At 66.9% G+C, this 88324-nt stretch carries 79 protein-coding genes, 1 tRNA gene and 1 pseudogene; 33 read left to right on the forward strand and 48 right to left on the reverse strand.

The window, feature by feature from the left end; genetic code table 11:
* Both ACSAMQ_RS03970 and pssA read right to left on the reverse strand, forming a co-directional pair.
* Positions 1-206, reverse strand: a pseudogene (locus tag ACSAMQ_RS03970) (hypothetical protein); the annotation flags it as partial.
* Positions 203-979 carry a CDP-diacylglycerol--serine O-phosphatidyltransferase gene (gene pssA / locus ACSAMQ_RS03975; protein ID WP_435394395.1) on the reverse strand — a complete coding sequence of 259 codons (777 nt, stop codon included), beginning with the start codon at positions 977-979 and terminating at the stop codon, positions 203-205. The pseudogene ACSAMQ_RS03970 and the gene pssA, both read right to left, overlap by 4 nt.
* A 112-nt stretch (positions 980-1091) precedes the next feature.
* Here pssA and ACSAMQ_RS03980 point away from each other — a divergent pair, with 112 nt between their 5' ends.
* The 3 genes from ACSAMQ_RS03980 (at position 1092) to ACSAMQ_RS03990 (ending at position 4344) form a co-directional block, all read left to right on the forward strand.
* Positions 1092-1574 (forward strand): DUF4124 domain-containing protein, encoded by a 483-nt coding sequence (locus ACSAMQ_RS03980; RefSeq protein ID WP_435394396.1) that lies wholly within the window; start codon positions 1092-1094, stop codon positions 1572-1574.
* 225 nt (positions 1575-1799) lie between these two features.
* The gene (locus tag ACSAMQ_RS03985; protein WP_435394397.1) at positions 1800-3512 is read left to right on the forward strand and encodes a proline--tRNA ligase; all 1713 of its coding nucleotides are present in this window, start codon (positions 1800-1802) and stop codon (positions 3510-3512) included.
* Positions 3513-3960: 448 nt separating this feature from the next.
* The gene (locus ACSAMQ_RS03990; protein WP_435394398.1) at positions 3961-4344 is read left to right on the forward strand and encodes an H-NS histone family protein; all 384 of its coding nucleotides are present in this window, start codon (positions 3961-3963) and stop codon (positions 4342-4344) included.
* A 178-nt stretch (positions 4345-4522) separates the two neighbouring features.
* On the opposite strand, the gene ACSAMQ_RS03995 is transcribed toward ACSAMQ_RS03990, so the two are convergent.
* On the reverse strand, positions 4523-5773 hold the full coding sequence (locus ACSAMQ_RS03995; RefSeq protein ID WP_435394399.1) for a threonine/serine ThrE exporter family protein: 1251 nt from the start codon (positions 5771-5773) through the stop codon (positions 4523-4525).
* Positions 5774-5925: 152 nt separating this feature from the next.
* Here ACSAMQ_RS03995 and ACSAMQ_RS04000 point away from each other — a divergent pair, with 152 nt between their 5' ends.
* From ACSAMQ_RS04000 to ACSAMQ_RS04020, 5 genes are all read left to right on the forward strand, one after another.
* The gene (locus ACSAMQ_RS04000) at positions 5926-7047 is read left to right on the forward strand and encodes an ABC transporter permease (RefSeq protein ID WP_435394400.1); all 1122 of its coding nucleotides are present in this window, start codon (positions 5926-5928) and stop codon (positions 7045-7047) included.
* Positions 7048-7141: 94 nt separating this feature from the next.
* The gene (locus ACSAMQ_RS04005) at positions 7142-7990 is read left to right on the forward strand and encodes an ABC transporter ATP-binding protein (protein ID WP_435394401.1); all 849 of its coding nucleotides are present in this window, start codon (positions 7142-7144) and stop codon (positions 7988-7990) included.
* A complete protein-coding gene (locus tag ACSAMQ_RS04010; RefSeq protein WP_435394402.1) occupies positions 7987-8871 on the forward strand; it encodes a lysostaphin resistance A-like protein in 885 nt (294 codons plus the stop codon). Before ACSAMQ_RS04005 ends, ACSAMQ_RS04010 begins: the two co-directional genes overlap by 4 nt.
* Before the next feature lie 46 nt (positions 8872-8917).
* Entirely contained in the window at positions 8918-9847 is a 930-nt protein-coding gene (locus ACSAMQ_RS04015; RefSeq protein ID WP_435394403.1) for an MlaD family protein, read from the forward strand.
* 77 nt (positions 9848-9924) lie between these two features.
* Positions 9925-10611 (forward strand): ABC-type transport auxiliary lipoprotein family protein, encoded by a 687-nt coding sequence (locus ACSAMQ_RS04020; protein WP_435394404.1) that lies wholly within the window; start codon positions 9925-9927, stop codon positions 10609-10611.
* Positions 10612-10708: 97 nt separating this feature from the next.
* Here ACSAMQ_RS04020 and ACSAMQ_RS04025 read toward each other — a convergent pair whose 3' ends face one another.
* Complete coding sequence (locus tag ACSAMQ_RS04025) at positions 10709-11302, reverse strand: alpha-ketoglutarate-dependent dioxygenase AlkB family protein (RefSeq protein ID WP_435394405.1); 594 nt, start codon at positions 11300-11302, stop codon at positions 10709-10711.
* A gap of 231 nt (positions 11303-11533) precedes the next feature.
* Here ACSAMQ_RS04025 and ACSAMQ_RS04030 point away from each other — a divergent pair, with 231 nt between their 5' ends.
* Both ACSAMQ_RS04030 and ACSAMQ_RS04035 read left to right on the forward strand, forming a co-directional pair.
* Positions 11534-13183, forward strand: a complete 1650-nt coding sequence (locus tag ACSAMQ_RS04030) for an electron transfer flavoprotein-ubiquinone oxidoreductase (protein WP_435394406.1) — start codon at positions 11534-11536, stop codon at positions 13181-13183.
* 39 nt (positions 13184-13222) lie between these two features.
* Entirely contained in the window at positions 13223-13648 is a 426-nt protein-coding gene (locus tag ACSAMQ_RS04035; protein WP_435394407.1) for a hypothetical protein, read from the forward strand.
* Positions 13649-13758: 110 nt separating this feature from the next.
* On the opposite strand, the gene ACSAMQ_RS04040 is transcribed toward ACSAMQ_RS04035, so the two are convergent.
* Together ACSAMQ_RS04040 and ACSAMQ_RS04045 are read right to left on the reverse strand one after the other, a co-directional pair.
* Positions 13759-14391, reverse strand: a complete 633-nt coding sequence (locus ACSAMQ_RS04040) for a CoA transferase subunit B (RefSeq protein WP_435394408.1) — start codon at positions 14389-14391, stop codon at positions 13759-13761.
* A 183-nt stretch (positions 14392-14574) separates the two neighbouring features.
* Entirely contained in the window at positions 14575-15312 is a 738-nt protein-coding gene (locus ACSAMQ_RS04045) for a CoA transferase subunit A (RefSeq protein ID WP_435394409.1), read from the reverse strand.
* Between the two features lie 117 nt (positions 15313-15429).
* Between ACSAMQ_RS04045 and ACSAMQ_RS04050 the strand changes: the two genes are divergently transcribed.
* Positions 15430-16341: an ATP-grasp domain-containing protein gene (locus ACSAMQ_RS04050; protein WP_435394410.1), complete on the forward strand. Its 912-nt coding sequence runs from the start codon at positions 15430-15432 to the stop codon at positions 16339-16341.
* A 126-nt stretch (positions 16342-16467) separates the two neighbouring features.
* On the opposite strand, the gene ACSAMQ_RS04055 is transcribed toward ACSAMQ_RS04050, so the two are convergent.
* Positions 16468-17880: a mannose-1-phosphate guanylyltransferase/mannose-6-phosphate isomerase gene (locus ACSAMQ_RS04055; RefSeq protein WP_435394411.1), complete on the reverse strand. Its 1413-nt coding sequence runs from the start codon at positions 17878-17880 to the stop codon at positions 16468-16470.
* A 174-nt stretch (positions 17881-18054) separates the two neighbouring features.
* Between ACSAMQ_RS04055 and ACSAMQ_RS04060 the strand changes: the two genes are divergently transcribed.
* From ACSAMQ_RS04060 to ACSAMQ_RS04075, 4 genes are all read left to right on the forward strand, one after another.
* A complete protein-coding gene (locus tag ACSAMQ_RS04060) occupies positions 18055-18900 on the forward strand; it encodes a D-hexose-6-phosphate mutarotase (protein WP_435394412.1) in 846 nt (281 codons plus the stop codon).
* Positions 18901-19213: 313 nt separating this feature from the next.
* On the forward strand, positions 19214-19960 hold the full coding sequence (locus ACSAMQ_RS04065; protein WP_435394413.1) for an electron transfer flavoprotein subunit beta/FixA family protein: 747 nt from the start codon (positions 19214-19216) through the stop codon (positions 19958-19960).
* Complete coding sequence (locus tag ACSAMQ_RS04070) at positions 19960-20901, forward strand: electron transfer flavoprotein subunit alpha/FixB family protein (protein ID WP_435394414.1); 942 nt, start codon at positions 19960-19962, stop codon at positions 20899-20901. Before ACSAMQ_RS04065 ends, ACSAMQ_RS04070 begins: the two co-directional genes overlap by 1 nt.
* A 310-nt stretch (positions 20902-21211) precedes the next feature.
* Positions 21212-21562, forward strand: coding sequence for a hypothetical protein (locus ACSAMQ_RS04075; protein ID WP_435394415.1), 351 nt, complete (start codon positions 21212-21214; stop codon positions 21560-21562).
* Positions 21563-21623: 61 nt separating this feature from the next.
* Here the strand turns inward: ACSAMQ_RS04075 and ACSAMQ_RS04080 are convergent, their stop codons facing one another.
* From ACSAMQ_RS04080 to ACSAMQ_RS04135, 12 genes are all read right to left on the reverse strand, one after another.
* Positions 21624-22760: a hypothetical protein gene (locus ACSAMQ_RS04080; RefSeq protein WP_435394416.1), complete on the reverse strand. Its 1137-nt coding sequence runs from the start codon at positions 22758-22760 to the stop codon at positions 21624-21626.
* On the reverse strand, positions 22753-23625 hold the full coding sequence (locus ACSAMQ_RS04085) for a hypothetical protein (protein WP_435394417.1): 873 nt from the start codon (positions 23623-23625) through the stop codon (positions 22753-22755). The genes ACSAMQ_RS04080 and ACSAMQ_RS04085 overlap by 8 nt, the downstream gene beginning before the upstream one ends.
* Positions 23626-23640: 15 nt before the next feature.
* Positions 23641-25929: a glycosyltransferase gene (locus ACSAMQ_RS04090; protein ID WP_435394418.1), complete on the reverse strand. Its 2289-nt coding sequence runs from the start codon at positions 25927-25929 to the stop codon at positions 23641-23643.
* Positions 25929-26687, reverse strand: coding sequence for a class I SAM-dependent methyltransferase (locus ACSAMQ_RS04095; RefSeq protein WP_435394419.1), 759 nt, complete (start codon positions 26685-26687; stop codon positions 25929-25931). The genes ACSAMQ_RS04090 and ACSAMQ_RS04095 overlap by 1 nt, the downstream gene beginning before the upstream one ends.
* Positions 26687-27970 (reverse strand): ABC transporter ATP-binding protein, encoded by a 1284-nt coding sequence (locus ACSAMQ_RS04100; protein ID WP_435394420.1) that lies wholly within the window; start codon positions 27968-27970, stop codon positions 26687-26689. The genes ACSAMQ_RS04095 and ACSAMQ_RS04100 overlap by 1 nt, the downstream gene beginning before the upstream one ends.
* A 40-nt stretch (positions 27971-28010) precedes the next feature.
* On the reverse strand, positions 28011-28799 hold the full coding sequence (locus ACSAMQ_RS04105) for an ABC transporter permease (protein WP_435394421.1): 789 nt from the start codon (positions 28797-28799) through the stop codon (positions 28011-28013).
* 109 nt (positions 28800-28908) lie between these two features.
* Entirely contained in the window at positions 28909-30090 is a 1182-nt protein-coding gene (locus ACSAMQ_RS04110) for a cystathionine gamma-synthase (protein WP_435394422.1), read from the reverse strand.
* Positions 30091-30247: 157 nt separating this feature from the next.
* A complete protein-coding gene (locus tag ACSAMQ_RS04115) occupies positions 30248-30826 on the reverse strand; it encodes a methyltransferase domain-containing protein (protein ID WP_435394423.1) in 579 nt (192 codons plus the stop codon).
* Between the two features lie 322 nt (positions 30827-31148).
* A complete protein-coding gene (locus tag ACSAMQ_RS04120; protein ID WP_435394424.1) occupies positions 31149-32519 on the reverse strand; it encodes a pyridoxal-phosphate dependent enzyme in 1371 nt (456 codons plus the stop codon).
* 316 nt (positions 32520-32835) lie between these two features.
* Positions 32836-33051, reverse strand: a complete 216-nt coding sequence (locus ACSAMQ_RS04125; RefSeq protein ID WP_435394425.1) for a YdcH family protein — start codon at positions 33049-33051, stop codon at positions 32836-32838.
* A 516-nt stretch (positions 33052-33567) separates the two neighbouring features.
* On the reverse strand, positions 33568-34194 hold the full coding sequence (locus tag ACSAMQ_RS04130) for a hypothetical protein (RefSeq protein WP_435394426.1): 627 nt from the start codon (positions 34192-34194) through the stop codon (positions 33568-33570).
* The gene (locus ACSAMQ_RS04135) at positions 34191-34568 is read right to left on the reverse strand and encodes a DUF4398 domain-containing protein (RefSeq protein WP_435394427.1); all 378 of its coding nucleotides are present in this window, start codon (positions 34566-34568) and stop codon (positions 34191-34193) included. Before ACSAMQ_RS04135 ends, ACSAMQ_RS04130 begins: the two co-directional genes overlap by 4 nt.
* A gap of 96 nt (positions 34569-34664) precedes the next feature.
* Here ACSAMQ_RS04135 and ACSAMQ_RS04140 point away from each other — a divergent pair, with 96 nt between their 5' ends.
* Positions 34665-35780: a PilT/PilU family type 4a pilus ATPase gene (locus ACSAMQ_RS04140; RefSeq protein ID WP_435394428.1), complete on the forward strand. Its 1116-nt coding sequence runs from the start codon at positions 34665-34667 to the stop codon at positions 35778-35780.
* Positions 35781-35965: 185 nt separating this feature from the next.
* Here the strand turns inward: ACSAMQ_RS04140 and maiA are convergent, their stop codons facing one another.
* Positions 35966-36628, reverse strand: coding sequence for a maleylacetoacetate isomerase (gene maiA / locus ACSAMQ_RS04145; protein WP_435394429.1), 663 nt, complete (start codon positions 36626-36628; stop codon positions 35966-35968).
* A 98-nt stretch (positions 36629-36726) separates the two neighbouring features.
* A complete protein-coding gene (locus ACSAMQ_RS04150) occupies positions 36727-37713 on the reverse strand; it encodes a fumarylacetoacetate hydrolase family protein (RefSeq protein WP_435394430.1) in 987 nt (328 codons plus the stop codon).
* Between the two features lie 357 nt (positions 37714-38070).
* Here ACSAMQ_RS04150 and ACSAMQ_RS04155 point away from each other — a divergent pair, with 357 nt between their 5' ends.
* Positions 38071-40041 carry a M23 family metallopeptidase gene (locus ACSAMQ_RS04155; protein ID WP_435394431.1) on the forward strand — a complete coding sequence of 657 codons (1971 nt, stop codon included), beginning with the start codon at positions 38071-38073 and terminating at the stop codon, positions 40039-40041.
* Positions 40042-40215: 174 nt separating this feature from the next.
* On the opposite strand, the gene ACSAMQ_RS04160 is transcribed toward ACSAMQ_RS04155, so the two are convergent.
* A complete protein-coding gene (locus tag ACSAMQ_RS04160; protein WP_435394432.1) occupies positions 40216-43002 on the reverse strand; it encodes a tetratricopeptide repeat protein in 2787 nt (928 codons plus the stop codon).
* Between the two features lie 32 nt (positions 43003-43034).
* The gene (locus tag ACSAMQ_RS04165; protein WP_435394433.1) at positions 43035-43586 is read right to left on the reverse strand and encodes an ECF-type sigma factor; all 552 of its coding nucleotides are present in this window, start codon (positions 43584-43586) and stop codon (positions 43035-43037) included.
* Positions 43587-43814: 228 nt separating this feature from the next.
* On the opposite strand from ACSAMQ_RS04165, the gene ACSAMQ_RS04170 reads away from it, so the two are divergent.
* Positions 43815-44303, forward strand: coding sequence for a GNAT family N-acetyltransferase (locus tag ACSAMQ_RS04170; protein WP_435394434.1), 489 nt, complete (start codon positions 43815-43817; stop codon positions 44301-44303).
* Positions 44304-44570: 267 nt separating this feature from the next.
* Here ACSAMQ_RS04170 and ACSAMQ_RS04175 read toward each other — a convergent pair.
* The 3 genes from ACSAMQ_RS04175 to rplM all read right to left on the reverse strand — a co-directional run bounded on the left by ACSAMQ_RS04175 (position 44571) and on the right by rplM (position 45522).
* A tRNA-Gln gene (locus ACSAMQ_RS04175) sits at positions 44571-44645 on the reverse strand.
* Positions 44646-44690: 45 nt separating this feature from the next.
* Positions 44691-45083 (reverse strand): 30S ribosomal protein S9, encoded by a 393-nt coding sequence (rpsI, locus tag ACSAMQ_RS04180; RefSeq protein ID WP_435394435.1) that lies wholly within the window; start codon positions 45081-45083, stop codon positions 44691-44693.
* A gap of 10 nt (positions 45084-45093) precedes the next feature.
* Positions 45094-45522 carry a 50S ribosomal protein L13 gene (gene rplM, locus ACSAMQ_RS04185; RefSeq protein WP_031371496.1) on the reverse strand — a complete coding sequence of 143 codons (429 nt, stop codon included), beginning with the start codon at positions 45520-45522 and terminating at the stop codon, positions 45094-45096.
* A 171-nt stretch (positions 45523-45693) separates the two neighbouring features.
* On the opposite strand from rplM, the gene ACSAMQ_RS04190 reads away from it, so the two are divergent.
* Positions 45694-46866, forward strand: a complete 1173-nt coding sequence (locus tag ACSAMQ_RS04190; RefSeq protein WP_435394436.1) for a (Fe-S)-binding protein — start codon at positions 45694-45696, stop codon at positions 46864-46866.
* Between the two features lie 37 nt (positions 46867-46903).
* The gene (coq7, locus tag ACSAMQ_RS04195; RefSeq protein WP_435394437.1) at positions 46904-47545 is read left to right on the forward strand and encodes a 2-polyprenyl-3-methyl-6-methoxy-1,4-benzoquinone monooxygenase; all 642 of its coding nucleotides are present in this window, start codon (positions 46904-46906) and stop codon (positions 47543-47545) included.
* Positions 47546-47798: 253 nt separating this feature from the next.
* On the opposite strand, the gene speD is transcribed toward coq7, so the two are convergent.
* Positions 47799-48593: an adenosylmethionine decarboxylase gene (speD, locus tag ACSAMQ_RS04200; RefSeq protein WP_031371493.1), complete on the reverse strand. Its 795-nt coding sequence runs from the start codon at positions 48591-48593 to the stop codon at positions 47799-47801.
* Between the two features lie 215 nt (positions 48594-48808).
* Between speD and crp the strand changes: the two genes are divergently transcribed.
* Both crp and ACSAMQ_RS04210 read left to right on the forward strand, forming a co-directional pair.
* On the forward strand, positions 48809-49498 hold the full coding sequence (gene crp / locus ACSAMQ_RS04205; RefSeq protein ID WP_031371492.1) for a cAMP-activated global transcriptional regulator CRP: 690 nt from the start codon (positions 48809-48811) through the stop codon (positions 49496-49498).
* A gap of 8 nt (positions 49499-49506) precedes the next feature.
* Positions 49507-49971 carry a global regulator CLP-associated N-acetyltransferase gene (locus tag ACSAMQ_RS04210; protein WP_435394438.1) on the forward strand — a complete coding sequence of 155 codons (465 nt, stop codon included), beginning with the start codon at positions 49507-49509 and terminating at the stop codon, positions 49969-49971.
* Positions 49972-50153: 182 nt separating this feature from the next.
* Here ACSAMQ_RS04210 and ACSAMQ_RS04215 read toward each other — a convergent pair whose 3' ends face one another.
* The 5 genes from ACSAMQ_RS04215 to ACSAMQ_RS04235 are packed head-to-tail and all read right to left on the reverse strand — an operon-like array spanning position 50154 to position 53716.
* Positions 50154-50897: an HAD-IB family phosphatase gene (locus tag ACSAMQ_RS04215; RefSeq protein ID WP_435394439.1), complete on the reverse strand. Its 744-nt coding sequence runs from the start codon at positions 50895-50897 to the stop codon at positions 50154-50156.
* Complete coding sequence (trpC, locus tag ACSAMQ_RS04220) at positions 50894-51685, reverse strand: indole-3-glycerol phosphate synthase TrpC (RefSeq protein WP_435394440.1); 792 nt, start codon at positions 51683-51685, stop codon at positions 50894-50896. Before trpC ends, ACSAMQ_RS04215 begins: the two co-directional genes overlap by 4 nt.
* Complete coding sequence (locus ACSAMQ_RS04225) at positions 51682-52023, reverse strand: antibiotic biosynthesis monooxygenase family protein (RefSeq protein WP_435394441.1); 342 nt, start codon at positions 52021-52023, stop codon at positions 51682-51684. Before ACSAMQ_RS04225 ends, trpC begins: the two co-directional genes overlap by 4 nt.
* A gap of 36 nt (positions 52024-52059) precedes the next feature.
* A complete protein-coding gene (gene trpD / locus ACSAMQ_RS04230) occupies positions 52060-53094 on the reverse strand; it encodes an anthranilate phosphoribosyltransferase (protein WP_435394442.1) in 1035 nt (344 codons plus the stop codon).
* A gap of 40 nt (positions 53095-53134) precedes the next feature.
* Positions 53135-53716, reverse strand: a complete 582-nt coding sequence (locus ACSAMQ_RS04235) for an anthranilate synthase component II (RefSeq protein ID WP_435394443.1) — start codon at positions 53714-53716, stop codon at positions 53135-53137.
* 641 nt (positions 53717-54357) lie between these two features.
* On the opposite strand from ACSAMQ_RS04235, the gene ACSAMQ_RS04240 reads away from it, so the two are divergent.
* Positions 54358-55923, forward strand: a complete 1566-nt coding sequence (locus tag ACSAMQ_RS04240) for an endo-1,3-alpha-glucanase family glycosylhydrolase (RefSeq protein WP_435394444.1) — start codon at positions 54358-54360, stop codon at positions 55921-55923.
* A gap of 163 nt (positions 55924-56086) precedes the next feature.
* On the opposite strand, the gene trpE is transcribed toward ACSAMQ_RS04240, so the two are convergent.
* The 5 genes from trpE to ACSAMQ_RS04265 all read right to left on the reverse strand — a co-directional run bounded on the left by trpE (position 56087) and on the right by ACSAMQ_RS04265 (position 61277).
* Entirely contained in the window at positions 56087-57592 is a 1506-nt protein-coding gene (gene trpE, locus ACSAMQ_RS04245; RefSeq protein WP_435394445.1) for an anthranilate synthase component I, read from the reverse strand.
* Positions 57593-57739: 147 nt separating this feature from the next.
* Positions 57740-58708 carry a lipid kinase YegS gene (gene yegS, locus ACSAMQ_RS04250; protein ID WP_435394446.1) on the reverse strand — a complete coding sequence of 323 codons (969 nt, stop codon included), beginning with the start codon at positions 58706-58708 and terminating at the stop codon, positions 57740-57742.
* 972 nt (positions 58709-59680) lie between these two features.
* Positions 59681-60154: a ribonuclease E activity regulator RraA gene (gene rraA, locus ACSAMQ_RS04255; protein ID WP_435394447.1), complete on the reverse strand. Its 474-nt coding sequence runs from the start codon at positions 60152-60154 to the stop codon at positions 59681-59683.
* Positions 60151-60825, reverse strand: coding sequence for a ribulose-phosphate 3-epimerase (rpe, locus tag ACSAMQ_RS04260; protein WP_435394448.1), 675 nt, complete (start codon positions 60823-60825; stop codon positions 60151-60153). The genes rraA and rpe overlap by 4 nt, the downstream gene beginning before the upstream one ends.
* 113 nt (positions 60826-60938) lie before the next feature.
* Positions 60939-61277: a J domain-containing protein gene (locus ACSAMQ_RS04265; protein ID WP_435394449.1), complete on the reverse strand. Its 339-nt coding sequence runs from the start codon at positions 61275-61277 to the stop codon at positions 60939-60941.
* A gap of 195 nt (positions 61278-61472) precedes the next feature.
* Here ACSAMQ_RS04265 and ACSAMQ_RS04270 point away from each other — a divergent pair, with 195 nt between their 5' ends.
* From ACSAMQ_RS04270 to ACSAMQ_RS04280, 3 genes are all read left to right on the forward strand, one after another.
* Positions 61473-62402: a phosphoribosylaminoimidazolesuccinocarboxamide synthase gene (locus ACSAMQ_RS04270; RefSeq protein ID WP_435394450.1), complete on the forward strand. Its 930-nt coding sequence runs from the start codon at positions 61473-61475 to the stop codon at positions 62400-62402.
* 209 nt (positions 62403-62611) lie between these two features.
* Positions 62612-62947 (forward strand): DMT family transporter, encoded by a 336-nt coding sequence (locus ACSAMQ_RS04275; protein WP_435394451.1) that lies wholly within the window; start codon positions 62612-62614, stop codon positions 62945-62947.
* Between the two features lie 55 nt (positions 62948-63002).
* Positions 63003-63491, forward strand: coding sequence for a DUF962 domain-containing protein (locus tag ACSAMQ_RS04280; RefSeq protein WP_435394452.1), 489 nt, complete (start codon positions 63003-63005; stop codon positions 63489-63491).
* Between the two features lie 159 nt (positions 63492-63650).
* Here ACSAMQ_RS04280 and ACSAMQ_RS04285 read toward each other — a convergent pair whose 3' ends face one another.
* Positions 63651-64088, reverse strand: coding sequence for a hypothetical protein (locus ACSAMQ_RS04285; protein WP_435394453.1), 438 nt, complete (start codon positions 64086-64088; stop codon positions 63651-63653).
* A gap of 70 nt (positions 64089-64158) precedes the next feature.
* Between ACSAMQ_RS04285 and ACSAMQ_RS04290 the strand changes: the two genes are divergently transcribed.
* Positions 64159-65046 (forward strand): DMT family transporter, encoded by an 888-nt coding sequence (locus ACSAMQ_RS04290; protein WP_435394454.1) that lies wholly within the window; start codon positions 64159-64161, stop codon positions 65044-65046.
* A 496-nt stretch (positions 65047-65542) separates the two neighbouring features.
* On the opposite strand, the gene ACSAMQ_RS04295 is transcribed toward ACSAMQ_RS04290, so the two are convergent.
* From ACSAMQ_RS04295 to hppD, 7 genes are all read right to left on the reverse strand, one after another.
* Entirely contained in the window at positions 65543-66409 is an 867-nt protein-coding gene (locus ACSAMQ_RS04295) for an SDR family oxidoreductase (protein ID WP_435394455.1), read from the reverse strand.
* A gap of 4 nt (positions 66410-66413) precedes the next feature.
* Complete coding sequence (gene nhaA / locus ACSAMQ_RS04300) at positions 66414-67643, reverse strand: Na+/H+ antiporter NhaA (RefSeq protein ID WP_435394456.1); 1230 nt, start codon at positions 67641-67643, stop codon at positions 66414-66416.
* A 47-nt stretch (positions 67644-67690) separates the two neighbouring features.
* Positions 67691-68704 (reverse strand): sodium:calcium antiporter, encoded by a 1014-nt coding sequence (locus ACSAMQ_RS04305; protein WP_435394457.1) that lies wholly within the window; start codon positions 68702-68704, stop codon positions 67691-67693.
* A gap of 99 nt (positions 68705-68803) precedes the next feature.
* On the reverse strand, positions 68804-69472 hold the full coding sequence (locus ACSAMQ_RS04310; protein WP_435394458.1) for a lectin: 669 nt from the start codon (positions 69470-69472) through the stop codon (positions 68804-68806).
* A 154-nt stretch (positions 69473-69626) separates the two neighbouring features.
* Positions 69627-70952 carry a homogentisate 1,2-dioxygenase gene (gene hmgA / locus ACSAMQ_RS04315; protein WP_435394470.1) on the reverse strand — a complete coding sequence of 442 codons (1326 nt, stop codon included), beginning with the start codon at positions 70950-70952 and terminating at the stop codon, positions 69627-69629.
* Positions 70953-71059: 107 nt separating this feature from the next.
* A complete protein-coding gene (locus ACSAMQ_RS04320; RefSeq protein WP_435394459.1) occupies positions 71060-71560 on the reverse strand; it encodes a hypothetical protein in 501 nt (166 codons plus the stop codon).
* Between the two features lie 39 nt (positions 71561-71599).
* Positions 71600-72691: a 4-hydroxyphenylpyruvate dioxygenase gene (gene hppD, locus ACSAMQ_RS04325; RefSeq protein WP_435394460.1), complete on the reverse strand. Its 1092-nt coding sequence runs from the start codon at positions 72689-72691 to the stop codon at positions 71600-71602.
* Between the two features lie 98 nt (positions 72692-72789).
* Here hppD and ACSAMQ_RS04330 point away from each other — a divergent pair, with 98 nt between their 5' ends.
* Positions 72790-73338, forward strand: a complete 549-nt coding sequence (locus tag ACSAMQ_RS04330) for a MarR family winged helix-turn-helix transcriptional regulator (protein WP_435394461.1) — start codon at positions 72790-72792, stop codon at positions 73336-73338.
* Between the two features lie 649 nt (positions 73339-73987).
* On the opposite strand, the gene ACSAMQ_RS04335 is transcribed toward ACSAMQ_RS04330, so the two are convergent.
* From ACSAMQ_RS04335 to ACSAMQ_RS04345, 3 genes are all read right to left on the reverse strand, one after another.
* Entirely contained in the window at positions 73988-74362 is a 375-nt protein-coding gene (locus ACSAMQ_RS04335) for a hypothetical protein (protein WP_435394462.1), read from the reverse strand.
* Positions 74359-75942: a peptide MFS transporter gene (locus tag ACSAMQ_RS04340; protein ID WP_435394463.1), complete on the reverse strand. Its 1584-nt coding sequence runs from the start codon at positions 75940-75942 to the stop codon at positions 74359-74361. The genes ACSAMQ_RS04335 and ACSAMQ_RS04340 overlap by 4 nt, the downstream gene beginning before the upstream one ends.
* A 454-nt stretch (positions 75943-76396) precedes the next feature.
* A complete protein-coding gene (locus ACSAMQ_RS04345) occupies positions 76397-77275 on the reverse strand; it encodes a tryptophan 2,3-dioxygenase (RefSeq protein ID WP_435394464.1) in 879 nt (292 codons plus the stop codon).
* 220 nt (positions 77276-77495) lie between these two features.
* Here ACSAMQ_RS04345 and ACSAMQ_RS04350 point away from each other — a divergent pair, with 220 nt between their 5' ends.
* The 5 genes from ACSAMQ_RS04350 to ACSAMQ_RS04370 all read left to right on the forward strand — a co-directional run.
* A complete protein-coding gene (locus ACSAMQ_RS04350; protein WP_435394465.1) occupies positions 77496-81017 on the forward strand; it encodes a lamin tail domain-containing protein in 3522 nt (1173 codons plus the stop codon).
* A gap of 196 nt (positions 81018-81213) precedes the next feature.
* Entirely contained in the window at positions 81214-84777 is a 3564-nt protein-coding gene (locus ACSAMQ_RS04355) for a Calx-beta domain-containing protein (RefSeq protein WP_435394466.1), read from the forward strand.
* Between the two features lie 708 nt (positions 84778-85485).
* Positions 85486-86559: a pyruvate dehydrogenase (acetyl-transferring) E1 component subunit alpha gene (gene pdhA, locus ACSAMQ_RS04360; protein ID WP_435394467.1), complete on the forward strand. Its 1074-nt coding sequence runs from the start codon at positions 85486-85488 to the stop codon at positions 86557-86559.
* Entirely contained in the window at positions 86556-87587 is a 1032-nt protein-coding gene (locus ACSAMQ_RS04365; protein WP_435394468.1) for an alpha-ketoacid dehydrogenase subunit beta, read from the forward strand. The genes pdhA and ACSAMQ_RS04365 overlap by 4 nt, the downstream gene beginning before the upstream one ends.
* A 124-nt stretch (positions 87588-87711) precedes the next feature.
* Positions 87712-88324 (forward strand): biotin/lipoyl-containing protein (locus ACSAMQ_RS04370; protein WP_435394469.1); only part of this gene is annotated, 613 nt, incomplete at its 3' end.

Genomic DNA, 88324 nt, shown 5'->3' on the forward strand with positions numbered 1-88324 from the left:
ACCGCCGGATTGGTGCTGCGGCTGAGATCGCCGAAACCGTTGTCGATGGTGGCGCGGTCGAGGAACCACTGCACGCCGTATTCGAGCACGCCGCCGAGTTCGACCTCGGCCGCCGGCGCCTCGGTCTGGTCCGCGGCCAGGGTCATCACCGAATGGCCCATCGCCTGCAGCCATTCGCGCTGCTCGGCGCTCCACAGCCCGCTCATGGCGGGCCGGCCTCGGCCGGCGGCGTGCGCCGCAGGCGCCGATAGATGGCCGAGACCGGGCCGGACAGCGCGTACGGCGCGAAGATGGCCAACAGCACGCGCGGCGGGTCGATCGCGATCGCGATCACCACCACCACCACGATCAGGATCGCCAGGAACGGCACCCGGTCGTTGCGCGGGCCGCTGCCCTTGAAGCTGAAATAGCGCATGCGGCTGACCATCAGCAGGCCGGTGAGCACGGTCAACGCCAGCGCGCCGTAGCGCAGTTGCTCGCCGACCAGGTCGAAGCTGTGGCAGGTCCAGACGAAGCTCGCCACCAGCCCGGCGGCGGCCGGGCTGGCCAGGCCGATGAACCAGCGCTTGTCGACCTGGCCGACCTGCGAATTGAAGCGGGCCAGGCGCAGCGCCGCGCAGGCGGCGTACAGGAAGGCGCCGATCCAGCCGATCTTGCCGGGGATCACCCCGTCGAGCTTGGTCGACTCCAGCGCCCAGTGGTACATCACCAGGGCCGGCGCCAGGCCGAAGCTGATCAGGTCGGCCAGCGAGTCGTACTGGACTCCGAATTCGCTCTGGGTATTGGTCAGGCGCGCGACCCGGCCGTCGACGCCGTCGAGGATGGCGGCGATGAAGATCGCCATGCAGGCCTCGTCGAAGCGGCCCTGGGTGGCGGCGATGATCGCGTAGAAGCCGGCGAACAGGCCGCCGGTGGTGAACAGGTTGGGCAGCAGGTAAATGCCGCGTCCGCGCGGGCGGGGCGTGTGATGGGGTTCCATAACTGGGAAGTGTAGCGCTTGCCTGCGCCTCGGCAGGATGCTGCAATCGCCGCTTCCCCCGCTCGACCGGCCCTACGCCGTCCGTTCCGCTTGCCTGCCTCGGAGCTTCGCTATGCCCTGCCCGTCCCGCCACGCCGTTTTCCGCGCCTTTCCGGCGCTCGCCGCCAGCGCAGTCCTGTTCGCCCTGCTGGCCGCGCCGGCGGCCGCCACCGAGCTGTACCAGTGGAAGGACGCCAACGGCGTCACCCACTACTCCGATTCGCCGCCGCCGAACCAGGGCGGGGTCAAGAACCGGGTGATCAAGAACAAGTCCGGCACCGCCACCTCGGCCCAGTCGGCCAGCGAGGTCGCCCCGGCCGAGAACGCCCAGTGCCTGACCGCGCGCGGCAACCTCAAGCAACTGCAAAGCTCGGCCTCGGTCGGCGTCGACACCAACAAGGACGGCAAGCCCGACAACGTCCTCGACGCGCAGCAGCGCGCGGCCCAGGTCCAGCTCGCCGAATCGGCGGTCAAGGCCTATTGCACGCAGCCGGCGGCCCCGGTCGCGGCCCCGGCGCAGTCGCGTCCGTCGAGCGCCAAGCAGGGCGACGCCTGATCCGTGTCTGATTTCGGGCGCTCGCGCCCGATTCGGGCCTGATTTCCAGCCGCTCGCGCCCGACCCGGGCTTGAGCGCCTCAGCGCCCGCAGCTGCGGGCGCTGCCGTGGCGGCCCGCTCGCGCCGCACTCCCGCTCCGGGGACCGGACCACCCCTCCCCGGCGGACGGAGCCGCCGCCTCGGCATGGCAAACTGTTCGCTTTCCACGTCCGCGAACCCCAGCCGATGCGTCTGTCGCAATTCCATCTCCATACCAGCAAGGAAACGCCCGCCGAAGCCGAAATCGTCAGCCACAAGCTGATGCTCAAGGCCGGCATGATCCGCAAGCTCGCCGCAGGCCTTTACACCTGGTCGCCGCTGGGCCTGCGCGTGCTGCGCAAGGTCGAGCGCGCGGTGCGCGAGGAGATGAACGCCGCCGGCGCAATCGAAGTGCTGATGCCGTCGGTGCAGCCCAAGGAGCTGTGGGAAGAGACCGGGCGCTGGGAGAAGTTCGGCGGCCAGCTGCTGAAGATCCAGGACCGCAAGGAAGCCTGGTACTGCTACGGCCCGACCCACGAGGAAGTCATCACCGACTTCGCCCGCAACGAGCTGGCCAGCTACAAGCAACTGCCGGTCAACTTCTACCAGATCCAGACCAAGTTCCGCGACGAAATCCGCCCCCGCTTCGGGGTGATGCGCGCGCGCGAGTTCCTGATGAAGGACGCCTACTCCTTCCATCTGAGCGACCAGGACCTGGATCGCGAATACCGCAACATGTACGACACCTACAGCCGCATCTTCACCCGCCTGGGCCTGAAGTTCCGCGCGGTGTTCGCCGACACCGGCGCGATCGGCGGCAGCGCCTCGCACGAGTTCCACGTGCTGGCCGACTCGGGCGAGGACGCGATCGCGTTCTCGGACGGCTCGGACTACGCCGCCAACGTAGAACTCGCCGAAGCGGTGGCGCCGCACGCGCGCGCCGCGGCCGCCGAAGCGCTGCGCAAGGTCGACACGCCGACCCAGAAGACCTGCGAAGACGTCGCCGCGCTGATGGGCGTCGCCCTGTCGGGCACGGTCAAGTCGGTCGCGATCGTCGGCGCCGACGGCGAAGGCAAGCCGCAGTTCGCGCTGGCGCTGGTGCGCGGCGACCACGTGGTCAACGAGATCAAGCTGTCCAAGCTCGCCGGCCTGGCCGAGTACCGCCTCGCCACCGAGGCGGAGATCCTCGAACACCTCGGCGCGCAACCCGGCTTCCTGGGCCCGGTGAAGCCCTTGAAGAAAATCCGTGTGATCGCCGACCGCAGCGTCGCGGCGATGCACGATTTCGTGGTCGGCGCCAACGAAAACGGCTACCACCTGGCCGGCGTCAACTGGGGCCGCGACCTGGCCGAGCCCGACGAGGTCGCCGACATCCGCAACGCCGTCGCCGGCGACCCCTCCCCCGACGGCCAGGGCACGCTCGGCATCGCCCGCGGCATCGAGGTCGGCCACGTGTTCCAGCTCGGCCGCAAGTACGCCGAGGCGATGAAGCTGAGCGTGCTCGACGAGACCGGCAAGGCCGCGACCCCGGCGATGGGCTGCTACGGCATCGGCGTGTCGCGCATCGTCGCCGCGGCGATCGAGCAGAACCACGACGAGGCCGGCATCGCCTGGCCCGAAGCGATGGCGCCGTGGCAGGCGGTGGTGTGCGTGATCAACCCCAAGAACGACGCCGCGGTGAGCGAAGCCGCCCAGGCCCTGTACCGGGACCTGCTGGCGTCCGGCGTCGATGCCGCACTCGACGACCGCGGCCTGCGTCCGGGCGCGATGTTCGCCGACATGGAACTGATCGGCGTCCCGCACCGCGTGGTGGTGTCCGAGCGCGGCCTGGCCGCGGGCAGTTTCGAATACCGCCACCGCCGCGCCAGCGAAGCCGAGAATCTCGATCGCGCTGCGGTGCTGGCGCGGATCGCCGGATAAGCCCGGGCGATTCGCCTTCCGCCGGCCTCCCCGCGGGGAGGCCGGCCGAGGTAATCTGGAAGACAAGTCGGAAAACACTGCCGCCGGCATGACCGGCGCAGTCCGATTATCCTCACGGCTTGTCCGTGAGCGCCGGAAACCGCCCGCCGGTACGGTGCGCGCGGTTTGTGGCAAATACATTGCAAACCGCGTTCCGCCTCCACGCCGCGCCGCAATGGGGCGCGGCCGCGGCGAGGCTTGGCCGTCGTACCTTCGGCCCGTTAGCGCGGCGGCCAATATCCGATTACATTAACCCACGCGTCGACGGCGAACCCGATGGATTCGCCCCTGATAAGAACGCGAATATCTACACGGACCTTCGGCACATTTACGCGGAGGGAATGTGCCTTTACTATTCCGCCGCGCGCCAGGGACTGGCCAAAATCCGAACCCACTCCCCGGAGGCTCCATGTCGATCGATCTCTCCACGTTGTCCGCGAAAGAACTCGAGTCACTGATCAGCCAGGCCAAGAAGCGCAAGACCACCCTCAATAAGCGCAAGCCCATTGCTGCGGTGCGCAAGAAGGTCGCGGCCTTGCTCAAGACCGAGGGCTACACCCTCGAAGAATTGTTCGGCGCCGCCGCGCCCAGCGGCCGCGCCACCAAGACCGCTAAGGCCGCCAAGCCCGCCCCCGTGGACCGCAAGGCCCGCAAGCCGCTCGGCAAGGTCGCGCCGAAGTACCGCAACCCGGCCAATACCGCCGAAACCTGGACCGGCCGCGGCAAGCAGCCGCGCTGGCTGGCCGCGTACGTCGCCGCGGGTCGCAAGATCGACGATTTCCTGATCAAGTAATCGGCGATACGCAGCGAAGAGGCCGGCCTTGCGCCGGCTTTTTTGTGCCTCCGGAAAATGTCCCGGGGCGGGCGAAGATTCCCCGCGCGACCCCCGAGGACCCGGGCGCCATCGAATCCTCGACCCGAGCCGCGGGCCCGCCTGCGCTCGTCCCGCGCTGCCGCCTCGCCGGGCGGATTTACAGATTCCGCCGCGCCGGCAGCAGCAGATTGCCGAATATCAGCCCGGCGATCAGCGCCAGCAGGATATTGAGCACGGCCAATACCGCGTCCTGCCCGACGTTGACGTCTTGCTGCTGGATCATCGACAGCAACCCGCGCAAGCTGACGCTGCCGGGCACCAGCATGATGATGCCGGGCACGCGGATGATCGCGCCGGGACGATTACCCCAGCGCGCATAGGCATTGCCGACCGCGGTCAGGGTCAGGGCGGCGAGGAATATCCCGGCCGGACTGCCCCAGGCCAGGCCGACGAAACGCGAAATCAGATAACCGCCGGCGGCCGCGGCCATGACCTTGGGATAATCGCTGCGATGGGCGCGGAACAACACCGCGAAGGCGTAAGCGGCGATCGCGATGCCGCACCATTCGACCCAGGCCTCCTGCGGACGCGAGGCGCGGATCTGCGGCTGCAGCCCGACCAGGTCGGTCAGGTACAGCGCGATCACCGTGCCGACCGCGAGTTTCACCACCGTGGTCAGGGCGCCGGCGAAGCGCGCCGTGCCCGAGACCAGGTGCTGGCTGGTCAGCTCGTTGACCGCGTTGGTCAAGGCCAGACCCGGCAGCAATACGATCAGCGAGGCGATGATCACCGTGTTCTGGTTCAACGGCGCGATGAAGCTGGCGACCAATACCGTCATGGTGGCGGCGAACATCGCCGCGATCGCTTCCAGTGCTTCCTTGAAACGCGGGCGCGAGCCGGAAATGTCGACCAGCAGGCCGATCATCAGGCCGTTGATCGCGGCCACGCCGATGTCCAGCCACGGCAGTCGCAGCAGGCTGGCGACCGCGCCGGCGGCGAGACCGTAGGCGACCACCTGCATGGCGCGCCAGCGCTTGCTGCGCGGCCGGTCCAGCTGCTCGAGCGCGGCATGGCCGGCGGCGAGGTCGAGACGCCCGGCCATGACCTCTTCGGCGATGCGATCGGTCTCGCTGAGCCGGTACAGATCGTTCTCGCCCGGCGGCAGCCGGATCACCCGGGTGGTATCGCTGTCGCCGAGCGGCCGGTTGGGATCGCTGAAGGTCAGGATCAGGCCGGTCGGGTTGGACCACGGCTCACATTCCAGGCGCAGCTTTTGCGCGACCGCGGTCACCGCCCCTTCCAGGCGCTGGGCGGTGGTGCCGTAACTGTGCAGACGCTCGGCCAGCTCGACGACGAAGGCGATGCGGGCGGCATAGCTGGTGGCGCTGAGCGGATGCGGGGTCGACATAACGGCGAAGCATCGCATGCGCGCGCGTCGCTGGGCAGACCGGCCGCGCGACCGGCCGCGCATCCGGTGCCGGCCTCGGTCGCTCAGTCGGTCGGCACTGCACGTGACACTCACCTTGCCGTCCCTAGCCTGTATTCTCCGCCCGAGGCTCTATGACCGTATCGACCACGCAAGCGCCGGAAATCACCGCCGATGGCCAAGCGCCCTCGCGGCTACGCCTTTCCGGCTGCTGGACGCTCGAGCACGCGATCCGGATCTCCGAAGCCCTCAAGGGCGCGCCGGAGGGCGCCTGCGAAGTCGACGCCAGCGGGGTCGACCGGCTCGACTCGGTCGGCGTGCTGCAGCTGATGCGCTATGCGCGCCGGCACGAGCTCGATTTCGATACCGCCTTCACCTTCCACGACAGTCACCGCGCCCTGGTCAGCGCGATCGAGGACGTCGCCGACGAGCGCCCGAAGAAAAAGCGCGAGTACGGCTTCCAGGCCGCGCTCGCGCGCCTGGGCTTCGCAGTCACCGACAACTGGAAGGAAGTCTTGGCCCTGGTCGCCTTCTTCGGCGAAACCCTGGTCAAGATGCTGCGTCTGTTCAAGAACCCGGGTCGCTTCCGCCCGACCGCCACGGTCCACCACATGGAGCAGGTCGGCCTCGACGCGGTGCCGCTGATCGCGCTGCTGTGCTACCTCGTCGGCGCGGTCGTGGCCTTCCTCGGCTCGACCATCCTCAAGGACTTCGGCGCGACCATCTTCGTGGTCGAGCTGGTCAGCATCGCTTTCCTGCGCGAGTTCGGCGTGCTGCTGACCGCGATCGTGCTGGCCGGCCGCACCGCCAGCGCCTTCACCGCCCAGATCGGCGCGATGGTCAGCCGCGAAGAGGTCGACGCCATCCGCACCCTCGGCATGGACCCGATCGACCTGCTGGTGATTCCGCGCGTGCTCGCCTTGCTGGTGATGCTGCCGCTGCTGACCTTCATCGCGATGGTCGCCGGCCTGCTCGGCGGTCTCACCGTCGGCGCCTACGGCCTGGACATTCCGCCGCAGCAGTACCTGGCGCGCATGCACGACACCATGCAGTTGCGGCATTTCCTGGTCGGCCTGTCGAAGGCGCCGATCTTCGCCCTGCTGATCAGCCTGATCGGCTGCCTGGAAGGCCTGCAGGTCAAGGGCACCGCGCAGTCGGTCGGCGAACGCACCACCTCGAGCGTGGTCCAGGCGATCTCGCTGGTGATCGTGCTGGACGCTTTCTTCGCGATCTGGTTCATGGAGATGGGCTGGTGAGGCGGGAACAGGTGAAGCCGGGACTCGGGACTCGGGACTGGGGACTCGCAAAGCGGTTTGCGGGCGCGGGCGGGCACGACGCGGAGAAATGGCCGTGACGAGTCCCGAGTCCCAAGTCCCGAGTCCCGAGGGCGCCGGCGAAGCCGCCGACGCCCCCATCATCCGCATCCGCGGCCTGGTCAATCAGTTCGGCGAACAGGTCGTCCACGACGGCCTCGACCTGGACGTGCGGCGCGGCGAGATCATCGGCGTGGTCGGCGGCTCGGGCACCGGCAAGTCGGTGATGATGCGGTCGATCCTCGGCCTGCGTAAGCCGAATGCCGGCGAGATCGAAGTGCTCGGCATCGATGCGCGCAACCCCGACCCGGGCTTGCGCCGCGAGATCGAGCGCAACACCGGCGTGCTGTTCCAGGACGGTGCGCTGTTCTCGTCGCTGACCGTCGGCGAAAACGTGCAGGTGCCGCTGAAGGAGTACCACAGCGACCTGCCCGACTCGCTGCGCTACGAACTCTCGCTGCTCAAGGTCAAGCTGGCCGGCCTGCCGGCCGATGCGATCAACAAGCTGCCTTCGCAGTTGTCGGGCGGCATGCGCAAGCGCGCCGGCCTGGCCCGCGCGCTGGCGCTGGACCCGCCGCTGCTGTTCCTCGACGAGCCCACCGCCGGCCTCGATCCGATCGGCGCGGCCGCGTTCGACCGCCTGATCCGCACCCTGCAGCAGGCGCTCGGCCTGACCGTGTTCCTGATCACCCACGACCTCGACACCCTGTACGCGATCTGCGACCGCATCGCCGTGCTCGCCGACAAGAAGGTCATCGCCTGCGCGCCGATCGCCGAGGTCGAACAACTCGACCACCCCTGGGTGCAGGAATATTTCCACGGCCCGCGCGCGCGCGCCGCGCAGGTCGCGCGCGACAAGAACCTCGCGGATGCGCCGCCTCGATGAACGCCTGGGGACTGCCGGCCGACGCGCCGTGGAGCGTGTTGTTGTGGGGGCTGCTATGCGCGGCCGCCGCCCTGCTGTGGTGGACGAAGGCGCGCACGGCCAGCCTGGTCCTGCTCGGCGCGGTGGTGGCCGGCGCACTGTGGCGCGGGCTGCTCGATCCCGTCGCACTGGTCTCCTTCGCCCTGCTCGGCCTGGCCGCCTGGCTGGTGCGGGCGCCGCGCGGCAAGGGCTGGCGCATCGCCGGTCACGTGCTGTTCGTGCTGGTCGCCTTCGCCCTGGGCCTGCACCTGATGCCGGGCTTCCACAACCCGCAGCTTGTGAGCGATCTGCGGCTGACGCCCGACGCCGCGCCGATGTCGCTGTACTTCAATTTCGACAAGCCCCTGGCCGGGTTCTGGCTGCTGCTGTGCTGGCCGCTGCTGAAGCGCTTCGGCGAAGGCGAGCAACCGTTCGCGGCCTCGCTGTCGGCCGGTCTGATCGGCGCCGCCCTGGCCGCGCTGCTGTGCCTCGGCCTGGCGCTGGCCCTGGGCGCGATCGCCTGGGCGCCGAAGTGGCCGGCGTTCGGCGGGCTGTGGGCGCTCAACAACCTGCTGCTGGTAGCCCTGGCCGAAGAGGCCATGTTCCGCGGCTATCTGCAAGAGGCCCTGCAGCGGCGCTGGCGCGAGCTGCGGCACGGCGCGACCTACGCCACCGGGCTGTCGGCGTTGGCCTTCGGCCTGGTCCACGCCGGCGGCGGCTGGCGCTGGGTGCTGCTGGCGAGCCTGGCCGGCCTGGCCTACGGTTGGGCCTATCGCAAGGGCGGGCTGTTCGGTGCGGTGCTCGCCCACTTCGGCCTCAATCTCGTTCATTTCACCGCTTTTACCTATCCCATGCTGGCATGATGCCGGCCATGAAACACGGCAACGCCCCGTCGTTCAAAGGTGCCTGATGGAAACCAAGGCCAATTACGTCCTCATCGGTGCGTTCACGATCATCGTGACGCTGTTCCTGTTGCTGTTCGCTCTGTGGGCGGCCAAGTACTCCTCGGAGAAGAGCTGGCGCGAATACGCGGTGATCTTCAACGAGCCGGTCACCGGCCTGTCGGAAGGCAGCACCGTGCAGTACAACGGCATCTCGGTCGGCACCGTGCAGCAACTGAGCCTGGCGCCGGACGACCCGCGCCGGGTCATCGCCAAGCTGCGCCTGCAGGCCGACGCGCCGATCAAGACCGACACCCGGGCCAAGCTGTCGATGACCGGCATCACCGGCAGCCCGATCATCCAGCTCACCGGCGGCAGTCCGAACAGCCCGGCGCTGGCCGACGCCGAGCGCAGCAGCGACATCCCGGTGATCCAGACCGAGGCCTCGGCGCTGCAGAACATCGCCGACACCGCCAACCGCCTGGTCGCGCGCATGGACCAGGTGCTCAGCGACCAGAACGTCAAGCACGTCTCGAACACCCTGGCCAACATCGAATCGCTGACCGGCTCGATCGCCGACCAGCGCGAAGACCTGCGCGCGCTGATCACCAACGCGCGCAAGTCCAGCGAGCAGCTCAGCGCGACCCTCGACACCACCAACCGCGCGGTCGAGAGCGTCGACCGCGAACTGGTCAACAAGCTGCCGGGGCTGATCGCCAAGCTCGACAGCACCCTGACCAAGCTCGACTCGGCCGCGACCGGCGCCAACGGCATCCTCACCGACAACCGCGCCGCGATCAGCAGCTTCGCCAACGACGGCCTGGCCCAGCTCGGCCCGACCCTGAGCGAGTTGCGCTCGCTGGTGCGCGACCTGCGCCGGATCAGCGACCGCCTCGACAACAACCCGACCCGCTACCTGCTGGGCCGCGATGCGGTCAAGGAATTCGAGCCCGAATGAGGCGCATGGCGAGCTCATCGGCACGGCAGCCGGCCAATCGGGCCGGCGAATGTATGGCCCCAGTTGCGAAGACCACCATGACTCACACGTCCCGATCCAACGACTCTTCGAACAACTCCGCTTGCGTTCACCGCTTCGGTTGGATCCTCGCCGGCGCGACCGCGTTGGCCCTGGCCGGTTGTTCGTCGATCCTCGGCGAAAAGCCGAAGAAGCCGACCACGCAGTACGCGCCCGACCCGCGCGTACGGGCCGATCCGTCCTGGCCGAACGCGAACTGGCAGTTGTCGCTGAGCACGCCCAACGCGGCGCGCATGATCGACAGCCTGCGCATCGCGGTGCGCCCGAGCGGCAACGAGATCGAGGTCTACAAGGGTGCGGCCTGGGCCAAGCTGCCTAGCAGCATGATCGAGGATGCCTTGCTGCGTACCCTGGAGGACTCCGGCAAGATCGCCGCGGTCGCGCGCCAGGGCAGCGGCATCGGCGGCGAGTACAAGCTGGTGCTGGACATGCGCCGTTTCGAGTCCGACTACGGCCAGGGCGCGGCGATGCCGTCGGCGACCATCGAGATCAACGCCAAGCTGATGCACAACCCCGACCAGAAGGTGGTCGCCACGCAGACCTTCCTGCAGGCGCAACCGGCCGCGACCACCGCGGTGCCCGACGTGGTCGACGCCTTCGAGCGCGCACTGGAAACCATCACGGGCCAGATCGCCGGCTGGACGCTGATCTCCGGCGACGCGCACGACAAGACCCACAAGCGCTGATCGAGTCGCGGCCGCGTGGCCGCCTTGGCTCTCGGGCAGGAGCGGCGCAGGCCGCGACCGCGCCGACTCGACGACGACGCCCGCCGCAAAACCAACTTCAAGCCCGCGGCCCGATCACCCGAAACGTCAGATTGATCCGCTCGCCCACCGGCCGCGCCGTGCGCGGCAACGCGTGGCGAAAATTCGCCTGGGTGGGCCCCGACATCACCAACAGACTGCCGTGCCCCAGTTCCAGCGCGCCTTTCAGCTCGGCGCGGCGCCGGTGCTTGAGCGCGAAGCGCCGTGTCGCCCCCAGGCTCAGCGACGCGATAAGCGGCCTCGGCCCGAGCTCGCGCTCGTCGTCGCTGTGCCAGCCCATCGCGTCGCGGCCGTCGCGATAACGATTGGCCAACACGCTGTTGAAACCGACCCCGAGTTCGCGCGTCAGCCGCTCGCGGATCGGCGTCAACGCCGCGGGCCAGGGATGCGGACGGAAGTCGGCCCCGGAATAGCGGTAGTGCGCGTCGGGGTCGCCGATCCAACTGCTGAGCCGCGGCGAATCGTGCTCGCGCCCGAACAAGCGGATGCGATGCACCTCCCAGGGAATGCCGTCGAGCAGGGCGGCGTGAAGGGCATCGGCGGCGGCGCGTTCCAGCCAATGCGGATCGAAGGCCAGTTCGGCGTCTTCCAGAGGCAGGCGTTGCAGGGACATGGCGGCACGCTAGCACGCGTCGCGCAGGCCTCGCGATCCGGATCCTGCGCCGGCGCGGGCGCCGCCCGCCGGCCTCCATACGCCTGTCGCCGCGATCGTCCGGGATCGCGTCCGCAACGGCATCCAAAGCGTTTTAAACGCCGCGCGGATGCGGCGCCGGTCCGGACGGATTTGGCGCTGCCGCTGCAAACCCGCGACAATAGGCGGATCGCACGCCAGAGTCCCGCCAGCATGAGCGAACAGCCGATCGATACGGTCCAGCCGTCCGACACGCCAGCCACCGAAATCGAACGCGACGTCATGGAGTACGACGTCGTCACCGTCGGCGCCGGCCCGGCCGGGCTGTCGTTCGCGATCCGGCTCAAGCAGCTCAATCCGGAGCTGTCGGTGTGCGTGATCGAGAAATCCAGCACCATCGGCGCGCACATCCTGTCCGGCGCGGTGATCGAGACCGGGCCGCTGGATGCGCTGCTGCCGAACTGGCGCGACAACCCGCCGCCGATCTGCGTGCCGGCCACCGACGACGAGTTCTGGCTGCTCAGCAAGACCGGCGGCCGCAAGCTGCCGGTGCCGCCGGGCATGCACAACAAAGGCAACGTCATCGTCAGCCTCGGCGCGATGTGCGCCTGGCTCGCGCCGCAGGCCGAGGCCCTGGGCGTGGAGATCTACCCCGGCTTCGCCGCCGCCGAGACCCTGCACGACCCCGACGGCCGCGTCGCCGGCGTGCGCATCGGCGACATGGGCATCGCCAAGGACGGCAGCCACAAGCCCGGCTTCACCGCCGGCATCGACATCCGCGCCAAGGTCACCGTGTTCGCCGAAGGCGCGCGCGGCCATCTGACCAAGCGCCTGATCAAGCGCTTCAAGCTCGACGCCGACAGCGATCCGCAGGGTTATTCGATCGGCATCAAGGAGCTGTGGCAGGTGCCCGAAGACCGGGTCAGCCCCGGCAAGATCGTGCACAGCTTCGGCTGGCCGGCCGACAGCCACACCTACGGCGGCAGCTTCCTGTATCACCTCGACAAGGGCCGCGTCGCGCTGGGCTACGTCAGCGGCCTGGATTACCGCGATCCCGACTACAAGCCCTGGGAAGCCTTCCAGCAGTGGAAGAACCATCCGATGGTCAAGCCGCTGCTCGAAGGCGGCACCATCGTCTCGGCCGGCGCCCGCGCCATCGTCACCGGCGGCTACCAGTCGCTGCCGAAAGTCGAGATGCCCGGCGCCCTGCTGATCGGCGACACCGCCGGCCTGCTCAACGTGCCCAAGGTCAAAGGCACCCACCAGGCGATCCGTTCCGGCATGCTCGCCGCCGAACACCTCGCGCCGTCGCTGAGCAGCGAGGGCTTCGACGCCAAACTGCGCGCCTCCGATGCGATGGCCGAGCTCAAGAAGGTCCGCAACATCAAACCCGCGTTCAAGCGCGGCCTGTGGTTCGGCATGCTCAACGCCGCCTGGGAAACCGTCACCGGCGGACGCTCGCCGTGGACCCTGAAGAACAAGCCCGACTGGTCCTCGCTGCAGAAGCTCGGCGAGGCCGAACAGCCCAAGCGCGACTACGTCGACCGCAGCCTGGCCCCGCGCGACCGCCTGGCTTCGGTGTACTTCGCCGCGACCGAGCACGACGAAGACCAGCCCGTGCACCTCAAGGTCGCCGACACCAACATCTGCGTCACCCGGTGCGCCGAGGAATACGGCAATCCCTGCACGCGCTTCTGCCCGGCCGGCGTGTACGAGATCGTCGAGGAAGCCGGCGCCAAGCGCCTGCAGATCAACTCGGCGAACTGCGTGCATTGCAAGACCTGCGACATCAAGGACCCGTACGAAATCATCAACTGGGTCACCCCGGAAGGCGGCGCGGGGCCGAATTACCAGAATCTTTGACAAGGCCGCGATTGCCGATCGCGTTCCAGGAATCTGCGCATGTACAACCCGCAACGTCCCAGCCCGTTCGCCTTTCTGGGCGTGATCTTGATCCTCGGCCTGCTCCTGGCGGGTTGCATCGCCCTGTGGATGTGGGGTTATCCGAAGTACCGGGTCTACTCGCAGGAGATGGCCGGCCGCGCGCTGCTCGCGGAGGCCGAATCCAGCCGCCAGATCGCGGTCCTCGAAGCGCGCGCTAAGCTCGACTCGGCCAAGTCGCTCGCCGCCGCCGAAGTGGAGCGCGCGAAGGGCGTTGCCGAAGCCAACAAGATCATCGGCGACAGCTTGCGCAACAACGAAGATTATCTGCGTTATCTGTTCGTCAACGGCCTGGAGAACACCAAGAACCAGGTGATCTACGTACCGACCGAGACCAACCTGCCCATTCTCGAGGCCAGCCGTGGTTCACGGCCCCCGGCGCAGTAAATCCGTTTCGCCGAGCACCCCACCGGCTGCGGTAACCGCATTGCCGGCGCGGCAGGATAGACAAATAAAAAGCCGCCTTTCGGCGGCTTTTTTACCTTGGCGCGAAGTCCTCAGGGGCGCACGAACGCGACTCCGGTTTTCTCACGCAGCTCATCCTCGCTGACGCCTGGTGCGGTCTCCACCAATACTAGACCCCGCTCGGTGACGTCCATGACGGCCAGCTCGGTGATGATGCGATCGACCACGCCCAGGCCGGTCAGCGGCAACGTGCATTCGGGCAGGATCTTGTGCTCGCCGTTCTTCGCGCTGTGCTCCATCAGCACCACCACGCGCTTGACGCCGGCGACCAGGTCCATCGCGCCGCCCATGCCCTTGACCATCTTGCCGGGCACCATCCAGTTGGCCAGGTCGCCCTTGTCGGTAACCTGCATCGCGCCGAGGATCGCCAGGTCGATATGCCCGCCGCGGATCATCGCGAAGCTGTCGTGGCTGCCGAAATAGCTGGCGCCCTGCCGCGCGGTCACGGTCTGCTTGCCGGCGTTGATGAGGTCGGCGTCGATCTCGCTTTCGGTCGGAAACGGACCGATGCCGAGCAGGCCGTTCTCGGACTGCAGCCACACGTCCATGCCGTCGGGAATGAAGTTGGCGACCAGGGTCGGCAAGCCGATGCCGAGGTTGACGTAGGCGCCATCGGTGAGTTCCTGCGCGGCGCGCTGCGCCATTTCATCGCGGGTCCAGGACATAGGGTTGTTCTCTGTATTGACGGTAAGCCGGCGCTGGAAGGCGGCGGCGAGACTTTCAGCGTGGTCCAGGCACGAGTGGAGAGGAGCTAGGAGTTAGGAACTAGAAACCAGGACTTCCGGACGACCTTCGACTCGTTGCTGGTTCCTCTGCACTCGTTTCCTGCTGCGATTACGAGGGCCTGCTCAGCCGGCCCGCACCGTCCGCTGCTCGATGCGCTTCTCCGGGGCCGCATTGACCACGATCCGGTCGACGTAGATGCCCGGCAGGTGCACGTGATCGGGATCGATCGCGCCGACCTCTACCAGTTCCTCGACTTCGGCGATGCAGACCTTGCCGGCCATCGCGCAGGCGGGGTTGAAGTTGCGCGCGGTCTTGCGGAACACCAGGTTGCCGGCCTTGTCGGCCTTCCACGCCTTGACCAGCGACACATCGGCCTTGAGCGCGGTTTCCATGACGTAGTGGTGGCCGTCGAACTCGCGCGTTTCCTTGCCTTCGGCCACGACCGTGCCGTAGCCGGTGCGGGTGAAGAAGGCCGGGATGCCGGCGCCGCCGGCGCGCAGGCGCTCGGCCAGGGTGCCTTGCGGATTGAATTCGAGCTCGAGCTCGCCGGACAGGAACTGGCGTTCGAACTCCTTGTTCTCGCCGACGTAGGACGAGATCATTTTCTTGATCTGGCGCGTTTCCAGCAGCAGCCCCAGACCGAAACCGTCGACGCCGGCGTTGTTGGAGATCGCGGTGATGCCTTTGACGCCGCTGTCGCGCAGCGCGCCGATCAGGGCCTCGGGGATGCCGCACAGGCCGAAGCCGCCGACGGCCAGGGTCTGCCCGTCCGCCACCACGTCCTGCAGGGCTTGTTTCGCACTGGGGTACAGCTTGCTCTTCGCGGCGCCGGCGGGCGTCGCGGCGATGGCCTCGGCCATGGGACAACTCCTTTGCGGGATGGGCGCAGTTTAGCCTGCGCCCGGAGCGGGACCTAGCGGACTTTCGGGCAATACCGCGACAATGCCCCGATCGCGTGCCGACGCTAGACTTGCGATATGAGCCGACTCGCCCTGGTCACCGCCATCGCCGCCGCCGGGCAGGACGACGACCTGTCGCCCCTGCTCCAGGCCTGCACCGCACGCGGCATCGCCGCCGAGATCCGCGCCTGGGACGACCCCAGCGTGGCCTGGGCACGATACGACGCCGTACTGCTGCGCTCGCCCTGGGACTACACCGAACGCCTCGACGAGTTCCTGGCCTGGTGCGCAAGCGTCGACGCCGACACGCGCCTGCTCAATCCCTGGCCGGTGGTGCGCTGGAACACCGACAAGCATTATCTGGCAGACCTCGCAGCGCGCGGCGTGCCGGTGGTGCCGAGCGCCTTCGTCGAACCCGACATGGACCCGTTGCCGGCGCTGCAGGAGTTTCTCGCCGCCTATCCGGACGCCGATGAGTTCGTGGTCAAGCCGGCGATCAGCGCCGGCTCGCGCGACACCCAGCGTTATGCGCGCGCGCAGGAGTTCGCCGCGGCCAACCACGTCGCGCGCCTGCTAGACGAAGGCCGCAGCGCGATGCTGCAACCCTATCTGGCCTCGGTCGATCGCGACGGCGAGACCGCGCTGATCCATTTCAACGGGGTGTTCAGCCACGCCATCCGCAAGGGCGCGATGCTGCAACGCGAGGATGCGCTGAATCTGCGCGCGGTCGAGCGCATCGCCGCGCGCGAGGCCGGCGACGATGAACGCAGGGTCGCCCTGCACGCCTTGACCGCGATGACCGCACGGCTCGATCTGGAAGAGCCCTTGCCGTACGCACGCGTCGACCTGATCCGCGACGGCGACGGCCAGCCGCAGTTGCTGGAACTGGAACTGTGCGAGCCCTCGCTGTTCTTCGCCCACGCCGAAGGCAGCGCCGCACGCTTCGCAGCGGTGCTGGCCGAGTTGCTGGCGACGATGCAGGTCGACTGAGGCGCAGGCCGATTGAGCCGTTCGCGGCCGTAGCGGCGAGCGCCGGCACGGGCTCGCGTCGAGGAAGCCCTAAAGAAAAACCGGCCTGGCGGCCGGTTTTTTCGTGCGCGACCGCGACCTGGAGGCTCAGGAACGCCCGTACACGTCCTCGAGCCGGACGATGTCGTCTTCGCCCAGATACGCGCCCGACTGCACCTCGATCAACTCGACCGGTTCGGTGCCGTTGTTGCGCAGGCGGTGGACGCTGCCGAGCGGGATGTAGGTGCTCTGGTTTTCGTGCAGGTCGAACACCCGCTCGTCGCAGGTCACCTCGGCCACCCCGGACACCACGATCCAGTGCTCGGCGCGCTTGTGGTGCTTTTGCAGGCTCAATGCCGCGCCCGGCTTGACCACGATGCGCTTGACCTGGAAGCGCGGCCCGACGTCGATCGAGTCGTAGTAGCCCCAGGGCCGATAGACCTTGCGATGGAACAGATGCTCCTGGCGTCCGGCCTTTTTCAGGCGATCGACGATGGTCTTGACGTCCTGCACCCGGTCCTTGCGCGCGACCAGGGTGGCGTCGGGCGTATCGACGATGACCAGGTCCTCGACCCCGATCGTGGCGATCAGGCGCCGCTCCGAAGCGCGCACCAGGCTGTCGCGCGTATCCAGGGAGATCACGTCGCCTTCGTAGCGGTTGCCGTCTTCGTCGCGCTCGGCCACCGACCACAGCGACGACCAGGAACCGATGTCGCTCCAGCCGCAGCTGACCGGCACCACCGCGGCGCGATCGGTCTTTTCCATCACCGCGTAGTCGATCGAATCGCTGGGACTGGCGGCGAACGCCTCCTTGCCGACGCGGATGAAGTCCAGGTCGCTTTGCGCGGCGGCGTAAGCGGCGGTTGCGGCGGCGTGGATCTGCGGCGCGAAACGCGCGAGTTCTTCGAGATAACGCTCGGCCTTGAACAGGAACATGCCCGAGTTCCACGAATACGTGCCCTCGGCCAGATAGGTTTGCGCCGTGGCCAGGGCCGGCTTTTCCACGAAACGGGCGACCCGATAGCCGTCCTCGCCGAGCGCTTCGCCGCGCGCGATATAGCCGTAGCCCGTTTCCGGATAGTCCGGCTGGATGCCGAAGGTCACCAGCCAGCCCTGCCCGGCGAGCACCGCCGCGCGCTCCACGGCAGCCCGGAAAGCCGATTCGTCCTCGATCAGGTGATCGGCCGGCAGCACCAGCATGACGGCCTCGGGATGGCGGGCGAGCAGGTGCAATGCGGCCAGCGCGATCGCCGGCGCGGTGTTGCGCGCGATGGGTTCGAGCAGGATGCCGCCACTGCCCACGCCGACGCCTTGCAACTGCTCGCCGACCATGAAGCGATGGCCCTCGGCGCAGACCGTCACCGGCAGGCCTGCCTGCGGCAGGGCGCAGGCGCGCAGCACCGTTTCCTGGAACAGCGAACGATCGCCGATCAACGACAGAAACTGCTTGGGCTGGTTCTCGCGCGACAGCGGCCACAGGCGCGAACCGCTGCCGCCGCTCAATACGACAGGATGCAGCATCCCGGCTCCGAAAGACTGGGGATGGGCAAGAATAGCCCGGCCGGGCGGCTGGAGGCTTCATGTATCGACACCGCGCCCCGTCGGCACGCCGGGCGGCGGCCTTAGAATCCTCATGACGGCCCATCGGACACCCTAGCGTGCCGATGGCGACTTCGCTCAAGCAAGGACAGGCCCGTGGCTTCCGACCCGAACGAGGCAGTTACCGGCGCTCTGCGCCTCCGGGTTTCGGACGGAGTCGAGATCCAGGCCACCGCGTTCGGCGCGCACGCCGTGTCCTGGCGATGCCAGGGCCGCGAGCGCCTTTACCTCAGCCCTCGCGCCAGCTTCGGTGCCGGCAAGGCGATCCGAGGCGGCATTCCAGTGATCTTTCCGCAATTCGGCGGACGCGGCAGCGGGCCGCGCCATGGATTTGCCCGCACTCGCCTATGGGAATCGATCCCCGCCCCACCGACGGGTCCGGGCTTGGCCTTCGGTCTGCGCGAGGACGACGAGACTCGCCTGCATTGGCCGCATCGGTTCGAAGCCGAGCTGGCTTTGCAACCCGGCGGCGACCGGCTGCGCATCGCCCTGACGGTCCGCAATGTCGACAATGCCGCTTTCGAATTCACGGTCGCGCTGCACACCTACCTGCGTGTGGCCGATATCGCGGGCACGCTGATCCATGGCCTGGAAGACCGGCCATACCTGGATTCGGCGGACGGCGGCAGACGGGTCGAGGCGACCGACGCCCCGGTGCGCTTCGAGGGCGAGGTCGACCGTATTTACATGGAGGCGCGCAAGCCGTTGCGCGTCACCGATGGCGACCAGCTGTTGCGCCTGGAAAGTACGGGCTTTGCCGACATCGTGGTGTGGAACCCAGGCGCCGTGCTGGCGTCCAGCCTGGACGACCTAGGCGGGGACCAATATCGGCGATTCGTCTGCGTCGAAGCCGGCAACGTCGTGAGCCCGGTCCGACTGGAGCCACGAACCGCTTGGACGGGCGTGCAGACCCTGGTCGTCGAGACGCGGGCGGGAATCTGACCGAGCCTCCCAATCCATCCCAGGGCTGCCTGTAAGGTATGGTCAGCTAGGGGCGGACAGCGGTGGAATGCCCGTTCGTTCAGGATCTTTCGACGATCGGCTTCGTTGAGCTGAGTGTGCCTCCCACACGTATGGATTCGATTGGGCATACCGCCAAGCCGCAGCCTCCCGAAACCTCGGCCGGGAGGCCGTCCGATAGCCGCCCGTGCCCTGTCGCGCCGCCCCACCCGCCTGCGCGACACCCCCGTCTCCGCTAGAATTGGCGGTTCTCGGCCGCTCCCGGCCCAGCACCCCCACAAGGAATCCCCGCACGATGAAGATCCTCGTCGGTTACAAGCGCGTGGTGGACTACAACGTCCGCATTCAGGTCAAGCCGGATGGCTCCGGCGTGGTCACCGACGGCGTCAAGCTGTCGGCCAATCCGTTCGACGAAATCGCCCTGGAAGAAGCCCTGCGCCTGCGCGACAAGGGCATCGCCACCGAGGTCGTGGTCGCGACGATCGCCCCGGCCGACGCCCAGGCGCATCTGCGCAACGGCCTGGCCATGGGCGCGAACCGCGCCGTGCACGTGGTCTCGGACCAGCCGATCCAGCCGCTGACCGCCGCGCGCGCCCTGCTCAAGCTGATCGAGAAGGAACAGCCGGACATCGTCATCCTCGGCAAGCAGGCCATCGACGACGACGCCAACCAGACCGGCCAGATGCTCGCCACGCTGTGGGGCCGCCCGCAGGCGACCTTCGCCTCCAAGCTCGAAGTCCAAGGCGGCAAGGCCACGGTGACCCGCGAAGTCGACGCCGGCCTGGAGACGCTGGAAATCGATCTGCCGGCGGTGGTCACCACCGACCTGCGCCTCAACGAGCCGCGCTTCATCAAGCTGCCGGACATCATGAAGGCCAAGAGCAAGCCGCTGGAGACCATCGCGTTCGCCGATCTCGGCGTCGACACCGGCGACACGCTCAAGACCACCCATTACGCACCGCCGCCGAAGCGCAGCAAGGGCGTGATGGTCAAGGACGCGGCCGAACTGGTCGCCGCACTCAAGGCTAAGGGGTTGCTGTGATGAGCAAGGTTCTGATCGTCGCCGAACATCTCAACGGCAAGCTCAACGCGTCCACCGCCAAGTGCGTGTCGGCCGCGCAGGCGCTGAAGCCGGACGCCATCGACATCGTCGTGCTCGCCGCCGAGCCGGCCGAGGTCGCCGCCGAAGCCGCGCAGATCGCCGGCGTCGCCAAGGTGCTGACCGTCGCCAACGCCGCCAACGCCGACGCGATCGCGCAGGTGCTCGCACCGCAGCTCGCCGCGCTGGCCAAGGGCTACAGCCACGTGTTCGGCCCCAGCACCACCTTCGGCAAGGACCTCATGCCCTGCGTCGCCGCCCTGCTCGGCGTCGCCCAGGTCTCCGACGTCATGGCCGTCGAAGGCAGCCACACCTTCAAGCGCCCGATCTACGCCGGCAACGCCATCGTCACCGTCGAAGCTCCCGCCGACCACACCGTGGTCGCCACCGTTCGTACCGCCTCGTGGCCGGAAGCGGCAAAGGGCGGCGGCGCCGCAGTCGAAGCCGCCATGGTCGAAGCGAGCCTGCCGACCCACACCCGCTATGTCGGCCTGGCCGCGGGCAAGTCCGACCGTCCCGACCTGCAGAGCGCCAAGCGCGTCGTCTCCGGCGGCCGCGGCGTGGGCTCGGCCGAGAACTTCAAGATCATCTTCGACTTCGCCGACAAGCTCGGCGCCGCGGTCGGCGCCTCGCGCGCCGCGGTCGACGCCGGTTACGTGCCCAACGAGATGCAGGTCGGCCAGACCGGCAAGATCATTTCGCCCGAGCTCTATGTCGCCATCGGCATCAGCGGCGCGATCCAGCACCTGACCGGCATCAAGGACGCCGGCACCATCGTCGCGATCAACAAGGACGGCGAGGCGCCGATCTTCGAAATCGCCGACATCGGCCTGGTGGGCGATCTGTTCAAGCTGCTGCCGGAGCTGGAAGCGGCGCTGGGCTGAAAAGCACGCCGCGGTTAAGGGCTTGCAAATGCAAATCCGGTAGCACATCCATTCCTACTGGGACTCACTGAGGACTCGCACGATGAGCATCCGAACAATCTGCGCTCCGCTACTGATCAGTCTGGCGTGCGTGTCCGCATGCAATAAGCGGCCACCGCAAGGAGAGGACAGCGCTATCGATGCCGCTTCCTCGACCCCAGCCGAGGAAACCACAACGGCGCCAAGTGAACCGCTTCAGATCCTAGAGTCCCAAGCCGTGCGTCCCGCAACCGCCAGAACGCAGTCGGAGCAGGCAACGACCGCCTGCTCCTTGGATAGCATTGATAATCCAGATGCAGGCTCGAATCCCGTACTGAAAAGAAGTCAACCGCATATTTTCCGCGGTTGGTTTGTCGACCAAACCACACATCAGGGACCCGGCAGTTTTCTTCTCGTGTTCAGGTCGGTCGACCAAGCCTTTGAACTGGAAGCAAATACTCAAGTCACTCGTGCCGATGTTGCCGCATTCCTGAAACTACCCGGCATCAAGACCCCTGGCTATAACGTACAGGTGCCACTTGCAACGTTGCCGACAGGTCGTTATGACGTTGAACTTGCATTTTCCGCAGCCGATAAGTTGTACCTCTGTAAAACCGGACGTACCGTAACCCTGGCCGATTGACGCCTTGACCTCCGAAAAACGCCCGAATCCTTCATTGATTCGGGCGTTCTTTTCAGCTACTTCAGCTACGAATCATGCGTACGAGTGAAGCAGGAATCACTCGCTTCGCGATGGCGAGTAACGAGGGGTGAGCTTTCAGCCAAGTTTCAATGCCGGTCTGCCTATGGTCTCCGGTAGGCGTCGGCGGTGCGCCGTCAAAATGGGAGATCATCTCCTCCTGCTGCTCCCAGGGATGAGGAATCATCGCCTGAAGCGCGGGATGCTTGCGATAATAACGCCGCCAATCGGCCGGAATCTTGCGCCCATTGGGAAAATGTTCGTAATAGCCGACCACACCGTCTGCGTTCGCCAAGCGGCTTAGTTCCGAGGTATACCAGCTGGTCATATCCTGCAAGCACGCATTGCTACCATCATGCTTGCTGAGCATCTGAACATGCGTACCGATATCGAATCCGGAAAAATGATAAAAACGTAGCGGATAGATTTCATTAACTGAGATCTCTCCGTCAGTACCGCGACCGACACGGCGGTAGTAAAGATTCCAAGTCGCGACGTTATACGACGGCAACCGCATGATGTTCAGCGTCGAAAAAAAACACGGCGCTAGATCAATCCACTTCTGGTCGGTGAATAGCCCGCGCTGATTGTCGTCGTAACAATAGTCACGGCATCTGTCCAGCCACCACTGCAAGAATGCGGGGCCTTCGCCCTGATCGGTCAACGCGAGAAAGCCTAAATTGAAAACCCCATGACGCAGACAGCCCAGCATTTCTCCGTCGTGCAGGTCGTCAACATCCTGAGCTGGCACAGACACGTGCGGAGTAAGCGTCACCGGATGACGCTCCATATCCGTCTCTAACTCGCTCATGCGCGAGTAAACGACCGTATCAGGGTCCAGATATACAACGTTCTTGAAGCCCTGCTTAAACAGCTTTCTGAAAGCGAACGGCTTCACAGCGGTACATAGTTCGACGACTGTGTGATCGAACAGCCAGGCGTCAATATTTTCAACCTCGATTCCAAGATCCTCAGGCATTAGCACCTGATCGAAATCAGAGTAATCGAGCGACGGATGCTTGCGGTCGCTTAGCATCAGCACCATCCTCGCCTCCGGATGATGCTTACGAACGGATGCCGCCAGGATACGGGCCTTGGGCAGGTATCCATTATTTATGGACGTAAAGATGCATTCAATCATTTTTATGCCTTAGGAAATTTCTGGCTCGCTGCGCGATTGTCCATAGACCGACGGCAGACAATCCGCTCTTAACAATATGACGCCATTGCCTGGAAAAACTGCTCCTATCCAGCTGAATCCGCAAGGCCACGATTTCACTTTTTAATGCCGCAATCTGATGTTGCAATTCAGTGTTTTGATTCTTCAGCAAGACCGGATCGGTAATGCTCCATTGACTGGAAATTCCCGAGACTGTCTGTTGGTAGAATAAGTCCTCGTCCGACGGCCGACTAGTATCCTGATACCACGGCAGATGAAGCGCGGAGTAAGGCGGCGCGGTGCGAATCGAGCGCCACCAGCGCTCCTCTTCGCAATAAATCCCGGGCCTATACAGCGCGAACGTTGTATCGATCGCGCCCTCGTAGTTTCCGTCTTCAAGCTTATGTTCCCAGAACGGCAGTTCCCACTCGATCACTTGCTGCTTGAAGGCGTAGGTATCCGGTAAATCGTCGATCTTCAAAGACAATCCGGCCTTCGTATGCCTGGGATACTTATCGAGCAGCTCGCCTAATACTTCGACAATGTTGCCGGGACAATCGGGACTTGGCACTACATCGCAGTCGGTCAGAATGTATCGGTGCCGGTCTATAATTTCACGGAACCGGCCGGATTTCCACAGCGCCAGATGGCCAAGATTTGTCGACAGCCTTTCGACGCGATGCGGCGAAGCATCCAGATACTCAAGCAAAGGCGGGTATGTCGATGCGTTATCCAGAATTATGATATTCCGAAAATCGAGACGTTCAAGCGAATCCACCAGCGCCTTCAAATACTTCAACCGGTTATACGAAACAATAAAAACTGGGACATTATTATTCGCATCCATACAACCCCCTACCGCTCACCTGACACCCACGAGATCGAATCCCTGCGAGAGCACCAATGAGCCGAAAGCCCGCTCGAAAATGTGCTCCAGCCCTCCCTCTACTGCGAGGCTGTCCAAATCGAAGTCGCTCAAGCTAGGCGCCTTGGCGATCAAGCCAGCTAGAGTCGACGCTCTGACCCAAAACATCGTACCAGCGACGAAAGGTAACCCGGGCACTGCATCTAGCTCCCTGCACACGCGCTCGTACAAGTTCGCATTTATGTCAGGCGCGTTCGTTATGAATTGACCCGCCCCAAGCATCCCAACGGATGGATCGGAATTGAATAACGACAAAACCGCTGCAGCCCGGGCAGCGCTACCGGCAATCGGACCAATGATCAATCGACGCCATTCATCCCCATCGGAGATCTTGGTACCGAACAAATGGGAAATCGCCTCGAAGTAAGATTCTGGATTATTGCTCTTCTTAGAGTGAAGCTTCAATACATAATCACAATCCAACAAGCCACACTCGGCAACGGCGTGAATGAATCCGCCCACATCCTTGCCCCTATTGGGCATCTGGGCGACGATGACCTCGTCGCAGTCTCCCCTAACGCCTGACAAATACGGTTCTATATCGTCGATGGTCCAAGGTCCGGTGATGACCAACTTGCGAACACGCCCGACATTGCGAACATACCCAAGAAGCTCTTCAGCTAAGTCGAGATAATAGAGATGAAGATGAACGTTGACTCGGACACCCGTGTCGGCACCAAGCCGCACATCCTCATCCAAAACAAGCTCACGAACTTGGCCAATCGCCGGCCGCCCTCTCGTCTCGCGAAGGAGCTCAACTGGGCTCAACAATTCCCACGTCACTGGTCGGCGACCACGCGCAGCATCCCAGATCTGGGTTAATTTGGGCTTGGAGTAGTATTGGTCGAGCGCCCATCGGACTTGCCGTGCCATGGCGTCCAGATCCTCTCGCAGGCGCCGCTGTATCGCCAAGTCATCACGCAATTCCGAGTTAGCCTGGGAAAGCTTTTCAATAGTGCGAACTAGCGACGTAATGCTTTCAACACCTGACTGAGACCGATTCGAGCGCTGCTCCGAAACATCGCAGACCAATCCGTCAACCGGTGACGAGCCGGCCCGCGTCAGTGCGCTAGTGCCGCGGCTGGCTGCTGACTCCAGGGCAGCGATCAATTTATCCATCTCCAGTCGCTCCTGTCGTCGCGCCTCGCGCAACTCGTCAAGGCTGCGAGCCGTAACGTCTCGCTCCCGTTCAATCAGCGCCTGGCGTTGCACCAAAAGCGCCTGAAGGCGATCGCGGTCGTCTCTCAAGCTGTCGAGCTCGACCTCAAGCTCTCGGACGCGCCCCACTAACGTTTCGGCCTCCCGAGTCTTAGCCTCGCGCTCCTGCTCGATTATTCGCTGACGCTCGACCAGAATGCTCTCAAGGCGATCCCGGTCGTCTGTGATGGCTTTTTCCGACGCTGCAGCGCGCGCCGCCTTGTCGGACATGAAGCGACGGAGCAGACGCTCGTGCCGATGCAGACTTAGCATCAAACCGTCCGGAACATGGAAGTACCGCCTCTGCAGCCGACGCGCGATTTCCAGTGCTTCGAGCGCAGCCACGGGCATTCCGCCCAGAATCGTATTGCTCCCATGTAACCGATAATCAAGCAAGCGTTCGCGTACGTAGTGGACGCGCAAACCTTCCTCCAGCATGCAACGCATGACGAAGTCCCAGTCCAGGTTATAGCGATAAGGCCGGAACGGACCTATGCGCTCCCAAACTTCACGATTGAAGAGAAAATTGGAGGTCGATACCGTCAAATTTCCGTACAACAATCCATCGCTTAGCCCATGCTGCGCAACTCGATCACGGTAACGCTGGATGAGAGCATTCCACCAATGTGACGAATTTTCCTCTACTTGGCCGTCATCATCGATCAACTGAACATCGGTAAATAGAAAATCCGCCCGCGCATTGGCCGCCTCTCTAAGCATGCGCTCGAGGCGCCGCGGATGCCATCGGTCGTCTGAATTGAGCGCGGCGAGCCAAGCTCCGCCGGCAAGCTCGATGCCGCGGTTGAGCGCGGCGTGTGAGCCCTGATTGTCCTGCCTATAAACCCTGATACGCTCATCCTCCGCAGCAATCTGCAGAGCGAGTGCGTGCGAGCCATCCGAGGAACCATCATCGATTATGATGATCTCAATTTCACGAATGGTCTGAGCCCGGGCGCTTGCGAGCGCCTCGCGAAGGTAGCGCTCGTGATTATAGGAAGGAATGACAACACTGATCAGAGGCTCAGACATCAGGCCCCCTCCGAATCCAGCACTTCGGTCCAGAGTCGTAATCGCTCATCGTCATCGGTCTGCAACTTTCGCGGAGTGTCGCTGAGGCGAGCCTTGAGAAGATATTGAAAAACTTTCGCTGTCGGATGATCGGCGAGTGCATTGCGGATGGAGTCCGGAAGCTTTACCCAATATGGAAAGAAATGCTCGTGCGCGCCGGGAGCATCTACCGTCTCTCGGTGGAAGACTTCGAAACCGGACTCGTTCAACAGCCGCTCCAACGTGGCCCAAGTAAAAAAGCGCAGGTGCGTGCTGTCCAGTATTCCGGTCGGACGATAGTCGAAAGCCCCTCTCAACAGCTCGGCAATAACGCCCGCATGCCCGATGTTTGGGACCGATAGCACAAGCTCGCCATCAGGCGACAATAAGGACCGGATGTGTCGCAGTATCGCACCGGGATCGCGAAGATGTTCGATCACGTCCGAAGCCAACACAACGTCGAACGTATGATCGCCGAGCGACGTCAGCCAAGCGTCATTCTCGATATTCTCGAGAAGCAACCTTGACAACCAAGGCCTGGCGGCTTCGGCGCTCGCCGCATCCAACTCTATGCCAACGACTGAGCATCCATTTGCGTGGAGCACTCGAGATATGACGCCGTAGCCGCAACCAAACTCAAGAACCGTGCGCCCTTTTCCAACCATACGCACGATACGTGCAGCTGTACTGCCGTCGTTAGGATCGAAGCTGTAGTCATATGGAGAGATACTCTCGGACATCAGGATTTCTCCTCCAAAAGCACGTCCAGCATCGGAATGCCAATCAATCCTGTGGAAGTGCTAGTGGCAACAGAACGCACCAGAACCACGTCATGCCCCCAGTGCAGTTGCCGATGGTCGACCCCATTACCGTCAGCAATAGCGACATCGAAGCTGTAATCACCCTTCGGCAGAATCGGCATTGGAAACAGGAACGACGCCCGCATACCACTACCACCAGCCACGCTGACTGGAGTCTCGGCGTAACTGAGATAGGTATTGTCGCCAAACAAGGTCTGCCCCAAGGAATCCTTGAGGAAAAAACCCACAATTGGACTTTCGATACGGGATTGCGCATATGCGTTAACGACCAGGCGAACCATTTCGCCTCCGACCACCCAGGACAAAGGGTGCCCCTCTTCGTCTTCTAGATGCACGTCCGTCAGTTCGACTCCTCCTTCGCCGAATGATGCCGACACTGCATTCTTCGTAGCAAAAGAAAATACTTGCAGATCGTTGCGTAGTGGCTCTTGCGTCAATAGTTCACGCCGCTGATCGCGCCATTCGCGGACTTCCGTCGTCTTGCGGCTTGAGCTGGCTCCGGAAGCCTCTTTCCGGGTGCTGTTGAACAATGATGCCAGGTACTTTTCGGACACCGATTTGGCATCGCCTACGGCCCGTACAACTCCGCCCTCCAACCACAAAGCGCGATCGCAAAGACTGCGCACTGCAGAAGTGTCGTGACTGACAAAAATCAAGGTGCCACGCTCTTTGAAATCACGCAGGAATCGCATGCACTTTTGTGTGAACTGCGCATCGCCCACCGCCAAGGCCTCGTCGATCACGAGGATGTCCGCATCCACGTGCGCGATCACTGCGAACGCCAGACGCACGAACATGCCGCTCGAGTAAGTCTTGACAGGCCGATCAATAAAGTCACCAATTTCGGCAAACTCTATGATCCTCGGCAGACGCTGTTCGATTTCGGTGCCCGACAATCCATAGATGCCACCGCTCAGAATCGCATTCTGACGCCCGGTGAATTCTGGATTGAATCCCGCACCCAACTCCAGCAGCGCGGCTACGCGGCCCACGCATTCGACCCGACCGGAAGATGAATTTAACGTACCGCAGAGGATCTGCAGGAGGGTGGATTTTCCTGAGCCGTTCTTGCCTATGACACCGAAGGTCTCCCCTCTGCCAACCTCAAACGATACGTCATGCAGCGCCCAGAACTCACGATAAAACCGCTTGTGCCCACGGAATAGGGACTGCCAGAGGCGATGAATGGGCGCCTCGTACATGTGATAGCACTTCGAGACCCCTTCAACACGGATAGAGTAGTCAGAGGACATCGGCGAACCCCGCGCGCGATTTCTCAAACAGCCAATAACCGAACAAAGCGACTGCCACTGCTATGCACATATAGATCCCGAGCACTTCGAAATCCGGCATGTAACCGAACATCAGAACCTCCCGAGCCTGCTGCATTGGCACGGTAAGCGGGTTAAACTTTATGTAGCTATGCACTTTCGCCGGCAATGCGCTAATCGGATAGAACAAGGGCGAAAGAAACATCGTTGCACTCACCAACAACGTGACCACCTGATTCACGTCTCGCACGTACGTCCCGACCGCCGCCATGATCCACGACAATCCGAGCACCAACACCGCGAGGGGAGCAACTACGACCGGAAACCAAAGCGCTTCCCACGTAATGGGAGACTTAAGCAGCAATGCCATACCCAACAGAACCAGAGTCGCCACACCCGCATTGAACAGAGCCGCGCCGAGCTGGACGATTGGAAGGATCTGCAGCGGAAAAACCACTTTCTTCACATAGTTGGCGTTATTGATTACCAAGGTCGGAGCACGGGTCACGCATTCGGCAAAAATATTGAACATGATCAAACCGACGAACAGGGCGATTGTAAAATTTCCCTGACCTACCCCCGTATCCGCCCACCGGCTTTTGAACAATGTTCCGAAGACCAGGTTGTATAACGTCAATAGCAGCAGATTCTGAATGATGTACCAGTAGAGTCCGCCGTATGACCCTTTGTATCTGGAAGCGATCTCACGCTTTATCAGCTCCCAAAGCAGGCTTCTGTTCCTGCTCAGCACAGACAGCATTAGTTAGCTCTCCACAAAACGGCGTATTGCGCCCTTAGTCTTTGACGACGCGAAACGCCAGATTTTCGAATGGGTAAAAGAATAGCCAGGTTAGCGGCAACTCGGGCATTTATGATGCCAGCGCGCGCTGGAGCTCAACTCGTAGATCTTGCACATCCTCGACCCCTACACTCAGGCGCACCAGGTTGTCGGTGATGCCCAGGACGGCGCGGCGGTCCGGCGGGATCGAGGCGTGGGTCATTACCGCCGGGTGGTTGACGAGGCTTTCCACGCCGCCGAGCGATTCGGCGATGGTGAACAGTTCGCAGCGCTCCATCATCCGGCGCGCGCCGTCGAGGCCGCCCTTGACGTAGAGGCTCACCATGCCGCCGAAGCCGTGCATCTGGCGCTGGGCGAGCTCGTGCTGTGGGTGCGACTTGAGGCCGGGATAGATCACTTTCTCGACCGACGGATGGGTCTCGAGCCATTCGGCCAGCGCCTGCGCGTTTTCGCAGTGGGCCTTCATGCGCAGGTGCAGGGTCTTCAGGCCGCGCAGGGCAAGGAAGCTGTCGAACGGGCCCTGGACCGCGCCGACCGCGTTCTGCAGGAAGGTCATGCGCTCGGCGAGATCGGCGTCGTCGCCGACCACGGCGATGCCGCCGACGATGTCGGAATGGCCGTTGAGGTACTTGGTCGCCGAGTGCATGACGATGTGCGCGCCGAGTTCGAGCGGCCGCTGCAGGATCGGCGAGGAGAAGGTGTTGTCGACCACCACCACCAGCCCGCGCTTGCGCGCGATCGCGGCGATGGCGGCGATGTCGACCAGTTTCAGCAGCGGGTTGGTCGGGGTCTCGATCCAGACCAGCTTGGTCTCGGGACGGATCGCGGCTTCGAATGCGGCGACGTCGCTGAGGTCGACCCAGCTGAAGTCCAGCCCGGCGGAGCGGCGGCGGACGCGCTCGAACAACCGGTAGGTGCCGCCGTAGACGTCGTCCATTGCGATGACGTGGCTGCCGGCATCGAACAGTTCGAGGATGGTCGAGGTCGCGGCCAGTCCGGAGGCGAAGGCGTAGCCGTGGCTGCCGCCCTCGAGGCCGGCGATGCAGCGCTCGTAGGCGAAGCGGGTCGGATTGTGGCTGCGCGAGTACTCGAAGCCCTGGTGCTGGCCGGGGCTGCTCTGGGCATAGGTCGAGGTGGCGTAGATCGGCGGCATCACCGCGCCCGTGCTCGGGTCGGGCGACTGACCGGCATGGATCGCGAGGGTGCCCAGGCCGAGCTTGCGGGCCCCATCTTCCGGCTGATCATGGCTCATTGAATCCTCCCGCTTGCTACAGTGAAGTAACAAACAAGCATATCACTGACCATATGCAACGAGATGGATCGAGCGGAGTAATGAGCCTGGGCTGAACAGCCCTGCCATGGCATGGACGTTACAGAACGCTCATGTCGACATTCAAACCAGCCGCCCCTCAATTCCTTTCAACTTGCATACTCCAATGAGTTCGTGTCGCGAAGCGGAGAAGCTTCGTCGCAAGCCCTTGGGCAAACGTGGACTGTTTTTTTCGGAACACTCCGACCGTATCACCCCAGTGGCTGCTGTCGAAATCCGCATGCGGCTCCCAATCGGTGCTCACCTCGACAAGCTCACAGCCACCGAACTTGGCCAACGCCCGATATCCGTCCGGATAGAATCTCCAACAGTCCTGGGGATACCGGTGCTCGGGCCCGCGCGAAGGAGCGATTAGGAATATTCTCCCACCAGGCTTGAGCACACGAAGCATTTCCAACCAGCTCATCCAGAAAAATTCAACATGCTCGAACGCCTGACCTGAAATAACCAAATCGACCGAGTTTGAAGCCATAGGAAGCTCGTAAGGCGAACTCAATACGACATCCACCCCCGGCCCTGCCTCCAAATCGATGCCGACGTAATTCCAACGCGGGTTTCCGAATAGCGTGCGATAAGAGCCATTTACGTCATAAGAGCCTATATCTATGACTGAAAAGGACTGGTCTCGATCAAGGTATCGAGTAACGAGATCTTGCATGTGCTCGTACGAACTAAGGTGCACTTTAAATTCCTTTGATATTCCTAACACAAGCCCGGCATTCAAGCCGAGCGCAGATCAGGCACCTCACCTAAAACACCCGATGCTAACCAAGCATATAGCGAGGCTGAAAACAACCCAATACAGCCGATATCGGTGACGTCGCGAACCCTTGGGAAAGATTTTAGCCATCCCGATCTGAAATTTGTGAACACCTCTGATGCGCTAGGCGAATGAATAGACCCAGCAAATGTAGGGCGGCACAAAGCACCGTCGAATTAGCAAATTCAGTCTCATTGAACCGCCCGCATAGATTGCCTTCTTACTGCACCCGGCGGCGCAGGAAATTGAGCAGGTCGATGCGGGTGATCAGGCCGAGGAAGCGCTCGCCGTCGACGACGATGGCGACATGGCCGCGGTCGAACACCGGCAGCAGCGATTCGATCGGCTGATCGACCGGGATCTTGTCGAGCTTGCTGACCATGGCGGTCGAGACCGGGTCGCGGAAGCGCGACTCGTCGCCGTACACGTGCAGCAGCACATCGCTTTCATCGACTATTCCGACGATGTGCTCGCCGTCCATGACCGGCAGCTGCGAGACGTCGTACAGCTTCATGCGCTGATAGGCGGTCACCAGCAGGTCGCCCGGGCCCACCACCACGGTGTCGCGCTGCGAATACGGGCGCAGGATCAGGTCCCGCAGGTCGCCGTGCTGCTCGCGCTGGATGAAGCCGTTGTCGAGCATCCAGTAGTCGTTGTACATCTTCGACAGATACTTGTTGCCGGTATCGCAGACGAACACCAGCACCTTCTTCGGCTCCGTCTGCTCCTGGCAGTACTTCAGCGCTGCCGCCAACAGGGTGCCGGTCGAGGAGCCGCCCAGGATGCCCTCTTTCTCGAGCAGGGCGCGCGCGGTCAGGAAGCTTTCCTTGTCGCTGATCGCATAGGCCTTCTTGACCCGGGTGAAGTCGGAGATCGGCGGCAGGAAGTCCTCGCCGATGCCCTCGACCATCCAACTGGCCGACTTGTCCGAAAGGGTGCCGCGGTTGATGTATTCCTCGAGGATCGAGCCGACCGGGTCGGCCAGGACCAGCTCGGTCTTGGGCGACAGCGTGGCGAAGGCGCGCGACAGGCCGGTCATCGTCCCGGAGCTACCGCAGCCGAACACGATGGCGTCGAGCTCGCCGCCCATCTGTTCGAGGATCTCCGGGCCGGTGCCGAACTCGTGCGCGGCCGGATTGTCGGGGTTGCCGAACTGGTTGATGAAGTAGGCGCCGGGGGTCTCGCGGGCGATGCGCTCGGCGAGGTCCTGGTAGTAGTCCGGGTGGCCCTTGGCGACGTCCGACCGGGTCAGTACGACCTGCGCGCCCATCGCCTTGAGGTTGAAGATCTTCTCGCGGCTCATCTTGTCGGGCACCACCAGCAGCAGCTTGTAGCCCTTCTGCTGGGCGACCAGAGCCAGGCCGATGCCGGTGTTGCCGGCGGTGCCTTCGACCAGGGTGTCGCCGGGCTTGATCTTGCCGGCCTTCTCGGCCGCTTCGATCATCGACAGGCCGATGCGGTCCTTGATCGAACCGCCGGGGTTCTGCGATTCGAGCTTGAGATACAGCTCGCAGACGCCGGTGTCGAGGCGCTGGGCCTTGACGATCGGGGTCTGGCCGATGAGTTCGAGTACGGAGGAATGAATGGCCATGCGAATCCTGTGGGCCGCGACCATGCGGCGGACCCGGCCATTCTAGCGAGGCCTCGGCGGACTGCGCTGCCGCTGCACGCGCGTTCGCGCGGATCGCGGGCGCCGGTTTCGCGCGCGGGAGCGCTTGGGCGCGCGGGAAACAATGGCTATCGGAGAGGTCGGTAGCCGCGGGCGGTGGCGACCGACGAGGATGGCCGCCACCGCCCGCGCTAGACCTGGAGCCGTCGACCGCGGGCGGGTCGGGGTCCATACGATCGGCGCCGGCACTCTCCTTGCCGACGAGCACCGCACCGGCGTCGCGCCGATGCCGCCTGGATCAATGCTGTTGGTCGTACAACTGGGTCAAGCGGTCCTTCGCAGCCAGCTTCTCGCGCTTCATCTGCCCCAGGGTGGTGTCGTCGATCGGCAATACGCCGAGCTCGGCGTCCATGACCTTTTTGTCGAGGTCCTTGTGGCGCTGGTAGAGCTGTTTGAATTCCGGATTGCTCTTGATGAGCGCGTCGATTTCAGGCTGCGGTTGTTCTTCGAACATGAAAGCCTCCTTCAGCACGAATGCAAACGCCCCGGCCGTCGGACCAGGGCGTTGCGGGGACCGTGAGGTTCGTCAGGCGCGGTGCGGCGCTCGTTTCACGCAACCGGGCCGCATGCGGATGTGCGGCGGCGGGGTCCTGCGGAAAGGGCGTATCGGTCATCGGCCTGGCTCTTCGCCAAGCGGTCGAAGAACCGCTTGGGTATCTGACCCTACTCCTGTACCCGGGATCCGGCAAGGCCGTCTGCAACCGTTTTCAGGGTTGGGACAGGCAGGCTCCCGGTGACTCCAGATCGGCCGCAACGCATTGTTTTATTTTATATTTTTTGCGAAATCCGCAAACATGAACAGCCGCGGACGGTGGGCCGGCAAAACTGCGGCCGCGGGCCCCGCCGTTCGTCGGAAGCGCAGCCGCCCGATACGGCAAGACGGTTCCGGAGGCAAGCGCGGGCACCGGCGGCGGCGCCCAGGACCACCGCTGCGGATCACAGGCCCGGCATCGGGCCGGGCGGGGCCGGATTACTTCTTCTTCGGCTTGGGCTTGGCCGGCTTCGGCGGAGTCGGGGACTGGCCGAGCAGCTCGGCTTCCTTGCGCGCCAGCTCGGCGTCGCGCTCGCGCGCGGCGCGCAGCTTGGCGGCCTGCTGGTTGGCGACGTTGTCGAGCAGGCCCTCGGCTTCCTGGCGCGCCAGGGCTTCCTGGTCGGCGGCCTGGCGCAGGCGTTCGGCTTCCTCGGCCTGGATCTGGGCCTGCACGCGCAGGCGCTCGGCCTCGGCGCGGGCGCGGTCGGCGTCGCGGCGGCTGGCTTCGACCAGCAGCTCGCTGCGCTCGCGGTCGAGGCGGTCGACCTCGCGCTGGGCCAGCTGGGTGCGGGTCACGACCTCGGCGGTCTCGACCCGGCGGTCGGCGATGCGCAAGGCCCACTGGCGGTCGCGGCTGCGGGCCTGACGCACCGCATCGATCGCCTGGCGCGCGCGCAGGCGCTCGAAGGCGCCGTAGGCGGCGGCGTCCGGATTGGCCTCGATCGCGGCCACCCGCTGGGCGAGCCGGGCGACCTCGGGGTCGTCGGCCGGCGCGGCGAAGGCCAGGCCGCAGGCCAGGCACAGGGCCAGCGCAGACAGGCGGATAACGCGAAGACGCGCGCTCATCGGTCGGCTCCCTGCAGGCGATTGCGCAATTCTGCGATCTCGGCCCTGCGCTGGTTGAGTTCGGCCTGGGTCAGGGTCTCGCGGCTGTGGGCATAGGCCAGGTCGGCCTCGGCCGCGGCCGCGAGCGCCATGCGACGGGCATCCTCGTCCTTGCCCTGCGACAGCGCGGCCTGGGCCGCGCTCAGCGCGGTGCGCGCGGCATTGAGGTCCTGCGGCGCGTATTGGTCGGCGTCGGCGTCGGCCGCGCGCATCACCGCCTGCTGCGCGGCGGACAGTTCTCCGGTCGGCGGAGGCGTGGAGGCGCAGCCGGCCAGCCCGGAAGCGAGAACTGCGGCCAGCAGCGGCAATCGAATTTGTGCGAAGCTTGCGGTCATTGGGGAGCGCCGTACGGAAGGGATGTCGCACGGACATTGTCGGAAGCCGGCAGCGTGCTTGCAACGGCGCGCGCCGTCAACAAGGGGTGTGAATGCATGGACATCGGCTATTTCCTGAAGCTGATGACGGAAAAAAACGCGTCGGACATGTTCCTGACGACTGGCGCGCCGGTGTACATCAAGGTCGAGGGTCGACTGTACCCGCTCGGCAATACCGGTCTGCCCCCGGGCATGGTCAAGAAGATCGCCTACTCGTTGATGGACGAGGGCCAGGTGCCGCTGTTCGAGCGTGACCTGGAGTTGAACATGGCGCTAGCCCTGCCCGACGCCGGCCGTTTCCGCATCAACGTTTTCAAGCAGCGCGGCGAAGTCGGCATGGTCATCCGCGCCATCCGCAGCATCATTCCGAGCATCGAAGAGCTGCAGCTGCCGCAGGTGCTCAAGCAGATCATCATGGCGCCGCGCGGCCTGGTCCTGATCGTCGGCTCGACCGGCTCGGGCAAGTCGACCACCCTGGCCTCGATGATCGACCACCGCAACAGCAGTACCGCCGGGCACATCCTCACCATCGAGGACCCGATCGAGTACCTGCACAAGCACAAGAAGTCGATCGTGAACCAGCGCGAGGTGGGCCTGGACACCCATGCCTTCCACAACGCGCTCAAGAACGCGATGCGCGAAGCGCCGGACGTGATCCTGATCGGCGAAATCCTGGACGCCACCACCATGGAGGCGGCGATCGCCTTCGCCGAGACCGGGCACCTGTGCCTGGCGACGCTGCACTCCAACAACGCCGACCAGACCCTGGAGCGCATCCTCAACTTCTTCCCCGAGGCCGCGCACAAGAACGTGTTGATGAACCTGGCCCTGAATCTCAAGGCGGTGGTGTCGCAGCGCCTGGTGATCGGCGTCGACGGGCGCCGCTTGCCGGCCGCGGAAATCCTGATCAACACCCCGCACGTGCGCGACCTGATGCGCCGCGGGCAGGTCCACGAGATCAAGCAGGCGATGGAAGAGTCGCTCGAAGAAGGCATGGAGTCGTTCGACCAATGCCTGTTCCGCCTCTACAAGGAGGGCCGGATCGAGATGGAGGAAGCGCTCAAGGCGGCCGACTCGCGCGACGGCCTGGCGCTGAAGTTCCGCCTGTCCGAAGGCGGCACCGGCGAGCACGACCCCTACGCGGACATGTACGACGCGACCGCAGCGCACTAGGCAAGCAGTGTGTGGAGCGGCGTGAGGAACGAGTAAAGCGTTCCGCGGCAAACGGGTCCTTCGGGACCCGTTTTGCTTTTGGTGCAGGTCGGCTGGAGAAATCAGTGGAGAGGAACGAGGAGCGAGTAAGGACAGGCGCGGCGACTGCCTTGCTCTTGCTCACTCCGGTAAATTCACTCCTCGAATCACCCGGGAGGCCGATCCGGCTGGTTCTCCGGCCGCGCCGCGTCGAACTCCGGCAGGGCCAGGCAAGCCGCTTCGATCCGCAGCAGGGTCGGGAAGTCCTCGAGGGGCACGCCGAACCGGCGCGCGTTGTAGAGCTGCGGCACCAGGCAGCAATCGGCCAGACCGGGCAGGTCGCCGACGCAGAAGGTGCCGGTGGCCTCGTCCCCGGCCAGCATCGTCTCCAGCGCCTTGAAACCCTCGCAAATCCAGTGCTTGATCCAGCCGTCGCGCTCGGGCTGAGGCACGTTCCAGGTGCCGTCGAGGTACTTCAGCACGCGCAGGTTGTTGAGCGGGTGGATTTCGCAGGCGATGGTCTGGGCGATCGCGCGCACCCGCTGGCGCTCGCGCGCGGTCGTCGGCAGCAGGTTCGGCCGCGGCCAGGTCTCGTCGAGGTATTCCAGGATCGCGATCGACTGGGTCAGATTGCGCTGGCCGTGCTGCAGCACCGGCACCAGGCCTTGCGGGTTGAGCTCGCGATAGGCGGCGGCGTGTTGTTCGCCGCCGTCGCGGACCAGGTGGACCGGCACGATCTCGTAGTCCAGGCCCTTGAGGTTCAGGCCGATGCGCACCCGGTAGGAGGCGCTGGAGCGCCAGTACGAATACAACCGTAATTGTTCGCTCACCCGGATCCGCCTCGCTTGCCTTGCCCGATCGGCAGGACGCAAACCTTACCGGCTGCGCCCCGCGGTCGGACGACCTCTCGTCGTACCCGCCGATGCCGTCAGGCGGAAGGTCGCTCCATGCGCTGCTCGATCGCGCCGAAGATGCTGCGGCCTTCGGCGTCGAGCATCTCGATGCGCACGGTGTCGCCGAACTTCATGAAAGGCGTCGACGGCTTGCCGTGCTCCAGGGTCTCGACGGTGCGCTTCTCGGCGAAGCACGACGCGCCCAGGCTGGTGTCCTCGTTGGCCACCGTGCCCGAGCCGACGATCGTGCCGGCCGACAGCGGCCGGGTCTTGGCGGCGTGGGCGACCAGCTGGGCGAAGTTGAACTGCATGTCGATGCCGGCTTCCGGCGCGCCGAACCACTCGCCGTTGATGTGGGTCAGCAGCGGGCGGTGAACCTTGCTGTCGATCCAGGCCGGGCCGAGTTCGTCGGGGGTGACGAACACCGGGCTTAGCGCCGAGCGCGGCTTGGACTGCAGGAAGCCGAAGCCCTTGGCGAGCTCGTTCGGGATCAGGTTGCGCAGGGACACGTCGTTGACCAGGCCGATCAGCTGGATGTGCGCGGCCGCCGCCTCCGGCGTCACCGCCATCGGCACGTCGTCGGTGACGATCACGACCTCGGCTTCCAGGTCGATCCCGTAGTCCTCGCTGACCACCCGCACCGGATCGCGCGGGCCGTAGAAACCGGCGCTGACCGCCTGGTACATCAGCGGATCGACGTAGAAACTCTCGGGCACCTCCGCGCCGCGGGCGCGGCGCACGCGCTCGACGTGCGGCAGGTAGGCGCTGCCGTCGACGAATTCGTAAGCGCGCGGCAGGGGCGCGGCCAGGGCGGAGAAATCGACCTCGAAGGCATCCGCGGCGCGGCCCTCGTTGAGCGCGTCCGACAGCGCGTTGAGGCGCGGCGCGGTGTTCGACCAGTCCTCCAGCGCGCGCTGCAGAGTCTCGGCGATGCCGGTGGCGCGCACGGCGCGGGTCAGGTCGCGCGAAACGACGATCAGCGTGCCGTCGCGGCCGCCTTCCTTCAGGGATCCGAGTTTCATCCAGGCCTCGATGTCGGTGCAGGGCGCCGCAGCGCGATGGTTTCAATTGTAACCACTCGCGCGCCGGTTATCACCGGCCGCGGCGTTCCAGCGCTGAATCCGGGCGCCGGCCGCCTGTCGCGCGGGGTTCCCCGGGGTCTGCGGACGCCGTGCGGGTCCCGCGCAGCCTACCGCGAAAAAAACTTTAGCGGCCGTGATGGGTCCGGCCGCCGTTTGCCGGTTTGTTGAGTTAAGCGCGGCGTGGTCACGCCCGGGTTCGCCGGGGCAGGCCCAGCCAGGTCAACGATCCAGGGATCGGGTTGAGGGCACGTCCCTCTGCGACCGCGTGATTCCTCAATCATGCCTTTGGAGTTCCTCATGAAACCGCAATCCGCTCTCGTCCTGCGCGCCCTGCCCGCCGCCCTCGCCCTGTGGTTCGGCGCCAGCGCCGGCGTCCACGCCCAGGCCCTCACCATCGACGTGGTCAATCCGATCAAGGACGGCCGGGTCCTGTTCGAGGCGATCGGCCCGGCCCAGGTCGGCGGCGCCAAGCAAGGCCGCGTGTCCCTGCGCATGGGCATCCGCAACGACGATTCCGTGCCGCTGACCATCACTAAGGTCGAGATCCTCGACCAGCTCGCCTCCAACTTCCTCGCCCCGGTGCAGATCGACCCCGGCAAGACCTACGCCTTCCAGAACTGCAAGTGCGACTACTTCAATGCCGATCCGGACGCGCCGAAAGTGCCGTCCTCTTATCCGATCGTGATCACCGCGCCCTACCCGAGCATGGTCAAGATCGCGGTCTACGTGCAGGGCTACCGCAACCCGGTGATCAAGAACCTGTCGTTCGCGCCGGGCACCAACAACGACGGCCCGTTGCGCTACCCGGGCAAGATCACCGACCTGCGCGCCAACGAAGCCTGGCAGACCTCGAGCAACCACCCCGGCGGCAGCCAGGCCTTCGGCCTCGACACCAGCGTCACCGGCTGGACCGGCAGCACCTGGGACGCCAAGCGTCCCGGCGCCGACCCGAACAAGGCCGAAAGCCAGCGCGCCTACGGTCTGCCGCTGTACGCGATGGCCGACGGCATCGTCTGCAGCGCCCTAAACGACTTGCCGGAATGGAAGAACTATCCGCGCGTCAGCAAGGAAATCGAACCCGAACCGATCGCGCCGAGCACCGGCCAGTACTCGGCCGGCGGCAACTACCTCAAGATCAAGACCGGCGACGAGATCGCCCTGTACGCGCACATGCAGCCCGGTTCGATCCCGGCCGAGCTGCTGGTGCCGGGCGCGACGGTCAAGCAGGGCCAGTACCTGGGCAAGGTCGGTTATTCCGGCAAGTCCAGCGGCCCGCACGTGCACGTCCACGTGACCCAGGAAAGCACCAGCACGCCCTGCGACGGCAACGACCTGCGTCCGCGCCCGATGACCTTCGCCCAGATCCAGAGCCTGACCTGGGGCGAAGCCAAGGCCATGGCCGCCGCCGACAGCATGGACCCGAGCGACTGGACCCAGCTCAGCAACCACTCCGCGCCGCATCCCTACAGCCTGATCTATCCGTCCAGCACCGCGTATCCCTTCGACGCCGCCGAAACCGACGCCAAGACCTTCCTCGGCGTGTGGAAGGCGAGCAGCGAGATCGAGCTGCGGGTCAATCGTCCCAACTGGACCGCGTTCACCCAGAAGTGGTCGGAACTGTCGGCCGACGGCTTCCGCCTGGAACAGGTCGAGAACTACGTCGAGAACGGCGATCGCCACTTCGTCGGCGTGTACAAGCGCGGCAGCGGCGCCGGCGCGCTGTACAACTTCGACAACTGGGACGACTTCACTGCCAAATGGAAGGAGCTGTCCGACGGCGGCCAGCGCCTGCTCGACCTGACCACCTACCTGAGCGCGGGCAAGCGCCACTACGTCGGCGTGTTCCGCGCCGGCAACGGCAACGCCGGGCTGTGGAGCCACACCGGCTTCAGCGCCTTCGCCAATCAGCGCGAGATCGCCAAGGGCCTGGGTCTGCGCCTGATCGACATGGAGAGCTTCGACATCGGCGACGGCCAGCGCCAGTTCATCGGCGTGTACCGCGAAGGCACCGACAACCACGCCCTGTGGCGCTCGAACAGCTGGGCCGCGTTCACCAGCAAGTGGGACGAGCTCAGCGACAACGGCCTGCGCCTGATCGACGTCGACAGCTTCGTCGAGGACGGCGTGCGCAACTACGTCGGCGTGTTCCGCGCCGGCAGCGGCGGCTACGCCCTGGAAGCGGTCAAGGGCTACCAGTCGCTGTACCAGTCGGCCGAGAAGTACGCGACCAAGGGGCTGCGCCTGGTCGACGTGCAAGCGGTCGAGTGAGCGGCGACGAGCGCATCGGCAGGACATCGCCGCGGTAGCGTCCTTGCCGCAGCGAACCGACACGCCGCCTTCGGGCGGCGTGTCTTTTTGCACAGATGGGTGTGTCGGCCACGGAGCGCATCGGTGCTCAGGCAGAGGCGACCGCTGCACACGATGGGTCACGACCGGCGCCGTTCAGCGCGCCGCCACCTGCACCCGCGGCGCGCCCCGTTTGACCGACTCCAGGCGCCGCAACAGCTCCGATTCGCTGTACATCTCGCGCCGCAACACCGCCTCGGCGAGCTGCACTTGCGCCGCCGCGGCGCGCGCATCGCCGCGCGCGAGCAGCACCTCGGCATACGGCACGCGCAGCCTCGCGGTCTTGACCTGCTGCGCGCCGTAAGCGACCCGGCTGTCTTCGATCGTCCTGGCCCAGGCCGCTTCGGCCTCGTCCCAGCGTCCGCGGCGTTGCGCGAGTTCGGCCTGCAGGGCCGGAATCCGCGCCAGCATGAAGGCGTTGTATTCGCCGCGGCTGAGGTCGATCGCCGCGAGTTCGGTCTGCGCCTCGTCGAGGCGGTCGCGGCTCAGCAGCCACTCGACCCGCGTCAACGCGACCATCAACAGCCCCGGATGGTCGTCCGGATAACGCCGCCGCCACACCGCAGCGCTGTGCTCGACCAGCGAGCGCGCCTCTTCGCTGCGGCCGCCGCGCGCGAGCACCAGGCCGAGCGCGTTCTCGGTGCGCAGGACCCGGCGCTCGTCCGCCGGCAAGTGCTCGCGGCGGATCGACAAGGCCTGGCGCAGGCGCCGCTCGGATTCGGCCAGGTCGCCGCGCTCCAGCGACAGCGCCGCGTAGTTGTTGAGGATGCGGGCGTAATCCAGGCTGCGCTCGCCGGCCACGACCGCCATGATCTCGAGCGCGGCGCGGTAGTGCTCGCCGGCCTGGCGGTAATCGCCGAGGTCCTGGGTGGCGTTGGCCAGGTCGACATGGATGTTGGCGACCATGTCGCTCTGCTCGCCGTACAGATCGCGCGCCAGGCTCAAGTTCTCGACCAGCTCGCGTCGGGCTTCCGCCACGCGGCCGAGCCCGAACAGGGTGCTCGCCAAGCCGAACTGGTTGAGCTGGACGGCGACCGGGTCGGTGCCGGTTTCGCGGTTGATCTCCAGCGCGTCGCGATAGGTCTGCTCGGCGCGCTTGAGTTCGCCGCGGCGCCGGTACAGCTGGGCGAGCCGGGCGAGCATCGCCGCGCGTTCGTCGGGCGACTGGCGCAGGCCGCGCTCGCTGCGCAACTGCTGCGAGCGCTCGAAACTTCGCTCGGCCTGGGCGTACTGGCTGTCGGCCACCTGGGCCAGGCCGAGGGTGTCGTAGGCGTCGGCGAGCGCGCTCGGTTCGCCGTCGCGCTCGCGCAACGCCAGCGCGCGGCGCGCGGCGGCGACGGCCTGGGCGCCGTACTGGCGGTCGCTGAGCGAACGCGACAGGTCGGACAGCGCCTGCGCGGCCTGGTCGGGCCGGTCCACCGCCGGGTCGAGGAATTCGCGCGCGGCCTGGTCGAGCAGCGCTTCGGCGCGTTGCGGCTGGCCGAGGTTGCGATAGGCGCGGCCGAGCACCGCGCGCAACCGCGCGCGGATCGCCGGCGTGTCGTCGAGCCCTTGTCCGATGCGGGCGGCGGAAGCGTCGAGCACCTGCCGCGCGCTGAGCTCCTGCCCGGCCTGCGCGCCGCGCATGCGCGGGTCGGCGGCGTCGAAGGCCGAGACCAGGAAGTCGCTGACCTGGCGCGCGACCGAAGCCTCGCGCTCGGCGCGCGCGCGCTCGGCGGTGACCCGCCAGACGAAACCGCCGGCCAGCGCGAGCACCAGCGCCGCAGCCGCGGTCTCGCGCCAATGCCGGCGCAGATAGCGGCCGAAGCGATAGCGCAAGGTCGGCGGGCGCGCCGACACCGGGCGCCATGCGAGATGGCGTCCGATGTCCTGGGACAAGGCTTCGACCGAGGAATAGCGCTGGCGGGGATCGAGTGCGCAGGCGCGGGCGGCGATCGCATCCAGGTCGCCGCGCAGGCGCTCGCGCCAGGCGCAGCCCGGCCCCGCCCATGCGCTCGGCAACGGCACAGCGAGGTCGCGGTCGGCCAAGCCGCGTTCGACCGAACGGCAAGCCAGCAATTCGGTCAACAGCACGCCCAGCGCGAACACGTCGCTGACCACACTGACCCGCGCCCCGCCGAGCAGTTCCGGGCTGGCGTAGGCCGGCGTGCAGAAGGTGCCGTAGACGGCGTTGTCGTCGCCGGCCTGGTGATCGAGCACTTGGGCGATGCCGAAATCCAGCAGGACCGGCTCGCCGTCGTCCTGCACCATCACGTTGCCGGGCTTGAGGTCGCAATGCACGATCAGGCGCTGATGCGCGCTCTGCACCGCCGCGCAGATGCGCTGGAACAACTGCAGGCGCTGGCGCAGGTCGGGCTGGCGCTGCTCGCAGTACTCGTCGAGGTCGCGGCCGAGCACGTATTCCATGACCAAGTAGGGCTGCCCACTCGGAGTAGTGCCGCCGTCGTAGAGGCGGGCGATGTTGGGGTGCTGCAGTTCGGCCAGCAATTGCCGTTCGACCGCGAGGCGGCGGGCGAATTCGGCCTGGTTGAAGCCGCTGCCGCGCAGCAGCTTGATCGCGACCTGCTGGCGGAACAGGCCGTCGGCGCGCTCGGCCACGAACACCGTGCCCATGCCCCCGCTCGCCAGCCGTTCGATGAGTACCCAGGCGCCGAGCCGGTCGCCGACCTGCAGTTCGCTGTCGGGCAGGCCCGCGACCAGCTCGCTGAGCGATTGCACGACGCGGTCGAAGTGCTCGGTCTGCGCGCCGAGCAGCTCCAGCGCTTCGGCGATCAGCGCCGGATCGTCGCTGAGCGCATGCAACCGCTCCGCCCAGCGCTCGGCCGGCAGGTCGCATACCGCATCGAACAATCGGCGCAGGTCGTGCCAGCGCTGGGTTTCCATATCGCCTCCTGTCGCGTCCGATCGGCGGGCGCTCAGCCCAATTGCTGTCCGAGCCAGGCCCGGGCGAAACGCAGGTCGCGTTCGACGGTCGGCACCGAGACGTCCAGCACGCAGGCGATTTCGCGCTGCTCCATGCCGCCGAAGTAGGCCATTTCGACCGCCCGCGCCGAACGCGGGTCGCGCTCGGCCAGGCGCTCGAGCGCATCGTGCAGGGCCAGCACGTCGAAACCGACGGTCTGGCCGCCGTGCAGATCGGCATGCGACAAGGTCAGCATGACCGGCCGCGCGCCGCGCTTGGCCGCCGCCTGCGCGCGCGCCTGGTCGACCAGCACCGCGCGCATCTTCAGCGCGGCCAGCGCGTAGAAGTGGGCGCGGTCCTGCCACTCGACCTCGCCGCCGATCAGGCGGATCAGGGCTTCGTTGACCAGCGAGGTGGGCTGCAGGGTGCGCTGGCCGTTGCGTCCGCCCAGGCGCGCCGCGGCCATGCCGCGCAAGGTGTCGTAGACCAGCGCGAACAGGCGGTCGCGCGAAGCGACGTCGCCCCCGCGCCAGTCATGCAGCAACCGAGTCAGATCTTCGCTCATGCGCGCTCCCCAACGTCGCTACGCCGCCCCCGCGCCGCGGATGGTAGCCGAGTGGCGCGAACCGCGGAGGCCAGGCGGTCACAGCCGCGATCGCTCGTCGCCATCGGCCGCCCTCGTCGGCGCCCGCGTTGCGATCGGTTCGCGCACAGGCGACGACCGCCATCGGTCACGGTCCGCGCCGGCAACGGCGCTACAGTGTCCCGCTGCGCCCCGCACGTCCTCACCGCCATGCCGCCCACCCGCGCCATCGAAGCCAGCGACCACGGCCCCATTCGCGCCTTCCTCGACCGGCGCTGGGGCGGGCCGATCGTCATGCTCGACGGTCGCGCGATCGATGCCGCGGCCCTGCCGGGCTTCATCGCGCTGGCTGCGGACGGCGCGATCGCCGGCCTGGTCACCTTGCTCGACGACCCGATGCAGTCGGAGATCGTCACGCTCGATGCGGTGCAGCCGCAGGCCGGCCTCGGCACCCGCCTGGTCGAATGCGCGGCCGATCGGGCACGCGCGCTGGGCCTGGGCCGGCTGCTGACCCGCACCACCAACGACAACCTCGACGCGTTGCGTTTCTACCAGCGCCGCGGCTTCCGCCTGCACCGGCTCGCCGCCGGCGCGATCGATCTGGAACGCGAGGCGAACCCGGCGATTGCGCTGCTGGGGCGGCACGGCATCCCGCTGCGCGATGAGCTCAGCCTGGTCAGGGTCTTGAGCGCGGGTTGAGGGCACGGGCCGCGCGCGGCTTCGACGGAGCGACGCTGGCCGCAGAACCAGGAAACCCGTCGTAGGGCGGCTTCGGACCTCGCAAACAAGAATCCCGCCATTTGGCGAGCTCGTATCTTCACAAACGAGCCCCCCCTCGGGACGGGCTCCTGCTGGAAAACAAGAAACCCGCCTCGCGGCGGGTTCGTGCTGGAAAACAAGAAACCCGCCTCGCGGCGGGTTTCAGGTCGCCGATTCGAGCCGTTGAGCAGGAATCGGACTTGGGTATGGCAGCCCCGGATGGATTCGAACCACCGAATGCCTGAGTCAGAGTCAGGTGCCTTACCGCTTGGCGACGGGGCTATGGAACCGATATTAGCGCAAAAACGCGACGCGCAAAAACAACAATTAGCGCTTCGAGAACTGGGTTGCGCGACGAGCCTTGTGCAGACCGACCTTCTTACGCTCGACTTCGCGGGCGTCGCGGGTCATGAAGCCTGCCTTGCGCAGTTCGCCCTTGAGGGTTTCGTCGTACTCGACCAGTGCGCGGGCGATGCCGAGACGGATCGCGCCGGCCTGGCCGGTGATGCCGCCGCCGGCGACCGTCACGTTGACGTCGAACTTGTCGGTCGACTGGGTCAGCTCGAGCGGCTGGCGGACGATCATGCGCGCGGTTTCGCGGCCGAAGAACTCTTCGATCGAACGCTGATTGATGGTGATCTTGCCGTCGCCCTTGCGCAGGAACACGCGGGCGGTGGACGACTTGCGGCGGCCGGTGCCGTAATTCTGCTGGATAGCCATGGTCTTTACCTTAGATGTCGAGCGGCTGCGGCTGCTGGGCGGTATGCGGATGCTCGGAGCCCTTGTAGACCTTGAGCTTGCGATACATGGCGCGGCCGAGCGGATTCTTCGGCAGCATGCCCTTGACACCGATCTCGATGACGCGTTCCGGGTGGCGCTCGAGCGCCTGGCCCAGCGTCTCGCTCTTCAGGTTGCCGACGTAACCGGTGAACCGGTAGTACATCTTGTCCTGCAGCTTGTTGCCGGTGACGGCGATCTTCTCGGCGTTGATCACCACCAGGTAATCGCCGGTATCGACGTGAGGGGTATAGACGGGCTTGTGCTTGCCGCGCAGACGACGCGCGAGTTCGGAGCACAAGCGGCCGAGCGTTTTGCCCGACGCGTCGACGACGTACCAGTCGCGCTGGACGGTCTCGTTCTTGGCGGTAAAAGTCTTCATGACAACTCTTTATGTGGGCACAGTGGTCGGGCTGGTTCCGCCGTTTCCCGGTGCGGGAAGGGCGTCGGAACGTCGCCTCGCGTTGTGATTGCGGAACGAAAGAGGCGGAATGATAGCGGGCCGCCCGGGATCGCGCAAGCCTGGGTTTGGCCCGTGCTAGCATCGATGGTCATGCCGCACGACCGTCGCCCGCCCTCCGCCGATCCCCTGGTGGCTCTGGCCGACCGCTGCGTGCAATGCGGGCTGTGCCTGCCCGCCTGCCCCACCTACGGCCGCGACCGGCTCGAAGCCGAGTCCCCGCGCGGCCGGATCGCCCTGGCCCGGGCCTGGGCCCTGGACAGCATCGTCGCGACCGCGACGTCCGAGGCTCATCTCGATCACTGCCTGGGCTGCCGCAGCTGCGAGTCGGTGTGCCCGGCCGGCGTGGATTATGGCCGATTGCTGGTCCTGGCACGCAGCCGCCAGCGCGAGCGCCGGCCGCCGGCCTGGCGCCAGCGCCTGATCGAAGGCCTGGCGGCGCGGCCGCGCTGGATGGCCGCAGCCCTGTCGCTGTATCGGGTCGGCTATCCCTGGCTGCCCGAGGCCTGGCGCTCGTTGCCGCGCCCGCCGCGGCCAGCCCCGATACCGCCGGCACGCCCCCAGCCGGCCGCACAGGCCCGCGCCGGGTTGTTCGTGGGCTGCGTGGCCGACACCTATGAAAGCGCCCTGCGCGCGGCCACGGCGCGGCTGTGCGCCTCGCTCGGGGTGGAACTCGACCCGGTCGCCGGCCAAGGCTGCTGCGGCGCCCTGCACGAGCACGCCGGCAATGCCGCCGCGGCCCAGGACCTGGCCCAGGCCAACCGCGGCGCGTTCTCCGGCCACGACACCGTCCTGAGCCTGGCCAGCGGTTGCCATACCGCGCTGGCGCATTCGCTCGCGCCGCAGGCCCGGGTGGTCGACGCCATCGCCTACCTCGACCAGGCCGGCGCGGGCCTGCGCTTCCGCCCCTCGCCACAACGCATCGCCGTGCACCTGCCCTGCACCCAGCGCAACGTGGTCAAGTCGGTACCGGCCCTGCGCCGTCTGCTGGCGCGGGTGCCCGGGCTGCAGGTGGTCGAACTCGACGCCGGCTACGGCTGCTGCGGCGCCGCCGGCAGCCAGATGCTGGCCGCCCCGGCGCGGGCGGCCGAGTACCGCGCGCCCTTGCTCGAACAACTCGCGCACAGCGGCGCCGCCTTGTTGCTCAGCGCGAATATCGGCTGCCGCCTGCACCTGGGCGGCGGCACCTCGATCCCGGTCCAGCATCCGCTGGAGTTCCTGGCCGGGCTGCTCGACGAGGGCGGAGCCGCACCGGCGGCCGATTAACCGACTTCTACACCGGCCTCGCCTTAGAATCGGCGGCATGACGACCCGCGAACTCAGCCCCCTGGACCGCGTGCTCAGCGAAGCACAGCGCGCGCTCGATACCGTATTCGGCGCCCCCGGCGCCGAACGCCCGAACCCCGCCGGCAACACCGCCGAACTGGTGCTCGAACCCGGCGAACGCCGCCATTCGGCCGGCCTGATGCGGATCAACCACGTCGGCGAGGTCTGCGCCCAGGCCCTGTACTGCGGCCAGGCCGCGGTCGCCCGCGACGAATCCACCCGCGGCCACCTGCTCGAGGCCGCCCAGGAAGAGACCGACCACCTGGCCTGGTGCGCCGACCGCCTGCGCGAACTCGACAGCCGCCCGAGCCTGCTGAACCCGCTGTGGTACGCCGGCAGCTTCGCCATCGGCGCCCTCGCCGGCCTGCGCGGGGACGGCTGGAATCTGGGCTTCGTGGTCGAGACCGAACGCCAGGTCGAGGCGCACATCGACGAGCACCTGCAGTCCCTGCCCGAGGCCGACCAGCGCAGCCGGGCGATCCTGCGCACGATGAAGGCCGACGAGGCCCGCCACGCCGAGAAGGCCGAAGCCGCCGGCGCGCGGATCCTGCCGATGCCGGTGCCGGCCCTGATGGCGGCGGCATCCAAGCTGATGAAGGCCGTGGCTTACCGGGTCTGAAGCCACGGCCGCCGGATTGAGTACCCGGCCGCTTTGGCTTTCAGCCCCCCTCCCGTCCACCGGGGAGGGTTAGGGTGAGGGCTTGTCCTTACGGCGCGCCGGTCCGGGCCCCGGGGTCCCGGCCCCTCGAGCCTCACCCCGCCCCTCCCGCAGGCGGGAGAGGGAGGCAAGCCGGGCGGCGGGGAGGCCTCCGACCTCATCCCGAAACAAAAAGGCCGGCTTTCGCCGGCCTTTGGCGTGCATCCCGCAGCGCTCAGTCGACCAGGTTGCGGCCGTGGTAGAGCTCTTCGATCTCGCGGCGCAGGCGCGCTTCGATCTTCATGCGCTCCTTGAACGAGAGGTTCTTGGCCTTCTCCTCGAACAGGTAGGTGTCGAGGTCGAATTCCTTCAGGTGCATCTTCGTGTGGAAGATGTTTTCCTGATAGACGTTGACGTCGATCATCTCGTAGCGCGACTTGATGTTCTTGGCCAGGTAGTCCTGGATCGAATTGATCTTGTGATCGATGTAGTGCTTCTTGCCCTTGATGTCGCGGGTGAAGCCGCGCACCCGGTAGTCCATGACCACGATGTCGGACTGGAAGCTCTCGATCAGGTAATTCAAGGCCTTAAGCGGCGAAATCACCCCGCAAGTCGCCACGTCGATATCGGCCCGGAAGGTCGCGATGCCGCTGTCCGGGTGGGTCTCCGGATAGGTGTGGACGGTGATGTGGGACTTGTCCATGTGGGCGACCACGGCGTCGGAGATGATCTCCTTGCCGGCCGCCTTCTTGTCGATCACCGGTTCCTCGGAGATCAGGATCGTCACCGACGCGCCCTGGGGGTCGTAGTCCTGGCGGGCGATATTGAGGATGTTGGCGCCGATGATCTCCGCCACATCCGTGAGGATCTGGGTGAGGCGGTCGGCGTTGTACGCCTCGTCGATGTATTCGATATAGCGACCGCGCTCGTCCTCCGAGGCGGCAAAGCAAACATCGTAGATATTGAACGAGAGGGCCTTGGTGAGGTTGTTGAAACCCTGCAACCTCAGGCGCGGCAACGGCTTGACCACTGTAGGAATATCCGGACGGACGGCGAGGGCCGCGATTATGAGGCAATTGGCCCCGGGGGGAAACGCAGCTAGGTTTTGGACTGCGTCGATTACAAAAGCGTGACCGTCTCTGCGCTTCCATCATCGCTCTCTATCGGACCGGGATTTTCAACGGCAGGATTTGCTCACGCGGCCGTATCGCCCTAAGCTCGGCCGACAGCCAAAGCCCATTCCCAATGTCCGCCAACCCGGTAGCCCCCTTGACTGCATTGCGCAGAACCAATAGCCCGTTGCTGCCGGACGGCGCAACGATCGAACGCTTCCTGGCCCATTGCCACCGTCGCCGTTACCCGTCCCGTACGGACGTGTTTCGCCCCGGGGATCCGGCCAGCACGCTGTATTACGTCGTCTCGGGCTCGGTGAGCATCATCACCGAGGAAGAGGACGGACGTGAACTGGTCCTGGGCTATTTCGGCCCCGGCGAGTTCGTCGGCGAGCTTGGCCTGTTCATCGAGAGCGACCATCGCGAGGTGATCCTGCGAACGCGCAGCACCTGCGAACTGGCCGAAATCGGGCACGAGCGCCTCTACGACCTGCTGCTGACCCGGCTCTCGCTGGACGCGCCCAAGCTGCTGTATGCGATCGGCGCGCAGATTTCCCGGCGCCTGCTCGACACCAGCCGCAAGGCCGGTCGCCTGGCCTTCCTCGACGTCACCGACCGCATCGTCCGTGCCCTGCACGACCTCGCCAAGGAACCCGAGGCCATGAGCCATCCGCAGGGCACTCAGCTGCGGGTGTCGCGCCAGGAGCTCTCGCGCCTGGTCGGCTGCTCGCGTGAAATGGCCGGTCGCGTGCTGAAGAAGCTGCAGGCCGACGGCAAGCTGCACGCCCGGGGCAAGACCGTCGTTCTCTACGGGACCCGCTAAGGCCCCCGGTGGGACGCATCGCGCCCTCCTCCGAGACCGCACCCACGGTGCGGCTCGCGGAGCTGGGCGACGCCAGCGATGTCGCCGAGCTGCTCAGCCAGCTCGGCTACCCCTGCACCCGCGATGAGGCCCTCGAGCGCATCGCCGTGCTGCGCGAAGACCCGCGCCACGACCTGCTGCTGGCCGAACTCGATGGCCACGCCTGTGGCCTGATCGCCAGCCATACCCGCTATTCGCTGACCCGCGGCAACCTGCTGACCCGCATCACCGCCCTGGTGGTGGCCCAGTCCTGCCATCGACAGGGCATCGGCCGCCTGCTGGTTCGCGAGGTCGAGCGCCGCGCCCGCCGCGACGGGGTCGGCCGGGTCGAGGTCGCCAGCAATATCCGCCGCACCGACGCCCACGACTTCTACCGCGCCTGCGGTTATTCCAACGGCTCGTCGGTCAAGTTCGTGAAGATGCTGGGCGACTGAGGCCCGGGCTGCGGCATCGCCGTAGCCCGTAGCCGTAGTCCGATCTCACGCTGAACATCCATGCGGCGCGCCGGGGCGCCACGGCCGCCGCGGCTCGCGCCGCTCTTACCCGTTGCGGCGTTGCGGCTGGGCAGAATCGGCGCAAGCCGCGACCGCGCTCCCGCCTGCACCGGCGAGACCATCTAAGCCGCCGGCGACACCGGATCGCCGCCCCGCCCCGGGCAACCCCAGTTCAGGATCGGGGTGCCGGCCGGCAGCACGCGCCGGAACATCTCCACCCGCGCGGCCTTGGGGTTGACCACCACCGGCCTGCGCGCGGCCTTGAGCAGGGGCAGGTCGGCGCTGCTGTCCGAATAGGCGATCTCGACCGGCCCGGTGAAGCCGGACTCGCGCAGCATCGTCATCTTCATTTCGGAATGGCAGTGGCGGCGGGCGCCGAGCGCCCCGAGGCGCGGGCCGACCAGGGTGCCGACCACCGGCACGTCCTCGTGGGCGACGAAGGCCAGGATGGCGCGGGCCAGTTCCGGCGGCGCGCCGGTCGCGATGACCACCTGGTCGCCTTGCTCGCGGTGGCGATGCAGCACCTCCAGCGCGATCGCCAGCAACCGTGCGCGGATCTGCTCGGTGTGCTGGGCGACGTAGCGGTCGATCATGACGTCGAGCAAACCGGCGCGGTGCATGCCGACGGTGCCGACCCAGACGAAGGCCGAGATGCCGAGGCGGCGGGTCTTCAGCCAGGCCACCATCGGCCCGGCGACCGGCGCGATCAGGGTCGCCAGCAGCACCCGCCACCACGAGCGCTTGATCAGCCAGGCGAACAGGTGGCTGCCGGAGTCGCCGTCGTACAGGGTGTGATCGAAGTCGAACACGATCAGCGGCGCGTCGGCGCGCACCGCCGGAAACCGCGCGGGACGGACCGCGCTCACGCCGCGAACAACCGCCGCAGCGCCGCGCCCGGATCGCGTTCGCGCATGAAGCTTTCGCCGACCAGGAAGGTTTCGATACCGGCCCCGCGCATGCGGGCGACATCGCCCCCCGTGGCGATACCGCTCTCGGTCACCAGCGTACGGTCCCTGGGCACCGCCGCTTGCAGGGCGAGGGTGGTGTCCAGCGAGACCTCGAAGGTGCGCAGGTTGCGGTTGTTGACCCCGATCAGCTCGCAATCGGTCTGCAGCGCGCGTTCGAGCTCGTCGATGTCGTGGACTTCGACCAACACGTCCATGCCCAGCTCCATCGCCAGGCCGGCCATCTCGATCATCGGCCCGTCCTCGAGCGCGGCGACGATCAGCAGGATCGCGTCGGCGCCGATCATGCGCGCCTCGTAGACCTGGTAGGGGTCGACGGTGAAGTCCTTGCGCAACACCGGCAGCGTGCAGGCGCTGCGGGCTTCGCCGAGGTAGGCGTTGCTGCCCTGGAAGAAATCGACGTCGGTCAGCACCGACAGGCAGGCCGCGCCGCCGGCCTCGTAGCTGCGCGCGATCTCGGCCGGCTTAAAGTCGGCGCGAATCAGGCCCTTGGACGGGCTGGCCTTCTTGACCTCGGCGATCACCGCGGCTTCGCCGGCGGCGTGCTTGCGCTTGATCGCGTCGACGAACCCGCGGGCCGGCGCCTGCGAGGCCGCGCGCGCGCGCAGATCGGCGAGCGAGCGCACCCGGCTGCGCTGTTCGATCTCCTCGTGCTTGCGCGCGAGGATGGTGTTCAGGATGTCGCTCATGCCTTGCCCTTGCTCCCGTACGCGCGCTCGACCCTGGCCACGCGCAACTCGAAATGTCGATACCAATGTTCGCGCCCGTGGGCGCGGGTGGCGGCGTGTTCGGCCTGCCGTTTCCAGGCGGCGATCGCCGCCTCGTCGGACCAATAGCTTACGGTGATGCCGAAGCCGTCGTCGCCGCGGGTCGACTCGACCCCGAGGAAGCCCGGTTGCTGCGCGGCCAGCTCGACCATGCGCTCGGCGGCCTCGCCGTAGCCGGCATCGTCCCCCTCGCTGCGCTGGGAGCTGAAGATGACCGCGTAATACGGCGGTTTGGGCAATTCGGCGAAGCGGGCGGACATGCTGGCTCCTGAGTCGTGGTCTGTGGGCGAAGGCGGTCAGGCCCCGGCCAATTCCCGGGTCAGCGCGACGAACTCGTCGAGCTTCGCCCGCGCAGCCCCCGAGGCCAGCGCGTCGCGCGCGCGCTCGATGCCGTCCGCAATGCTCTCGGCCACGCCGGCGGCGTACAGTGCGGCGCCGGAGTTCAACGCCACGATCTCGCGCGGCAGGCCGTCGCGGTTTTCCAGCGCCTGCAGCAGCATGGCCTTCGACTCGCTCGCATCGGCCACGCGCAGGTTGCGGCTGGCCGCCATCGCGATGCCGAAGTCCTCCGGGTGCACTTCGTATTCGCGCACCACGCCGTCGCGCAGTTCGCCGATCAGGCTGCCGGCGCCGAGCGAGAGCTCGTCCATGCCGTCGCGGCCCCACACCACCAGCGCGCGCTGCGCGCCCATCTCCTGCAGCACGCGCACCTGGATGCCGACCAGGTCGGGATGGAACACGCCCATCAGGATGCTCGGCGCGTCGGCCGGGTTGGTCAGCGGGCCGAGGATGTTGAACAGGGTGCGCACGCCCATCTCGCGCCGCACCGGCGCGACCACCTTCATCGCCGGGTGATGCACCGGCGCGAACATGAAGCCGATACCGGCGCGGTCGATGCACTGGCTCACCTGTTCGGGCTGCAGCTCGATCGCCGCGCCCAGCGCTTCGAGCACGTCGGCGCTGCCCGACTTCGAGGACACGCTGCGATTGCCGTGCTTGGCCACCTTGGCCCCGGCCGCGGCGACGACGAACATGCTCGCGGTGGAAATGTTGAAGGTGTGGGCGCCGTCGCCGCCGGTGCCGACGATGTCGACCAGGTGGGTGCGGTCGCCGACCTGCACCGGCCGGGCGAACTCGCGCAGCACCGTCGCCGCGCCGGCGATCTCGCCGACGGTTTCCTTCTTGACCCGCAGGCCGGTGAGGATCGCCGCGGTCATGGTCGGCGAGATTTCGCCGCGCATGATCATGCGCATCAGATCGACCATCTCGTCGTGGAAGATCTCGCGGTGCTCGATCGTGCGTTGCAGGGCTTCTTGGGCGGTCAGTGGCATGGTGATTCGGGTCCTGGCGGGCGCGGGCGCGCCGCAGCGGTTATCGGGTCAGGAAATTCTTCAGCAGCGCGTGGCCGTGCTCGGTCAGGATCGACTCGGGATGGAACTGCACCCCTTCGACCGGATACTCGCGATGGCGCAGGCCCATGACTTCTTCGAAGCTGCCGTCCTCGTTCTCGGTCCAGGCGGTGATCTCCAGCGCCTCGGGCAGGCTGTCGCGCGACACCACCAGCGAGTGATAGCGCGTGGCCTGATAACTGTCCGGCAGGCCGGCGAACACACCGCGGCCTTCGTGGCGGATGCGCGAGGTCTTGCCGTGCATGATGGTCTGGGCGCGGATCACCTCGCCGCCATAGGCCTGGCCGAGGCTCTGGTGGCCGAGACAGACGCCGAGGATCGGTACCCGCGGACCGAGTTCGCGGATCACGTCCAGCGACACGCCGGCATCGTTCGGCGTGCCCGGTCCGGGCGAGATCATGATGCGTTCCGGCGCCAGCCGGTCGATCTCCGACACGCTCAAGTCGTCGTTGCGGATCACCTTCACGTCGGCCCCGAGCGCCTGCAGGTACTGCACGAGGTTGTAGGTGAAGCTGTCGTAGTTGTCGATCATCAGAACGGACATGACGCGCCTCGAATGCGGGTGATACCGGATAGCCGCGCGACCGCGGGCCAGGGGCCCGTCATCGTGCCGGCAAGGTGTTGCGGGAGATGCGGCGCCCTCGCCCGGGGCCGTCCGCAGCGGTACGGCAGAGCCGCGCCGGCGAACGCCAGCCCAGGATTATCCCGCCTCGATGAGGCCGCAGACAGGGGTCGGGACTGAAATAGCGCTGCTGCGCCGTGCAGGGCCCGGCTGCGCTTGGCGGCCGGAAAGCACTGGCCGCGCTGAGCGGCCGGAAAACCTCGACGGCGCTTAGCCGTCTGAAAGCATCGAATCGCAGGCGGGGTCACGCAGGGAGTCCTCGAAGGGCGGCAGGGAACGGACGACGGCGGCACGCCACCATCGCCAAGCCTGGCCGGCTTTCGGGGAGTTCTGCGGAATTGCGCGAACGATCATGCGGCTACTGTAACCGCTCGGCGCCGGTCTGTGCGAGGCCGCCGCGGCGCCCCGCCAGGGCCCCGATATGTGTGCCAGTTGGCAATAGCAAGAAACGAAGCAGTCTCCGCCGCGGCCGCCCGATAGCGTTAACTCGCCGGCCCCGCTCCGGGGCATCGCTCCGGCACCCGCCTCGCACCCGCACCGATCCCTACTGAAGGATGGACGTCATGCACGCTCCACGTCCCTGGCTACACCGCTGCGCGATTCTCCTGGCCGCCCTGGTCCTCGCCCCGAGCGCGATCGCGCGCGGCCCGGACCGGCTCCACTCGTCGCTGCGGGCAGGCGACGCCGCCGCCTCGGCGCAGTGCTATCCGTTCGTGCCGCCGGGCCCGCTAGCCCTGCGCGCCTCGGGCAAGAAAGTGTTCGCCTGGTATTTCCCGCCGTTCCAGCTCTCGACCCATAACGAGGCCGACAGCAAGAACTGGTACGAGCGCTGGCTCAGCCCGACCGGCGCGAGCAGCGGCAACCTGGAATACCTCAGCACCGGCGGCCTGCTGCGCGACCGCCCGCTGCCGATGCCGAAACGCCCGGAGCCGAACTGGAAACAGCTCAACTTCGAAGTCGAGATCCGCCAGGCCATCGCCATGGGGCTGGACGGTTTCATCCTGGAAATGTCCTACCGGCAGATCCATGTCGACGACCGCTTCAACCGGGTGCGCGACATGCTGGCGGCGGCCAAGGCGGTCGACCCGGAGTTCCGCATCCTGCTCGCGCCCGGGTTTCCGAAGGGCGCGCTGGACACGCCCGACGAACTCGCGCAGACCCTGCTCGCCGTTATCGACCACTCCTCGGTGTTCCGCCTGCCCGACGGCCGCGTGCCGCTGGCGACTTTCGCGCCCGAACGGCCGATCAGGGACGGCGGCAAGCCGATCCTGTGGTGGCAGCAGATGCTCGACCTGCTGCGCGCCCAAGGCGTCGAACCGGCGTGGTACCCGATGTTCCTTTCTCGCACGGCGATGAACTCAATTCCGAACATAGCCGAGTGGCGCGCAACCATGGCCGGTTATTCGATCTTCGAAGGCAAGACCGCCAGCCAGGCCGCTTCCAACCTCAGCGAGGCGGTAGATGCGCGCCGATACGGCCTGGACTGGATGGCGCGGGTCGCGTTCCAGGACATGCGCGTGCGCAAGAGCGCCGAGAAGGTCGAGCTGCGCCATTGGGAGTCGTCGAACAGCACGACCTTGCGCGCCTTGTTCGAGAAGGCCATCGAGAGCGATGCGCAGATGCTGAACATCCTGACCTGGAACGACTACGGCGAAACCCAGGTCGCGCCGTCGCGCGCCCGCGGCTATGCGGTGGCCGACCTGCTCGCCTACTACACGGCCTGGTTCAAGACCGGCCAGGCGCCGCCGATCGCGCGCGACGCCTTGTATTACTTCCATCGCAAACACCGCACCGATGCGCCCTACGACGCCACGAAGCAGACCGCCGGTGCGTTCACGATCCCGTCCGGGCCGGCCGCCGAAAACCAGGTCGAACTGCTCGCCTTCCTGACCGAACCCGGCCTGCTCAGCATCCGCCAGGGCAGCGACCTGCGTAGCGTGCAGGCCGCGGCCGGCATGACCTCGTTCAAGGTCCCGCTGATCGGCGGCACCACGCCGCAGTTCGAGTTGAGCCGCGGCAACCAGGTAGTCGAATCGCTGACCAGCGCAACGCCGGTGCGCGCTTCGGTCGACTACCAGGACATGACCTACTACGCAGGCGGCAGCATCGAGTGCGCACGGCCGTTGTAAGCCTGTCTCAGGCGGATTCGCGTATCGGGTGGCGCGATTCGATAACGACGAAGCGGCAGCGCAGCTCTTTGCAGGAGCTGCGCAAGCGGCGACCGCGCCGCTACGCCGGCCGGCGCGGGTCGCGTCTCGCGCCGCTCCTGCCCGAAGCGCATCCGCGCAGCGGTTACAGTCCCCGCGCCGCCTCGGCCACCGCACGGAACAGGGCGCGGCCCTTGTTCATCGTCTCCTCCCATTCCTTCTGCGGATCGGAGTCGTAGACGATGCCGGCGCCGGCCTGCACGTGCAGGCGGCCATCCTGGATCACCGCGGTGCGGATCGCGATGGCGGTGTCGGCGTCGCCGTGCCAGCCGATGTAGCCGACCGCGCCGGAATAGACGTTGCGCTTGATCGGTTCCAGCTCGCGGATCACTTCCAGCGCTCGGATCTTCGGCGCGCCGCTGACCGTGCCGGCCGGGAAGGTCGCACGCAGCACGTCCATATAGCTCATGCCCGCCTTCAACCGTCCGGTGACTTCGCTGACGATGTGCATGACGTGGCTGTAGCGCTCGATCACGAACTGCTCACCGACTTCGACCGTGCCGGGTTCGGACACGCGGCCGACGTCGTTGCGGCCGAGGTCGATCAGCATCAGATGCTCGGCGCGCTCCTTCGGGTCGGCCAGCAATTCGGCTTCGAGCGCATTGTCTTCCTCGACCGTCTTGCCGCGCGGGCGGGTTCCGGCGATCGGTCGCACGGTGACTTCGGCACCGCCGTCGTCGGTGTGTTGCAGGCGCACCAGGATTTCCGGCGACGAGCCGACCACCTGGGTGCCGCCGACATCGAGGAAGTACATGTACGGCGACGGATTCAGGGCGCGCAGCGCGCGGTAGACGTCGACCGGACGCGCCTTGAACGGCACGCTCAGGCGCTGCGACAGCACCACCTGGAAGATATCGCCGGCGCGGATCAGCTCCTTCGATTTCTCGACCGCGTCGATGAAGCCTTCGCGGGTGAAACCGGAGACGAAATCCCCTTCGTCCAAGCCGGCCGGGTCGAGGGTTTCCGGATAACTCGCGCCGCCGATGCGCAGCCGGTGCACGAGCTGGTCGAGGCGGCGGTTGGCGCGGGCGAACGCCTGCGGCTCGCGCGGGTCGGCGTGGACGATCAGGTACAGACGACCCTTGAGGTTGTCGAATACCGCGATCTCCTCGCTCTGCATCAGCAGGATGTCGGGGGTACCGAGTTCGTCGGGCTTGTGCACGCCACCGGACTGCGGGCCGGCCAGGCGCTGCTCGATGTACTGGATGCACTCGAAACCGAACCAGCCGACCAGACCGCCGGTGAACCCCGGCAGGCCGTCGATCTTGGGCACGCGGTACTCGGTGCGCAGCCGCTCGACTTCGGCCAGCGGGTCGTCGACCACGCGGCTGTCGATCAGTTCGCCGTGTTCGCTGACGAACAAGCTGTGGCCGGCGAACGCGTACACGCGCTGCGCCGGCAGGCCGATGATCGAGTAACGGCCGAAGCGTTCGCCGCCCTCGACCGACTCGAACAGATAGGTGTGCGGGCCGTCGGCGAGCTTGAGATAGACCGAGAGGGGGGTGTCGAGGTCGGACAGGACCTCGCGCACGACCGGAATACGGGTGTAGCCGTTAGCGGCCTGTTGCTGGAAGAGTTCGTGCGAAATCACGCGGCAGTTCCTTCATGGACGAGTGGGCAGGAGCGACGATGGCCGACGGCCACCATCGCCAACCCACGTCGGCACAAAGGAAATGCGGGTTCGCCCAGGCTTTCATGGACGCTACTGTAGCCGCTTCGCCGGCGCCGCGCGACGGCCTCAGCCGGCGTCGGCGGGGGACGATGGCGGCAATGCCGGCGTCGCCGACAGCAGCGGGCAGCCGAGTGGCAGGTGCATGCGCACGCGCCCGGCCACGCAGTCGATGCGGAAGTGATGCGCACAGACCGGTTCGCCGTCCAGGTTGAGGGTCAGCGCCCGCGGCGATTCGATTTCGACCGAGCGCAACTGCACCCGGGTGGCGACCCGCTCGAGCGCGGCATGCTTGCCTTCGGTCAGCAGGGTGCGCACGGTCGCGCCGACTTCGCCGGACAGGTCCGGCACCACGGTCACGTCGAGCAAGCCGTCGTCGATCAACGCGTCCGGACAAAGTACCTGGCCGCCGCCGGCCTGCTTGCCGTTGCCGATGCCCAGGGCGATGAAATCGCCCTCCCACTCGAAGCCGTCGCTATAAATACGGGCGCGCACCGGATCGATGCGGCCGAGCTTGGAGATGCCGGTGACCAGATAAGCCAGGCCGCCGAGCATCTTCTTGAGACCGGCGTCCGTGTCGATGGTGACTTGGGTACCGAAGCCGCCGCTGGCGAGGTTGGCGGCCCAGTGCAGGCCGTCCGGCGCTTCGAGGCGGATCAGGTCGATCGGCTGCGGCGGCCGCCGCGCGATCAGATCCAACGCCAATGCCGGGTCGGTGGGGATCAGCGCGGCGCTGGCGAAGTCGTTGGCGGTGCCGAGCGGCACCAGCCCGAGCGAGGGCAACGCGTCGGCAGGCTCGTCGCGATGCGCCAGGGTGGTCGCGATCTCGCTGAGGGTGCCGTCGCCGCCGGCCGCGACGAGGGTATCGACGCCGTCGGCGATGGCCTCGGCCACGTAGCGCTCGGCGTCGCCGCCCTCCCAGGTGACGCGGACGTCCAGGTCGATGCCGCGCTCGCGTATCGCGACCACGGCCTCGCGCAGGTCATCGTCGCCGGCCGACTTGCCGTTGAGAATCAAGCGCCAGCGAGGCTTGGGCATGGAGACGGGAGTCCGAGCGGGAAGCTCGCGAGGCTACCAGCGTGGGGGAAATTCCCGGTGAACGTCGGTCGCGTCGGGCACCGGCCTTGGCTCGGTCAGGGCGATCGGAGGGGCCGTGTCGGGCTGGACGGCCGAGCTTCCGGATTCGCTACTTTTGTCACACACCGGTCATCGTTGATCCGGAATATAAGAGGCCATATCAGGGACGACGGGCGGAGGCTGGATTGCCTCCAATTATTCCGGGACGCGGGCCGCAAGGCCCGCGTCCTTTGCTTTGGGCGGGGCAGTGCGAGCGCCCGCGGCTAATCGACAAGCATGCACCGTTGCCGTTGCCGTTGCCGTTGCCGTTGCCGTTGCCGTTGCCGTTGCCGTTGCCGTGATTTTGATCTGCCTTGCCGCTTTGCCGGTCAAAAGCTGACCCGTAGGGCGGCTCGCAGGGATGCGGGCCGTGCGCAAGCAGGCCATGGATGGCCTGTCTGGAGCATCCCTGCGTCGGCATCGATCGTGCGGGGCTTGTGCCCTTGCAAGGAGAAGCACTTTTTTGGTGACTTTCTTTTGTTGCTTTGGACAAAGAAAGTTACCCGCACCCTTTAGGGGGCGGAAGCTTTGCTGTTGCTTCACCGCCCTGCGGCAAGAAGCGCCGCAACCGGAGACGACGCGGTCGCGACTTGCGTCGCTCCTACCCTCGCGAAAGCGCGCCTCTTCAATAGATAACGCCGGCATTGCGGCCTCTGCGCGCCCTGCGGTCGCGACTTACGTCGCTCCTACCATTGAACGATGCGCCGCGAGACCGTCGCAGCGCGGTCGCGGCTTGCGCCGCTCCTACCCTCGCGAAACTATGCGGCTTCGATAAGGAGCACCGGCGTTGTCGCTTCCGCGCGTCCCGTGGTCGCGACTTACGTCGCTCCTACAGGGGTGGGAACGCCGCACCAACGCGGCAGAGATCGAATCCAAGACAGGAACAAAGCGCGATCAACGCAAAACTTCGTCCGCCACCACCACCCCGTCTTCATCCGCACACAACCAATCCCCCGGCCGGATGACCACGCCGCCGATCTCGATCGCGACGTCGCGCATGCCCTGCCCCAGTTTGTCGGTCTTGCGCGGGCAGGTGCCCAGCGCCTTGACGCCGAGCTCCATGGCACCGATCGCGCCGCTGTCGCGGATCGCGCCATGGACGACCACCCCGGCCCAACCGTTCTCGACCGCTTTCGCCGCGAGCAGGTCGCCGAGCATCGCTCGGCGCATCGAGCCGCCGCCGTCGATCACCAACACACGGCCGTTGCCGGCTTCGGCCACCGCTTCGCGCACCAGCGAATTGTCTTCGTAGGCCTTGATGGTGCTGACCGTGCCGTCGAAGGCCAGGCGCCCGCCGTAGTCGCGTAACGGCAGGTCCAATACGCGGACCCGTGCTTCGTGCAGATCGCACAGGTCGCAAGTGTTCATCCGCGCACCGCCGCGACCGCCGCTTTCATCTGGCCGATCACTTCGGCGTAGTCGGGCGCGTTGAACACCGCCGAACCGGCGACGAAGGTGTCGGCGCCGGCGGCGGCGATCTCGGCGATGTTGTCGGGCTTGACCCCGCCGTCGATCTCCAGCCGGATCGAACGGCCGCTGTGGTCGATGCGCTCGCGCACGCGGCGCAGTTTGTCCAGCGCCGAGGGAATGAAGCTCTGCCCCCCGAAGCCCGGGTTGACCGACATCAGCAGCACCAGGTCCAGGTCTTCGAGCACCCAGTCGAGCACTTCGATCGGGGTCGCCGGGTTCAGCACCAGGCCGGCCTGGCAACCGTGCGATTTGATCAGCTGGATCGTGCGATGCACGTGGCCGCTGGCTTCCGGGTGGAAGCTGATGGTGCTGGCGCCGGCCTTGGCGAAGTCGGGGACGATGCGGTCGACCGGCTCGACCATCAGGTGCACGTCGATCGGCGCGGTCACGCCATGCTTGCGCAGCGCCTCGCAGATCATCGGGCCGATGGTCAGGTTCGGCACGTAATGGTTGTCCATGACGTCGAAATGGACCCAGTCGGCGCCGGCCTTGAGGACGTTGTCGACCTCCTCGCCGAGCTTGGCGAAGTTCGCCGAGAGGATCGAAGGGGCGATGACGGTGGATTGCATGGGCGCGGCTCGGTAGGGCAGGCGGCTATTGTCCCGTAAAAGCGAGCAGCGAGGAGCGGGCCACGAGCGGGCGCCTCTTGCCCTGCTCACTCCTGCCCCCCACTCCTGCCCGCTCACTTCCTGCGCTGGCGCAGGGTCTTGATCCGGTCGTAGGCGCGGTTGATCTCGCGGGCGCGCTGCTCGGCCTGGCTGCGCAGCTCGGGGGCCGCGTGAACGACCCGGTCGGGGTGGTATTGCGACATCAGCCGGCGGTAGGCCTGATCGACCTCGCTGTCGCTGGCGTCGTTGCTCACGCCCAGTACGGCATAAGGGTTGTCGCCGCGCAGCTTGAACCAGTCGGTGTCGAAGGCGTGGCCGATCAGCAGGCCGATGATCGCGCCCAGGAAGGGGTTGCCGCGCAGCAGCGCCGCGCCGGCGAAGAAACCGAGCAATTTGCCGTACCAGCGCTTCATTCGCGCCCATCGTCCCGGCCGGTCGCGGCCCGTCCAGGCCCCTGCGGGCCGCCGGACCCCAGTCTACCTGCACGCGGGCGCCAGCCGGCGTACACTGCCCGGCCCCGTCGCGCCTGCGCGCGCGAGCCGTCCGGCTCCGGCGGCGCGAGGCGATGGGGGGAATCATTTACGCCGCCGCCATCAGGGGTCCCCACGTTGACGACCACACTGCTGCAATCCGAACTGCCCGGCCTGCCCTTGCGCCACCGGGGCAAGGTCCGCGATGTCTTCGACCTTCCGGCCGATCGCCTGCCTGCGGGCGCCGCCCCGGGCGGCGACTGTCTGTTGATGGTCGCCACCGACCGCCTCAGCGCCTTCGACGTCGTGTTGCCCGACCCCATCCCGGGCAAGGGCGAGATGCTCTGCCAGATCAGCAACTTCTGGTTCGGCAAGACCGCCCACATCATTCCCAATCACCTGACCGGGATCGATGTCGCCGCGGTGCTGCCGGCCGGTGTCGACGCCCGGCTGTACGCCAGGCGCACGGTCGTGACCAAGCGGCTCAAGCCGGTGCCGATCGAGTGCATCGCCCGCGGTTATCTGATCGGCAGCGGCTGGAAGGACTATCAGCGCACCGGCCGGGTCAGCGGCATCGCCCTGCCGAGCGGCCTGCGCCAGGCCGAGCGACTGCCCGAGCCGATCTTCACCCCCTCGACCAAGGCCGCGGTCGGCGACCACGACGAGAACATCGACTTCGACACCGCGGTGCGCACGGTCGGCGCCGAACTGGCCGAGGCGGTGCGCGACGCCACCCTGCGCCTGTACCGCTACGCCGCCGACTACGCCGCGCAGCGCGGCATCCTGCTGGCCGACACCAAGTTCGAGTTCGGCACCGATGCCGACGGCCGTCTCTACGTCATGGACGAGATGCTGACGCCGGACTCCTCGCGCTACTGGCCGGCCGACGAGTACCAGGTCGGCACCAGCCCGCCGAGCTACGACAAACAGTTCGTGCGCGACTATCTGGAAACCCTGGGCTGGGACAAGACTCCGCCGGGTCCCAACCTGCCGGCCGAGGTCATCGAGCGCACCCGCGCCAAGTACGCCGAAGCGCTGCACAAACTCGCCGGCATCTCGATCGACTGACCTCCACCGGCCCGCGACGCGGGCCGGTTCGGGACGCCCCCGCGCCTACCCGGGGGCTACGCGGCCAGTCACGTGCGCAAGCGCGGCCAATCTGGGGGCTGGCGCCTCACCGATCGCGCGATCCGCGCCACACTCGAGGCCCGACCGCGGATACAGCCCTGCCGCCATGCGCGTTACCCTGGCCCGATCGCCCTCCCCGCGAGCACCGCATGAATATCGGCTACCTGTACCTGAGCGTCGCGATCGCCGCCGAAGTGGTGGCGACCAGCGCGCTCAAGGCCTCCGACGGCTTCACCAAGCTGGTGCCCTCGCTGATCGTCGGCCTCGGCTATGCCACCGCGTTCTATTTCCTGTCGCTGGTGCTGCGCACGGTGCCGGTCGGCGTCGCCTATGCGATCTGGTCCGGCGTCGGCATCGTCCTGATCGCCGCGATCGGCTGGCTGTTCATGAAACAGACCCTGGACGCCGGCGCGCTCGCCGGCATCGGCCTGATCGTGGCGGGGGTGGCCGTCATCCAGCTATTCTCGAAGTCCGCGGCCCACTAGCCGCCCGCACCAATCCGCGGACCGCGCGTCCGCCCCGCCGCAACGGGAGTCGAGCATGAGCACCGTCGCCGAATCGTCGCAACGCCCCATCGACCGCTGGTTCGCCAGTTATTCCGGCGACCACCGCAACGCCGTCAACCAGAGCATCCATGTGATCGCGGTGCCGGCGATCCTGTGGAGCGTGATCGCCCTGCTGTGGTGCATTCCCGCCCCGGGCACCTACTTCCGCCCGGGCGCCTGGGCCGCGCTGGGGATGTTCGCCGCGTTGCTGTTCTACTACCGCGCCTCGCGCAAGCTCGGCTTCGGCATGCTCGTGCAGTTCGTGGTGCTGTCGCTGATCGCGCACTGGATCGCGCAGGGCTTCGGCCTGACCGTGCTGCTCTACACCGCCATCGCGGTGTTCGTGGTGGCCTGGATCGCGCAGTTCGTCGGCCACAAGATCGAAGGCAAGAAGCCGAGCTTCCTGACCGACCTGACCTATCTGCTGATCGGCCCGGCCTGGGTGTTGTCGAAGCTGTACCGCAAGCTCGGCTGGTCGTACTGAGCGGACAGCCGCCATCGGCTCCCAGGGCAGGCGCGAGGCAAGTCGCGACCGCGACGCCCCGACCTCGCGGCGTCGCCGCCTGCCCTCGGACAGACCGCCACGGGCCTTGATTTCGGCTATTGGCTGCGCTTGCCGGTCGCGGTTTCCCGTTCGATGCGGTCAGGCCGGCGGGAAGTAATTTCGCCCCACCAGATACACGCACAGCGCCGCCTGTACCCACAGCACCGCGCAGGTCGCCGCCGACACCGGCAAGGCCCGCGCCCAGCTCAGGCGCACCCCGTCGGGGCCCGGCAGGTGGATGCGCACGCTGAACGCCAGGGCCAGGCAGGACAGCGCGAACGCGACCGTCGCGAACGGCCAGCCGCTGCTGGCGACCTGGCCATGCAGCACGATCATCGCGGTCACCGCCAGCATCGCCCACACCACCAGGGCGAACACCACCGACCACAGCGCCGCGCCATAGGCCGGCCGCGCCTTGACCAACTGCGCGACCCAGCCGCGCAACAGCCAGGCGCTCGGCATCAGCCAGAACACCAGCGCGGCGATCGCCAGCAAGCCCCAGGCGAGCGGTCCCGCGGTCTGCAACGCATACTTCACAATGCTTCTCCCGTCATGCCATTCGCGACCCGCTCGAGCGGCCGTCACGATAGCCCAATCGGCCTCCCCCATGCCCGTTCGCGACATCGTCCTGTTGCTGCTCGTCGTCCTGTCCTGGGCGCTCAACTTCCTGACCTCGGCCTATGCGCTGCGCGAGATTCCGCCGCTGCTGTTCACCGGGCTGCGCTTCGCCCTGCTCGCCCTGCCGCTGGCGTTCTTCGTCAAGCGCCCGGCGCCGGGCCAGTGGCCGCGACTGATCGCGGTCTGCCTGTGCATCGGCGTGCTGCACTTCGGCCTGAGCTTCAGCGCGCTCAAGGCCGCCGGCGACCTGTCCTCGCCGGCGATCGTGCTGCAGAGCTATGTCCCGATGACCGCGGTGCTGGCCTGGTGGCTGCTCGGCGAGCGTTTCGCCTGGCGCACCGGCGTGGCGATCGGCCTGAGCTTCGCCGGGGTGCTGGTGCTCGGCTTCGACCCGCTGGTGCTCGACAAACCGATGGCGGTGGGGCTGATGCTGGTCTCGGCTGCGTTCCTGGCCCTGGGCACGGTGCTGATGAAGGGCCTGCGCGGCCTCGACGTCTACAGCCAGCAGGGCTGGACCGCGTTGATCGCGGTAGCGCCGCTGATCGGCCTCAGCATCGCGTTCGAACCCGGCGGCCTCGCCGCGCTCGGCACGGTGAGCTGGCTCGCCTGGCTCGGCGTGATCTATGCGGCCTTCGTCTCCTCGCTGCTCGGCCACGGCCTGTACTACGTGCTGGTGCAACGCCATCCCGTCGCCCGGGTCACCCCGTGGCTGCTGCTGGTGCCGGTGTTCGCGATCGCCCTGGGCGTCGCCTTCTGGGGCGACCGCCCCGGCCCGCGCCTGTGGATCGGCGGTGCCATGGTGCTGGGCGGCGTACTGATCATCGCCTTGCGTTCGCTGGCGAAGTCGCGCTCGGGGGTGTCGGCAACGGATGTTTGATTGGAAAACGGCCTGCACCCCTGCGGGCCGCCCTCCGGGACTTCGGTTGCCTTCGCTGGTGCGTAGCGGCGCAGAGCCAGCGGGAGAGGCAAGGCAACGGCAATCTGAAGCCAGAGCGCTGCGTCGCATCCCCTGTAGGAGCGGCATAAGCCGCGACCAAGGAACGCGCTGACACACCAATGCCTATGTCATCCATCGAAACGGCGTGCTGTCGCAGGGTAGGAGCGGCGCAAGCCGCGACCGCGAATCTGCAGATGGCGGCGCGGCTGGCCGAGGCTGCGCGGTCGCGACTTGCGTCGCTCCTACTCCCGGCGAGGATGCGCCGCTGCGATCAATGACGTCAGCCTTGGCGCTTCTGCGCGTCCCGTGGTCGCGACTTGCGTCGCTCCTACCCTGCGATAGCTAACGGCTTCGATCGGTGACATCGGCACCGTTGCCTCTGCGCGTCCCTTGGTCGCGGCTCACGCCGCTCCTGCCGGGCTGCGACGCCGCGCGATCACTCCCGCGGCGGCTCGAACATCTCCGCACTCGGCCGGAACGGCCGCGGGGCGTAGCCGAAATCGCGCTGCGCCGGGCCGGCGTCGAAGGTCATGTCGCCGCGCATGCGCCGCACCGCGGCTTCGCCGAGCCCCGAGGCGCGACCGGTGGCCTGGGCGGCGAGCAGGGCGAGGTTGAACAAGGGCGACGGCAGTTCTATCAGGCGCACCGGCGGACGCAGGCAGGCCAGGGTGCGGGCGACCATGTCGCGATAGCTCAGCACCTCGCCGCCGGGCACGGCGTAGATCTGGCCGAAGGTCGCCGGCACGTCGAGCACGGCGAAGGCGGCATCGGCGAGGTCGTCGACGTGCACCGGCTGGCGCAGGCCATTGGCGCCGCGCGGCAAGGGGAAATAGCGCAGACGGCGCGCGAGCTCGGCGATCCGGGTCAGGGTGGCGTCGCGGCCGGCGCCGTAGATCAGGGTCGGGCGCAGCACGGTCACCGCATCCTTGCGCGGCACCGCGGCGGCGAACAGCGCCGCTTCGCCTTCGCGCAGTTCCTGGGCGACGCGGCGCTCGTCGGCATCGGCCGAGCCGCGCTTGGTCTCGGCGCTGGTCGATCCGAACGCGACCACGCGCGAGGCCTCGATGCCCGACTGCGCGTACCAGCGGGAAAACTTCAGCAAGGGGCCGCAACTGAAGATCGCATCGACGCGCGGCGGCAACGTCGGCATCGACGACAGATCGCCCTGCAACCAATGCAAGCCGGGGCGGTCGTGTTGTTCGTGGCGCGAGATCGCGGTGACTCGCCAGCCGGCGTGGTACAGCCGTTGCAGCAGCGGCACGCCGATCTGGCCGCTGGCGCCCAATACCAAAGCGTGTTTCATGCCTTCAGCCCTGCTCACTCCGCGCCGGCAGCACCGCGCGCAACCAGAAATAACCGACCACCGCCGACAGCAACGAAGCGCCGAGGATGCCGAGCACGGCCTCCTCGTACAACAGCGGTTCCTGATAGGCCAACGAGGCGATGAACAGACTCATCGTGAAACCGATGCCGCACATCAGGCCCAGGCCGATCATCGCCCGCAGGTCCATCCCCGCCGGGAACCGTGCCCAGCCCAGGGCGCGCATCAGCAGCGCGGCGCCGACGATGCCGACCGGCTTGCCGACCACCAGGCCGAGCACGATGCCCATCGGCAGCGCCGCGGTCGCGTCCTTGAGCTCCACCCCGCCCAGCGACAGGCCGGCGTTGACGAAGGCGAACAGCGGCAGGATCGCGTAGGCCACCCACGTGTGCAGCGCGTGCTCCAGGGTTTCCAGCGGCGAATGCTCGTGCTCGTCGTCGATCGCATTGCGCTTGTCGACGTGCGGGATCATCAGGCCGGTGGCGACGCCGGCCAAGGTCGCATGCACGCCGGACTTCAGCACGCACACCCACAGCACCACGCCGAGCGCGAGATAGGGCCCGAGCGAGGTCACGCCGCGACGGTTGAGCAGCCACATGCCGGCCAGCGCCACCGCCGCCCACATTAGCGCGGTGACCGACAGGCCGTGTGAATAGAAGAAGGCGATGATCAGGATCGCCATCAGGTCGTCTACCACCGCGATCGTCGACAACAGCAGCTTCATCGCCACCGGTACGCGCGAGCCCAGCAGGGCCAGCACGCCGAGGGCGAAGGCGATGTCGGTCGCGGTCGGCACCGCCCAGCCGCGCATCGAAGCCGCATCGCCGCGATTGAGCGCGAAGAACAGCAGCGCCGGCACGACCACGCCGGCGGCGGCGCAGATCATCGGCAGCACCAGTTGCGAGCGCTCGGCCAACTGTCCGCTCAGCGCCTCGCGCTTGATCTCCAGGGCGACGACCAGGAAGAAGATCGCCATCAGGCCGTCGTTGATCCACAGCAGCAACGGCTTGGCGATGTCGAGCGCACCGATGCGCAACTGCACCGGAATCTCGCGGAAGGCCTCGTAGGCCGCCTGCAGCGGCGAGTTGGCCGCGATCAGGGCCAGCACCGCGGCGGCGATCAGGACGATGCCGCCGGCGGCCTCGAGGCGGAAGAACTCGCTGAGCGCGCGCAATGCGCGGCGCGACAGCGGCGGCGTGGGGGTGAGTTCGCTCATCGCGCCAGTATATCGGCCCGGGCCGCCCAGCCCCCCGTCGCCCGCGCTCAGCGCAGCAGCATCAGCACTTCGAAGCCGATCCAGCCGAGCAGGCCGACGAGCAGGATCGCGCCCTCGCGCTTGCTCACCCGCAGGTCGCCGCGCAGCATCGGGTACAGCATCAGCGCGAACACCGCCGCGGCCGGCAGTTCGAAGCGAACGAACGAAGCCGGCAGCGGCACGCTGTGCCAGGCCGCCATGCCGCCGACCACAATCAGCAGGTTGAACAGGCTCGAGCCGACCACGTGGCCGACGACGATGTCGCCCTGCCCGCGCCGCGCCGCGGCGATCGCCGCCATGGCCTCGGGCAATGCGGTGCCGATCGCCACCGGCAGCAGGCCGGTCAGCAGCGGCGACAGGCCCATCGCGGCGCCGATGATGGCCGCGTTCGGCGAACCGAAGCCGGCCGCCAGCGCCGGCGAGGCGCCGAGGCTCCACAGGCCGTTGCCGCCGATGATCAGATACGCGCCCAGGTGCATCAGCAGCACCGCGATCAGCACCCGCACCAGGTTCAAGCCGAGGTGGGTCTGGGTCTGGGCGAAAGCGGCGATGGCGTCCTGCAGTTCCGGCGCCTCGCGACGGGTACGCGCGATCGCATAGGCGACCACCGCGACGAACGCCAGCAGCATGACGAGGCCTTCGCCGCGGCTGAGCACGCCGTCCAGGCCCAGGCCGATCACCGCCAGGGTGCCGAGCAACAGCATCAGCAGCAGCGGCGCCAGCGCGCGCCAGCGCACCAGCAGCGGCGCGGCGAGCGCGGCCAGGCCGAGGGTCAGGCCGAAGTTGACCACGTTGCTGCCGACCGCATTGCCGAGCGCGAGCGCCTGCTGGCCTCGCACCACCGCCTGCAGGTTGACCGCGAGTTCCGGCAACGAGGTGCCGAACGCGACCAGCACCAGGCCGGCCGCGAACGGCGAGGCGCCGAAGCGCTGGGCCAACCCCGAGGCGCCCTTGACGATCGAATCGCCGCCCAGGGCCAGCAGGACCAGGCCGAGTACGAATAAGCCGACGGCTTCGAACATGACGATCATCCCCTTACGGTCAATGGCCGATTCTATGCTCAGGCCGGGCCGGGTGGCGCTTCGGCCGCCCCGTGGCGGCCGCTTCGCCGGTTTCGAGTATCAGGAGCAGCCTTCGACGTAGTCGACCTGCGGCGGCACGCCGATGCGCCAGGCGGTGACCTTGCCGGCGGCGTCGGTCTCGAACACCAGCGCGCCGGCGCCGCCGGCGGCATCGCCGATGCGCAGGTTCTTGCCGCCTTCGACGTACTTGTGCGGCTGCTCTTCGATCCGGCCGGCGTAGAGCTTGCGGATTTCGTCCGCGCTCATGCCGCGCTTGCCGCCGCCGGGCGCGGTTTCCTTGTCGTTGCCGACGTCGACGCGGACGAACTTGCCGTTCTCGATCATGAAAGCGAACTCGGCCGGATTCCGGGTCCAGATCGGCGTCAGGTGATAGCAACCGCTGTCGGCCGCGGCCTGGCCCTTGAGCTCGCCGCCCCAGGCCTTCCTGGCTTCCTCGGCGCTCATTCCGAAGCGCAGGTCGCCGTAGCCGTCGAAGCGCGCCAGGGTGTCGCTCGCGGCCGGCGTGGCGGGCGGGGTAGCCGCAGGCGCGGGCGCGGTCGCGGGCGGCACGTCTTCGGCGGGTTGATCGTTGGCCGGTGGGGTCGAGGCGGTCGAGGCGGTCGAGGCGTCGGTCGCGCCATTGGGGCCGGCCGCCTCGCGTTGGCAGGCGCTCAGGGCCAGGCACAGCAGCAAGGCCGGCAGTACGGCGGGAACGGACGGACGCTTCATCGGCAGGACTCCGGCGCGCGCGGCGCGGTTCGGGTGGCCGCTGCAGCCTAGCCGTTTTGCGTGAATGCGGCGCGAAACGCGGTCGTGCCGCGGCAGCGAAGCGAGCGCCCTCGCGCGGCCGGGCCGCGCGAGGGTCGGACGGCGCGACCCGCGATCAGTCGCGCTTGTTCGGGTCGAAGTGCTTGCGCAGGCCGGCCCAGCAGGCCTGGTAGTCGCGCTGGCGATGCGCGGCGTCGAAGGCCTGCGCGGCCGGGCGGATCACCGCGCGCGTCTCGAACATGAAGGCCATGGTGTCGACGATCACGTGCGGCTGCGAGAGGTCCGCGGCCGAGGCCTTCTCGAAGGTCTGCGCATCCGGGCCGTGGCCGGTCATGCAGTTGTGCAGCGACGAGCCGCCGGGCGCGAAGCCGTCGGCCTTGGCGTCGTAGGCGCCATGGATCAGGCCCATGAACTCGCTGGCGATGTTGCGGTGGAACCACGGCGGCCGGAAGGTGTGTTGGGCCACCAGCCAACGCGGCGGAAAGATCACGAAGTCGATGTTGGCCGTGCCGGGGGTGTCGCTCGGCGAGGTCAGCACGGTGAAGATCGACGGATCGGGGTGATCGAAGCTGATCGAACCGATGGTGTTGAAGTGGCGCAGGTCGTATTTGTACGGCGCGTAGTTGCCGTGCCAGGCGACCACGTCGAGGGGCGAATGGCCGATGTCGGCGCGCCACAGATGGCCTTGGAACTTGGCGACCAGCTCGAACTCGCCTTCGAGGTCCTCGTAAGAGGCATGCGGGGTCAGGAAATCGCGCGGGTTGGCCAGGCCGTTGGCGCCGATCGGGCCGAGGTCGGGCAGGCGCAGCAGGGCGCCGAAGTTCTCGCAGACATAGCCGCGCGAAGGGCCGTCGACCAGTTCGACGCGGAAGCGCACGCCGCGCGGGATCACCGCCACTTCGAGCGGCTCGACTTCGAGCGCGCCGAGTTCGGTGGCGATCAACAGGCGCCCCTGTTGCGGCACGATCAACAACTCGCCGTCGGCGCTGTAGAAATAGCGGCCCTCCATCGAACGGTTGGCGGCGTACAGGTGGATGCCGCAACCGTGCTGGCCGGCCGGCGAACCGTTGCCGGCCATGGTGTACAGGCCGTCGACGAAATCGATCGCGGCTTCCGGCAGCGGCAAGGGGTCCCAGCGCAGTTGGTCCGGCGAGACCGGACCATTGCCGAAGTCGTTATGGAAGCGCGGCTGGCCATAGGGCGCGAAGGTGCCGTGCATCGCCGCCGGGCGGATCCGGTACAGCCAGCTGCGCCGGTTCTCCTTGCGCGGGGCGGTAAACGCCGTGCCGCTGAGCTGCTCGGCGTACAGCCCGAACGCTGCGCGCTGCGGCGAGTTCTGCCCCTGCGGCAGCGCGCCGGCCACGGCCTCGCTGGCGAATTCGTTGCCGAAGCCGCTCATGTAGCCGCGCGGGCGCTGGCGTTGGGCGTCGGTGCTGGGCATCGGAATCACGTTGTCGATGTCGTTGGCTGCGGTGCTCATACGGACTCGCTATGCGGTGGGGCGCCGCGATCGTTCGCGGCGCGGTTCGAATATCCTGCGGCGCGGCGTCACATGACCGGGCGCAACCCCAGTGAGCGCTGGGTCGAGCGTTCGATCCTCAACGCCAGCTCGGCGGCGATCTCCAGGACCCGCCCGGCGTCCTTGCGCCAGACCAGCAGCGCGTGCAGGTTGTCGCTGAAAGTATCTTCGAGCAGCAGCAACTCGTAGCCGCCGCCGTCGACACCGCGCTCGGCCAGCAACGGGTCCAGCCAGGCGAAATACTCGTCCGGCAGGAACCCGCGCCCGTCGCCGCGACGCGGGAACTCCGGCAACGGCTCGGCGAAGAAGTCGCTGATCTGCTCGTGCACCTCGTCGATCTTGTCGCCGACCGCGATGTGCTCCATCAGCTTGAACACCAGCGCGTTCTGGATCAGTTCCTCCGGCGAGGGATCCTCGATCCAGGCCAGATCGGGATCCTCGGCCGCGCCGTCGATCTCGGCGACCAGCGATTGCAGTTCCTCAGGTTCGAGTTCCCGGCAGGTCAACAGATCGACGAGTTCCCTGATCATGCGCATTCCTTCGCCTTGGCCGGCCGTTTCGGTCGACCGTTATAGTACGCCGCGCTTCATCTGGTCGCGCTCGATGCTCTCGAACAGGGCCTGGAAGTTGCCCTCGCCGAAGCCTTCGTTGCCCTTGCGCTGGATGATCTCGAAGAAGATCGGGCCGATCGCGTTCTGGGTGAAGATCTGCAGCAGCTTGCGCTGGTGGGTCTCGCGGTCGGCGTCGATCAGGATCTTGTTCTTGGCCAGGCGGGCGACGTCCTCGCCGTGGTTGGGCACGCGCTGGTCGATCACCTCGAAATAGGTGTCCGGGGTATCGAGGAACTCGACGCCCTGCTCGCGCATCGCCTCGACGGTCTCGTAGATGTTGTCGGTGAAGCAGGCGATGTGCTGGATGCCCTCGCCCTTGTAGGCGTCCAGGTATTCGTTGATCTGGCTCTTCGGGTCGCTGGACTCGTTGAGCGGGATGCGCACGACGCCGTCCGGCGCGGTCATCGCCTTCGACACCAGGCCGGTCTTGGCGCCCTTGATGTCGAAGTAGCGGATTTCGCGGAAGTTGAACAGGCGCTCGTAATAGTCCGACCACTTCTGCATGTTGCCGAAGTAGAGGTTGTGGGTCAGATGGTCGATGAAGGTCAGGCCGAAACCGGTCGGGTGCTGGTCGGCGCCCGGGATCGGCTCGTAGTCTTCATAGGCCGTGCCGCGGTCGCCGTAACGGTCGACCAGGTACAGCATGCAGTCGCCGATGCCCTTGACCACCGGTGCGTCGATCGCACGGGTGTCGGCGCGCTCGCCGATCGCTTCGCCGCCGTTGCCGAGCACGGCTTGGTAGACCTCGTCGGCCGGCTTCTTGAAGCGGATCGCGAAGCCCGCCGCGCACGGGCCGTGCGCTTGCGCGAAGGCCGCGGCGAAGCTGTCGGGCGACTCGTTGACGAGGAAGTTCACCCCGCCCTGGCGATAGACGGTGATCGGGCGCGACTTGTGGCGCAGCACGGCGCTGAAGCCGAGCTTGCGGAAGTAATCGTGGAGCAGGTCGCTCTGGCCCTTCGGGGCGGCGAACTCGACGAACTCGAACCCGTCGATGCCGAGCGGATTCTCAAACGTGGTGACCTGCATGCCGAGGTTGGGCTGCGCATTCATGGCATTGTTCTCAGGTGGCGGCCGGGTCCGCTGCGGACGGCCTTGTCGAAAGGGTCGTTATAGTTTCACATGAAACCATAAGCAAGGCACAGTGCAACATGAATCGACCTCAATCCGACCCCGATGCCGCCCCCGAGTCCCCCGTCGCCGGCGCCCCGGCCGGCAAGCCCGGCGGGCCGCGCCATGCCGAACTGGACCTGGAACACTTCCTGCCCTACCGCCTCTCGGTCCTGTCGAACCGGGTCAGCAGCGCGATCGCCCGGGTCTATTCCGAGCGCTTCGCCCTCAGCGTGACCGAGTGGCGGGTCATGGCGGTCCTGGGCCGCTACCCCGGCCTGTCGGCTAACGAGGTCGCCCAGCGCACCGCGATGGACAAGGTCGCGGTGAGCCGCGCCGTCGCCCGCCTGATCGAGGCCGGCCGCCTGGAGCGCGACACCCACGACGACGACCGTCGCCGCTCGGTGCTGCAGCTGTCGCTGGACGGCTACAAGATCTACGACGAGGTCGCGCCGATGGCGTTGGCCTTCGAGCAGCGCCTGCTGGTCGGCATCGAGGCGCCCGAGCGCGAGGCCCTGTTCCGGTTGCTGGACCGTCTCGACGAGTTGGAGATGCAGGCCGAGGCGGAGATGGCGGCTACGACGCGATAGGGTCCGGTCCACGTAGGACGCCGTTGCCTTTGCCTTTGCCTTTGCCTTTGCCTTTGCCTTTGCCGTGATTTTTGATCCGCTTTGCTTTGCGGCTTTGCTTGCGGCTTTGCTTGGCCGCTTTGCGGTCAAAAGCAGACCCGGAGGGCGGCCCGCAGGGATGCGGGGCGTGCGCAAGCAGGCCAGGGATGGCTTGTCTGGAGCCTCCCTCGTCGGCTGCGATCGCGCGGGCTTGTGCCCTTGCAAGGAAAAGCACTTTTCTTTGGTGACTTTCTTTTGTTGCTTTGGACAAAAGAAAGTTACCCGCACCCTTTAGGGGGGCGGAAGCTCTGCTGTTGATGTTGCTTTACCGCCTCAAGGCCGGTGACGCAGCGACCGGAGACGGCGCGGTCGCGACTTGCGTCGCTCCTACCCGGGAGCTACCGCATCAGCATGTCGCTACGGCTCTGTCCCCTGTAGGAGCGACGTAAGTCTCGACCACGGAACGCGCAAAGATAACGAGGCCGTCGCCATTCGTCGAAGCGGCGTGCTTTCGCCAGGGTAGGAGCGGCGCAAGCCGCGACATCGCTATGGCGGTCTTGCGGCGCATCGCTCATCGAACGAGATCAAAGATCAAGATCAAACCCAAAGCTTCCGCCACTAAAGCGGCGGGTTACTTTCTTTTGTCTAAAGCAACAAAAGAAAGGTAACCAAAGAAGTTGCTTTGTTTTGAATCAAGGGCCCGCACGTTCGACGCCGACGCGGTGATTTTCATACGGGACATCCTTGTCCCGATGAAAAACGGCCTGCATCCATGCAGGCCGCCCTCCGGGTCTTCTACTGCCTTCGCTAATGCGTAGCGGCGCACGGCAACGGCAGCGGGAACGGGAACGGGAACGGGAACGGGAACGGCAACGGCAACGGCAACGGCAACGGCAACGGCAACGGCAACTACAGCATCCCTCCCGACCCACAAAAAAAGACGACGGCCGTAGCCGTCGTCTTTTCGTTCGCCGCACCGCCGCGCGAAAGCGCGGCTTGGGGTCACTTCACCCCGTGCATCAACTTCTGCACCAGCGGGGCGATCAGGAACAGCAGCAGGCCGGCGCCGACCAGGACGATGAAGCCGAAGCCGTAGCCGGTGAGCGCGGTCGAGGTGTCCATGCCCTTCTCGCCGCTGACCACGCCGGCGAAGATGCCCGACAGGTTGTTGCCGATGCCGGTCGACAGGAACCAGCCGCCCATGCCGAAGCCGACCAGGCGCACCGGGGCCAGCTTGGTCACCATCGACAGGCCGATCGGCGACAGGCACAGCTCGCCGATCGACTGGATGACGTAAACCATGAACAAGGACCAGAACGGCACCTTGCCCGGGGCGGCCGCGAACGGCGAATCCGGCGACACCGACGGCGCCCACTTCAGCCAGGACGGCAGGCTGTCGATGCCGAACGCCGGGATCACCAGCGGGGTCAGCACCACCACCAGCAGCAGAAAGGCCAGGCCATTGAAGATCAGGCCCAGGCCGAACTTGCGCGGAATCGAGGGATTGGCGTTACGCATCGCCACCCAGATCCAGGCGATCAGCGGCGCCAGGGTGATGATGGCCAGCGAGTTGACCGACTGGAACCAGGCGTTCGGGAACACGAAGCCGCCGTCGAACTGACGGTCGACGATCTTGTCGGCGAGGAAGGTGAAGGAGCTGCCGGCCTGCTCGAAGAACATCCAGAACAGGATGTTGAAGGTGAAGATGATCAGCATCGCGATGACTTTGTCGCGTTGCACCGAGCCCTCGCGGAAGCCTTCGAACAACAGCAGGCCGCACAGCGCCACGAACATCGCCAGCAGCACCCACTGCAGGGTGGTCGCGCCGACCGCGAGCAGGAAGTACACCACCGGGATCGCGGCGAGCGCGCCGAGGAACACGTACAGCACCTTCTGCTTGCCGGCCTTGTCTTCCGGCGGGCGGCCGATGCCTTCGAGTTGGCGGCGGCCGAACCAGAACCACACCAGGCTGATCAGCATGCCGACGCCGGAGGCCATGAACACGACCTTGTAGGCCGGGATCGTGGTGGTGCCGAACACCTGCTCGGCCAGCCAGCCGGTCAGGATCGGCGAGATGAAGGCGCCGGCGTTGATGCCCATGTAGAAGATGGTGAAGCCCGAATCGCGGCGGCCGTCGGTCACCCCGTAGAGCTTGCCGACCATGGTCGAGATGTTCGGCTTGAACAGGCCGTTGCCGACCACGATGGTGGCCAGGCCCAGCTTGAAGATCTGTTCGTTCGGTATCGCGATCAGGAACAGGCCCGAGGCCATGATCACCGCGCCGAGCAGGATCGAGCGCTGATAGCCGAGCACCCGGTCGGCGATGTAGCCGCCGAAGATCGCCGCGGCGTAGACCAGCGCCAGGTAGGCACCGTAGACGCGGTTGGCCGGCGCCTCGCCGACCGCATCGCCGCTGTAGAACTGGGCCACGATGTAGAGCACCAGCGCCCAGCGGATGCCGTAGAACGCGAAGCGCTCCCAGAACTCCGTCATGAACAGCATCCACAGGGGCTTCGGGTGCCCCAGCATCTGCTTGAACTCGGGTATGGGCGCTTGGCCCTGGGTCGGTATCGCGGCTCCGCTCATGCGGTGTCCCCTGTCGTGTCGAAACTGAATGAAAATCCCACGCCCACGGCACGGGTCGGGGAGATTTACCGGCACGGACCGGTCCCGTCAAACCTTTATTGACGGGATTGCCGGTTGTTGCGGCGCAACATTCACCCTTGTGAGGCGCTGAACGGGGGAGAATTTTGCGCGATACGGCGGTTCGAGGTGCGCGGTTGCGGCGGTCTGGGGCGTCGGGATACCGGGAGATCCGCGTCTGGACACCCGGTCCCGGCGAGGCGGCCTGGTGGGTTCGCGGTCGCGGCTTGCGCCGCTCCTACCCAAGAGCGGCGGGACGGCGATGGGGCCTAATCACACCCACGCCTACGCAAGCTCCCGCAGTGGTTCCACCAACCTTGCGTCGACGCGTGCGGCGGCGCGGTCGCGGCCTGCGCCGCTCCTACCCTAGAGCTGCAGAAAATCCAGCCGTCCTGCCTCAGCCGCCGGCGCCGTAGCCTTGGGACGGACCGATGCTGGTGCGGACCTCGAACAGTTCCGGGAAGAAGGTCAGTTCCAGCGCCTGCTTGAGGAAGCCCACGCCGCTGGAACCGCCGGTGCCGCGCTTGAAGCCGATGATGCGCATGACCGTGCGCATGTGGCGGAAGCGCCACAACTGGAACTGGGTTTCCAGGTCGACCAGGTCCTCGCACAGGGCGTACTCGCGCCAGTACAGGTCGGTGTTTTCGTAGATGCGCTCGAACACCGGCTGCAGCGCCGGGTCGCTGACGTGCGGCTGGCGCCAGTCGCGCTCGAGGTGGACCGCCGGAATCGGGTGGCCGAAGCGCGACAGATACATCAGGAACTCGTCGTACAGGCTCGGCGACGACAGCGCCTTCTCCAGCGCGACTTGCCCCTGCGGATCGTGGGCGAACACCCGCAGCATGGCTTCGTTCTTGTTGCCGAGCATGAACTCGATGCTGCGGTACTGCAGCGACTGGAAGCCCGACGACGGCCCCAGGGTTTCGCGGAAGCCCATGTATTCCGACGGCGTCAGGGTCTCCAGCACCGACCATTGTTCGGTCAGCTGGCGCAGCACCTGCTTGCAGCGCGCGAGGACCTTCTGGCATTGCCAGACCTGGTCATGGCGCAGGTGATCGAGCGCGGCGCTCAGCTCGTGGATGATCAGCTTCATCCACAGCTCCGAGACCTGGTGCTGGATGATGAAGAGCATCTCGTCGTGATGGGCCGGGTCCGACAGCGCGCGCTGGGCCGACAGCAGCCGGTCGAGTTGCAGATAGCCGCCGTAGCTGATGCGCCCGGACAGGTCGGTATGGATACCGGCTTCCAGTTCGCGCTGGTTCTTCTCGACGGACATCGGCGGCACTCGCGGCAGGGGCGCAAAGCGTAACGCATCGCCCGCACCGGGGTCGGCTTTCGTAACGCCGGCAAGCAGTTACGGCCATCAGTCGCGACGTGTGCGACGCCCGAAACGGATAATGACCGGGCCTGCCCAGCACGTCCCGCAGGCGCATTCATCAGGGGAATCCATGCACAGACTCGCTAGCCGCGCTCTCGCGGCGGGTATCGCTTTGGCCGTGTCCGGCGCAGCCGGGGCACAGGTGGTCATCTCTCAGGTCTACGGCGGCGCCGGCCAGAGCGGCGCACGCTACAACGCCGACTTCGTCGAACTGCACAACAACGGCAACGCCGCGGTCGACCTCGGCGGCTGGAGCCTGCATTACACGTCGCTCAGCGGCGCCTATGGCTGGCAACGCACGCCGCTCAGCGGCGTCATCGCACCCGGCGGTTACTTCCTGGTCCGCCAGCGCGTCTCGACCGGCTCGACCGCGCTGAGCGCCTACGATCTCACCGGCAACGTCTCGCTCAATCACCTCACCGGCAAGCTGGCGCTGGTCAATCACGCCAGCCCTATCGCCGTCTCCTGCCCGACCGGTTCGGTGGACTTCCTCGGTTACGGCAGCATCGACTGCGCCGAAGGTTCGGCGACGGCGCCGGCAGGCGGCCTGGTCACGGCGCAACTGCGTAGGGACGGCGGATGCGTCGACACGCAGGCCAACTCGATCGACTTCGCCCTCGGCGCGCCAACGCCGCGCACCCGCAACTCGGCGAGACGGGTCTGCCCGCCCGGGCCGCCACCTCGGTTGTCGGCGATCGACGTGACCCAGGGCGAGGGGCAGGATGGCATCGCGTCGTTCGTGTTCCGGCTCAAGCTCGATCGTCCCGCGGGCGCCGACGGAGTCAGCTGGAGCGCCTTCAGCAACGGCCAGGGCAGCGCAACGCCGGACCAGGACTACCTGCCCATCGATCTGCGCGGCAGCATTGCCCCGGGCCAGACCGAGACCGCCTTCGCCTTGCCGGTCAAGGGCGACCTGCTGAGCGAAGGCGACGAAACCGTCGTCCTGCAGATCAAGGTCCATTCCGGCGCGGTCACCGCCAACGGCGACTACCTCAACCTGCAGGCGACCATCGTCGACGACGATCCGCACCCCCTGCCGCCGCGCCTGTTTTTGCACAGCAATGCAATCAACGAAGGCGACCTCGACATCGCGCCGTTCCCGATCGAACTGCGCCTGGACCGTCCTGCCGGCAGCGGCGGCGTGCGGGTGCGACTGAGGTCGGCCGAAGGCGGCTCGGCGACGATCCACGAGGACTATCTGCCGTTCGACTACGAAGTGGTGATCGGCCCAGGCCAGGATCGCGCCCACGTCAGTTTCGGCGTGCGCGGCGACACCCGCTACGAAGGCGACGAAACGGTCCGGATCAGGGCACAGATCCTGTCGGGCGCGATCGCCGACGACGGCAGCGCCAACCTCGAAGGCCTGGTCACCATCGTCGACGACGATCTGCGGGTGGTGCCGATCGCGGCCGTGCAAGGCCGCGAGGCGGTCTCGCCGTTGCGCGGCGAATTCGTCTCGGTCGAAGGCCTCGTCACCGCGCTGAGCGACGACGGTTTCTATCTGCAGAGCGAGGAGTTCGAAAGCGACGGCGATCCGCAGACCTCGCAGGGCCTGTTCGTGCAGACCGGGCGTCGTCCCGACCCGCAATGGCGCGGTTTGCGCGTGCGCGCGTCCGGCACGGTGGCGGAATTGTCCGACACCGGCAGCCCCTCCTTGCGCGGCAGCATGACCGCGATCGCCGGCTCGCCGGCGATCGTTTTGCTCACGAACTCGCCGCGACCGCTGCCGCCGGCGCCGTTGCTGCCGTGGCAACCGTTCGGCGCGCCCGACTACGAAGCCTTCGAAGGGATGCGGGTGGGTTTGCCGGAGGTGCGCGTGGTCGGCCCGACCGGCGGCAGCTTCGATGCGATGCAGGACCGCACCCGTAGCGACGGCCGATTCCATGTCGCGCTCGGCCCGCCCGATCAGCCGGCGCCGATGCGCGAGCCGGGCACGCGCTATCGGCCGTTCTTCCACGGCCAGCCGCAGGACTGGCTGCCGCGTTGGGACGGCAACCCGGAGGTGATCGGCGTCGACAGCGACGACGACGGCCACGCGCCGCTCGATGTCGCGATCGACACCCGTATCGACGGGGTGATCGGCCCGCTCGATCAGCGCAGCGGGCGCTACACCGTGGCGCTGCAGCACGATGCGCAATTGATCGTGCGCCCGTCGCTGCCGGCGCCGCCGCGGATCGAACCGGGCGACCCGCAACAGCGCCAGGTCGCGGTGGTCAGCTACGACCTCGGCGATCTCTACGACGAGTACAGCCCGCCCGGCTCCGCTCAGCCGACCACGCCGTTGCCGGCGCTGGAACGCCGTCTCGGCAAGCTCTCGCGCAGCCTGCGCGAGAGCCTGCTGATGCCGGACCTGGTCGCGATCGCCGGCATCGAGAACGAGGCCCTGCTGCAACGCCTGGCCGAGCGCATCAATCGCGACGCCGTCGCGTCGGGCAGTGTCGATCCGCGATACCGCGCCATCGCTCTGCCGAACGTCGATCCGCTCAAGCCGCACCTCGGCCTGCTTGCGCGCAGCGAGCAGGTCGGCGGCTGGGGGTCGCGCGTGGTCGTCGAACACATCGCCCAGATCGGCCGCGATGCGCTGCTGCCGAACAGCGGCGGCAGCCCTTCGCCGCTGTTGTTCGATCAGGCGCCGCTGAGGATCGATGCCATCGCCCAGTCCATCGACGGCCACCGTCTCCGCCAGCGCTTACTGCTGGTGCAACTGGCGCCGATGGCCGGCAGCGAGGCCGACGCGCCGGAGGCCGAACGCCAGCGCGATCGCCGCCATCTGCAGGCCGAGTTCATCGCCGGCTGGGTGCGGCAACAGCAAAGCGATCCCGAGGCGCCGCCGCTGTTGCTGCTGGGCCGCTTCGGTGCGCATGCGTTCAACGACGGCTTGGTCGACCCGATCGGCACCCTGACCGGCCGGCCGACCGAAGGCGTGAGCACGATGGTGCTCGGCGACGGCGTCGACCGTTTCGACCCGGACCTGCTCAGGCTCGCCGCGACCGCCCCCGAATCGGAGCGCTATTCCTCGATCGACGAAGGCAGCCGCCAGGAACTGCAGCACGCCTTCGCCGACGAACGCCTGATCGGCGCCACCGACCGGATCGAGGTCCAGCGCTTGCGCAACAATGCCGGCTATCCGGCGGTACTGCGCGATGCGCAAGACTCGCCGATCCGCGCCGGCGACGTCGACCCGCTGCACCTGCGGCTGGTGCCGCGCACCCAGGCCGATCTGTCGGTGTGGGCCGGGCCGATGAGCGGCGACACGCTCGAAGCCGGCCGTCCGCTGGAATTGTCGGTGTCGGTCGACAACGCCGGTCCGGACTGGGCGCGCCAGGTCGGCCTCGGCCTGGCCTTGTCCGGGGCCTGGCCGAACCTCGAGGTCAGCGCGGTCGCGCCGGGCTGGCGCTGCGCGGCGCCTGTGATCGAGGGCGATCACACCAGCCTCGCCTGCACCGGTGAATCGGTCGACAGCACCGGCCATGTCTCGCAGTGGTTCCATGTGCGCGCCGCGACCGATGCCTCGATGGCCGGGCGCACAGTCGAGCTCGCCGCTTCGGTGACGTCCTCGTCGGCCGATCCTGACGCGGCCGACAACGCCGCCCGGACCACCCTGCGGATCCTCGCCCCGGGCGGCGCACCGCAGCCCTGAGCCAACCCGCCCCGGCGCGAGCCGGGGAGCTTCGGCGCCGCCCGGGCCGTCCCGGGCGGCGACCGCGCCGGCTGAATGCGACGAGGTTCGCGATTTTCCGGGCCGTCATGCGCTTGCAACGCCAAAAAGTGAGCATTGAGGCACAATCCCCTCCGTCTGCTTCCGGGGGGATCCAGGCGTTCACATGGGGATCAACATGGATAAGTTCGGGGGCCGCCTGCTGGCGGCGGTATTGGCCTTTGCGGCGGCCGGGTCGGCGCAGGCACAGGTGGTCATCAGCCAGGTCTACGGCGGCGGCGGCAATTCCGGCGCCACGCTGAAAAGCGATTTCATCGAATTGCACAACAACGGCAGCACCGCTGTCGATCTGAGCGGCTGGAGCGTGCAATACGCGTCCAGCGCGGGCACCACCTGGCAGCGTACCGCGCTCAGCGGCAGCCTCGCGCCCGGCGCCTACTACCTGGTCAAGCAGGCCGACGGCAGCGGCGGTTCGGTCGATCTGCCGGCGCCCGATACGGTCGGCACGATCCCGATGGCGGCCGGCGCCGGCAAGGTCGCGCTGGTCAACCACAACACCGCATTGAGCGGCAGCTGCCCGCTCGGCAGCGTCGACTTCGTCGGCTACGGCAGCGCGTCCAACTGCGCCGAAGGCAGCCAGCCGACCGCGACGATCAGCGCCGTCCTCGCCGCCGTGCGCGCCGGCAAGGGCTGCACCGACAGCAACGTCAACGGTGCCGACTTCGACACCGCCGCACCGGCGCCGCGCAACCGCGCCAGCGTCGCGTTCTCCTGCGCGGGCGCCAACCTGCCGGTGGTCGGCATCGCCGACGTCAGCCAGATGGAATCGGCGCCCGGCTTCGCGTTCACCGTGAGCCTGTCGGAAGCGGCCGGTCCGAACGGCGTCAGCGTGTCCTATGCCACCGCCGACGGCACCGCAGTGGCCGGCAGCGATTACGAGGCCCTCTCCGGCACGTTGACGATTCCGCAGGGCGCGAGCTCGGCGACGATCGTCGTCAACGTGACCGACGACAGCGTCAACGAAAACGACGAGACCTTCTTCGTCCGCCTCAGTGCGCCGGTCGGCGCCAACCTCGGCGATGCCGAAGCGCTCGCGACCATCGTCACCGACGAAGTCGAGCTGACGCCGATCCACGCCATCCAGGGCAATGGCGCGCAGTCGCCGCTGGTCGGCCAGCGCGTGTACACCAGCGGCATCGTCACCGGCCGCAAGAGCAACGGCTTCTTCCTGCAGACGCCCGACAGCCAGGCCGACGCCGATCCGGCCACCTCCGAAGGCGTGTTCGTGTTCGTGGGTAGCGCGCCGCCGGCCGTCGCCGCCGTCGGCAACACCGTGCGCGTCAACGCCAGCGTGATCGAGTTCGTGCCCGGCGCGGATCCCGGCCAGGCCCCGCTCACCGAGCTCGGCAATGCCCCGCAGGTGGTGTTGATCTCCGCGCCGCCGGTGATCGGCCCGAACACCCTGCCCGCCCCGATCGCACTGAGCCCGACCTTCCCGGATCCGTCCGGCGGCCTCGACCAGCTCGAGCGTCTGGAAGGCATGCGAGTGACCATCCCGAGCGCGACCGTGGTGTCGCCGACCCAGGGCTCTAAGAACGAAGCCAACGCCACCGGCAGCGGCAACGGCATCTTCAACGTCGTGGTCACCGGCGTGGCGCGTCCGTTCCGCGAACCCGGCATCCAGGCGCCCGACAACGCCCCGGGCGGCGGCAGCATTCCGCCGATCCCGCGCTGGGACTTCAATCCGGAACTGATCACCGTCGACAGCGACGCGATCGGCGGCAGCGCGTTCAACCTGTCCAGCGGCACCGTGCTGACCGACCTGACCGGTCCGCTCGATTACGGCTTCCGCCGTTACACCATCCTGCGCGATCCGAACACGCTCACCACCATCACCCAGGAACGCCAGCCTACCGCGGCGCGCCTGCCGGCGATGAGCGAGTTCACGGTCGCGGCCTATAACGTCGAGCGTTTCTTCGACGCCGCCAACGACCCGGCGATCGGCGAACCGGTGCTGACGCCGGAGGCGTACGCGCGCCGTCTCAACAAGATCTCGCTCGGCATCGCCTACCTGCAGCGTCCGGACATCCTCGGCCTGGTCGAGGTGGAAAACATCGCCGCCGCCCAGGACATCGCCGCGCGGGTCAACGCCGACGCGGTGGCCGCGGGCCTCGCCGATCCGAAGTACGTGGCGTACCTGCTGGAAGGCAACGACATCGGCGGCATCGATGTCGGCTACCTGATCAAGACCGCCGACATCGCCCCCGGCACCGCCCGGGTCGAAGTGCTGTCGGTCACCCAGGCCGGCAAGACCGCGACCTGGACCCAGCCGGACGGCAACAGCGCCCTGCTCAACGATCGCCCGCCGCTGGTGCTCGAAGCGGTGGTGCACAACGGCGACGGGCGCAGCTTCCCGATCACCGTGATCCTGGTCCACCAGCGCTCGCTGATCGACAGCGAACTCGACACCGACGCCGGCCACCGCGTGCGCATGAAGCGCCAGGCCCAGGCGGTGTTCCTCGCCGACTTCATCCAGCAGCGCCAGTTGGCCAATCCGGGCGAACGCATCGTCACCCTCGGCGACTTCAACGCGTTCGAGTTCAACGACGGCCTCGTCGACGTGATCAACACCGTCGCCGGCACGCCGACGCCGGACGATCAGACCGCGGTGCCCGGCGACGGCGCCGACCTGGTCGAGCCGAACCTGAGCAACCTCGGCGAACTGGCCACGCCGGACCAGCGTTACTCCTACACCTTCGGCGGCAATGCGCAGACCATCGACCAGGTCCTGGCCAACCAGGCCCTGATCGCCGCGGCGACCGGCCTCAAGCTGGATCACGCGCGCATCAACGCCGACTTCCCGGAGATCAACCGCAGCCTCGGCGATTCGCCGTCGCGCCTGTCCGACCACGACCCGGTCATCACCTACATCGACTTCCGCCGCCGCGCGGATCTCGCGGTGACCGCATCGACCTCGACCGCCTCGGTACGCGTCGGCCAGCCGGTGAACTTCAGCGCCTCGCTGAACAACGCCGGTCCGGAACAGGCCGACTATCCGGGCATCGGCTTCGCCATCAACGCCGAACTGCCGGCCTTGAGCGTCGTCGCCCCGGCCGGCTGGAGCTGCGATGCCCCGGCCGTCGCCGACGGTTCGACCAGCGTCGCCTGTAACCGCACCAGCATGGCCAACGGCGAAACCGCGACCTTCGCGCTCTCGGCCGTCGCCAGCGAAGCGATGATCGGCAAGACCACCACCCTGGCGGTCGCCGCCCAGTCGCAGTCGCTGGACCCGGTGCCGGGCAACGACGGCGCCAGCGTCAGCATCGAAGTCACCGCACGCGCCGACCTGGCCATCGACGTCGACGGTCCGCGCGCCCTGCGTGGCGGCCAGAGCGGGCAGTTCGCCGTCACCGTGCGCAACCGCGGCGGCGACGTCGCGGTGCTGCCGAGCCTGAACCTGTACGGCGATGCGCCGGCGGGCAATGTCTCGATCGCCGCGCCGAGCGGATGGACCTGCACCGTCGCCGCGCACGGCAACGGCTTCGAAGCGACCTGCAACGGCGCCCGCCTCGCGGCGCGCAGCGAACAGCGTTTCGACTTCGTCGTCGTCGCACCGCGTCCGCGCCTGTGGGATCGCAGCCTGACCCTGCTCGGCTTCGCCGCATCGGCGGTGGAAGATCCGAATCCGTTCAACGACTTCGCCCTGCACCACGTCCAGCTCGCCGGACCGTGGTGGTGGTGAGTCCGCGGGCGGCGCTCCGCCGCCCGGCGCGATTCGACCGTTAGAACCAAAGCGCGGCTTCGGCCGCGCTTTTTTTTGCGCGGCGTTCGAGTGCGCGATGCGCTTGGCGCGATCGCAAACACACCATGCGCAGCCGCGCGCGAGCCCGACGGCTTTGCCGGAATGGGCTTCTGCGCAAACCGCCGCACGCGCGCCGGACACTCCGTACTGCGCCGTCTCGTGCGCCTGCCGGCGTACAGACCCGTGACCGCCATCGCGGCGCGCGTCGGCTCCCGGCCGATGTTGCGTTTGCGCAACCCGCCGGAAACTGCGCGTCCGACGCCACGCCGAACGCCCGGCCGCGAGCATGAACCAGCACGCAAGTGCGCAGCCGGCAACGGAAAACGCGCCGGCCGGCCGCGCGAGCCGCGACGGCGAACCGCACGCCTGACCCCGCGCGCGGCACACCGCGAGTGCGACGCCTAGCCGGTTTCGCCTCGCATTGCATGTCGCAGCGCGCAACGGCGCTTAACAAGCGTTTCGGTATCATCCGCGCCATGACGCAGCGCCCGGCCCGCCGGGCGCCGCGGCTTTAGCCCGGCCCGGAATCCCGTCGTTCGCACGGAGAATCCGGACCCAGCCAGTCTGAAGCTGACCAGCGCGCCCGGCACTAGATCCGGGACCGGAATGATTCGGACCTCATCCCTTTTCTGTGAGGACCTTCCCCCGATGACCGTCGCCGCGACGTTCGAAATCGAATACCTCCAATACCTCGGCGCAGACGGTCGGCCCGTCGCCGAGATTCCGGCCGCGTTCAAGGACGCCAACACGCTGCTGCCGCTGTTCAAGCAAATGCTGTTCGTGCGCACGTTCGACACCAAGGCCATCGCCCTGCAACGCACCGGCAAGCTCGGCACCTACGCCGCCTGCCTCGGCCACGAAGCCACCCATGTCGGCATCGGCGCGTCGATGCGTCCCGACGACGTGTTCGCACCGAGCTACCGCGAGTACGGCGCGCAGTTCATGCGCGGCGTGCAGCCGCGCGAAGTGCTGATGTACTGGGGCGGCGACGAGCGCGGCAACGACTTCGCCGGTCCGCGCAAGGACTTCGCCTGGTCGGTACCGATCTCGACCCAGTGCCTGCACGCCGCCGGCGCCGCGCTCGCGTTCAAGCTGCGCAAGGAGAACAACCTCGCGGTCGCCTGCTGCGGCGACGGCGGTTCGTCGAAGACCGACTTCTACGCTGCGCTCAATTCGGCCGGCGCTTATCAATTGCCGTTGATCCTGTGCGTGATCAACAACGGCTGGGCGATCTCGGTGCCGCGCTCGGCCCAGACCGGCGCCAAGACCCTGGCTCAGAAGGGCCTGGCCGGCGGCCTGCACTGCCTGCAGGTCGACGGCAACGACCTGATCGCGGTGCTCGAAGGCATGCGCCGCGCCGCCGAACTCGCCCGCAGCGGCCAGGGCGGCAGCGTGATCGAGTTCATGACCTATCGCCTGCACGACCACACCACCGCCGACGACGCGCGCCGCTACCGCGACGAGGCCGAGGTCAAGGACGCCTGGACGCGCGACCCGATGCCGCGCCTGCGCGCCTACCTGACCGCGCAGGGCGTGTGGAACGAAGAACTCGAGAAGGCCTGGGCCGAGGAATGCGGCAAGAAGGTCGACGTCGAGATCAACGCTTATCTGGAAACTCCGGTGCAACCGGTCGAAGCCATGTTCGATTATCTCTACGCCGACATGCCGGCGGATTTGCTCGCCCAACGCGCCGCCGTGCTCGCTCTGGAGGGCCGCCGATGAACGTCGCCACCAAGACCACCGTCGATACCGCCCAGCCGGTCGCCACGCCCGCCGCGATCACCCTGATCGAAGCGATCACTCAAGCGCTCGCCTATGAGATGCGCCACGACGACAGCGTGCTGGTGCTCGGCGAAGACGTCGGCGTCAACGGCGGCGTGTTCCGCGCCACCGCCGGCCTGCAGCAGGTGTTCGGCCCGGAACGCGTGCTGGACACGCCGCTCGACGAAACCACCATCGCCGGGCTCACCGTCGGCCTGGCCGCGCAGGGCATGAAGCCGGTCGCCGAAGCGCAGTTCGACGGCTTCGTCTATCCGATGCTCGACCACATCATCTGCCACGCCGCGCGCTTCCGTCACCGCACCCGCGGCCGCCTGACCTGCCCGATGGTGCTGCGCGTGCCGTGGGGCGGCGGTATCCGCGCGCCGGAACACCACAGCGAAGCCAACGAGGCCTTGTTCACCAACGTGCCGGGCCTGCGCGTGGTGCTGCCCTCGTCGCCGGCGCGCGCCTACGGCCTGCTGCTCGCCGCGATCCGCGATCCGGACCCGGTGATCTTCTACGAACCCAAGCGCATCTACCGCCAGTACAAGGAAGTCGTCGCCGACGACGGCGAAGCTCTGCCGCTGGACGTGTGCTACGTGCTGCGCGACGGCACCGACATCACCCTGGTGACTTGGGGCGCGCAGGTGAAGGAAGCGCTGGAAGCGGCCGACAAGCTCGCCGGCGAAGGCATCAGCGCCGAGGTCATCGACGTCGCCACGCTCAAGCCGCTGGACTTCGCCACCATCGCCGAATCGGTCGGCAAGACCGGCCGCTGCGTGATCGTGCACGAGGCCCCCAAGACCGCCGGTTTCGGCGCCGAGATCGCCGCGCGCCTGGCCGAGGAGTCGATGTACGACCTGCTCGCGCCGGTCGAACGGGTCACCGGCTACGACACTCACATCCCGCTGTTCCGCCTGGAAATGAAGTACCTGCCGAGCGTCGACAAGATCGTCGCCGCGGCCAAGCGCGCGATGGCCAACGGCTGACGCGCGCGCTTCGACCCGACGGGCTCCCGCCAACGCATCGACCGGTCGCCGACCGGCGATGCGCAGCATGCAAGACGAAGGCCGAGCGCGCGCCTTCGTTCACCACCCTCTCAGAGAACGAGTCATGAGCGATACCAAGACCTTCCTGCTCCCCGACCTCGGCGAAGGCCTGCCCGACGCGACCATCGTCGAATGGTCGGTCAAGGTCGGCGACACCGTCCGTCTCGACGACACCCTGGTGTCGATGGAAACCGCCAAGGCCGTGGTCGAAGTGCCCTCGCCCGTGTCGGGCAAGGTGCTCAAGCTCGCCGGCGCCGCCGGCGATGTGATCGTCACCGGCACCATGCTGGCCGAGTTCGAGATCGACCCGAACCTGCCGCAGCGCGCCGACGGCCAGGACACCGGCCACCACCACGGCGGCGGCCATGCGCCGGCGCCGCAGGCGCCTGCGGTATCCGCCGAACCCGCGGCCAAGCCCGCCGAAGCCGTCGGCGCCGAACGCGCCGACAGCGGCACCGTCGTCGGTGCGATGCAGTCCTCCGACGCGGTGCGCAGCGAACAGGCGGTCGCGGTCGGCGGAGTCAAGGCGATGCCGGCGGTGCGCGCACTCGCGCGCAAGCTCGGCGTCGACCTGGGCCGGGTCCGCGCCACCGGCGCCGACGGCGTGGTCACCATGGACGACGTCAAGCGCGCCGCCGCGGGCGGCAGCGCCCAGCCCGGCGCAACGCCGGTGCAGC

It is taken from the genome of Lysobacter sp. 1R34A (assembly GCF_051217035.1).
Taxonomy (GTDB): domain Bacteria; phylum Pseudomonadota; class Gammaproteobacteria; order Xanthomonadales; family Xanthomonadaceae; genus Lysobacter.

Bases quoted from the DNA above. Each gene is read 5' to 3' on its own strand.
- ACSAMQ_RS04190 (WP_435394436.1), top strand. From the start codon at position 45,694: ATGCCGCACGACCGTCGCCCGCCCTCCGCCGATCCCCTGGTGGCTCTG.
- ACSAMQ_RS04290 (WP_435394454.1), top strand. From the start codon at position 64,159: ATGCCCGTTCGCGACATCGTCCTGTTGCTGCTCGTCGTCCTGTCCTGG.
- ACSAMQ_RS04125 (WP_435394425.1), bottom strand. From the start codon at position 33,051: ATGTTCGAAGAACAACCGCAGCCTGAAATCGACGCGCTCATCAAGAGC.
- ACSAMQ_RS04355 (WP_435394466.1), top strand. From the start codon at position 81,214: ATGGATAAGTTCGGGGGCCGCCTGCTGGCGGCGGTATTGGCCTTTGCG.
- ACSAMQ_RS04170 (WP_435394434.1), top strand. From the start codon at position 43,815: ATGCCGCCCACCCGCGCCATCGAAGCCAGCGACCACGGCCCCATTCGC.
- ACSAMQ_RS04045 (WP_435394409.1), bottom strand. From the start codon at position 15,312: ATGGCCGAGGCCATCGCCGCGACGCCCGCCGGCGCCGCGAAGAGCAAG.
- ACSAMQ_RS04010 (WP_435394402.1), top strand. From the start codon at position 7,987: ATGAACGCCTGGGGACTGCCGGCCGACGCGCCGTGGAGCGTGTTGTTG.
- ACSAMQ_RS04165 (WP_435394433.1), bottom strand. From the start codon at position 43,586: ATGAGCGAAGATCTGACTCGGTTGCTGCATGACTGGCGCGGGGGCGAC.
- ACSAMQ_RS04035 (WP_435394407.1), top strand. From the start codon at position 13,223: ATGTACAACCCGCAACGTCCCAGCCCGTTCGCCTTTCTGGGCGTGATC.
- ACSAMQ_RS04305 (WP_435394457.1), bottom strand. From the start codon at position 68,704: ATGTTCGAAGCCGTCGGCTTATTCGTACTCGGCCTGGTCCTGCTGGCC.
- yegS (WP_435394446.1), bottom strand. From the start codon at position 58,708: ATGCCCAAGCCTCGCTGGCGCTTGATTCTCAACGGCAAGTCGGCCGGC.
- ACSAMQ_RS04085 (WP_435394417.1), bottom strand. From the start codon at position 23,625: ATGGATGCGAATAATAATGTCCCAGTTTTTATTGTTTCGTATAACCGG.
- ACSAMQ_RS04020 (WP_435394404.1), top strand. From the start codon at position 9,925: ATGACTCACACGTCCCGATCCAACGACTCTTCGAACAACTCCGCTTGC.
- ACSAMQ_RS04065 (WP_435394413.1), top strand. From the start codon at position 19,214: ATGAAGATCCTCGTCGGTTACAAGCGCGTGGTGGACTACAACGTCCGC.
- ACSAMQ_RS04100 (WP_435394420.1), bottom strand. From the start codon at position 27,970: ATGTACGAGGCGCCCATTCATCGCCTCTGGCAGTCCCTATTCCGTGGG.
- crp (WP_031371492.1), top strand. From the start codon at position 48,809: ATGTCCGCCAACCCGGTAGCCCCCTTGACTGCATTGCGCAGAACCAAT.
- rraA (WP_435394447.1), bottom strand. From the start codon at position 60,154: ATGAACACTTGCGACCTGTGCGATCTGCACGAAGCACGGGTCCGCGTA.
- ACSAMQ_RS04080 (WP_435394416.1), bottom strand. From the start codon at position 22,760: ATGATTGAATGCATCTTTACGTCCATAAATAATGGATACCTGCCCAAG.
- ACSAMQ_RS04280 (WP_435394452.1), top strand. From the start codon at position 63,003: ATGAGCACCGTCGCCGAATCGTCGCAACGCCCCATCGACCGCTGGTTC.
- hppD (WP_435394460.1), bottom strand. From the start codon at position 72,691: ATGAATGCGCAGCCCAACCTCGGCATGCAGGTCACCACGTTTGAGAAT.
- ACSAMQ_RS04105 (WP_435394421.1), bottom strand. From the start codon at position 28,799: ATGCTGTCTGTGCTGAGCAGGAACAGAAGCCTGCTTTGGGAGCTGATA.
- ACSAMQ_RS03985 (WP_435394397.1), top strand. From the start codon at position 1,800: ATGCGTCTGTCGCAATTCCATCTCCATACCAGCAAGGAAACGCCCGCC.
- ACSAMQ_RS04140 (WP_435394428.1), top strand. From the start codon at position 34,665: ATGGACATCGGCTATTTCCTGAAGCTGATGACGGAAAAAAACGCGTCG.
- rplM (WP_031371496.1), bottom strand. From the start codon at position 45,522: ATGAAGACTTTTACCGCCAAGAACGAGACCGTCCAGCGCGACTGGTAC.
- ACSAMQ_RS04345 (WP_435394464.1), bottom strand. From the start codon at position 77,275: ATGTCCGTCGAGAAGAACCAGCGCGAACTGGAAGCCGGTATCCATACC.
- ACSAMQ_RS04055 (WP_435394411.1), bottom strand. From the start codon at position 17,880: ATGCTGCATCCTGTCGTATTGAGCGGCGGCAGCGGTTCGCGCCTGTGG.
- ACSAMQ_RS04295 (WP_435394455.1), bottom strand. From the start codon at position 66,409: ATGAAACACGCTTTGGTATTGGGCGCCAGCGGCCAGATCGGCGTGCCG.
- ACSAMQ_RS04235 (WP_435394443.1), bottom strand. From the start codon at position 53,716: ATGTCCGTTCTGATGATCGACAACTACGACAGCTTCACCTACAACCTC.
- trpC (WP_435394440.1), bottom strand. From the start codon at position 51,685: ATGAGCGACATCCTGAACACCATCCTCGCGCGCAAGCACGAGGAGATC.
- pssA (WP_435394395.1), bottom strand. From the start codon at position 979: ATGGAACCCCATCACACGCCCCGCCCGCGCGGACGCGGCATTTACCTG.
- ACSAMQ_RS03980 (WP_435394396.1), top strand. From the start codon at position 1,092: ATGCCCTGCCCGTCCCGCCACGCCGTTTTCCGCGCCTTTCCGGCGCTC.
- ACSAMQ_RS04310 (WP_435394458.1), bottom strand. From the start codon at position 69,472: ATGAAGCGTCCGTCCGTTCCCGCCGTACTGCCGGCCTTGCTGCTGTGC.
- ACSAMQ_RS04070 (WP_435394414.1), top strand. From the start codon at position 19,960: ATGAGCAAGGTTCTGATCGTCGCCGAACATCTCAACGGCAAGCTCAAC.
- ACSAMQ_RS04155 (WP_435394431.1), top strand. From the start codon at position 38,071: ATGAAACCGCAATCCGCTCTCGTCCTGCGCGCCCTGCCCGCCGCCCTC.
- ACSAMQ_RS04160 (WP_435394432.1), bottom strand. From the start codon at position 43,002: ATGGAAACCCAGCGCTGGCACGACCTGCGCCGATTGTTCGATGCGGTA.
- trpD (WP_435394442.1), bottom strand. From the start codon at position 53,094: ATGCCACTGACCGCCCAAGAAGCCCTGCAACGCACGATCGAGCACCGC.
- ACSAMQ_RS04135 (WP_435394427.1), bottom strand. From the start codon at position 34,568: ATGACCGCAAGCTTCGCACAAATTCGATTGCCGCTGCTGGCCGCAGTT.
- rpe (WP_435394448.1), bottom strand. From the start codon at position 60,825: ATGCAATCCACCGTCATCGCCCCTTCGATCCTCTCGGCGAACTTCGCC.
- ACSAMQ_RS04265 (WP_435394449.1), bottom strand. From the start codon at position 61,277: ATGAAGCGCTGGTACGGCAAATTGCTCGGTTTCTTCGCCGGCGCGGCG.
- ACSAMQ_RS03990 (WP_435394398.1), top strand. From the start codon at position 3,961: ATGTCGATCGATCTCTCCACGTTGTCCGCGAAAGAACTCGAGTCACTG.
- ACSAMQ_RS04365 (WP_435394468.1), top strand. From the start codon at position 86,556: ATGAACGTCGCCACCAAGACCACCGTCGATACCGCCCAGCCGGTCGCC.
- ACSAMQ_RS04240 (WP_435394444.1), top strand. From the start codon at position 54,358: ATGCACGCTCCACGTCCCTGGCTACACCGCTGCGCGATTCTCCTGGCC.
- ACSAMQ_RS04015 (WP_435394403.1), top strand. From the start codon at position 8,918: ATGGAAACCAAGGCCAATTACGTCCTCATCGGTGCGTTCACGATCATC.
- nhaA (WP_435394456.1), bottom strand. From the start codon at position 67,643: ATGAGCGAACTCACCCCCACGCCGCCGCTGTCGCGCCGCGCATTGCGC.
- ACSAMQ_RS04090 (WP_435394418.1), bottom strand. From the start codon at position 25,929: ATGTCTGAGCCTCTGATCAGTGTTGTCATTCCTTCCTATAATCACGAG.
- ACSAMQ_RS04050 (WP_435394410.1), top strand. From the start codon at position 15,430: ATGAGCCGACTCGCCCTGGTCACCGCCATCGCCGCCGCCGGGCAGGAC.
- ACSAMQ_RS04275 (WP_435394451.1), top strand. From the start codon at position 62,612: ATGAATATCGGCTACCTGTACCTGAGCGTCGCGATCGCCGCCGAAGTG.
- ACSAMQ_RS03995 (WP_435394399.1), bottom strand. From the start codon at position 5,773: ATGTCGACCCCGCATCCGCTCAGCGCCACCAGCTATGCCGCCCGCATC.
- ACSAMQ_RS04110 (WP_435394422.1), bottom strand. From the start codon at position 30,090: ATGAGCCATGATCAGCCGGAAGATGGGGCCCGCAAGCTCGGCCTGGGC.
- ACSAMQ_RS04040 (WP_435394408.1), bottom strand. From the start codon at position 14,391: ATGTCCTGGACCCGCGATGAAATGGCGCAGCGCGCCGCGCAGGAACTC.
- ACSAMQ_RS04095 (WP_435394419.1), bottom strand. From the start codon at position 26,687: ATGTCCGAGAGTATCTCTCCATATGACTACAGCTTCGATCCTAACGAC.
- ACSAMQ_RS04120 (WP_435394424.1), bottom strand. From the start codon at position 32,519: ATGGCCATTCATTCCTCCGTACTCGAACTCATCGGCCAGACCCCGATC.
- ACSAMQ_RS04025 (WP_435394405.1), bottom strand. From the start codon at position 11,302: ATGTCCCTGCAACGCCTGCCTCTGGAAGACGCCGAACTGGCCTTCGAT.
- ACSAMQ_RS04150 (WP_435394430.1), bottom strand. From the start codon at position 37,713: ATGAAACTCGGATCCCTGAAGGAAGGCGGCCGCGACGGCACGCTGATC.
- ACSAMQ_RS04115 (WP_435394423.1), bottom strand. From the start codon at position 30,826: ATGCAAGATCTCGTTACTCGATACCTTGATCGAGACCAGTCCTTTTCA.
- ACSAMQ_RS04320 (WP_435394459.1), bottom strand. From the start codon at position 71,560: ATGATCAGGGAACTCGTCGATCTGTTGACCTGCCGGGAACTCGAACCT.
- coq7 (WP_435394437.1), top strand. From the start codon at position 46,904: ATGACGACCCGCGAACTCAGCCCCCTGGACCGCGTGCTCAGCGAAGCA.
- pdhA (WP_435394467.1), top strand. From the start codon at position 85,486: ATGACCGTCGCCGCGACGTTCGAAATCGAATACCTCCAATACCTCGGC.
- ACSAMQ_RS04130 (WP_435394426.1), bottom strand. From the start codon at position 34,194: ATGAGCGCGCGTCTTCGCGTTATCCGCCTGTCTGCGCTGGCCCTGTGC.
- ACSAMQ_RS04330 (WP_435394461.1), top strand. From the start codon at position 72,790: ATGAATCGACCTCAATCCGACCCCGATGCCGCCCCCGAGTCCCCCGTC.
- ACSAMQ_RS04225 (WP_435394441.1), bottom strand. From the start codon at position 52,023: ATGTCCGCCCGCTTCGCCGAATTGCCCAAACCGCCGTATTACGCGGTC.
- rpsI (WP_435394435.1), bottom strand. From the start codon at position 45,083: ATGGCTATCCAGCAGAATTACGGCACCGGCCGCCGCAAGTCGTCCACC.
- ACSAMQ_RS04000 (WP_435394400.1), top strand. From the start codon at position 5,926: ATGACCGTATCGACCACGCAAGCGCCGGAAATCACCGCCGATGGCCAA.
- hmgA (WP_435394470.1), bottom strand. From the start codon at position 70,952: ATGCCCAGCACCGACGCCCAACGCCAGCGCCCGCGCGGCTACATGAGC.
- ACSAMQ_RS04340 (WP_435394463.1), bottom strand. From the start codon at position 75,942: ATGAGCGGAGCCGCGATACCGACCCAGGGCCAAGCGCCCATACCCGAG.
- ACSAMQ_RS04030 (WP_435394406.1), top strand. From the start codon at position 11,534: ATGAGCGAACAGCCGATCGATACGGTCCAGCCGTCCGACACGCCAGCC.